The 115343-nt window shown below is 35.8% G+C and carries 99 protein-coding genes and 3 riboswitches (1 of these 102 running past the window's edge); of the genes, 53 read left to right on the forward strand and 46 right to left on the reverse strand.

The window, feature by feature from the left end; genetic code table 11:
- The first annotated feature begins 297 nt into the window (after positions 1–297).
- The 11 genes from CQ046_RS11250 to CQ046_RS11305 all read left to right on the forward strand — a co-directional run bounded on the left by CQ046_RS11250 (position 298) and on the right by CQ046_RS11305 (position 11435).
- Positions 298–726 carry a transposase gene (locus tag CQ046_RS11250; protein WP_105702334.1) on the forward strand — a complete coding sequence of 143 codons (429 nt, stop codon included), beginning with the start codon at positions 298–300 and terminating at the stop codon, positions 724–726.
- Between the two features lie 555 nt (positions 727–1281).
- Positions 1282–2664 (forward strand): hypothetical protein, encoded by a 1383-nt coding sequence (locus CQ046_RS11260; protein WP_105702335.1) that lies wholly within the window; start codon positions 1282–1284, stop codon positions 2662–2664.
- A 670-nt stretch (positions 2665–3334) separates the two neighbouring features.
- Positions 3335–4006 carry a hypothetical protein gene (locus tag CQ046_RS11265; protein WP_123906609.1) on the forward strand — a complete coding sequence of 224 codons (672 nt, stop codon included), beginning with the start codon at positions 3335–3337 and terminating at the stop codon, positions 4004–4006.
- 558 nt (positions 4007–4564) lie between these two features.
- A riboswitch (TPP riboswitch) is annotated at positions 4565–4661 on the forward strand.
- Between the two features lie 57 nt (positions 4662–4718).
- Entirely contained in the window at positions 4719–4925 is a 207-nt protein-coding gene (gene thiS / locus CQ046_RS11270; RefSeq protein ID WP_105702337.1) for a sulfur carrier protein ThiS, read from the forward strand.
- A gap of 24 nt (positions 4926–4949) precedes the next feature.
- Positions 4950–6761, forward strand: a complete 1812-nt coding sequence (gene thiC / locus CQ046_RS11275; RefSeq protein ID WP_105702338.1) for a phosphomethylpyrimidine synthase ThiC — start codon at positions 4950–4952, stop codon at positions 6759–6761.
- A complete protein-coding gene (locus tag CQ046_RS11280) occupies positions 6758–7345 on the forward strand; it encodes a thiamine phosphate synthase (protein ID WP_105702339.1) in 588 nt (195 codons plus the stop codon). Before thiC ends, CQ046_RS11280 begins: the two co-directional genes overlap by 4 nt.
- Positions 7321–8058: a hydroxymethylpyrimidine/phosphomethylpyrimidine kinase gene (locus CQ046_RS11285; protein ID WP_105702340.1), complete on the forward strand. Its 738-nt coding sequence runs from the start codon at positions 7321–7323 to the stop codon at positions 8056–8058. Before CQ046_RS11280 ends, CQ046_RS11285 begins: the two co-directional genes overlap by 25 nt.
- Before the next feature lie 5 nt (positions 8059–8063).
- Positions 8064–8678 (forward strand): thiamine phosphate synthase, encoded by a 615-nt coding sequence (locus CQ046_RS11290; protein WP_105702341.1) that lies wholly within the window; start codon positions 8064–8066, stop codon positions 8676–8678.
- The gene (locus tag CQ046_RS11295) at positions 8675–9451 is read left to right on the forward strand and encodes a thiazole synthase (RefSeq protein ID WP_105702342.1); all 777 of its coding nucleotides are present in this window, start codon (positions 8675–8677) and stop codon (positions 9449–9451) included. Before CQ046_RS11290 ends, CQ046_RS11295 begins: the two co-directional genes overlap by 4 nt.
- Before the next feature lie 9 nt (positions 9452–9460).
- Positions 9461–10579 carry a 2-iminoacetate synthase ThiH gene (gene thiH, locus CQ046_RS11300; protein WP_105702343.1) on the forward strand — a complete coding sequence of 373 codons (1119 nt, stop codon included), beginning with the start codon at positions 9461–9463 and terminating at the stop codon, positions 10577–10579.
- Between the two features lie 145 nt (positions 10580–10724).
- Entirely contained in the window at positions 10725–11435 is a 711-nt protein-coding gene (locus CQ046_RS11305; RefSeq protein ID WP_105702344.1) for a HesA/MoeB/ThiF family protein, read from the forward strand.
- Positions 11436–11617: 182 nt separating this feature from the next.
- Here CQ046_RS11305 and CQ046_RS11310 read toward each other — a convergent pair whose 3' ends face one another.
- Complete coding sequence (locus CQ046_RS11310) at positions 11618–13843, reverse strand: outer membrane beta-barrel protein (protein WP_105702345.1); 2226 nt, start codon at positions 13841–13843, stop codon at positions 11618–11620.
- Positions 13844–13962: 119 nt separating this feature from the next.
- Positions 13963–14060, forward strand: a riboswitch (SAM-I-IV-variant riboswitch).
- Between the two features lie 296 nt (positions 14061–14356).
- Here CQ046_RS11310 and CQ046_RS11320 point away from each other — a divergent pair.
- Positions 14357–17095 carry a TonB-dependent receptor plug domain-containing protein gene (locus tag CQ046_RS11320; RefSeq protein ID WP_105702347.1) on the forward strand — a complete coding sequence of 913 codons (2739 nt, stop codon included), beginning with the start codon at positions 14357–14359 and terminating at the stop codon, positions 17093–17095.
- A gap of 114 nt (positions 17096–17209) precedes the next feature.
- Here the strand turns inward: CQ046_RS11320 and CQ046_RS11325 are convergent, their stop codons facing one another.
- Positions 17210–19333, reverse strand: a complete 2124-nt coding sequence (locus CQ046_RS11325; RefSeq protein ID WP_105702435.1) for an outer membrane beta-barrel family protein — start codon at positions 19331–19333, stop codon at positions 17210–17212.
- 191 nt (positions 19334–19524) lie between these two features.
- Between CQ046_RS11325 and CQ046_RS11330 the strand changes: the two genes are divergently transcribed.
- Both CQ046_RS11330 and CQ046_RS11335 read left to right on the forward strand, forming a co-directional pair.
- On the forward strand, positions 19525–20544 hold the full coding sequence (locus CQ046_RS11330; RefSeq protein ID WP_105702348.1) for a sensor histidine kinase: 1020 nt from the start codon (positions 19525–19527) through the stop codon (positions 20542–20544).
- Positions 20537–21214, forward strand: coding sequence for a LytR/AlgR family response regulator transcription factor (locus CQ046_RS11335; protein WP_105702349.1), 678 nt, complete (start codon positions 20537–20539; stop codon positions 21212–21214). The genes CQ046_RS11330 and CQ046_RS11335 overlap by 8 nt, the downstream gene beginning before the upstream one ends.
- A gap of 191 nt (positions 21215–21405) precedes the next feature.
- On the opposite strand, the gene CQ046_RS11340 is transcribed toward CQ046_RS11335, so the two are convergent.
- Together CQ046_RS11340 and CQ046_RS11345 are read right to left on the reverse strand one after the other, a co-directional pair.
- Positions 21406–23673, reverse strand: a complete 2268-nt coding sequence (locus CQ046_RS11340) for an aconitate hydratase (RefSeq protein ID WP_105702350.1) — start codon at positions 23671–23673, stop codon at positions 21406–21408.
- A 317-nt stretch (positions 23674–23990) separates the two neighbouring features.
- Positions 23991–26774, reverse strand: a complete 2784-nt coding sequence (locus CQ046_RS11345) for a bifunctional aconitate hydratase 2/2-methylisocitrate dehydratase (protein WP_105702351.1) — start codon at positions 26772–26774, stop codon at positions 23991–23993.
- 286 nt (positions 26775–27060) lie between these two features.
- On the opposite strand from CQ046_RS11345, the gene CQ046_RS11350 reads away from it, so the two are divergent.
- The 8 genes from CQ046_RS11350 to CQ046_RS11385 all read left to right on the forward strand — a co-directional run bounded on the left by CQ046_RS11350 (position 27061) and on the right by CQ046_RS11385 (position 36565).
- Positions 27061–27831 carry a WG repeat-containing protein gene (locus CQ046_RS11350; RefSeq protein WP_228406932.1) on the forward strand — a complete coding sequence of 257 codons (771 nt, stop codon included), beginning with the start codon at positions 27061–27063 and terminating at the stop codon, positions 27829–27831.
- A gap of 128 nt (positions 27832–27959) precedes the next feature.
- Positions 27960–28050: riboswitch (TPP riboswitch) on the forward strand.
- Between the two features lie 60 nt (positions 28051–28110).
- Positions 28111–30228, forward strand: coding sequence for a TonB-dependent receptor (locus CQ046_RS11355; protein ID WP_105702353.1), 2118 nt, complete (start codon positions 28111–28113; stop codon positions 30226–30228).
- 245 nt (positions 30229–30473) lie between these two features.
- Positions 30474–31226 (forward strand): hypothetical protein, encoded by a 753-nt coding sequence (locus CQ046_RS11360; protein WP_105702354.1) that lies wholly within the window; start codon positions 30474–30476, stop codon positions 31224–31226.
- Positions 31214–31756 carry an acyl-CoA thioesterase gene (locus CQ046_RS11365; protein WP_105702355.1) on the forward strand — a complete coding sequence of 181 codons (543 nt, stop codon included), beginning with the start codon at positions 31214–31216 and terminating at the stop codon, positions 31754–31756. Before CQ046_RS11360 ends, CQ046_RS11365 begins: the two co-directional genes overlap by 13 nt.
- 151 nt (positions 31757–31907) lie before the next feature.
- On the forward strand, positions 31908–32837 hold the full coding sequence (locus CQ046_RS11370; protein ID WP_105702356.1) for a 2-hydroxyacid dehydrogenase: 930 nt from the start codon (positions 31908–31910) through the stop codon (positions 32835–32837).
- Between the two features lie 177 nt (positions 32838–33014).
- Positions 33015–34277, forward strand: a complete 1263-nt coding sequence (locus CQ046_RS11375; protein WP_105702357.1) for a serine hydrolase domain-containing protein — start codon at positions 33015–33017, stop codon at positions 34275–34277.
- A gap of 25 nt (positions 34278–34302) precedes the next feature.
- Positions 34303–36102 carry an Ig-like domain-containing protein gene (locus CQ046_RS11380; protein ID WP_105702358.1) on the forward strand — a complete coding sequence of 600 codons (1800 nt, stop codon included), beginning with the start codon at positions 34303–34305 and terminating at the stop codon, positions 36100–36102.
- 4 nt (positions 36103–36106) lie between these two features.
- Positions 36107–36565 carry a heme-binding domain-containing protein gene (locus CQ046_RS11385; protein WP_105702359.1) on the forward strand — a complete coding sequence of 153 codons (459 nt, stop codon included), beginning with the start codon at positions 36107–36109 and terminating at the stop codon, positions 36563–36565.
- Between the two features lie 105 nt (positions 36566–36670).
- Here the strand turns inward: CQ046_RS11385 and CQ046_RS11390 are convergent, their stop codons facing one another.
- From CQ046_RS11390 to CQ046_RS11410, 5 genes are all read right to left on the reverse strand, one after another.
- A complete protein-coding gene (locus CQ046_RS11390) occupies positions 36671–37183 on the reverse strand; it encodes an NUDIX hydrolase (protein WP_105702360.1) in 513 nt (170 codons plus the stop codon).
- Complete coding sequence (gene xerD / locus CQ046_RS11395; RefSeq protein ID WP_105702361.1) at positions 37180–38094, reverse strand: site-specific tyrosine recombinase XerD; 915 nt, start codon at positions 38092–38094, stop codon at positions 37180–37182. Before xerD ends, CQ046_RS11390 begins: the two co-directional genes overlap by 4 nt.
- Before the next feature lie 6 nt (positions 38095–38100).
- On the reverse strand, positions 38101–38523 hold the full coding sequence (locus CQ046_RS11400; RefSeq protein ID WP_053327481.1) for a deoxycytidylate deaminase: 423 nt from the start codon (positions 38521–38523) through the stop codon (positions 38101–38103).
- 53 nt (positions 38524–38576) lie between these two features.
- On the reverse strand, positions 38577–39344 hold the full coding sequence (locus tag CQ046_RS11405; RefSeq protein ID WP_105702362.1) for an enoyl-CoA hydratase/isomerase family protein: 768 nt from the start codon (positions 39342–39344) through the stop codon (positions 38577–38579).
- A 105-nt stretch (positions 39345–39449) separates the two neighbouring features.
- Positions 39450–40937, reverse strand: a complete 1488-nt coding sequence (locus CQ046_RS11410; protein WP_105702436.1) for a catalase — start codon at positions 40935–40937, stop codon at positions 39450–39452.
- Between the two features lie 133 nt (positions 40938–41070).
- Here CQ046_RS11410 and CQ046_RS11415 point away from each other — a divergent pair, with 133 nt between their 5' ends.
- From CQ046_RS11415 to CQ046_RS11455, 9 genes are all read left to right on the forward strand, one after another.
- Positions 41071–42021, forward strand: a complete 951-nt coding sequence (locus tag CQ046_RS11415) for a LysR substrate-binding domain-containing protein (RefSeq protein WP_034692517.1) — start codon at positions 41071–41073, stop codon at positions 42019–42021.
- Between the two features lie 236 nt (positions 42022–42257).
- Entirely contained in the window at positions 42258–43538 is a 1281-nt protein-coding gene (metK, locus tag CQ046_RS11420) for a methionine adenosyltransferase (RefSeq protein WP_105702363.1), read from the forward strand.
- Between the two features lie 84 nt (positions 43539–43622).
- Complete coding sequence (locus CQ046_RS11425) at positions 43623–44114, forward strand: hypothetical protein (RefSeq protein ID WP_105702364.1); 492 nt, start codon at positions 43623–43625, stop codon at positions 44112–44114.
- 193 nt (positions 44115–44307) lie between these two features.
- Complete coding sequence (locus CQ046_RS11430) at positions 44308–44898, forward strand: RNA polymerase sigma factor (protein ID WP_002983793.1); 591 nt, start codon at positions 44308–44310, stop codon at positions 44896–44898.
- A gap of 202 nt (positions 44899–45100) precedes the next feature.
- Positions 45101–45796 (forward strand): YjjG family noncanonical pyrimidine nucleotidase, encoded by a 696-nt coding sequence (locus CQ046_RS11435; RefSeq protein WP_105702365.1) that lies wholly within the window; start codon positions 45101–45103, stop codon positions 45794–45796.
- Between the two features lie 219 nt (positions 45797–46015).
- A complete protein-coding gene (locus tag CQ046_RS11440; protein WP_105702366.1) occupies positions 46016–46465 on the forward strand; it encodes a PepSY-like domain-containing protein in 450 nt (149 codons plus the stop codon).
- A gap of 35 nt (positions 46466–46500) precedes the next feature.
- Complete coding sequence (locus CQ046_RS11445) at positions 46501–46701, forward strand: PepSY-like domain-containing protein (RefSeq protein ID WP_105702367.1); 201 nt, start codon at positions 46501–46503, stop codon at positions 46699–46701.
- Between the two features lie 138 nt (positions 46702–46839).
- Positions 46840–47511, forward strand: coding sequence for a response regulator transcription factor (locus CQ046_RS11450; RefSeq protein WP_105702437.1), 672 nt, complete (start codon positions 46840–46842; stop codon positions 47509–47511).
- Positions 47511–48797 (forward strand): sensor histidine kinase, encoded by a 1287-nt coding sequence (locus CQ046_RS11455; protein WP_105702368.1) that lies wholly within the window; start codon positions 47511–47513, stop codon positions 48795–48797. Before CQ046_RS11450 ends, CQ046_RS11455 begins: the two co-directional genes overlap by 1 nt.
- Before the next feature lie 69 nt (positions 48798–48866).
- Here the strand turns inward: CQ046_RS11455 and trpS are convergent, their stop codons facing one another.
- The 9 genes from trpS to CQ046_RS11500 all read right to left on the reverse strand — a co-directional run bounded on the left by trpS (position 48867) and on the right by CQ046_RS11500 (position 58869).
- Positions 48867–49835: a tryptophan--tRNA ligase gene (gene trpS, locus CQ046_RS11460; RefSeq protein WP_105702369.1), complete on the reverse strand. Its 969-nt coding sequence runs from the start codon at positions 49833–49835 to the stop codon at positions 48867–48869.
- Positions 49836–49989: 154 nt separating this feature from the next.
- Entirely contained in the window at positions 49990–50634 is a 645-nt protein-coding gene (locus tag CQ046_RS11465) for a vancomycin high temperature exclusion protein (protein ID WP_105702370.1), read from the reverse strand.
- A 14-nt stretch (positions 50635–50648) separates the two neighbouring features.
- Positions 50649–51287 (reverse strand): lipoprotein signal peptidase, encoded by a 639-nt coding sequence (locus CQ046_RS11470; RefSeq protein WP_105702371.1) that lies wholly within the window; start codon positions 51285–51287, stop codon positions 50649–50651.
- Positions 51287–51484 carry a DUF2683 family protein gene (locus CQ046_RS11475; RefSeq protein ID WP_105702372.1) on the reverse strand — a complete coding sequence of 66 codons (198 nt, stop codon included), beginning with the start codon at positions 51482–51484 and terminating at the stop codon, positions 51287–51289. The genes CQ046_RS11470 and CQ046_RS11475 overlap by 1 nt, the downstream gene beginning before the upstream one ends.
- Positions 51485–51502: 18 nt before the next feature.
- Positions 51503–51748 carry a DUF6576 domain-containing protein gene (locus tag CQ046_RS11480; RefSeq protein WP_105702373.1) on the reverse strand — a complete coding sequence of 82 codons (246 nt, stop codon included), beginning with the start codon at positions 51746–51748 and terminating at the stop codon, positions 51503–51505.
- A 78-nt stretch (positions 51749–51826) separates the two neighbouring features.
- Positions 51827–52207 (reverse strand): TraR/DksA family transcriptional regulator, encoded by a 381-nt coding sequence (locus CQ046_RS11485; protein ID WP_002983772.1) that lies wholly within the window; start codon positions 52205–52207, stop codon positions 51827–51829.
- A gap of 58 nt (positions 52208–52265) precedes the next feature.
- Complete coding sequence (gene ileS, locus CQ046_RS11490; RefSeq protein WP_105702374.1) at positions 52266–55661, reverse strand: isoleucine--tRNA ligase; 3396 nt, start codon at positions 55659–55661, stop codon at positions 52266–52268.
- 237 nt (positions 55662–55898) lie between these two features.
- Positions 55899–56216, reverse strand: coding sequence for a hypothetical protein (locus tag CQ046_RS11495; RefSeq protein WP_105702375.1), 318 nt, complete (start codon positions 56214–56216; stop codon positions 55899–55901).
- Between the two features lie 7 nt (positions 56217–56223).
- Positions 56224–58869 (reverse strand): hypothetical protein, encoded by a 2646-nt coding sequence (locus CQ046_RS11500; RefSeq protein WP_105702376.1) that lies wholly within the window; start codon positions 58867–58869, stop codon positions 56224–56226.
- Between the two features lie 228 nt (positions 58870–59097).
- Between CQ046_RS11500 and CQ046_RS11505 the strand changes: the two genes are divergently transcribed.
- The 4 genes from CQ046_RS11505 (at position 59098) to CQ046_RS11520 (ending at position 63534) form a co-directional block, all read left to right on the forward strand.
- The gene (locus CQ046_RS11505; protein ID WP_105702377.1) at positions 59098–60786 is read left to right on the forward strand and encodes a M23 family metallopeptidase; all 1689 of its coding nucleotides are present in this window, start codon (positions 59098–59100) and stop codon (positions 60784–60786) included.
- A 75-nt stretch (positions 60787–60861) separates the two neighbouring features.
- Positions 60862–62154 (forward strand): phenylacetate--CoA ligase family protein, encoded by a 1293-nt coding sequence (locus CQ046_RS11510; RefSeq protein WP_105702378.1) that lies wholly within the window; start codon positions 60862–60864, stop codon positions 62152–62154.
- Positions 62155–62226: 72 nt separating this feature from the next.
- Positions 62227–62832, forward strand: a complete 606-nt coding sequence (locus tag CQ046_RS11515) for a hypothetical protein (RefSeq protein WP_105702379.1) — start codon at positions 62227–62229, stop codon at positions 62830–62832.
- 96 nt (positions 62833–62928) lie between these two features.
- The gene (locus CQ046_RS11520) at positions 62929–63534 is read left to right on the forward strand and encodes a hypothetical protein (protein WP_123906610.1); all 606 of its coding nucleotides are present in this window, start codon (positions 62929–62931) and stop codon (positions 63532–63534) included.
- A gap of 32 nt (positions 63535–63566) precedes the next feature.
- Here the strand turns inward: CQ046_RS11520 and CQ046_RS11525 are convergent, their stop codons facing one another.
- Positions 63567–64823, reverse strand: coding sequence for an NAD(P)/FAD-dependent oxidoreductase (locus CQ046_RS11525; protein ID WP_105702381.1), 1257 nt, complete (start codon positions 64821–64823; stop codon positions 63567–63569).
- 98 nt (positions 64824–64921) lie between these two features.
- Between CQ046_RS11525 and hutH the strand changes: the two genes are divergently transcribed.
- The 10 genes from hutH (at position 64922) to CQ046_RS11575 (ending at position 77535) form a co-directional block, all read left to right on the forward strand.
- Positions 64922–66442 carry a histidine ammonia-lyase gene (gene hutH, locus CQ046_RS11530; RefSeq protein ID WP_185126182.1) on the forward strand — a complete coding sequence of 507 codons (1521 nt, stop codon included), beginning with the start codon at positions 64922–64924 and terminating at the stop codon, positions 66440–66442.
- 82 nt (positions 66443–66524) lie between these two features.
- Positions 66525–67256, forward strand: a complete 732-nt coding sequence (fabG, locus tag CQ046_RS11535) for a 3-oxoacyl-ACP reductase FabG (protein WP_105702383.1) — start codon at positions 66525–66527, stop codon at positions 67254–67256.
- Position 67257: 1 nt separating this feature from the next.
- Complete coding sequence (locus CQ046_RS11540) at positions 67258–68478, forward strand: beta-ketoacyl-[acyl-carrier-protein] synthase family protein (protein ID WP_105702384.1); 1221 nt, start codon at positions 67258–67260, stop codon at positions 68476–68478.
- Between the two features lie 4 nt (positions 68479–68482).
- Positions 68483–68737 carry an acyl carrier protein gene (locus CQ046_RS11545; protein WP_105702438.1) on the forward strand — a complete coding sequence of 85 codons (255 nt, stop codon included), beginning with the start codon at positions 68483–68485 and terminating at the stop codon, positions 68735–68737.
- Between the two features lie 120 nt (positions 68738–68857).
- Positions 68858–69742 carry a lipid A biosynthesis acyltransferase gene (locus tag CQ046_RS11550; RefSeq protein WP_105702385.1) on the forward strand — a complete coding sequence of 295 codons (885 nt, stop codon included), beginning with the start codon at positions 68858–68860 and terminating at the stop codon, positions 69740–69742.
- 160 nt (positions 69743–69902) lie between these two features.
- Entirely contained in the window at positions 69903–71429 is a 1527-nt protein-coding gene (locus CQ046_RS11555; protein ID WP_105702386.1) for a phytoene desaturase family protein, read from the forward strand.
- 1 nt (position 71430) lies between these two features.
- Positions 71431–73119, forward strand: a complete 1689-nt coding sequence (locus tag CQ046_RS11560; RefSeq protein WP_105702387.1) for a C45 family autoproteolytic acyltransferase/hydolase — start codon at positions 71431–71433, stop codon at positions 73117–73119.
- Complete coding sequence (locus CQ046_RS11565; protein ID WP_105702388.1) at positions 73116–73481, forward strand: hypothetical protein; 366 nt, start codon at positions 73116–73118, stop codon at positions 73479–73481. Before CQ046_RS11560 ends, CQ046_RS11565 begins: the two co-directional genes overlap by 4 nt.
- A gap of 6 nt (positions 73482–73487) precedes the next feature.
- Complete coding sequence (locus tag CQ046_RS11570; RefSeq protein WP_228406933.1) at positions 73488–74741, forward strand: DUF3887 domain-containing protein; 1254 nt, start codon at positions 73488–73490, stop codon at positions 74739–74741.
- Positions 74742–74898: 157 nt separating this feature from the next.
- Positions 74899–77535 (forward strand): T9SS-dependent M36 family metallopeptidase, encoded by a 2637-nt coding sequence (locus CQ046_RS11575; protein WP_105702390.1) that lies wholly within the window; start codon positions 74899–74901, stop codon positions 77533–77535.
- Between the two features lie 50 nt (positions 77536–77585).
- Here the strand turns inward: CQ046_RS11575 and CQ046_RS11580 are convergent, their stop codons facing one another.
- From CQ046_RS11580 to CQ046_RS11655, 16 genes are all read right to left on the reverse strand, one after another.
- Positions 77586–78758 carry a DUF2062 domain-containing protein gene (locus CQ046_RS11580; RefSeq protein ID WP_105702391.1) on the reverse strand — a complete coding sequence of 391 codons (1173 nt, stop codon included), beginning with the start codon at positions 78756–78758 and terminating at the stop codon, positions 77586–77588.
- Between the two features lie 4 nt (positions 78759–78762).
- Positions 78763–79239: a hypothetical protein gene (locus tag CQ046_RS11585; protein WP_105702392.1), complete on the reverse strand. Its 477-nt coding sequence runs from the start codon at positions 79237–79239 to the stop codon at positions 78763–78765.
- Positions 79236–79616, reverse strand: coding sequence for a 3-hydroxyacyl-ACP dehydratase (locus tag CQ046_RS11590; protein WP_105702393.1), 381 nt, complete (start codon positions 79614–79616; stop codon positions 79236–79238). Before CQ046_RS11590 ends, CQ046_RS11585 begins: the two co-directional genes overlap by 4 nt.
- A gap of 81 nt (positions 79617–79697) precedes the next feature.
- Complete coding sequence (locus CQ046_RS11595; RefSeq protein WP_105702394.1) at positions 79698–80333, reverse strand: hypothetical protein; 636 nt, start codon at positions 80331–80333, stop codon at positions 79698–79700.
- Positions 80299–80925 carry a LolA family protein gene (locus tag CQ046_RS11600; protein ID WP_105702395.1) on the reverse strand — a complete coding sequence of 209 codons (627 nt, stop codon included), beginning with the start codon at positions 80923–80925 and terminating at the stop codon, positions 80299–80301. Before CQ046_RS11600 ends, CQ046_RS11595 begins: the two co-directional genes overlap by 35 nt.
- Entirely contained in the window at positions 80918–81673 is a 756-nt protein-coding gene (locus CQ046_RS11605) for a polysaccharide deacetylase family protein (RefSeq protein ID WP_105702439.1), read from the reverse strand. Before CQ046_RS11605 ends, CQ046_RS11600 begins: the two co-directional genes overlap by 8 nt.
- Before the next feature lie 212 nt (positions 81674–81885).
- Entirely contained in the window at positions 81886–82947 is a 1062-nt protein-coding gene (locus CQ046_RS11610) for a beta-ketoacyl synthase N-terminal-like domain-containing protein (protein WP_105702396.1), read from the reverse strand.
- Positions 82944–84143 (reverse strand): beta-ketoacyl-[acyl-carrier-protein] synthase family protein, encoded by a 1200-nt coding sequence (locus CQ046_RS11615; RefSeq protein ID WP_105702397.1) that lies wholly within the window; start codon positions 84141–84143, stop codon positions 82944–82946. Before CQ046_RS11615 ends, CQ046_RS11610 begins: the two co-directional genes overlap by 4 nt.
- A gap of 67 nt (positions 84144–84210) precedes the next feature.
- Entirely contained in the window at positions 84211–84468 is a 258-nt protein-coding gene (locus CQ046_RS11620; RefSeq protein WP_034692439.1) for a phosphopantetheine-binding protein, read from the reverse strand.
- Between the two features lie 75 nt (positions 84469–84543).
- Complete coding sequence (locus tag CQ046_RS11625; RefSeq protein ID WP_105702440.1) at positions 84544–85083, reverse strand: 3-oxoacyl-ACP synthase; 540 nt, start codon at positions 85081–85083, stop codon at positions 84544–84546.
- Positions 85084–85093: 10 nt separating this feature from the next.
- A complete protein-coding gene (locus CQ046_RS11630) occupies positions 85094–86251 on the reverse strand; it encodes a beta-ketoacyl synthase N-terminal-like domain-containing protein (protein WP_105702398.1) in 1158 nt (385 codons plus the stop codon).
- On the reverse strand, positions 86248–86676 hold the full coding sequence (locus CQ046_RS11635) for an acyl-CoA thioesterase (protein WP_105702399.1): 429 nt from the start codon (positions 86674–86676) through the stop codon (positions 86248–86250). Before CQ046_RS11635 ends, CQ046_RS11630 begins: the two co-directional genes overlap by 4 nt.
- A complete protein-coding gene (locus CQ046_RS11640; protein ID WP_105702400.1) occupies positions 86666–87934 on the reverse strand; it encodes an ABC transporter permease in 1269 nt (422 codons plus the stop codon). The genes CQ046_RS11635 and CQ046_RS11640 overlap by 11 nt, the downstream gene beginning before the upstream one ends.
- A complete protein-coding gene (locus CQ046_RS11645; protein WP_105702401.1) occupies positions 87921–88679 on the reverse strand; it encodes an ABC transporter ATP-binding protein in 759 nt (252 codons plus the stop codon). The genes CQ046_RS11640 and CQ046_RS11645 overlap by 14 nt, the downstream gene beginning before the upstream one ends.
- A gap of 1 nt (position 88680) precedes the next feature.
- Positions 88681–89676 carry a BtrH N-terminal domain-containing protein gene (locus CQ046_RS11650; protein WP_105702441.1) on the reverse strand — a complete coding sequence of 332 codons (996 nt, stop codon included), beginning with the start codon at positions 89674–89676 and terminating at the stop codon, positions 88681–88683.
- Positions 89677–89737: 61 nt separating this feature from the next.
- Complete coding sequence (locus tag CQ046_RS11655) at positions 89738–90142, reverse strand: hypothetical protein (protein WP_105702402.1); 405 nt, start codon at positions 90140–90142, stop codon at positions 89738–89740.
- A gap of 361 nt (positions 90143–90503) precedes the next feature.
- Here CQ046_RS11655 and CQ046_RS11660 point away from each other — a divergent pair, with 361 nt between their 5' ends.
- Complete coding sequence (locus tag CQ046_RS11660; RefSeq protein ID WP_105702403.1) at positions 90504–93416, forward strand: M16 family metallopeptidase; 2913 nt, start codon at positions 90504–90506, stop codon at positions 93414–93416.
- Positions 93417–93858: 442 nt separating this feature from the next.
- On the opposite strand, the gene CQ046_RS11665 is transcribed toward CQ046_RS11660, so the two are convergent.
- The 5 genes from CQ046_RS11665 to CQ046_RS11685 are packed head-to-tail and all read right to left on the reverse strand — an operon-like array spanning position 93859 to position 100492.
- A complete protein-coding gene (locus CQ046_RS11665) occupies positions 93859–94302 on the reverse strand; it encodes an ABC transporter permease (protein ID WP_105702404.1) in 444 nt (147 codons plus the stop codon).
- A gap of 7 nt (positions 94303–94309) precedes the next feature.
- The gene (locus tag CQ046_RS11670) at positions 94310–94741 is read right to left on the reverse strand and encodes a hypothetical protein (protein ID WP_105702405.1); all 432 of its coding nucleotides are present in this window, start codon (positions 94739–94741) and stop codon (positions 94310–94312) included.
- On the reverse strand, positions 94741–95880 hold the full coding sequence (locus CQ046_RS11675; protein ID WP_105702406.1) for a beta-ketoacyl-ACP synthase III: 1140 nt from the start codon (positions 95878–95880) through the stop codon (positions 94741–94743). Before CQ046_RS11675 ends, CQ046_RS11670 begins: the two co-directional genes overlap by 1 nt.
- Position 95881: 1 nt before the next feature.
- Complete coding sequence (locus CQ046_RS11680) at positions 95882–96796, reverse strand: hypothetical protein (RefSeq protein ID WP_105702407.1); 915 nt, start codon at positions 96794–96796, stop codon at positions 95882–95884.
- A gap of 42 nt (positions 96797–96838) precedes the next feature.
- Complete coding sequence (locus CQ046_RS11685; protein WP_105702408.1) at positions 96839–100492, reverse strand: MMPL family transporter; 3654 nt, start codon at positions 100490–100492, stop codon at positions 96839–96841.
- Positions 100493–100684: 192 nt separating this feature from the next.
- On the opposite strand from CQ046_RS11685, the gene CQ046_RS11690 reads away from it, so the two are divergent.
- The 7 genes from CQ046_RS11690 to CQ046_RS11720 all read left to right on the forward strand — a co-directional run bounded on the left by CQ046_RS11690 (position 100685) and on the right by CQ046_RS11720 (position 112248).
- Positions 100685–101689: a hypothetical protein gene (locus tag CQ046_RS11690; RefSeq protein ID WP_105702409.1), complete on the forward strand. Its 1005-nt coding sequence runs from the start codon at positions 100685–100687 to the stop codon at positions 101687–101689.
- A gap of 1 nt (position 101690) precedes the next feature.
- Positions 101691–102833, forward strand: coding sequence for an EpsG family protein (locus CQ046_RS11695; protein WP_105702410.1), 1143 nt, complete (start codon positions 101691–101693; stop codon positions 102831–102833).
- 23 nt (positions 102834–102856) lie between these two features.
- The gene (locus CQ046_RS11700; protein WP_105702411.1) at positions 102857–103906 is read left to right on the forward strand and encodes an acyltransferase family protein; all 1050 of its coding nucleotides are present in this window, start codon (positions 102857–102859) and stop codon (positions 103904–103906) included.
- A gap of 238 nt (positions 103907–104144) precedes the next feature.
- Positions 104145–107609 (forward strand): T9SS type A sorting domain-containing protein, encoded by a 3465-nt coding sequence (locus tag CQ046_RS11705; RefSeq protein ID WP_105702412.1) that lies wholly within the window; start codon positions 104145–104147, stop codon positions 107607–107609.
- 163 nt (positions 107610–107772) lie between these two features.
- Positions 107773–108921 carry a hypothetical protein gene (locus tag CQ046_RS11710; protein ID WP_105702413.1) on the forward strand — a complete coding sequence of 383 codons (1149 nt, stop codon included), beginning with the start codon at positions 107773–107775 and terminating at the stop codon, positions 108919–108921.
- A gap of 55 nt (positions 108922–108976) precedes the next feature.
- Positions 108977–111550 (forward strand): type I DNA topoisomerase, encoded by a 2574-nt coding sequence (topA, locus tag CQ046_RS11715; protein WP_105702414.1) that lies wholly within the window; start codon positions 108977–108979, stop codon positions 111548–111550.
- 323 nt (positions 111551–111873) lie between these two features.
- Positions 111874–112248, forward strand: a complete 375-nt coding sequence (locus CQ046_RS11720) for a hypothetical protein (RefSeq protein WP_105702415.1) — start codon at positions 111874–111876, stop codon at positions 112246–112248.
- Between the two features lie 154 nt (positions 112249–112402).
- Here CQ046_RS11720 and CQ046_RS11725 read toward each other — a convergent pair whose 3' ends face one another.
- The 6 genes from CQ046_RS11725 to CQ046_RS11750 all read right to left on the reverse strand — a co-directional run.
- Positions 112403–112924: a hypothetical protein gene (locus CQ046_RS11725; RefSeq protein ID WP_105702416.1), complete on the reverse strand. Its 522-nt coding sequence runs from the start codon at positions 112922–112924 to the stop codon at positions 112403–112405.
- A 181-nt stretch (positions 112925–113105) separates the two neighbouring features.
- Entirely contained in the window at positions 113106–113507 is a 402-nt protein-coding gene (locus tag CQ046_RS11730) for a DUF6705 family protein (RefSeq protein WP_105702417.1), read from the reverse strand.
- Between the two features lie 45 nt (positions 113508–113552).
- On the reverse strand, positions 113553–114092 hold the full coding sequence (locus CQ046_RS11735) for a DUF6705 family protein (protein WP_123906611.1): 540 nt from the start codon (positions 114090–114092) through the stop codon (positions 113553–113555).
- A 66-nt stretch (positions 114093–114158) separates the two neighbouring features.
- Entirely contained in the window at positions 114159–114644 is a 486-nt protein-coding gene (locus CQ046_RS11740) for a hypothetical protein (protein ID WP_123906612.1), read from the reverse strand.
- 37 nt (positions 114645–114681) lie between these two features.
- The gene (locus tag CQ046_RS11745; protein WP_105702420.1) at positions 114682–115176 is read right to left on the reverse strand and encodes a hypothetical protein; all 495 of its coding nucleotides are present in this window, start codon (positions 115174–115176) and stop codon (positions 114682–114684) included.
- 16 nt (positions 115177–115192) lie between these two features.
- Positions 115193–115343, reverse strand: the 3' end of a protein-coding gene (locus CQ046_RS11750) for a hypothetical protein (RefSeq protein WP_105702421.1). Its footprint extends 1397 nt past the window's final position; the window shows 151 of its 1548 coding nt (coding positions 1398–1548); the start codon falls outside the window, past its right edge; the stop codon is at positions 115193–115195.

Consider the following 115343-nt stretch of genomic DNA (forward strand, 5'->3'; position numbering starts at 1 on the left):
TTAGCGACTCTAATTTCCTAATCCCTTTTTTTATTTCAAATAAAAAATATAATTTTTGAAAAAGTCAAGATGACTTCTATGTATAAGTTTTTGTGTTGCTTAATTAGTGTTTTTTTACCGCCCGATCTTATCGAAATTTTCGCCTTTAGCATAATACTGAAGGTTGACTAAATATCGTTAAGCTAAACCATTGATAATTCTTGAGCTTTAAAAGAGATATACTAGATTTTAAATCTCAATTTCTATGTAATAAATCCTATTAAATTTTATATATCAATAAGAAAAATTAACAAAAAGATGAAGTTTAAAGACATCCATATTGGACAATTAATAGAGAAAGGAGTTGTGGAGGATAACATAGATATTTTTCGAATTAGTAATTTTTTGAAATGTACAGAAGAAGAAATAAAAGAGATGTACCAAAAAAAAAATCTTGATACTGATATTTTATTGAAATGGTGCAAATTGTTAGAATATGATTTTTTTAGACTGTACTCACAACATCTTATTTTATATGCGCCTCCAGCCCTAAAAATTAAAAATAAAAAGAAAAATCTTCCTCAATTCCGCAAAAATATTTACACGAAGGAAATTGTTGATTTTATTTTAGAACAAATTTATAAAGAAGAAATGACCCGTCAACAAGTTATAGAAAGATATGGTATTCCCAAAACAACACTAAATAAATGGCTACAAAAAGATATTAAAGATGAAACCAAATTATAGATATATATATTCCGATATACTTAAAAAAAAATTTCCTCATAAGATGAATGACTGTGAAAAATTACTTACAAAAAGTTCTCTGAATTTTTTTGATATCATTAAACTTAATGACATAATATTTGGAACACCTAAATGCTCTAATTACGATTTTAACCAAAAACGTCGTTCATATCGCAAGGTTGATATCTTGAAGATACTGGATTATCAAAAAAAAATAAACTAAATAATAGTCAATTAGCAAAGCATTTTAATCTTAGTAGAAATACTGTTACGAAATGGAAAAGAATTTTCTTGTAAAAAACATCTTTTAAAGTCCAATAAGTAATTATTGTACATTAAAATTGAAATTGTTCTCCGCAATCATGCATGAATAGTTTTAAATACTTGTGTTTCTAAGATATTGTTAGGTTATTTTAAATCAATAAGTTAAAGTAGTGTTTTTTTTTGCATTTATAGTTGATTTTAATTTGAAGGAATTCATTCCATTTTTTTTGACAATTTGCTGTACGTTTGCAGGCATATCAATTTGTGGAAACTTAAAATATACATGTTAAAATGAAAAAACAATTAATTATTTTTTTTTTAATTATAGTAACTACCCTACATTCTCAAATAGGAATAAATACTTCAAACCCGATAGGGATTTTTCATGTAGATGGGGCAAAAAATAATCCTGCCAGCGGAGTGCCTTCTTCAGAGCAACAGTCAGATGATTTTGTGATTAGTAAAAAGGGAGTTGTAAGTATTGGAACAATTTCCCCAAGTCCTTATTCTTCTTTAGAAATTGACTCTAAAAAGGGTTTACGACTTCCTCAGCTCACATCTGAAGAAATTTCTAATCTTGATGATATTTCATCTACAGAATTAAGTAAAAAAGATGGCTTAATAATATATAATATCACTACAAATTGTATTAATTTTTGGGTATCAGATGAATGGCGAGAATTATGTGGATCTTCTGTATGTAATCCGGTTACTGGAACCCCTCAAATTTCTCCTTCAAATCCAAGTTTACAGGTCGGTGATACTACAACTTTTACAGCTAGTGCTGTTTCAAATGCTACAGGATATATTTGGAAAGTAAATGGAACAATACAGTCGGGTCAAACACAGTCTACTTTCAACTATACACCAAGTGATACTTCGTCTGTTACGATATCAGTCATTGCTAAAGGTTGCAATAGTTCTCAGACATCAGAATCAACTGTTTCGGGTATTCCTGCAGCAGCTTGTAATCCGGTTACTGGAACCCCTCAAATTTCTCCTGCAAATCCAAGTTTACAGGTCGGAGATACTACAACTTTTACAGCTAGTGCTGTTTCAAATGCTACAGGATATATTTGGAAAGTAAATGGAACAATACAGTCGGGTCAAACACTGTCTACTTTCAACTATACACCAAGTGATACTTCGTCTGTTACGATATCAGTCATTGCTAAAGGTTGCAATAGTTCTCAGACATTAGAATCAACTGTTTCGGGTATTCCTGCAGCAGCTTGTAATCCGGTTACTGGAACCCCTCAAATTTCTCCTGCAAATCCAAGTTTACAGGTCGGTGATACTACAACTTTTACAGCTAGTGCTGTTTCAAATGCTACAGGATATATTTGGAAAGTAAATGGAACAGTACAGTCGGGTCAAACACTGTCTACTTTCAGCTATATACCAAGTGGTACTTCGCCTGTTACTATATCGGTCATTGCTACAGGTTGTAATAACTCTCAGACATCAGAATCAACTGTTTCGGGTACTCCTACTGCATTTACATGTACTAAAGTGGGACGATTTTTAAAAGCAGGTACTAATTGTAAAGATTATCACTATTGTCATGTGAATAACGGAGTAATTTTATTAAATGATTACACTTGTGCAGGTAGTACTTTATTTGATAAGAGTATAGGTAATTGCCAACCAACAATATCTTCATGCCCATATTGATGCATATTGTAACCTAATGAATAAAAGAAAGTATTGAAAATTAATTGCTTGTTTTTATGTTATAGACTTGTTCCCTTCCATAAGTTAACTTGTAACTAATTTAAGAAAGAATTTATCAAATTTTTATTTGATAGACAGTAAATTATTTTATCTAAAGAATTTCCCGAGACAAGTCTCGATATTATCAGGGTTAAAAGATAAAAGTTGAAAAACGGACGGCTTTTCAAAATAGGTTGTAAAACTGTAGATTTTATTCATGGAAGATGAATCATATTTTCAAGAGTCATAATAGAACTTTGCTTTTATATCAATGGGGTTCCTTATGAAATATAGAAAAAAGGTCCTAAATGAAGTTTCTGGATAAACTTTCAAGCTCTTATACTGTTGATTTTCAAATCGGTATAATATTTACTTTATAGAAATCGATTATGAATCAGATTATGCACATTTTCTAATGCAAAATGTTCAAACAATAAAAATAAATGAAGACCGGAAAATGTAGACTTACATAAAAAGATTCGAAGTTTATTAGATGTTGGAAAAAGCTATAGCGAAATTCAATTCATGTGAGGATGCTCAAAGTATACTATTTCCAAAGTCAAAAATAGAAAAAATAAAAATTGTCTAATTGTTAAATATAAATATAATGAAAAAAAGATTATTATTAATAATGGTATTTGGAGGCTTTTCCTCAATATATTCTCAGGTAGGAATTAATACAGAGACTCCAAAAGCAACCCTGGATGTTGTGGCAAAAGAAACAGGAAAAGGATTCCGCCTTGAGGATGGAAATCAGGGGAACAATAAGGTTTTGATGTCCGATGCAGATGGAATAGGTACATGGAAAGATTTGGATATTCCGGTTGCAGATAATAATTTTAAATTAGTAAGGACATATAATATTCAGTTGAATTTACAAACAACCACTAATACAGACCGTACTGTCTTGTTGGGGACTATACCTTCAGTCGAAATTAAGAATCCAGATAATTTTATAGTATGCAATATCCAATCTCCAACAACAATTGTAAATAATACATTAAGTGCAATAGCTTATGGTTTTCGTCTCAACATTGAGAGCAGTGTATATGGGGCTACACCAGTTAATATTATAACCAATACTGGTTTTGCCGATACTACCCAAATTGTACCCTATTCTTTCTATATCAATCAATATCCGGTGGGAACACATACATTTGATCTCTATGGAAGTAGATATAATTCTAATGGAAGCAATGCGTCTACAAGAGATTTATATTTTAATGCAATCTCAACGGATGGTAATGGAGCAACTGTAAGTGAGAAAAAAGGATTAATGCTTATTTATGTGTATGAAAGGTAAAGTTTAATAGATTTCATGATTAATCCGTTTTTACTTTTTCGTTAGATTTCCAAATAGAAAATAATGTTAAAATTTGTTAGTTTTTTAACTTTGTAAAAACTAATACAACAACAGGCACTTTAAGTACTTTTCTAGGTCTCACGATATAATCTCGCGCTGCTTGTTACAAGTAAATTCAGATCGAAATTGAGAGGTAAAGTCTTATTGTTATGGAATATATTTCACTTGTAATTAGTTAACTTGAGTTCGGGTTAAGCAAAGGTTAAAAATAATTGACCGTCCTTTACTTTTTAAGATTTTCAGAATTTATTTTCGTAGTTAAGAACTTGCTGTCTTTCACTTCGTTTTTGAGATAATTCATTTTTCTTATGCAAAGGTAAAATGTTTAATTCAAAAAATGCTACCCTAACTCCCAATGGTGAACCGCTCCGTTTTTATACCTAAAAAATTTCAAGAATTATTAATAAGCAATAAAACAGACCATCTCAATATTGAGATGGTCTGTTTGTATAATTTAAAATTCAATTTTGCCCATTCTAAAAAAATGTCTAACTTCGTCCCATACTTTAGGGGTGTCTGTTATCAACAGACTGAGACTTTACCCTTTGAACCTGATCTGGATCATACCAGCGTAGGGAAAAGTAGGTGACTTTTGCTGTACATTCTATTGTACAATAATGGCCATTCCTAAAGTATATTTAAAATATTAGGAATGGAACTTATAATCAACCACACCCGAAAAACATTTGATGTACTTCCTGAAACGCTGGAAGCATTATTGGCTATTGAACTACCCGGAAAGAAAAAGGGTATTGCTGTAGCCCTCAACAATCGCATTATTCCGCTGTCGGTCTGGGCGGAAACCATCCTCAACAATAACGATTCAATTTTAATCATTACCGCCACTCAAGGCGGTTAATTCTCATACTTAATACCTATACTTATGGCTCACTCCATTACATGTTCGCCATTTCCGAACTCAAAGAAAATCTATGTTGAAGGAACAATACACCCTATCAATGTAGCAATGCGTGAAATACAGCTTAGCCCAACCAAACTGACCAACGGTGGCTTTGAACATAATGCTCCGGTAACCATTTACGACACTTCAGGTCCTTATACCGATGAAAATGCAGTCATTGATATCCAGAAAGGACTTCCAAGAATCAGAGAACAATGGATTCTGGACAGAAATGATGTGAATATTCTGGATGGGATTACCTCTGAATACGGAAAAACACGTTTAGCAGATCCACGTCTCGACGAACTGAGGTTTTCTTATGATCATAAGCCTAAAGTTGCACAGGAAGGAAAAGAATTGACCCAGCTTTACTATGCCAAGCAGGGAATTATCACTCCGGAAATGGAATATGTGGCGATCCGAGAAAATCAAAGAATAGAACAGCTTGACTCCGTATCCAAAGAAATGGCTTTTCAACATCCCGGACATAGTTTTGGCGCCAATACTCCAAAAAGTAAGATCACACCGGAATTTGTAAGAGACGAAATTGCTGCCGGAAGAGCCATTATTCCCAATAATATCAATCACCCGGAAAGTGAGCCGATGATCATCGGAAGAAATTTCCTGGTGAAAATCAATGCCAATATCGGAAACAGTGCCGTTTCATCCAGTATTGAAGAAGAAGTAGAAAAAGCAGTATGGGCCTGCAGATGGGGAGGCGATACCATTATGGATCTTTCCACAGGGAAAAATATTCACGAAACAAGAGAATGGATCATCAGAAACAGTCCGGTTCCGATTGGTACTGTTCCGATCTATCAGGCATTGGAAAAAGTAAAAGGAGTTCCTGAAGACCTTACATGGGAAATCTTCAGAGATACCCTTATTGAACAGGCAGAACAGGGAGTTTCCTATTTCACAATCCACGCAGGCGTTTTATTGAGATACATTCATTTAACAGCAAAAAGAGTCACTGGAATTGTATCCAGAGGAGGATCTATTATGGCAAAATGGTGTTTATTTCATCACAAAGAAAGTTTCCTGTACACTCATTTTGAGGAGATTTGCGAGATCATGAAGAAGTATGATGTAGCTTTCTCTCTGGGAGACGGTCTTCGTCCGGGATCTATTGCAGATGCTAATGATGCCGCTCAGTTTGCAGAACTTGAAACTTTAGGTGAACTGACGAAAATTGCATGGAAACACAATGTACAGGTAATGATTGAAGGCCCAGGACACGTTCCAATGCATATGATCAAAGAAAATATGGAAAAGCAGCTGGAAGAATGCCATGAAGCTCCATTTTATACCTTAGGGCCGTTAACAACGGATATTGCTCCAGGTTATGATCATATTACTTCCGGAATCGGTGCAGCAATGATCGGATGGTTTGGTTGTGCAATGCTTTGCTATGTAACACCAAAGGAACACTTAGGACTTCCAAATAAAGATGATGTAAAAGTTGGGGTAATTACTTATAAGCTGGCTGCGCACGCTGCAGATTTGGCAAAAGGCCACCCTGGAGCGCAATACAGAGACAATGCATTAAGCAAGGCAAGATTTGAATTCAGATGGGAAGATCAGTTCAATCTTTCGTTAGATCCAGAAACAGCAAGAGCTTATCATGATGAAACGCTTCCGGCAGAAGGAGCAAAAATTGCCCATTTCTGTTCCATGTGCGGTCCGAAATTCTGTTCTATGAAAATTACACAGGAAATTCGTGAATCTGCAGAACAAGGGATGCTGGATAAATCACAGGAATTCATCGAAAAAGGGAAAGAAATTTATATATGATCCTCGTTATCACTCCTGAATTGATTGTCCAGAACGAAACAAATCTTATTAATCAGATGTTTCAGGAAGGTCTTGATCTGCTTCATATTCGTAAACCATGGCTCAGCCGAAATGAAATGATTGAATTCATCACTCAGATTGATAAAACCTTTTATTCACAGCTGGTACTGCATACGCATTACGATCTTGGAAAGGAATTTACTATTTCAAGGTTTCATTTCAGAGAGATTGATAGAAAGGAAGAAACTTATAAATATTGGGGGGAAGAAAATACCATTTCAACATCAGTGCACGATATCACAACATACAATACTTTGGATAAAGAATGGGAATATGCTTTCATAAGCCCATTCTTTCCAAGTATCTCCAAAAAAGGATATGGACTGGATTCAACCATTAAGAAAGAAATAAAACACCGGAACAATCCGGATGTCAAATTGATTGCCCTTGGAGGAATTAATCAGGATAATATTCATCAAGTTTTCGAAGCAGAAGCAGATGGAGCGGCTTTATTAGGTGCTATCTGGGAAAGTGAAGAACCCTTAAACGTATTCAGAAAATGCAGGAACGTCCTTATGTCATAAGTGTTGCAGGCTTCGATCCCAGTGGTGGAGCAGGCTTATTATCAGATAGTAAAACCTTTGAGCAATCAAAAGTGGTGGGATTGGGAATATGTACAGCATTAACATTGCAAACTGCTTTGAAATGTCTGAGTTTAGAATGGCGTCCTATAGATGAAGTAACAGAAGCTATTCAAGTGTTGATGGAAAATTACCCAATTTCAGCCGTGAAAATTGGAATAGTGAAGGATGCTGAATTTCTGGGTAAGATTGTAGAAACAGTTCAAAAAGGAAATCCTGAAGTGAAAATCATTTGGGATCCGGTTCTGAAAAGCACTTCCGAATTTACATTTTTTGATCTTGAAACACTTCCTCAATTGAAAAATACGATTAATAAGTTGAGTTTAATTACACCTAATTACAATGAATATAGTGTTTTAAAGGAAAATAATCTTCTACGGGATACTCACCAATGCTCATTACTGATCAAAGGAGGACATAGAGAAGATCATTTAGGAACGGATATTTTAGTTGGAAATGGAAAAGAAATTCTTTTAACTCCAACTGAAGGTGGTGCAACCTATTTTCCTAAACATGGCTCCGGCTGTGTTTTATCATCAGCCATAACCGCAGAACTTGCGAAAGGTGGAAACATCGAAACTGCCTGTAGAAATGGGAAATTATACATCGAAAAATTTTTAAAAAGCAATTCCTCTTTGCTGGGAACACATTCATAGAAAACATGGAAAAATTACAATATATATCACAAGGAAGCACAATACAGGAACAGGAACTTTGTATCCGTAAAGCCCTTGATAACGGAATCAAATGGGTACAGGTTCGCTGGAAAAATGCTCCTGAAAACGAATTAATCAATCTTTGTGAAATTTCAAAACAACTTTGTTCAGAATATCAGGCGGTTTGTATCATCAATGACCATGTGCAAATAGCCAAAGAAATAGATGCAGATGGTGTTCATTTAGGATTGAACGACAGTGCCATTGAAGAAGCAAAACTGATCTTAGACGAAAATAAAATAATTGGAGGAACGGCTAATACCCTTTCAGATGTCATTCAGAGAATCAAAGAATCTTGTGATTATATCGGTTTAGGACCATTGAGATTTACTACAACCAAAGAAAAACTAAGCCCTGTTCTGGGATTTGAAGGCTACCAGGCTATTGTTGATGGATTAAGAGAAAAATCAATAGACGTTCCCAAAATATTTGCCATCGGAAGCGTTACCCTTGAAGATATTTTGCCGTTAAAGGGAATCGGGATTTATGGTGTTGCTGTATCTGGGCTCATTACAAAACAGCCGACTATTATTAATGAACTAAAAAAAGTAATGATATGAACCATCAGAAATTAGAAATAGCAGGAAGAATTTTTGAATCAAGACTGTTTTTAGGAACAGGAAAATTCGGAAGTATGAGAGATATGGTACAATCTGTCATCGCTTCCGAAACCAATATGGTAACGATGGCGCTCAAAAGAATTGACGCCCAATCCAGTGAAGACGATCTGCTTGATTCATTAAAAGAAACCAACGTTCACCTTCTGCCCAATACTTCCGGAGCAAGAACGGCTAAAGAAGCTGTATTGGCAGCTCAGTTAGCAAGAGAAGCGCTGGAAACCAACTGGGTGAAACTGGAAATTCATCCGGATCCGAAATATTTACTGCCGGATCCTATCGAAACCTTATATGCGACGGAAGAATTGGCGAAATTAGGATTTATTGTCATGCCTTACATTCATGCAGATCCTGTTTTGTGCAAACGTCTTGAAGATGCCGGAACAGCTGTGGTAATGCCTTTGGGAGCACCCATTGGAACCAATAAAGGGTTAAGAACACAGGATTTTTTGGAAATAATCATCAGCCAGAGTAATGTTCCCGTAGTGGTAGATGCAGGAATCGGGGCACCATCAGATGCTGCAAAAGCAATGGAGATGGGAGCAGATGCCGTTTTGGTGAATACTGCCATTGCCGTAGCCGGAAATCCACTGAATATGGCCTTAGCTTTTAAAGAAGGCGTGATTGCCGGAAGAAGAGCTTTTGAATCAGGATTAGGTGCTATTGGCAACCATGCTGAAGCTTCAAGCCCGCTTACTTCGTTTTTATTTGAATAAATCATACTCATGAAAAGCTTTAAAGATGTTTTTGAAAACTACCAATGGGATGAGGTAAAGAATAAGCTTGAAAAAGTTAGTCTGTCTGATGTAAGGTACAGTCTTCAGAAGAAGAATAAAACCCTTGACGATTTCCTGAATCTCCTGTCACCAGCTGCTTCTCAGGAACTGGAGCTGATGGCAAGAATGACACAGATGCTCACCCAAAAACGATTTGGAAAAACCATCCAGTTGTATGCACCGTTGTATCTCAGCAACGAGTGTCAGAATATCTGTACCTACTGCGGGTTCAGTCTTGATAATAACCTGAAAAGGAAAACACTCTCTGATATGGAACTGATGATTGAAGCCTCAGTACTGAAGTCTATGGGAGTGAATCATGTATTGCTGGTAAGCGGAGAAGCAAATAAAATAGTAGGTGTGCCTTATTTTCAGAATGCGGTGCGTAAGCTAAAACCTCATTTTTCCAATATTTCCATTGAAGTGCAGCCATTGATGGAAGAAGAATACAAACTGCTTCATGAAGAAGGAGTGCATTCCGTTTTGGTGTATCAGGAAACCTATCATCAGGATGTTTACAGAGAATACCATCCGAAAGGTAAAAAATCAAACTTTCATTTTCGCCTGGAAACTCCGGACAGGATAGGAAGAGCAGAAATTCATAAAATCGGGCTTGGAGTTCTCCTTGGACTTGAAAATTGGAGAGTAGACAGTTTTTTCAACGCATTACACATCGATTATCTTCAGAAACACTACTGGAAAAGTAAGTTTTCCGTTTCTTTTCCAAGGCTCAGACCTGCTGAAGGAATCATTGAACCCAATTTTATTATGGAAGATAAAGACCTTCTTCAATTGATCTGTGCCTATAGAATCTGGAATGAAGATCTTGAAATTTCCATTTCTACCAGAGAAAATGAAGTATTCAGAAATAATATTGTATCTCTGGGAGCAACTGCCATGAGTGCAGGATCAAAGACAAACCCCGGAGGTTATGCTGTGGATAAAGAATCTCTGGAACAGTTTGAAACCAGTGACGAGCGAAGTATGGATGAAATCAGGCTCATGATCAAAAAAGCAGGTTATGATCCTGTGATGAAAGACTGGGACTCTGTTTATAGCGGATTTTAAAATTTTTAAACCATTAAGAAATTTGAAGAGATGAAGCTTAATTAAGAAAAATCAAAGATTTTTAAGACAGTATCTTTTTCAAGCGAAGCTCATCCTAACTTTCCTTAAAAACTTAAAAAACCTAATGGTTCAATTATCATAAAGCATGAAAAAAGAAGATCATTTTTCACGGTATAGCCGTCAGATATTTATAGAAGAATTAGGATTAGAAGGACAAAAGAAAATAAGGTCTTCCAAAGTTCTTGTGATAGGAGCAGGAGGTTTGGGAAGTCCGGTTATCCAATATCTGGCTGCTGCAGGACTAGGGACTTTAGGAGTTGCAGATTTTGATGAGGTTGAACTTCATAATCTGAACCGGCAGATTATTCATACTGAAAACAGAGTAGGATTATCCAAAGTGAAGAGCGCAGAAACATTTGTAAAAGAACTGAATCATCAGGTTAACTTGATAGGAATTGAAGAGAAAATCAATGAAGAAAATGTTGAAGAAATCCTTTCTCATTATGATGTTATTGTTGATGGTTCAGACAACTTTTCAACAAGATATCTGGTGAATGATACCTGCATGAAGCTAAGGAAAACTTTGGTTTACGGAAGTATCTTAGGATTTTCAGGACAGGTTTCTGTGTTTAATCATAACGGAAGTAAAAATCTGAGAGATATTTTCCCTGAACCGCCTTTCGATGAGGATATACCAGATTGTGACAGCCTTGGTGTGCTGGGAGCTCTTCCTGGGATGATAGGAAGCATGATGGCTCTTCAGACGTTAAAAATTATTACTAATCTTCCTGTGAGTGTTAATCAGCTGACTTTGGTAGATACGCTGAGTTGGAGATTTCAAGTGATAGATTTTTGATGTAAATATAAACACTAATATCACTAATATTTTTACAAATAACACCATTTTAATATCAATAGGAACGGGCTTTAGCCCGTTTTACTTTTATAAAATCATCCTTCGACTTTAGCCAAAACTTATCTAAATAAAAATAGGCGTAAATCATTTTACGCCTATTTTTATTTTATTACAAAGAAGAATTATTGTGCCTGCTGCATAACACCACCGTTATCCTCTTTTTTAGTCTGGTTCAGGATATTCGGATCCTCTTTTGCCAGTTTATTTCTTGTTGGAATTTTATAGTTGATGGAAAATCCGAAATTTCTTGTATCATATTTGCTGCTGATCAATACCGGAGTTCCTGATGGTGGATTAGAACGTACCTGCATCATCTGTCCGTTGAAAATATCATTCGCAAAAACAGAAAGTGTCAGACGGTTGTTCATAAACTTCTTCGTCAGCGTAATATCCAGAGAGTTGTTGAACGGTTTTTCTGCCGTGAAGTAGAAATATCCTGCCTTTGGAGTCAGATAGCTGTAATTGGCTGTCATTTTGATATCTTTAGGTAAAAGAATCTGAGTCATGATATTGAAAATCCAGAACCCTTTATTATTCAGATTATCGATTTCATGTTTCTGATAACCAGCATATAAGTACATGAAGTTAATTTTATCAGGATTGAAATCAAACTTCATGATTTCGCTCAAAGGCTTGCTGAAAATCATAAAAGGAACCGGTAAACCCACGTTGAAGTTGTGAATTTTCATATTCGAAATATTCACCTGCTCGTTGTAAAGTTTTCTCCCGTCTTTTCTGATGATTTGTGCCACCTGATTGCTTGCTGAACTTACGCTATATCCAATAAATGCATAATCAAAAGCGGAAATTTTCAATTCATAGTTATCAAAAATAGTAGGCTGTAGATTCGGGTTACCATTTACTTCTGTACTTGGCCCGGAGAACGTCACGTTATTCGGGTTCAGGGCAGAAATACTTGGTAAGCTGATTTTTCTGTTATAATTAGCGGCAATATAAACCTGGTTCATCATATTATATTGTACACTCGCGTTCGGGAAAAGCTTAAACTTGTTGAAAGGAATCAAATTAGCCTCTACCAGTTTCGCGTCCTTATCAAAATATCTTGTTACCCCGGAAATATCATAGTTTTCAGCACGGGATCCCAAAGTGAAGTCAAACTTTTTCAATTTTGCCTGAAACTCCAAATAAGTAGAAGCTGTCTGTCTCTGATATTCAAGATTGGTTAACCCAAAACTTTGTGTATCATAATCCTGTTTTTCATACAATCCTCCAAAGCTTACTTTCCCACCATCAAGAAGTTTGATAGGCTGAGCATAATCTACTTTGAAATTGGCAATATTCATCACCGATTTATTGTTCAGAATATCTTTTAAACCGCTTGTAGGGCTATTGATAGGGAGATAGGGTGCTGCTGCAAAATTACCGTCCTGGAAGAAATTATCCTGTGCAAATTTACTGTCCGATCTTGTATACCCCAACTGGAAGTCCAGTTTTTGAGATTTGTCAGCAAAACGTTTTTGATACGTCACTACAGCTTCCTGTCTCAAACTATTGGTATGAGCAACATCTGAAGACGTATAAAAAGCTTCTCTCAAATCCTTTGGATTATTTTGAAAAGGTAAATCTCCATGACCGTTACTTAAAGTATAGTTGTCATTATTGTTGTGATAAATATCGTAGTTTAATAATAATCTGTCCTGTCCCAAATCAAAAGTTAATCCTGATTTTGCAAAATATCCACGTCCGTATCTGTCAGTATGACTTGTTAAAAGCTCATCCTGCTGGCCATTCAGCATACTTTCACGGTAATTCTGCCCCACATTCAGCTGCCATCCGAAATACTTATTTCTTGCATTTAAATTAACAGAATTAGTCGTTCTGTTTCTGTATTTATCATAATTCGTGAAAGAATAATTCCCGGAATAAGTTGCTGTTAAATATTTATTGGCGTTTTTATTGGTAATAATATTCATGATTGCTCCTCCGGAAGTAGCCGGAAATTCAGCACCGGGCTGGGTGATTACCTCAATTCTTTCTACAGAATTAGCAGGCATTCCTTCAAGGAAGGAGTTCAATTCATTGGAAGTGATATTTAGAGGTCTTCCGTTAAGGTATACTTCAAGCATTTTTCCCTGATACATCATCCCTGCAATGTCCGTAGATACAAGTCCTGGCAGCTTTTTAATTCCTTCCAGAACATTCCCGTTATTCAGCTGAGGTTGTTCAGAAAAGTCAAAAATAGTACGGTCTGCTTTTTGTTCAACGGCTTTTTTAGTTTTTGTGATAACTACTCCTTCAATTTGTTTTTCCTGAGGTTTATTATTTTTCTCCTGAGAGAAAACAAAGACGGAGCTTAATAAGGATAATGCAAAAATCGTTTTTTTCATAATGTTTTTACTGATATCCGGTTAGACGCTGAAAAAGATAATTTGTTACGCTAAAATTGTGAAAATCGAAAAATTAAGCTGAAATTTTTTTTATTTCCGAAATAATTATATCTTTGCCAGGTAATTATCAAGAATCTCTAGATGGGATAGCAACCTGCAAAAACAAGCAAGGTGCTGCAATCGATAAGCCGGATCTTCCGGAAAAAATGTTTATCATTCTATCATTACCCATCTTGAATTTTTGTTTTAAAGTTAAAACCAAATGTTTAAAGACAAGGGAAATCACCTTATATCAGTTATTTTTTATTCCTCGGATCATGAAGTGAATCTTCATTATTCTGATATGTTTTCATGCCATTTCTATATGCGCATGTGTTGTTGCTGCTAGCACTTTCTATTTCTAAAAAATAATACAAACATTCCGATCATCAATGGTAACCTTATATGTAAGGTTACAGGATTTGTATTGCTCAAAAAACAATTTTTAACAACAAAAAATAAACAACCAACAACATGCATAATTTCAAAACAAAAATATTTATTCCTTCTTTCGCGCTTATCTCTACATTTTATTTTGCCCAGACAGATACTGTACAATCTAAAAAAATAGAAGATGTGGTGATCCTTGGATCAAGAGGCTCTGGAAGGTCATTGACGGATACCCCAGTTCCGGTAGATATCATTAATATATCAAAAATTTTAAAACAAAGTCCAACAAACAATATCAGCCAGGCTTTAAATTATATTGTCCCTTCATTTTCATCCACTTCACACACGGTGAACGATGGAACTGACTTTGTAGATCCTGCTCTTCTAAGAGGGTTGGGTCCTGATCAGGTTCTGGTTTTACTCAATGGAAAAAGACGATATCAGTCTTCATTAATCAATGTAACGCTTACACCGGGAAGAGGCTCTGTAGGGACTGACCTTAATGCGATTCCGGCCTTTGCTTTAGAAAAAATTGAGGTTTTAAGAGACGGAGCTTCTGCTCAATATGGTTCTGATGCCATTGCAGGAGTAGTTAACCTCGGATTGAAAAAAAGATTAGGACTTTCCGGACAGGTATTTCTCGGTGGATATGCTTCGCCTGTTGCTAATAATTTCTCAGGAGGAGTTGACGGACAGACTATTTCTGTAGATCTTAATTATGGAGCGAAAATTGGAAAATCCGGATTTATTAACGTGACAGGTTCTGCGCAATACCGTGATCCTTATTCCAGAGCGGGAGTAAGGGAAGGAGATATTTTCAATGCTTATAATGCCATTAACTATAGAGCATTGCAGGATGGAGTTAATATTGATGGTTTGTATAAAAATATTACCAACACTTCCAATACTCAGCAGATTATCAATACGGTTAAACAATATGCGACTAAGGTGGGTTATTTTGGAACTGATTTTCAATCTCAGATCTCAGGAGCAAACAGTATTTCTGATCTTCAAAAAATATTGGGTAAAGATTTTACATCTCAGGAACTTAATTACAGAGGATTGGAAAGAAAAGATTTTAGCCTGAGAGCCGGACAGTCTAAGCTACAATCGGGGCAGCTCTTCTTCAATTCTGAAATTCCTGTGAATGAGGATTGGAAAGTGTACTCATTTGGAGGCTATAGCTACCGCCTTGGAAATGCCGGAGGATTTTACAGACTTCCCAATACGGAGAGAAACATCAATGCAGTTACTCCCAATGGATATCTCCCTCAGATTGAAGCAGCCGTAAATGATTATTCTCTTGCTGCTGGAATTAAAGGAAAATGGAATGGCTGGAATGTAGATTTCAGTAATACATTTGGGAAGAATACCTTTGGTTTTGGAGTTGTCAATACATTTAATGCCTCACTTACAGATAATTCTCCAAGAACTTTTGATGCCGGAGGGTCCGAGTTTTCACAAAATACCGTCAATCTTGACTTCTCCAAAAAATATGATGTCCTGAAAGGATTGAACATTGCTTTCGGAGCTGAATACCGACACGAAAATTATAAAGTAAATGCAGGAAAAGAAAACTCCTATGCTTCTTATGATATTTATGGACGTGTGGTAACCGCCAAAACCCCTGAAAATGAAAAAGTAACCGATTTCTTCGGAAGTATAAGACCGGCCGGAGCACAGGTTTTTCCAGGGTTTAGTCCGGAAAATGCCGTTTCCGGAAACAGAAACAGTATTGCGGCTTATGCTGATGCAGAACTGGAAGTTACTGATGGATGGCTGTTGGAAGGCGCTTTGCGATATGAGAATTATTCAGACTTCGGATCTACATTCAATTATAAGGTAGCAACCAATGTAAAACTGGCTCCCAATCTAAACTGGAGAGGAGCTGTTTCTACAGGATTTAGAGCACCTTCTTTAGCTCAAATCTATTATAGTTCTACTTCTACACTGATTCAGCAGGGAAAAACTACGCAGGTGGGTACTTTTAGAAATAATTCTGAAGCAGCACAGGCATTGGGTATTCCAAAATTAAAACAGGAAACCTCACAATCCTACAGCACAGGAATTACATGGAAGATTCCAACATTAAACCTTACTTTCACAGCAGATGCTTATTTAATAAAGATTAAGGATAGAGTAGTGCTTACGGACCTGTTTTTCCGTCCGGATAAAATCAACAATGCTGATGATCAGGTATTGCAAAGTGCCTTTGATTTGGCGAGAGCCAGTGCTGCCAACTTCTTTGCCAATGCGGTGGACTCTCAGACAAAAGGGTTGGATATTACCATTTCTCAGAATTCAAAAATCTCATCGGGGATTTCTTTAGAGAATAATCTGGGAATTAACTTTAATCAGACCAAAAGAATCGGAGATATTCATGCGTCTCCTAAATTGGTAAGCCAGATTGATAATTATTTCTCAGAACCGAATAGAGTGTATTTCGAAGAAGCTGTACCCCGCGTAAAAGCTACTTTGTCCAATACATTAAGGGTTTCCGGACTTACTTTCGTACTGTGTAATTCTTTCTTTGGTAAAGTGACGGATGCAGACGTTTTAGATGCTAATTTTGACGGGGTAACAGGGAGTACAGAGCATTTTGTTCTTAATAACCGCTTCGTGACAGATTTATCTGTGGGATATGATTTTAATAAAAATATTTCAGCAACAATCGGGAGCAATAACATCCTGAATATTCTGCCTTCTAAAAGTCCAAATATAAGTTCATTAACAGCGGATAACCAGTTTGTATATTCCAGACAGGTTTCCCAGTACGGTATAGGAGGGAGATTCTTATTTGCGAGAATTGAATTCAGGTTCTAAATAGGGTCATGATTTATAAATTATTTGAACAAAAAACAGAGATGAACTCTCTGTTTTTTTTATATATGATGATGGTTATCTCAGGAAAAATTCCCTGATCTTAGTTTTTTACAGTTATTGAGCACGGTTTTTTTCTTCAAAATTGACTGATCTGTTATTCGGCTTTACTTTCTGATTTCCAAAACTATAGGTGATGCTGAGGTTCATTCTTCTGGCATCCCAATAGTTGTTGAAAGATTGCGTATTATCAGTAAAATACATATCAGCTCTCAATCCGGACTGTTTGAAAATATCGCTTACAGAAATATTGACCTGAAGGGCTTTTTCCGCAAAACTCATTTTGATTCCAGCATCCAGACTTGCTGTGTTTTTCATAGAAAAATATCCGTCTCTGGAAGGAAGATTATTCCAGTAATTGACAAATAGCATGAATGTCTTAGCTTTATTCAGTTGGAAAGTATTGTTCACAGAAAAATAAAATGACTGTCCGTTTTTAGCAACCAGATTGAACTTTGTAATCTGAGTTTCATTATAACTGAATGAGGTTGAGATATTACTTTCCCAGATTTTGAAAAACGCATCCGTATAATTGAAATTGAGCCCGTAAATATTTTGATTGTAATAATTTTCATAAGTACTGGTAAGGTCAATTCCGTTCAGGAATGAGAGTTGATCAAAGTTATTCTTTGTTCTCTGGTAGTAAAGATTCGCAGAAAATTTGTTTTTAAAAATATAATTGAATTCAATATTATGATTAAAAGATGGCTGCAGGCTTGGGTTTCCGGTATAATAAGAATTGGGATTAGAATACCATCGGAACGGGTCTAAAGCCCGGAAATAAGGGCGATTGATTCTTCGGGAATAATTAACACTCAATTGATTATTCTCATTCGCTTTATAAGACAAATAGGCTGTTGGGAAAAATTTTCCGTAATTATTCTCAGATTTTGACTGTGTAGTAGGAGAAAAACCGCTGGTTTGTGAATATTCATAACGGAGTCCGGCTTTTACAGACCATTTTTCACCAAGGTCTTTACTGGCACTTATATAGGCTGCATAATTCTTTTCATTATAATCAAAAAGATTACTCTTTGCTGGATCTATGATATAATTTCCATTGTTAAAATTAAAATATGCAATGTCCGAATTATTAGAAAACTGGCTGTATTTCGCTCCGGTTTCCAACTGAATTTTTTTGAAATTTAAAGTCAAATCACCCTGTCCGGAATATATTGTATAATCTACAGATGAAAGATTTCTAACCACCTGAGTTGCATTACTGGCGATATTTCTTGTTGTGAAATTCACCTCTGTATCGGGAAGATTTCCATAATAATTGGCCCCGAAACTTAGCTTATGCTCTCCTAATTTTTGATCAAAATAGAGATTAAGCATTTGGGTTGTAAAAGGAGAACGATGCTTTGAATCCGTCTCTGTTTGTAAAGTAGGAGTGTTGTCTGTGAAGTAATCCTGTGTTGAATTGATATCCATATTGGTATGCCCTTTTGTAATATCATATACCAACCCAATATTAGCATTTTTAGAAAGTGAATAATCAAAATTGGCATTCAGACCCAATCCGTCATTCATATCCTTTCTGTCGTCTTTGTTGAGAGAAGAGTTTTGCCCGATGATATTATTTTTTTCTACAGATCTTTTATCTCCATCATATCCCATTATCTTGATGGAAGATTTTATTTTTTCGTTTTGATAATTTACCCCTGCTACACTGCTGAAACTTGCGTATGTTCTCTGAGTATAATTGGTATTCAGATAGCCGCTCCATCCGAGGTTCTGATTTTTTTTAAGGACAATATTGATAATTCCACTGTTTCCCTGAGCTTCATATTTGGAAGGCGGAGTGGTAATGACTTCAATTTTTAATATATTTTCAGAACGGAGGTTTCTTAGATAATTCGTCAGTTCAGATCCGGAAAGATTCAGCATGCGGTCATTCACCATCACAGACACCCCATTTTTTCCAGCAATAGAAAGAAGTCCTTTATTTTCATCCACCTTCAGCATAGGAGTTCCTGCCAAAACTTCAGTCCCAGAGCTTCCCTGTGAAAGCATAGAATTCTGAACATTGTAAACAAGACGGTCTACTTTACGCTCTACCAGAACTTTTTTGCCATTCACCGTTACCACTTCGATATTTTTGACGTTTGCAGTATCTTTTGTTTGTGCTGTTACAAAAGAAGAAACAAGAGTGGTTATTATTAAAAGCTGTTTTTTCATAAGATATATATGAGAGATTAAAGGATGTTTGTTTTGAATTTCTCTGACAAAAGTATAGGAAGAGCTTTTCAAAGGAAATAGCGTTTAGACGAAGATGATGATTATGCATGTCAAAATAGTTTCATCGGAAAAAAACAGGTTTTTGTCGAAAAAGATTGATGAATTGTGCCTGTAGAGATTTATATTTGAATATGAATAAAAAGCAAATTATCTGGCTTCAGATTTTTTATTGGAGTTTCAATTTTATAGGAAACAACATTACACCATATTTCTTTTTTCCTGAACGCAGGGGATTTGAAACGTATGTGCTGAACTTTACCTATTTTATTTCTGAAATTTCTACTTTTTATCTTTTATACCTGGTTATTATTCCCAAAATATTAGATCTGAAAAAGCTTTATTCTGTGGTGTTAGTTTTTATGATTTCTATTTTGAGCTTTGGAGTGATTCGGTACGGAATAGAAGAGATCATTCTTCCCCTTACCCTTGGATTCAGGAATTATAATAAAGATACCGGACTTTTATATTATTTGACAGATAATATTTACAACGCTTCACTGACAGTTTTCATTGCCGGAATTCTATGGATATTGGAGAAATATGGAGTCGCTGAAAATGATAAAAAGCAACTTCTGATTGAAAAGAAACAAGCGGAACTACAGGCACTGAAGACGCAGATCAATCCTCATTTTATTTTTAATTCATTAAATAATATCTATTCCCTTGTCTATCAAAAATCAGAAAAAGCACTTCCCGCTATTGAAGAACTTGGACAATTGTTGAGGTATAGTACAAAAGACCTTGAAAAAGATTCCATTTCTCTGGATAAGGAAATTGGATATATTAACAGTCTGATTGCACTGGAGAAGCTTAGAATCAGAAACCCTGAACTATTGCTGATAGAAAAAGATATTCAGCATCCTCAGCTTAAAATTTCTCCAATGCTGTTGGTTCCTTTTGTTGAGAATGCATTCAAACATGGTGATTTCCGGGATAAAGGTTTTGAAATGAAAATCTCAGATTATGATAAGATTCTGCATTTTTATCTTTTAAATTTTAAAACACAGAAAATGAAAGATACCGTTTCAGGAATAGGAATCCAGAATGTGAAAAAAAGGCTGGAAATACTATATCCTAAACATCAGCTTGAGATCAAAGATTCAGAAACAGAATTTATTGTAGATTTAAAAATTGATTTACGGGATGAATAAGATAAAATGCATCATTGTGGATGACGAGCCACTGGCCATCTCTCTTCTTGAACATTATGTAGAAAAAACACCTTTTCTTGAACTGGTTTTTTCTACAGAAAACCCGATTCTTGCTTTAGAATATCTTCAGAAAAATGATTCAGACCTGATCTTTCTGGATATTCAGATGCCGGAGCTTACGGGAATCAATTTTATGAAAATTGTAGGATCTGATCAAAAGTATATTTTGACAACAGCCTATTCAGAATATGCTCTGGAAGGATATGAACATAATGTTGTGGATTACCTTTTAAAGCCAATTTCATTCGAAAGATTTCAAAAGAGCGTATTAAAGGTTCAAGAGCGTTTTTCTTTTCCTCAGGAGGAAAATACCCATTTCTTTGTGAAATCTTCCGGGCAGAGGCATCGTATCGGCTTTCATGAAATTCTCTATGTAGAAAGTATCAAAGACTACGTCAATATCCGGACAGAAAACGATGAGTTTATCGTTCTGGATACTCTTAAATCAATGGAAAGCCAGCTTTCTGAAAGGTTTGTACGGATTCATAAATCTTTTATTGTCAATTTGAATAAAATCAAAAGTATCGGGGCTAAAAAAGTAATTCTTCCCGAGTATGAAATTCCTATTGGGGAAAGCTATAGAGCAGGTCTTTTGGATAAATTAAAATAAGTGTATTGTAAGTTTTGGCTAAAGCCAATGGATGGATGTTTAATTTTAAGTTGGCTGGGCTTTTTTCGGCTCCGCTCAGAATTATAGTCCACCTCTATTGAATTTCCATGTCAACATATATTTCTTTTTACTAAAACAAAAAGACGACTTCTATTGAAGCCGCCTTTATATAATTAATCTAACAATTAATCTTATTTTTCCTGTTGTTTGATCAGATTCAGGGCAGAACCAGCTTTAAACCAATCAATTTGCTGATCGTTGTAAGTGTGGTTAGCCATAACGATGTCTTTAGTTCCGTCAGCATGAACGAATTCTAAAGTCAGCTGTTTTCCTGGAGCAAACTGGTCAAGATCTAAGAAGTTAACCGTGTCATCTTCCTTGATTTTATCATAGTCAGATTCATTAGCGAAAGTGATTCCAAGCATCCCTTGTTTCTTAAGGTTAGTTTCATGGATTCTCGCAAATGATTTTACCAATACAGCTTTTACACCAAGGTGTCTAGGCTCCATGGCAGCATGCTCTCTTGAAGAACCTTCACCATAGTTTTGGTCTCCCACAACGATGGTTGGAACGCCTGCTGCTTTGTAAGCTCTTTGTACAGCCGGAACTTCACCGTATTCACCAGTTAATTCGTTTTTAACTTTATTGGTTTCCATGTTGTAAGCATTCACCGCTCCAATCAACATGTTGTTTGAAATATTATCAAGGTGACCTCTGTATTTCAACCAAGGCCCAGCCATAGAAATGTGGTCAGTAGTACATTTTCCGAAAGCTTTGATTAATACTTTAGCTCCTTCAATGTTCTTACCATCCCAAGCTGGGAATTCTTCTAATAACTGAAGTCTGTCTGAAGTAGGGCTTACGTCCACCACAACGCTTGAACCATCTTCAGATGGAGCCTGATATCCGTTGTCATCTACTGCAAATCCTTTTGAAGGAAGTTCGTAACCTTTAGGCTCGTCAAGTTTTACCTGCTCACCTGCTTCATTCGTTAAAGTATCTGTAATCGGGTTGAAGTCTAATCTTCCTGAGATCGCTACAGCAGCTACCATTTCTGGAGAAGCTACAAATGCATGGGTATTTGGGTTACCATCCGCTCTTTTGGCGAAGTTTCTGTTGAAAGAGTGAATAATAGAGTTTTTCTCTCCTTTTTCAGCACCTTCTCTGTCCCATTGTCCGATACAAGGTCCACAAGCGTTCGTAAAGATTCTTGTGTTTTCAAATTTTCTGAAAGAGTTTAAGAAACCATCTCTTTCTGCTGTAAATTTCACCTGCTCAGAACCAGGGTTGATTCCCAGGATTGCTTTAGGTTTTACCCCTTTTGATACTGCATCTTCTACAATAGAGGCTGCTCTTGATAAATCTTCATAAGAAGAGTTGGTACAAGAGCCGATAAGAGCCCACTCAACTTCTAAAGGCCATCCGTTAGCTTCTGCTTTAGCTCTGAATTCAGCAACTGGAGTTGCTAAGTCCGGAGTGAAAGGTCCGTTTAAGTGAGGAGTCAGTTCAGAAAGATTGATTTCTATTACCTGGTCGAAATATTGTTCAGGGTTAGCATATACCTCAGCATCACCTGTTAAGTGTTCAGCAATTTTATCAGCGGCATCTACCACATCCTGTCTTCCTGTAGCGGAAAGATATCTTCTCATAGAATCATCATATCCGAAAGTAGACGTTGTAGCTCCAATTTCAGCACCCATGTTACAGATGGTACCTTTACCTGTTGCTGAAAGAGATTCAGCACCTTCACCGAAATATTCTACGATACATCCTGTACCACCTTTTACGGTAAGAATTCCTGCTACTTTTAAGATCACATCTTTTGCAGAAGTCCATCCGCTCATTTTACCGGTTAATTTTACCCCGATAAGCTTTGGCATTTTAAGCTCCCAAGCCATTCCTGCCATTACATCTACTGCATCGGCACCTCCTACACCAATGGCTACCATTCCTAGTCCTCCTGCATTTACCGTGTGAGAGTCAGTACCAATCATCATTCCTCCAGGGAAGGCATAATTTTCCAGTACAACCTGGTGAATGATACCTGCTCCCGGTTTCCAGAATCCGATTCCGTATTTATCACATACAGAACTCAGGAAATTGAATACCTCAGAGTTTTTGTTGATCCCTTCCTGTAAATCTTTGTCTGCACCTACTTTCGCCTGAATCAGGTGATCTGCGTGAGCAGTAGAAGGAACAGCTACTTTAGTTTTTCCTGCCTGCATGAATTGTAAAAGAGCCATCTGTGCAGTGGCATCCTGCATGGCTACTCTGTCTGGTGCGAAGTCTACATAAGAGTTTCCTCTTTCATATGCCTGTGTAGCATTTCCTTCCCAAAGATGGGTGTAAAGAATTTTTTCTGAAAGGGTAAGAGGTTTTCCCACAATTTGTCTTGCCACAGCAATTCTTTCCGGGTAACGCTCATACACTTTTTTGATCATATCAATATCAAAAGTCATATCGTATTTTAATTTTGTTCTTTTTCCGTTAATGCTTCTTTTTCTGATGTTGAAAAAGAAAAATCATTTTCTTATATATCAAAAAACGTTCCTATAATCCATTAATAGGGGTAATTTGGATTCAAAAATCAATAGATTTTATAACTTTCAATTTAAGAAAAATTAGAATTCATTTTCAGGCTTTTATCGAAAAAAAAACGTAACTATCTTAAAATAGAAACGTTCTAAACAAAAAATTGGAAGATTTTAAATCCCAAAGGACCAAAATCTTCCAATTATATACTATTTAATAGTCTTGCGACGTATTTAATACTCGCTTAGTGAGCGCTTGTACTTGTCAGTTCTTTAATAGAAGGTACAAATGTCGTAAGGTCGATACCTTCAACTGCTGCTTTATACTCATCTATGCTAGGAATTCTTCCAATAATTGCAGAAAGAACAACAACCGGAGTTGAAGCCAATAGAGATTCTCCTTTTTTACGTTCAGAATCTTCCACTACTCTTCCCTGGAAAAGACGGGTAGAAGTAGCTAAAACAGTATCTCCTTTAGCTGCTTTTTCCTGGTTACCCATACAAAGGTTACATCCAGGACGCTCAAGGTACATTACGTTTTTGTATTCAACACGAGCTTCTCCTTTTGGAGCATTATCATCAAATTCAAAAGCTGAATATTTTTCTAATAATTCCCAGTCACCTTCTGCCTTTAATTCGTCAATGATGTTATAAGTAGGAGCTGCTACAACAAGAGGGGCACTAAATTCTACTTTTCCTTGTTGTTTTTCAATATTTCTAAGCATTTGAGAAACAATCTTAAGGTCACCTTTGTGAACCATACAAGATCCTACGAAACCAAGATCTACTTTTTTCTCACCTCCATAGTAAGAAAGATCTCTGATGGTATCGTGAGTATATCTTTTGGATACATCGTCGTTGTTTACATCCGGGTCAGCAATCATAGGTTCTACAATTACATCAAGATCTACAACTACTTCAGCATAATATTTAGCGTTGGCATCCGGAGTCAAACCTGGTTTTTCTCCTGATCTGATTTCTTCAATTCTCTTGTTTGCTTTGTCAATAAGTCCCTGAAGAACTTTATTGTGGTTATCCATACCCTTGTCAATCATGATCTGGATTCTGCCTTTTGCAATTTCCAGTGATTCGATCAAAGTATTATCTTCAGAAATGTTGATAGAAGCTTTTGCCTTCATCTCAGCAGTCCAGTCTGTAAATGTAAATGCCTGGTCAGCAGGAAGTGTTCCGATGTGAACCTCAATGATTCTACCCTGGAATACATTTTCTCCTCCAAATTGCTTCAACATCTGAGCTTGTGTTGCATGAACCACATCGCGGAAATCCATATGTTCTTTCATGTTTCCTTTGAAGGTTACTTTCACAGATTCAGGAATTGGCATAGATGCTTCACCAGTAGCTAATGCAAGAGCAACAGTTCCTGAGTCAGCTCCGAAAGCCACTCCTTTAGACATTCTTGTATGAGAGTCACCTCCGATGATGATTGCCCACTCGTCTACAGTGATATCGTTAAGAACTTTGTGGATAACGTCAGTCATTGCATGGTATTCACCTTTCGGGTCACGGGCTGTAATCAAACCGAACTCGTTCATGAATTTCATCAGTTTCGGAATGTTTGCCTGAGCTTTTTTATCCCAAACTGAAGCAGTGTGACATCCTGACTGGTAAGCACCATCTACAACTGGCGAAATCACTGTTGCAGCCATTGATTCAAGTTCCTGAGAAGTCATAAGACCTGTCGTATCCTGAGAACCAACGATATTTACCTGTACACGAACGTCTGAACCTGCGTGTAAAACTTTTCCTGGAGTAGTTCCTACAGCATTTCTGTTGAATATTTTTTCTACGGCTGTAAGTCCTTGTCCTTCGTGAGAAATTTCTTTTGACGGAGCAAAAACCACAGGAGCTTCAACTCCTAAAAGCTGAGCTGCAAATGTCTGTAACTTCTTACCAAATACGATAGCATAAGATCCACCTGCTTTGATGAATTCCATCTTTTGTGGAGTGAAAGATTTGGTAAGGTCAATCAATTCTTTATCTCCGTTGTATAATTTCTTTTCTTTTGTATTGATTGTTAATACAGTTCCTGTCGCCACTGAATAAGCTTCTTCAAGAACGATATCTCCATTTTCGTTACGGATTGGGTTTCCGTTTTCGTCAACTTTCTTTACCCAGTTTTTAAGGTCAACACCGATACCTCCGGTAACGTCAACTGTGGTAAGGAAGATCGGAGAAATACCGTTTGTTCCTCCTACAATTGGAGCAATGTTTACAAATGGTACATATGGGCTCGCTTGTTTCCCTGTCCAAAGAGCAACGTTGTTTACTCCAGACATTCTGGATGAACCTACACCCATTGTTCCTTTTTCAGCAATAAGCATAACGCTTGCATCAGGATGCTGTGCCTGTAAAGCTTTGATTTCTTCCTGTGCCTGAGGAGTGATCATACATTTACCATGAAGTTCACGGTCAGATCTTGAGTGAGCCTGGTTTCCCGGAGAAAGTAAATCTGTAGAGATGTCCCCTTCACCAGCGATAAATGTTACTACTTTAATTTCTTCAGCAACTTCAGGAAGTTTAGTGAAAAACTCTGCTTTTGCATAGCTTTCAAGAATTTCTTTTGCAATTGCATTTCCGCTTTCGAAAGCTTCTTTAAGACGGTTAGTGTCTGCTTGGTAAAGGAATACCTGTGTTTTAAGAACATTTGCCGCTTCCTGAGCAATAGCAGGATCATTACCCAAAGCAAGATCAAGCAATACTTCAATGGAAGGACCGCCTTTCATGTGAGATAACAGTTCAAAGGCATATGCAGGAGAAATTTCTTCTACTACGAATTCACCTAGAATAATTTCTTTTAAAAATTTTGCTTTTACTCCTGCAGCACTTGTAGTTCCAGGTAGTGTGTTGTAAATGAAAAACTTAAGAGAATCTGATCGGTCAGCATTACCTGAATCTTTTATTTGCGAAATGATCTCGCTTAGTAATTCAGCACCATCAATTGGCTTTGGATGAAGCCCTTGGGTTTTTCTTTCTTCAATCTCTTTGATGTAATCCTTATAAATATTCATAATAGAAGGTCTTTCAACATTAAAGGTAGGCCTGCTTCTTCTTTACCGGTCTGTATAAAACAGTTAATGACATTTTGAGTTTTCGCTTTTTGACGCAACATTAACCGAATAAAGTCAGCATAATCTACACTTTCTTAAAAGTTTTTTAAAATTATCAAATAATTCAAAATGCTCCCAAAATTACGAAATTTTACAATTTTATGGAGATGAAATTATTTAGATTCTTTATAAATATGTATTTTATAATATCTATTTTTGGTCGTACTTTTGCAAGCATATGGTGAATATGAAAAATATACTGATTGTTTTATGCGTTTTTACTTCGGTTTTTGCTTTTTCACAGTCAAAATCTGTGAAGAAAATTCCTGTGAAGAAAGTTGCGAAAACCCCTATTCAGAAAGGAACTTCAGCGAATAAATCTAATCCTGATCTGGTGGTAATCAACAAAGATCTTCCGGTCTTGATTCCTAAAAAGAAAGGTGATCAGTTCGGGTACGTGAACCAGAATGGAAAATTTATTATTCAACCGGAATACCATATTGCTGTATTTTTTTATGAAGATTGCAATCTTTTAAATTCTCCTAATGAAAAAATCAGAAAATTTGGAACAAAAGACTATGCCACAGTAGAAAAGAATATGATTTCTTACCGTATAGATCATACCGGGAAGAGAGTGTATCAGTTCAAAGAATCAGATTTTGGAAAATGTAAATTTGAAGAATACAAGCAACAGTTATTTCAGGCTTACATTCTGAATGGCTTCTATGGAATTATTGAAAAGTCAAAATTTGTGAATGCTGCAGATTACAGACAGTTTCAGATCTATCCTCAATATCAATATCTTTTTATTCTGGAAGGAGATGATGTTGCTAATCCAATGATTGTTGCCTCCAATAATGATAAATTTGGAATTATTGACGTTAACAATAAAATCATTGTTCCCTTCGAATATGCCAATATCAAAAGAAACTTCAGCTGGAAACTGGGTAAGATGTTTGAAGTCACCAAAGACGGTTCGAACTACTACTATATTGACGCAAACAATAAAACTTACTAGATAATTATAAATGATGAATGATTCATTTGATAACTCCTATTTTTCATAGTGTTTTTTCTCATCGCGTAACTCATTATCTTATACCTCGAAACCCGAACCCTAATTCATATTTTTTTTGTAATTTCGCGACTGAAATAAAGGGGTGCTTTAACAGGCTGAGATTATACCCAATGAACCTGGAACAGGTAATGCTGTTTAGGGATGCGTCTTCATAGAACGCTGAATTGTATAATATCTTATTGATCCCCTTTTATTCATTAAATGTCAAAGATTTATAGAATGAAAGGATTATTTTTTTTAGGGCTTAGTGTAGCCTCTGTGGCTTTTATGCAGGCCCAAAATAAAGATTCTCTGAAAATCAGAGAAATTGAAGCGGTCAATTTTACCAAAAGACTTCCGGTAGCGAAGGAAATCATCAATGTACAGAAAGATTTAGACGGGAAAAATTTAGGACAGGATCTGCCTATTCTTTTAAAAAATCAAACCTCCATTATTTCTACTTCAGATGCTGGAAATGGGGTAGGATACACCGGATTTAGGATTCGTGGAGTTTCAGGTTCTGCCATTAATGTAATGATGAATGGTGTTCCTTACAATGATTCTGAAAGTCAGGGAACGTTTTTTGTCAACGTTCCGGATTTGACAAGTTCTGCATCACAGATTGTCATTCAGAGAGGAGTAGGAACCTCCAATAATGGGGTTTCCGCTTTTGGGGCAAGTATCAATGTACTTTCTAAAGATCCGGAAGAGAAATTTTACTTTAAAACCGATGATAGCTATGGATCATTTAATACGTATAAATATTCAGCAGAAATAGGTTCCGGTAAGTTCTGGAAAAACCGACTTTCCGTAATGGGAAGATACACGCATATTCATTCTGATGGATATATCGACAGGGCTTCATCCAATTTACACTCTTATAATTTTACGGCTTTATTTGAAGAAGGAAATACGAAAATACGTTTAATGGCTTTCGGAGGAAAAGAAAAAACTTATCAGGCCTGGAACGGAATTGACCGTAAAACATGGGAAACTGATCCTAAATTCAATATTTCAGGAGCGATCTATGATACCAATTGGGAGAAAATCGTAGGTTTCTATGACAATGAAACGGATAACTACAGACAGAACCATTATCAGTTGCTTTGGGAACAGAAATTCAGTGATCGTTGGAACCTTGAAACCACATTCCATTATACAAAAGGAAGAGGGTATTACGAAAACTATAAACAGGGAGATCCTTTTTTAAGATATAATCTTCCGAATATCATTGAGGGTGGACAAACTATAAAATCTTCAGATTTCATCAGAAAAAAATGGTTGAATAACGATTTCTACGGAATGGTTTCTACCCTTTACGGAAAATTTGAAAATCTGGATCTGAATTTTGGTGCAGTAGTCAATCAGTATTACGGAAGGCATTATGGAAATGTAACAGGCGTATTTTTTCCTCAGATTGATGAAAGCGAATATTACAGAAACCGTTCAGTAAAGAATGAGGTATCCGGTTTTGCAAAAGCTTTACTGAGAGTAGAGAACTTTGAGTTTTTTGGTGATTTGCAACTTAGAAAAATCAATTATAATACTAAAATCCTGATGGAAGGTGATGGTGAAGGCGCTGATTTGAGTAAAAACTGGCTGTTCTTTAATCCTAAAGCTGGTGTGAATTACAGAATTGACGGAGGTAAAATATTTCTTTCTTATGCTCATGCCCACCGTGAGCCGAACAGAGATGATCTAATGGCCAATAATGATGTGAAGGCTGAAAAACTTCACGATATTGAAGCCGGTTTTGAAAAACAATTCGGAATTGTATCACTTACTGCGAATGTTTACTATATGTATTATGTAAATCAGTTGGTTTTGAACGGAGAACTTAATAATGTAGGAGCGTTTATCAGAACCAATTCCGGGAAGAGTTACAGAAGAGGTATTGAAGTTGGTGCTTTGGCCAAATTATCCAAACAATGGGAAGTTTCAGGGAATGTAACGTTAAGCCAGAACAGAAACCAGGATTTCAATATCCAAAATGGAGATGTTCCTAAAAGCCTTGGAAATACACAGATTTCATTCTCTCCAAATGTTATTGCCAATTTAAGTTTGAAATTTAATCCTACCAAGAATTTCCAGTTTGTATTAATGAATCAATATGTTGGAAAACAATATCTGGATAATACTGAAGATGCGAACCTGCAGCTTAAAGATTATTTCCTGACAGATTTTAATGCTCAATACCAGTTTAAAATTGGCAATAATGAAATTGCTTTAAAACTATTGGTAAATAACCTTTTCAACAAGAAATATGTGAACAACGGATCTGTTTATGACGGTCAGCCATATTATTTTTCACAGGCAGGAACCAACTTTATGTTTGGCGTGAGCTGGAAGATTCAGTAATTGTAGGAAAGATAGAAAGATAAAATTGCAAAAAGGTCAGAAACAAATAAACAAAATTACAAATTTGTCCTTTTGATTTTTAGCTGTTTTTCTTCTCTTACGATAAAAGTAAAGCTTTTAAAAAGGAATTTGAATAATGGTATTTCTGTTTTAATACAGAATAATCAAAAGGCTGCTCCGGCAGTCTTTTTTATATCCGTTAAATATTACAAAAAGTCATGAAAAAGTTATAAATTTGCTGCCAAATGAATATTTCAGCATACATTTTAGAATATTTAAAACAATTTGGAACTGCCACGGTTCCAGGCTTTGGAGTGTTTTCACTGAAGAATTCTAAGGCAATTATCAATTCCGAAAACGGGAGCATCCTGCCTCCGGCCAGTCAGATTGAATTGGCAATAGACTACGAAGTGCAGTCTGAAGACCTTACGGCTTTTATTGCAGGGCAAAAACAGATGTCCTTAGATGCTTCAAGAAGTGATCTTAAGATTCAGACAGATTTTTGGAAGAAAAAACTTCAGGCCGAACAGGTTCTTGAAATTCAAAACCTTGGAACAGTTTTCATTGAAGAAGGGCATACTCATTTCAAAGGAAAAAGAATAGAATCCGGACGTCCGGACTTCTATGGATTAGAAGAAATCAGATTTTCAGATATCAATAACGGGGAAAAAGTGAATACCTCAGTGAACCGTGAAAAGGATTTTAAGTTCAAAAAAACAATTCTCTGGACTTTCCTTTTGCTCATTCCGGTTCTGGGGATTGTATACCTGGCATTTACCCAACAGGAGCTTCTTTTTGGTAAAAAGTCTTTCAATAAAGTTTCTGTACAGACTTCTACCCACAGAATCGTAAAAGATACGGTAAAGGTAATGGTACACGCTCCGCAAACCCCTGTTTCAGATTCTTTGAAAAAAGATTCACTCGTAAAACCTGCCGGAAAAGCAACACAATCTAAACCGGCTGTCCCACACAACACTAAGAATAGATGGCAAAAATAAAAAAAGCGTCAGAATCTCTGACTATTATGACCAATATCGTTCTTCCGAACGAAACCAACTCTTTAAGAAACCTTTTTGGTGGTGAACTTTTAGCAAAAATGGATCGTTGTGCATCTATTTCTGCAGCAAGACACTGTGAAAGAAGAGTAGTAACCGCATCAGTAAACCACGTATCTTTCAATCACCCGATTCCGGAAGGCGGAGTAGTGGTTTTGGAATCTAAGGTTTCCAGAGCATTCTCTACTTCTATGGAAGTATATGTAGATGTATGGTTAGATGATCCTATTAATCAGAAAAAAATTCATACCAATGCTGGTATTTATACCTTTGTGGCTGTGGATGAATTCAACCGTCCGATTCCTATCCCGGAAATGATTCCTGAGACCGACGAAGAGAAAGAAAGATTTGCTGCTGCATTCCGTAGAAAAGAACTTTCATTAATTCTTTCCGGAAGAATGAAGCCTTTGGAATCTGTGGAGCTTAAAAAGTTATTCCAGGAACCGCAGGAGTCTAAGAAAGACAAAAAATAGTACTTATACTTTATCAATAAAAATGCTTTTAAACTTTGCTGAGTGCTAACGCCTTTGCGAGCTTAAAAGCATTTGTTTTTTCAGAAATTTGCGGTAGAATAAAATTATAATCATTTAGGAATCTATTCCTATCTCTAAAATTATTAATAAAATGAAGATACTTCTTTTAGATAAAAACCATCCTCTTATCACAGAACAGCTTTTGGCTCAGAATTTTATATTGGAAGAGGATTTTACGTCGTCTTATGATGAGGTTTGTGATAAAATTGAGAATTACGATGGGATTATCATCAGAAGTCGTATTCCGTTGGACAAAAACTTTCTGGAAAAAGGTAAGAATCTGAAGTTCATTGCAAGAGTAGGTGCCGGAATGGAAAACATTGATATCCCGGTTGCCGAAAAACTCGGAATTCAGCTGATCAATTCTCCGGAAGGAAACAGAGATTCTGTGGCAGAGCATGTGGTAGGAATGCTGCTTGTCATTATGAACAGACTTTTTATCGCCTCTCAGGAAGTGAAAAACGGAATCTGGAAACGTGAAGAAAACAGAGGAGACGAGCTGTTAGGAAAAACAGTAGGTTTAATCGGATATGGAAATATGGGAAAAGCTACTGCTAAAAGACTTTCAGGATTTGGATGTAAGGTGGTCTTCCATGATATACTTCCTGATCTTTCAGACGAATATGCAACACAGGTTTCGTTAGAAGAATTGAAGCAGCAAGCAGAGGTTTTAAGTTTACATATTCCTTTGACTGCGGACACACACTATCTTATTGATGAAACATTCATTGCAGAGATGAAAAACGATTTTTATTTCGTGAATACGGCAAGAGGAAAGAATGTGAAAACTAAAAGTTTAGTAGAAGCATTGAAGTCAGGAAAAGTAAAAGGAACCTGTCTGGATGTATTGGAGTATGAAAAGTCTTCTTTCGAGAATATTGAGTCTGAAAATGAAGATTTAAAATATCTTCTTGAATCCGAAAAAGCTATTGTCACTCCACATATTGCAGGATGGACGCATCAGAGTAAAGAAAAACTGGCTCAGTTTATTGTAGATAAGATTGTCGCTTCACATTGTTAGGCGAAGGAAATAAAAAGTTAGAAAGGCGGATTTACAAAATGTGAATTCGCTTTTTTTATGATTTTGCCTCTCCAAATTTTACTTTTCCTCCCATTTATGTTAAATAATTCATAATATACCTCTCTTATTTATTATTTATTTTCGAGTTTTATTAAATTGCCGCTCATTTTGAATCTCATGACGACGCGTAATTTTGTACTTATCTTAACTGTTCTTTTATCGATATTTTCTTGTAAAAAAAAGTCAGAAGCCAAAGAAGCTTCAGCTGAAAATACAACTAATCTTCCTAACTACGGAACCGTAGATTTTGGGGATATTTTCACGAAAGGTGACGGGCAGCTTTTGAACAGGCAGACAACGGTAAGCTATATAGATCAGTATTACAGAAAAATATGGGAAGGAGGAGACCTTAGCGGTGGAATTCTTGTGGCAAAAGGAGATGAAATCTTATACGAAAACTACAGAGGTTTCGGAAGAGAAGGGAATCAGATGCCGATTGATAAAAATACACCCCTTCATGTAGCTTCCGTTTCAAAGACGTTAACGGCTATGGCAATGATGAAACTGATTGAAGCGGGAAAGATAAAACTTACTGATCACCTTACTCAGTTTTTTCCGGGATTTCCTTATCCTAATGTTACCGTTCAGACTTTATTGGATCAAAGAAGCGGTCTTCCGAAATATGAATATTTTATTCCTAAAATACAACCTGCACCAGCAGAACTTTCCAAGCAATTTATTACGAATGAGGATGTATTGAATATGATCATCAAATACAAACCTGAGCTGGCAAGAGATACAGACACAGGATTTATGTATTGTAATACCAACTTTGCCCTATTGGCTTTATTGGTTGAAAAAGTGACAAAAACTCCTTTTCCTCAGGCAATGAAAGAAATGGTTTTCACTCCGTTGAAAATGAATAATACTTACATCTTCCAGGAAAAAGATATTCCAACAGCTTCACAGTCTTTTTATTATGGAGGAAACAAGTTATATCCGTTAGACAGACTAGATCTTATTTACGGAGACAAAAACGTATACACTACTCCAAGGGATTTATATAATTTCTCAAAAGCTATGTTTTCTAAAAATTTCCTGAAACCGGAACTGATGCAGATGGTTTTCACCCCTTACAGCAATGAAAAAGCAGGAATGAATAATTATGGTTTAGGGTTCAGAATGAAAATCTTTGATAACGGAGAAAAATTAACTTATCACAACGGATGGTGGCATGGTACCAACTCAGTATTTGCCCACCTTTTAAAATCTAAAGTAACCATTGTAGCCATTGGAAACAAATATTCCAACAAAGTATATACAGCTCTTGCTTTATCCGGATTATTCGAAGATTTTCCATTACAGAAAGATAAGCTTCATACGGTAATGAATGACAATAAAGATAGTTTAAATTCCGGACAGGAAGTTTTTGGAGAATAATGTTTATTTTTGCTTAAACATTTTCATGAAAAGGTTTCTTTTATTATTCGTTATCTGTTTTCTTGTACATTCATGTGCAAGGGTAGGATCCCCTGTAGGAGGGCCTAAAGATACATTAGCACCAAGGTTTTTAAGTTCAAACATTGATACAACAAGAATTAATGTCAAAAAAGATATTCACGAACTCCGTTTGGATTTTGATGAATATGTGACATTGAAGGATATCAATAAAAACCTGATTATTTCACCCCCTCTTAAAGGGATAACAAGGATTCTTCCTTCCAATATTGCCAATAAATTTGTATTGATCCAATGGACAGATACTCTTCAGGCTAATACGACCTATAATTTCAATTTTGGAAATTCAATTGTTGATAATAATGAATCGAATATATTAAGGTATTTCAATTTTGCTTTTTCAACCGGAGATAAATTGGATGATTTGTATATCAGTGGTGAGATTAAGGATGCATTTGATATTAAAAAGAAATCGGAAACTGCAACTGAGAATAAGCTTGTGGTTGGGCTGTATCAGGTAAAAGATACAATGAACTACAAGAAAAAACCATACTATATCACCAAGGTAGATGATGATGGATACTACGAATTGAACTATCTGACACCGGGTAAATATAAAATTATAGCTTTTAATGATGAGAACGGAAATTCAATGTATGATCCGGGAAAAGAAAAGGTAGGTTTTCAGAAAGACCCAATCAATGTTGAAAAATCTATTTCAGGGCTGAATTTAAAAGTAAATCCTTCCAAAAAGCCAGTGAAGTATTCTGAGATGAAAGAAATTGCTGGAGGAGTTCTAATGTCATTTGAAGGAAATCCTGAAGAGGTAAAAGTTCAGTCATTGAATGAGAAACTGAAGGATATCAAAATAACACACAATCCAAAATCCGATTCTGTGAGAATCTGGTTCGATGCAGTAAAAGATGATGTGGGGCAGACGGCCAATGAAAAACTGGTATTCACTCACGATAAAGGTCCGAAAAAAGATAGTGCCTACAGCGTTTCTTTATTCTATAAATACAATAAGAAGAATGCAATGGACATTGTTAGTGATAATGACGGAACGTCAATTGCTCCAAAGGCAGATTTAAAAATTGCTTCAAATTATATTATTGATAAAATTGATCCTTCAAAATGGACACTGAAGATTAAAGGAGACAGCTTAACAACTCTACCATTTACAGCAAAAATTTCAGAAACAAATCCTTATCAGATCCTTGTTCAGTCAGATTTTGTGATGGGAAAAAGCTATCAGCTTACTGTTCCTAAGGAAACAGTATCTTCATTCTATGCAAAGAATACTCAGTCAAAACGTTTCGACTTTGATGTAGCTAAGATAGATCAGTTTGGAAGTGTTGAATTCTCTATAGCGAATGCTCCTACTACCAATTATTGGATCCAGATGGTGGATTCTTCTGATAAAATAGCGTATCAAAAATATTTAAAAGGAGATAGAGTCAAGTTTGATATCCTGAAACCGGGAGAATACATTATAAGAATACTGGTTGATAATAACGGAAATAAATATTGGGATGAAGCAGACTTCGCCAATGATGTATTTGCGGAAGATGCTTATATTTTCTATAAAAAAGTTGTCGTAAGAGGATTGTGGGAAACAAGAGAGGAATGGGACCTGAAGGATACCAGAACACTTGATAGTCCTAAATCAGCAACAGGAACTCCGGCAGCAGCTACTCCTGCTTCAGGATCTGAAACTTCGCAGCCTGCTTCACCCGCTACACCACAATCAACACCGTTGAAAAAAGAATTTAAATCCGGTAATGCCGTTTTAACTCCGGCTAAGTAAGGACATGAAGATGGGTAAGAAAATCATATTCTGGATTTTAGTGAGCTTTGCGCTGATTCAATTCTTTCCTATTGACAGAACTAATATACCTGTTGATTCTGCAAAGAATTTTGTTGATGCTAGGAAAACCCCGGAGAAGATTGCAACACTGATTAAAAATGCTTGTTACGATTGTCATTCCAATGAAACAGTCTATCCGAAATATGCTTTTATTGCACCCATTTCATGGTCTGTGAAAAGCCACGTGAATGAAGGTAGAGAACATCTTAATTTTTCTACTTGGGAAACTTATAATAAGGATTTGAAGGAGAATATGCTTACAAAAGCTGTTCAGACGATCCAAAACAAGACCATGCCGATGCCTGGCTATATTGTTTATCATAGGGATGCCAATCTTTCAGACGCGGAAAGAGCATTACTGATCCAGTATTTTGAAGAAATGCTGAAGACAAAAACCTATTAGTTTCTATAATAAAAAAACTCCCGCAGATTTTATAAACTAAGCAGATTGTTAAAAAATTGGTCTGCCTGATCTATAAAATCCGCGGGAGAATATATATTACAAAAATTATTTCTTTAAATAACTCTCGAAAAATATCTTCTGAGAATCAAAAGCAATATCTTCTAAGTTTAACTCCTGTAAAGGAATCCAGATAGCTTCTGAGATCTCTGAGATCTCAAGATTTACCTCAAACTTTTCCGAAACATTATATTCATAAAATAGATCAATCGTATTGTAATCAATTTCTTTGTATTGATAGATGTTGGGAAGGCTGGTAAGGTATTTCAGGTTAGAAATATTGATATCAAGCTGAAGTTCTTCAAAAAGTTCTCTTTTACAGGTTTCTTCTGCACTTTCTTTAGGGTCAACAAATCCTCCGGCAAGATCCAGTTTTCCTTTTTTAGGATCTCTGTTTCTTCGGGTAAGATAAATTTCGTCACCACATCTGATGACAACCGCTACAGCGCCTGCCACATTATTATACAGGGTAAAACCACATTCAGGACAGCTCCATTTTTTTTCGCCATCCCAGTGTAAGGACTCTTTGCCGCAGCTTGGGCAATATTTCAATAGTTTCATTGAGCAATATTAATATTTCTCGGGTGATAACTCAAAATAACATCCCTTAATTCTTCAGTTTTCAGATGCGTATAGATTTCCGTTGTGGTAATACTGGAATGTCCCAGCATTTCCTGAATATAACGCAAATCTGCCCCATTTTGCAGCAAATGTGTTGCAAAAGAATGTCTGAATGTGTGTGGAGATATTTTTTTGTTAACCCCTGCTTTATCTGTAAGTTCTTTAATAATAAGAAATACGATTACTCTGGACATCGATGTCCCACGGCTGTTCAAAAACAGAGTATCTTCATATTTCTTGTTGATCTTACCTTTAGAGCGTACCTCTTTGATATAACTTTCAAGCATATCTGCAGTATAATCGGCTAAAGGGACAAAACGGGTTTTGTTTCCTTTTCCGTGTACCTTGATGTATTGCTCTTTAAAGTTGATATTGGAGATCTTCAGATCAATCAGTTCAGAAACACGAAGTCCACAACCATAAAGTACCTCTATGATGCAGTGGTTTCTTTTTCCGAGATCCGTATTGACCTCAATAGCAGCAATAATTTTGTTGATATCAGGCAGGCTAAGGGTATCAGGTAGGTATAATCCCAGTTTAGGGCCTTCAAGTAACGCCGCAGGATTGTCTTCACGATATTCATCCTCAAGCAGAAATTTGAAAAACGCTTTGATGGAAGATATCCATCTTGCTTGCGATCTCTCACTGAATTTCTGTTTGGAAAGATTGAAAATGTATTCCTGCAGGTTTTCGTAACCGATAGATTCTGGACCGACGTTTGCCAGATCTTCTTCTGCGTAATCTTTTAATTTCTTAATGTCTCGAACGTAAGCGTCGAGCGTGTTTTCTGAAAAATTTCTTTCGAAGCGAAGAAATATTTCAAAATCTTTGATCTTTTCATCCCAAGTCATTTGTGCTTATTTTTTTAGTTCACAGTCCGATATTTGTTCTATTTCAATGTTATGGTTTCTCAGGAACGATATTCCATCGTCATCCGAATACTCATTAATGTACACCAGCCTCGCAATTCCTGCCTGCAAAATCAGCTTACTACATTCTTTGCAGGGAGACAGCGTTAAGTATAACGTTGCCCCTTTTGCAGATTGAGTAGAAGCGGCCAGCTTTAATATAGCGTTGGCCTCCGCATGCAATACGTACCAGTGTGTTTTCCCTTCTTCATCTTCACAGCAGTTTTCGAATCCCGAAGGAGTCCCGTTGTAGCCATCTGAAATAATCATCCTATCTTTTACGATAAGAGCTCCCACCTGTTTTCTCTTACAGTAGGAGAGTTTTGCCCATTCCTGAGCCATTTTTAGATAAGCTTTATCAAACTTATTCATACCGCAGCATTGTTTTTTTCGAAATAATTTGGATTAAAATCTTTTAGAAAGATTTAGAAGTTAGGCTTTCTCTTCTCTAGAAACGCAGTAACTCCTTCTTTCTTATCTTCCATTTCAAAAAGTTCACCGAAATATTTGATTTCAGTTTCAAAACCTTTCTCCGTGTCAGATAAATTCACGGCATTTATAGCCTTCGAGATTGCCATTGGTGAATTGTGGGCAATCGTATTTGCTAATTCTTTCGTTTTGGTTAATAATTCTTCAATAGGGTATACTTCATTTACCAGTCCGATCTCTTTTGCCTTTTGGGCGGGGATCATTTTGGCAGAGAAGATCATTTCGTTGGCAATACCTTTTCCTACAAGCTTTGGAAGCCTTTGAGTTCCTCCGTATCCCGGGATTAATCCAAGAGTTACTTCAGGAAGCCCCAATCTGGCGTTTTCCGATGCATATCTGATGTGGCATGCCATGGCAAGCTCCAAACCTCCTCCTAATGCAAAACCGTTTACGGCTGCAATGACAGGTTTAGACATGTTTTCTATTTTATTGAACAAAATATTTTGTCCGTTTCTTGCTAGTTCTTCAGCTTTTTCCTGTCCGAAATCACTGAATTCTTTAATATCAGCTCCCGCTACAAAAGATTTTTCTCCACTTCCGGTAAGGATAATTACCCTGCAGGAATGGTCAGCATTAAGCTCATCCATTGCGGTACTGATCTCCTGAATGGTTTTTGCATTTAAAGCATTTAAACTTTCAGGTCTATTTATGGTAATGATAGATAATTTATCTTCTTTTTTTAATAATATGTTCTCGTAACTCATTTTTCCACTTTAAAATATCATCCTTTGCAAATTATGAATTTTTTACAAAAAAAAGGAAAAAATATTATTTTTTTTTCCTTTTTTTTAATTTATTGTTCAATATGATTATTTGGAATGATTCATCATATTTGCATCAATATTTACATTTAGCTGAGAAGCTACTTTCATGCCAAGCTCAATATTGGCTCTGAAAAAGTGACACAGCTGCCTATTGATAATTTCATCTTTCTTAGGTCCGCTGATGCCTTTCATGCTGCCTATAATATTTTTAATCAGGTGATCTCGGTCTTCTGCATTCATTGCTTTTGAATATAAAAGTCCGGGTTGAGTGTAGTGATCACTGTCATTATCATTTCTGTTATAGCTTGCCACGTGAGCACTATCTAATTCATATTCAAAATTTTTATAATCAGAATCTGCTTTAATTTCATCGAAGCTGTTCGGGTGGTAATTGGGCTTGTCCTGATAATAACTTGAATCTGCCATGAAGCCGTCTCTCTGGTAGTTGTTAACTTCAAAAGGACATCTGTTCACTTCCAGCTGATGAGAGTTTACCCCCACTCTGTAACGGTGCGCATCAGGATAGGAGAATAATCTTCCCTGAAGCATCTTGTCCGGTGAGAAGCTGATTCCGTTAATAAGGTTGCTTGGTGAAAAAGTAGATTGTTCCACATGGGCAAAGTAATTGACAGGTACTTCATTCAGCTCCATTTCTCCTACTTCAATCAAGGGGAAATCATCATGGAACCATACTTTGGTTACATCAAAAGGATTCCATCTGAAATCTTTTGCCTGTTCCTCTGTCATTACCTGTATATATAAGGTCCATTTCGGGAAATCCCCATTTTCGATAGCATTGCAAAGATCTTCCTGTGCAAAGTCCGGGTTTTCTCCAGCCATTTTTACAGCTTCTTCATCCGTAAAGTTTTTTACGCCTTGCTTTGTTTTGAAGTGAAATTTTACCCATACTCTTTCATTTTTATCATTGATCATGGAGAAAGTATGAGATCCGAAACCATGCATGTGTCTGTAGCCATGCGGAGTTCCTCTATCCGACATTAATATAAGAACCTGATGAAGTGATTCAGGATTTAAGCTCCAGAAATCCCACATCATCGTAGCACTTTTTAAGTTTGTTTTCGGGACTCTTTTTTGAGTATGAATAAAATCCGGGAATTTTTTTGCATCCTTAATAAAGAATACCGGGGTATTATTTCCTACAAGATCCCAGTTTCCATCTTCAGTATAAAATTTTAAGGCAAAGCCTCTTGGATCTCTTGCAGTATCTGCACTTCCTTTTTCTCCACCTACCGTAGAAAATCTCGCAAACATTCTGCATGAATTTCCTACTTTTGAAAACAGCTTTGCTTTCGTGTACTGGCTGATGTCATGCGTTACGGTAAAAGTTCCGTAAGCTCCGCTTCCTTTGGCATGCACAATTCTTTCAGGAATTCTTTCCCTAACGAAATGCGCAAGATTTTCCTGAAGAATAAAGTCTTGCAGCAATACCGGGCCTCTTGGTCCTACCGTCTGTGAATCCTGATGCTCAAAATAAGGTGCGCCGTTACTTAACGTTAATTTTTTAGAATCCATATCTTTAATGATTTGTATAAATGTTTTTGTTTTTCTAAATCCAAGTGTAAAGGTAATGAATATCAAATTTACTTGAATTTTTAATTGCTAATAGCAAAAACGTTATATCTTTGTAATAGATAATATTAATCAAATGAACATTCAGCAACTGGAGTATCTTATCGCTGTAGATAAGTATAAACATTTTGGTAAAGCCGCTCAGGCGTGTTTTATTACCCAACCTACGTTAAGTGCCATGATACAGAAATTTGAGGATGAACTGGATGTGAAGGTGTTCGACAGGACTACTCACCCGATTCGTACTACGGATGTGGGGCTTCAGATTATTGATCAGGCAAAGGTAATTATCGAGTCTGTCAATGAACTAAAAAACAAAGCCAACCTTTTGAATAATATTTTAGGAGGAACTATCAATCTGGGTATTATTCCTACTGTTTCTTCTTTCATTCTGCCAACGGAAATTTTCAAATTCCTTGAAGAGAATCCAAAGATCCAGATGAATGTAAAAGAAATGACTACTGATAATATTATTAAAGCTTTAAAAGCAGGAGAACTGGATGCGGGAATTATCTCTACTCCGTATGATACTGCTGACGAGTTTTATCAGGATTTCCTTTTCAATGAAGAACTGATGATTTACAGCTCCAATACGGAAGCCAACAAAAAGAATTCTTACATCATTCCGGAAGATCTGAATGTAGAAAAAGTTTGGCTGCTTGAAGAAGGAAACTGCCTGAGAAATCAGTTTGAAAACATCTGCCACCTTAAGGAAAATACTTTGAAGCCTAAAAACTTAGACTTTTTAGCTTCCAATATTCAGACGTTGGTTCATATGGTGGATAAGGTAGGAGGAATCAGTATTTTGCCTGAGCTTGCATTAAGCCAGCTTTCAGAAGAGCAAAAGAAAAATGTTTTCAGATTCAAAAAGCCTTTCCCTTATCGAGAAATTAGTATTATTTACTATAAACCAACCTTTAAACAAAAAATTATTGATGAATTATCACATTCTATCAAAACTTCTTTAGAACTTAAGCTGAATTATCACGAAAGTCCGAAGGAATTTGTAAGCATTAAGCCTCAGTAATGGAAATGCTTTAAAGTGATAGAAATCATCAATTTAAATAAAAGTGTAATTAATAAACAAAATCTTTGAGTATTACGAAAATAGTGCTTAAATTTGCTGACGTTTATTACGAGGAAAAATTTGACCTGATTGCAACCTCTATAAAAATATGCTAAAACAGTATTCTTTTTTCTGGGCAATTTCATTCATATTTTTCGCAAACACTATTTTTAAATCTTTAAAAACAAAAGAATTATATGTCTTATTTATTTACATCTGAATCAGTTTCAGAAGGACATCCGGACAAAATTGCCGACCAAATTTCCGATGCGTTAATTGACCATTTCTTAGCATATGATAAAAACTCAAAAGTAGCATGTGAAACTCTTGTAACAACCGGACAGGTGGTATTGGCAGGAGAAGTAAAATCTGATGCCTACCTTGATGTACAAACCATTGCCAGAGAAGTAATCAACGGAATTGGATATACAAAAGGAGAATATATGTTCAATGGAGATTCTTGTGGAGTAATCTCTGCAATCCATGAGCAGTCACCTGATATCAATCAAGGTGTTGACAGAGCCGTAAATGATGAGTCTTTTGAAGCTAAAGCAAATGCACAGGGAGCTGGAGACCAGGGGATGATGTTTGGGTATGCTACCAATGAGACGGCTAACTATATGCCTCTTGCATTGGATCTTGCACACACCATCCTTAAAGAACTTTCTGCAATCAGAAGAGAAAATAAGGAAATCACTTACCTTCGTCCTGATGCAAAAAGCCAGGTAACAATTGAGTATTCTGACGATCATAAGCCCATCAGAATTGATTCTATTGTAGTTTCTACTCAACATGATGATTTCGGAAGCGAAGAAGAAATGTTGAACAAGATTCGTGAGGATATTAAAAATATTCTTGTACCAAGAGTTGTTGCACAACAAACAGAGGAAATTAAAGCTTTATTCAACGATCAAATTAAATATCATATCAATCCTACAGGGAAATTCGTAATCGGAGGACCTCACGGAGATACTGGTCTTACTGGTAGAAAAATTATCGTTGATACTTACGGTGGTAAAGGAGCTCACGGAGGGGGTGCTTTCTCAGGAAAAGATCCATCTAAAGTAGACAGAAGTGCTGCGTATGCTACAAGACATATTGCTAAAAACTTAGTGGCTGCAGGAGTTGCAGATGAAGTTTTGGTACAGGTTTCTTACGCCATTGGAGTAGCAGAGCCTTGTGGTTTATACATCAACACTTACGGAACTGCAAAAGTAGATCTTCATGACGGAGATATCGCGAAAAAAGTTTCTACAATCTTCGATTTAAGACCTTATGCGATTGAGCAGAACTTAAAATTGAGAAACCCAATTTATCAGGAAACAGCTTCTTACGGACACATGGGGAAAGAGCATTATGTAGCTGATAAAACTTTCAACAAAGGGCACAAAAAAGAGCTTACCTTAAAAGGTCTTGAGTTCTTCACGTGGGAAAAATTAGACAAAGTAGAGGAAATTAAAACCGCTTTTGGAATTTAATTTACCTTAAAGAATAATAAATGAACTGCTTTATCTCTGGATAAGGCAGTTTTTTTTAATTTTACACTATAATAATATAGAAAGATGATGAATTTTCGAACTGTAGTTGCCATCCTATCCGTGTTTTTACTGAGTACAATGGTAAAAGCTCAATATACCATGCATAAAATGATCAGTGTGGGATATACGTACCAGAACCAAAGTTTTGGTGAGATAGGTGGTAAATTGCTTTTTCTTAAGAATGACGATGTGATTTACAGATTGGGAGGATCTGCTTTGATGGGAGTTGCTGATTCCAAATTTGCCATTATGCCGAAACTGCAGGCAGATGTTCTTCTTAATTTTGAAAAAAATGTAGATTTCTATCACTCTTATTACTTTTTAGCAGGAGTGGAAGGAACTACTAAATATATTGCTCCGAAGATTGGAGTAACCCTATTTGGGATGCTGGATCTTACAGGAGGCTATGCTTTTCCTATTGGTGATACCCGATTGAACGGAAAAGAGATGAAAGGATTGAATATTAATTTTACATTAAATATCCCTACGGTGTTCATTCATGATATGTTTAAATGATTTTTTTTAGATTTTTCTCTATAAAATTTAATAATAGGTTAACAGTTATTAAAAAATTATTATATTTACATCATAATAATTGTACCCGCCTATAGAAGAGACTCTACTCTAGAACTGTTTTGTTTATGCAGCAAAGGCCAGATAAAATATCTGGAGCAATGCCTGTCTGCAAATATTTATATTGAGAAGAGTTATGAAATCAAAATCGGATAGTTTACTAATTTCCCTTTACCAGAAAGGAGACGAGGGCGCATTGTCTACCCTTATTCACCGACATCAGAGAGAACTTTTTACATTCATTTTTTACAAAATTAATGATGAAGATTTAGCCAATGATATTTTTCAGGATACATTCATGAAGATTATTGTAATGCTGAAAGAAGGGCGCTATAACGAAGAAGGTAAATTTATTCTTTGGGCGAAAAGAATTTCCCATAATTTAATCATCGATCATTTCAGGTCAAAAGCCAAGAATATCAAAGTTTCGGAAACTACTTTTGAAACAGATGAATATTCTATTTTCGATTTGATCAGAGAGCCTTCAGAAAATATTGAAGATCAGTTGGTGACCAATCAGATTCAGGAAGATCTTCTGAAAATGCTGCAGTTTTTACCACAAAACCAGCAGGAAGTAATTAAGCTGAGGTTTTTTGATGGTTTGAGCTTCAAAGAAATCGCAGATCATACAGAGATGAGCATTAATACAACCTTAGGCAGAGTAAGATATGCACTCATCAACCTGAGAAAAATCATGGATGAAAACAATATAATCTTAACCAGATAAATAATATTTTGTAAAATCTCACGTTTTAAGGAAAACATACTTCGCTTATGAAAAAAAATGACTCCTTAAAAGTGAAAACTTTGAAACCTAAGAAACAAACAATTGATTTTTTGCTGAATTTTTCTAAAAGCCTTGAGATTGTGAAAAGCAAGAGCAAAAATTATCCTATTACAAAAAATTAAAATTATTAACTTTGTGCTGTATGAAAATGCAGCATGTTTTTTTTGACCTGGATAATACACTCTGGGATCACCGCAGAAATGCCTATCTTACCATCAAAGATCTTTTTGAAAAACAGGAAATTACTTCAAAGTATGCTATTGACTTTGAAGAGTTTCATTCTGTATATCACGACATTAACGAAGAGTTGTGGGAAAAGATCAGAGACGGAATTATTGGCAAAGAGTACTTGAGAGAGCACCGTTTTTATGATTCATTTAAACATTTTGGAATCGATAATAAAGAGCTTGCCCTTTATTTTGAAGAAAATTTCCTTGATAATATTGTGAGCCATAACGAACTGGTAGAAGGCGCTGAAGATGTTTTGGAATATCTGAAAGCTAAGAATTATACCTTACACATTATTTCCAACGGATTTCAGGAGGTCACAGAAAGGAAGTGTACGCTGTCCGGAATTGCACCTTATTTTAAAACAATTACCAGTGCGGACGCAGTGGGAGTGAGAAAACCTAATCCAAGGATTTTTGAATACTCGTTGGGGCTTTCTGAAGCCAGAAAAGAAGAAAGTATCCTGATTGGGGACGACTGGATTGCAGATGCTATGGGAGCTACAGACTTTGGAATGGAAGCCATCTTCTTTGATGTCTATAAAGAAGACAAACAGAAAGAAGGTTTAAAAGCCATTACCCATCTTCAGCAGATCAAAGAATATTTATAAAATTATATAATCTGATACAAAAGCCGCTAAATTCAACTTTAGCGGCTTTTGTATTTTAACACTTTTAGAAACTAACACAAACATCTGTGGTCATCTGTGCCAATCTGTGGTTAAATTAAATTTTTTCTTGCTTATTTTCCATCAAAATCATTTTTCCCAATTCTTTCCCAAATTGATTAAGAACTTTGCTTCATAATAATAACAGAAAAATGTAATAGTATGAAAAATGTAAAGAAAATCACGGGAGTATTAATGATTGTGTTTTTATTGATGGTAGGATTTGTTTCTGCTCAGGATAGAGCAATCAATGCGAATCAGCTGCCGAAAACGGCTAAAGTTTTTCTTTCTGCCCATTTTAAAGGAATTCCGGTAAGCTCAGCAATAGAAGACAGAGAAATCTATGGAGTAGACGAATACAAAGTTTATCTTACTAATGGAATGAAAATGGAGTTCGACAGTAATGGAAACTGGAAGGAAGTAGACGGAAAGCATCAGAAAGTTCCTTATGGTTTCATCCCTGTATCCATCAGAAATTACAGCACTAAAAATTTCCCCAATACCTACATCATTAAGATCGAAAAGAAAAGATGGTCTTACAAAGCAGAACTTTCTAACGGACTGGAGCTTGAATTCGACAGAAACGGAAACTTTAAAAAAATTGATGACTAACACTTCACCGAATACAAACACTAAATAGTAATAATATGGTCAACTGGAATTTAATAAACAGCAGCGGAAGAAAGATTTCTTCTGCACAGATTAGAAAAAATATGGTTTCATTTCTGACAAGGAATCATCCTTGCAGCGTAATTGATTCCATCGAAAGAAAATATAATGCTTATAAAATTCACCTGATGAGCGGTTTATGTGTTGTTTTTGATGCAGACGGACGCTTTGTTAAGTAAGGAAGCTGGAGGTAGGAAGCTGGACGTAAATATGTTGATGCATATAACTTCCTGCCTCTTTCTTCAATTCTTCCCGTTTATAATTTCATATATTTGATATACATTAATGAAGCAGCAGAATATACAGATCCAGAAAATATGAAGATTTTAATAGTAGAAGATGAACCCGAACTGAAAGATACAGTACAGAAATTTCTGGAAGCAGAACATTTCATTGTAGAGTATGCAGAAAATTACAGCAGCGGACTGGAGAAAATTATTTCTTATGAATATGACTGTATTTTGCTGGATATTATGCTGCCAGACGGAAATGGAATAGATCTGCTGAAAGAAATCAAAAAAATGCATAAAAAAGATCCTGTGATCATTCTTTCTGCCAAAGATTCTGTAGATGATAAGGTGACCGGACTGGAAATAGGGGCTGATGATTATCTTGCAAAACCTTTCCATCTTGCAGAGCTGATGGCGAGGATCAAGTCTGTGATCAGAAGAAAAAATCAGGATGGCGAAAATATCATCCGCTACAAAAATATTAGCATCAATCCGGAGAACAGAACAGTAAAAATAGGTGAAGTAGAGCTTGTGCTTAACCGCAAAGAGTATGATCTTTTGTATTATTTCGTGATTCATCCGGAAAAAACATTGCAAAAGACAACGCTGGCAGAAGCGATCTGGGGAGATTATATAGATCAGGCAGACAGTCTGGATTTTATTTATTCCCAAATCAAAAATCTTCGTAAAAAATTAAAAACACTCAATGCAGAAGCCGATTTTCAGGCTGTGTACGGAATAGGATATAAATTCATCTGATGAAAGTTTCATTAAAATACTACACCATAAAATACCTGATCATGATCCTGCTGTTTATTATTGCGGTTTGGGCAGGGCTGTTTTATGCGTATATTCTGGATGAAGTGCATGACAACGTAGATGATGGATTGAGGAACCGGAAAATACAGATCATCAAAGCTGTTTATCTTAATCCTCAGCTTTTGAATAATAATGATTTTGGATTTAATGAATTTAAAATCAACCCGATCAAAACTGAAGAATATCAAAACAAAAGCAGGCTTTACAACAAGATGTACTACATGGAATATGATGATAAAGACCAGCCGTACCGGGTTCTTGAGGCGGACTTTATTGATCAGTTCAAAAAGAATCAACGGCTTGTCATAAGAACTTCCACTGTAGAAGAAGATGAATTGATCTACGATCTTACGACTGCCTTGATTGTACTTTATATCCTTTTGGTCATAAGTATCGTGGCTGTCAACGGATATCTTCTTAATAAAGCGACGAGACCGTTTTACCGGATTTTGGATAAACTAAAAAAATACCAGTTCGGAATCCCTTTTTCTCAGGAAAAACAAAATTACAAAATCACTGAGTTTGAAGAATTAAATGTGGAAATCAATGAAATGATTGAGCGTAATGAACTTGTTTTTTATCAGCAGAAACAGTTTATTGAAAATGCTTCTCATGAACTTCAGACTCCTTTGGCGATTGTGATCAATAAGATTGATCTCATGATTCAGAATGATGATCTTGATAAAAAGAATCTGACATTTCTTTCCGATGTGAAGAATGACTTGAGGAGAATGGTGGGACTAAATAAATCTTTATTAATGCTCTCCAAAATTGAGAACAGTCAGTTTAATAAAACATCAGACGTCAATTTTAATGGGATGATTGCTCAGCTGGTTCAGAATTATGAAGATTTTATTGCTTTTAAAAAAATAGAGGTCAATATCATTGAGAAAGGACAATTTATAGCAGATTTTAATCAGGATCTGGCAGATATTCTATTGTCTAATCTTCTTAAAAATGCGGTTAAATATAACCATCAGGAAGGGTGTTTTAATATCATTGTTGAAAATAGCCGGATAACTTTCCAAAACAGCGGAGCATCTATTCCTTTAGATAAATCCAGAATTTTCAACCGTTTCTATAAACAGGGATCGGATCATGCCTCTACCGGATTGGGATTGTCCATCATTAAGACTATCATCAAACAATATCCAGGCTGGGATATCGACTATGAATATGGAGATCAGATGCATTACTTTATCCTGACAAAGAATAACGCCAGTTAAAAAAAATACTTTATAAAAATAGAAAAAGCCTTTCAAACGAAAGGCTTTCTTATGTTTTAAAACTCAGCATTAAAATCCTAAGCTTGTTCTTACTCTTTTCAGCGTTTCCAGAGCGATAGGTCTTGTTTTTTGTGCTCCTTCCTGAAGTTTTGCTTCCAGTTCGTCAAGATTACTCATATAATAAGTGAACGTTTCTCTTTCTTTGGCAAAACGTACCAGAATAAGATCCAGCAATTCTTTTTTAGCATGTCCGTATCCGAAGTTTCCAGCAAGATATTTTGTTCTTAATTCTTCAGTCTGTTCAGGCGTAGCAACAAGCTGATAAATCTGGAATGTCTTATCAGTTTCAGGATCCTTAGGTTCTTCTAAAGATTTCGAATCCGACTCAATACTCATTACCTGCTTTTTAAGTTCTTTTTCAGGTAAGAAAATATTGATGATATTTCCTCTGGATTTTGACATTTTCTGACCGTCTGTTCCGGGAACATATTTTGTATCTTCCTGAAGTTCAGATTGTGGCAATACAAGAATTTCACCCATCTGATTGTTGAATCTTGAAGCTACATCTCTTGCAAATTCCAGGTGCTGAAGCTGATCCTTTCCTACGGGTACAATTTCAGCATCATACAGTAAAATATCTGCAGCCATCAAAATAGGGTAAGTAAACAGTCCAGCATTTACATCCTGAAGTCTGTCTGCCTTATCCTTAAATGAATGGGCTAATGTTAATCTTTGATAAGGAAAAAAACATGATAAATGCCAAGAAAGTTCACAGGTTTCAGCGATATCACTTTGTCTGTAGAAAAATGTTTTTTCAGTATCTAATCCACAAGCAAGCCAAGCCGCAGCAATCTCGTAGGTATTTTGTCTTAAAGTCTGCGCATCTTTAATCTGAGTAAGCGTATGAAGATTCGCAATAAATAAAAATGATTCATTTCCTTCCTGCTTGGATAGTTCAATAGCAGGAATAATGGCCCCCAATAGGTTTCCAAGATGGGGTGTTCCGGTGGCTTGAATGCCGGTAAGAATTCTTGACATTTGTTTAAAATTTATATTTAAAAATTAATGAATAGCAAATTTACGAGGTTTGCCGGGAATAAAGGATGAAAAAAGTAAAAAGATTAAAGGAATCAAGGGCCAAGTAATATTTATCTTTCCTTAATCATCTGTGGTAATCCGTGGTTAAAAAAAACTAAGGAATCACAATCTTCTCTCCCCCAAATTTAGGTTCCACTCCGAAAAGTAGATCCCAATAGGCTTTAGCTTTTGCAGCATATTCTCTCAAATTGGTCTTTAATCCTGCATATTTATTCACATCCGCTGCGTTGTACCCAAAGGCTTCCATTCCATTTTTTCTGGCTAAAAAGACCGCTCTTTCATTGTGGAACTTCTGAGAGATAATAACCAGTTTTGTCTGGCTGAAAATATCTTTCGCTCTTACCACAGAATCCAGGGTTCGGAATCCGGCATGATCCATAATGATTTTATCCTGTGGAACTCCGCTCTGCATCAATGCCAGCTGCATGTCTTCAGGTTCATTATAATCTTTGGTGCTGTTGTCACCACTTACGATGATATATTGTATTTTTCCGCTTTTAAATAAATCTGCTGCGGCTTTAATTCTGTTAAAGAAATAAGCATTCGGGCTTCCATCGCTCAGCACCTTTCCGGTTCCTAATAATAAACCTGTTTTTGCTTCCGGTACATCAGCAATATTGTAGGAAACGAATGGTTCGCTGTCCTTTTTGATGCTGTAGTTTACCCAGGCAATAAAAATAATTCCTGCAACGAAAAGAAGCAGGAAAATTTTAAAAATATTTTTGATTATTTTTTTCATCCGAAATAGATCTTTTAAAACTCCAGACCGTTAGGGAAAGCTTTTTTTCTGAATATTAATAAGAATGCCGCTCCTACAGTAATGGCAGAATCTGCAACATTGAAAATATATTTGAAAAATTCAATATGCTTTCCGCCAATTAATGGCCAACTTTCAGGAACATACCAGTCTACCAATGGAAAGTGAAGCATATCAACTACACATCCTTTCATAAAAGTAGAATATCCGTGTCCGAAAGGGGCAAACTTAGAAATCCCTCCATAGCCAATCCATCGGTCAATACTTGGATCATATACTGTTCCGCTGTCGAAGATCATTCCGTAGAACATTCCATCGATAAGATTTCCGATTGCTCCGGCAAAGATGACCGCCATTGGGATCAAAAGATAGTTGGAAGCTCCTTCTTTCAGCCATTTTTTAAACATATAAACCATTCCTCCGATCAGGAATATTCTCAGGATTACCAGAAAATATTTTCCGATGATTCCTCCGAAGTGAAATCCGTAAGCCATTCCTGGGTTTTCTACGAAGGTCAGCTTAAAACCCGGCAAAACAGTTACGCTGTCATCCAGATTAAAATGAGTTTTGATATAAATTTTTGAAGCCTGGTCAATTAACAGAACTAAAAATGTTATCGCTAAAATCTTTTTCATTATTGTTCTTTAGGTTTTGAAGGCTTTGCAGCAGCAGGCTTTACATTTTTGTTGTCGCTTGCTTTCTTGACCACTTTCTGTCCGTTATACGAACTTTTAACATGAGCTTTTTCAAATTTAATACCCATTTCTTTCAGGACACCTTTCAGTGCGCTAAGCTCCATTGCATTTTTTGGATGTACTATAATAGATTCCATTTCTTATTATTTATTTTTTTACATTTTGGACAATTCGTCGAGTCGTTTTCTGTCTTTTTCAGACAAATCATTGATTCCGTTTTTGCCCATCTTACTCAAAAGTCTGTCAATCTCTTTCTCCCGTTCGCGTTTATCAGAATTGAATTGATCATCAATCGTATAGTTCTTCTGTTGATCAGGGAAGAATCTGTTTTTGATCCATTCTCTGTTGAAAAACAGCAGGACTATGGCGACAATAAATCCCAAAATTAATAATTCGCTCATGGGTATACATTAAAAATTAGGTTTATAAAGTATCCGTGAATACGATATAAACCCAATATTATTTTACAAACCTTACGGTTATTTTTGCATATTTTTCGCTTCGATGCTCAGCGTAGCGTGAGGAACGGCTAAAAGTCTTTCCTTAGGAATCAGTTTTCCTGTTACTCTGCAAACACCATACGTTTTATTCTCGATTCTGATCAAAGCATTTTTAAGGTCACGCACGAATTTTTCCTGTCTTCCTGCCAAAATAGAATTTTGCTCTTTGCTCAGCGTTTCTGCTCCTTCTTCAAAAGCCTTGAAGGTAGGAGAGGTGTCATCTGTTCCGTTATTCTGGTCGTTGATGAAACTTTCTCTGATTAGCTGAAGATCTTTTTCTGCTTTTTCTATTTTTTCTTTAATGATCGCTTTAAATTCCTGTAAATCAGCATCGCTGTATCTAACTCTTTCGTCTGACATATTCGTTCTCTTTTTTAATAAAATTATGAAATGGAATTTGAAATATAATAACTACATGTTAATTTTTTTCAACATTTATCTTAAAATTAACCTCATCTATTTCGATTTCGTTAAAATTTGAAAGTGAAGATACAATTTCTATTTTATTTGACAAGACCTCAGAAGAAATATATTCTTCATTTTTCTTAATCTCATGTAAGAAAGGAGAGTTTTCTTCCAATGTGATTGAAATTCTGTCTGTCAGTTCAAAGTCTTTGTCTTTTCGCAGGTTTTGAATTCTGTTGATGAACTCTCTTGCGATACCTTCAGATTTTAATTCATCGGTTAACGTCAAATCTAATGCCACAGTTGTTTTTCCATCGGAAGTAACTGTCCATCCCGGAATATCTTTTGTAGAGATTTCCACATCATCAAGTGTGATCTCATATCCCTGAACATCTAGTTTTCCTTCTTTTTCAAGACCTGCAATCTGCTCTGTGGTAAGATTGGTAATCTCGGCACCTACTACTTTCATGTCTTTTCCTAATTTAGGACCAAGAGTTTTGAAGTTAGGTTTTATCTGTTTTACAATTAAGTGAGATGCCTCTTCAGCATTAATTAACTGTAATTCTTTCACGTTGACTTCCTGCTTGATAAGGTCTGCTACAGCAAGAATCTGCTCTTCTGCTTTAGAATCCAACACAGGAACCAATACTTTTTGTAATGGCTGACGAACTTTTACATTTTCTTTCTTTCTCAAAGAGAAAACCATACTTGTAATGTTCTGAGCTAAATGAGTCTTTTCAACCAGATCCTGATCAATTAAGCTTTCATCAGCTACCGGGAAGTCTGTAAGGTGTACAGATTCACAGTTTTCTTTACCTGTTACTTTATTTAAATCCTGATACAACTGATCCATAAAGAACGGAGCAATTGGAGCAGATAGTTTTGCAACAGTCTCAAGACAAGTGTATAACGTCTGGTAAGCAGAGATCTTATCGTCAGAATAATCTCCTTTCCAGAAACGTCTTCTGCACAATCTTACATACCAGTTGCTTAAGTTATCATTTACGAAGTTACTTATTGCTCTAGCTACTCTTGTTGGTTCATAGTCTTCATAGAAAGCTTTCACTTCCTTGATCAATAAGTTCAGTTCAGAAAGAATCCATCTGTCGATTTCCGGACGGTTTTCCACTTCTTTTTCAGAATAGCTGAAGCCATCCACATTCGCATACAGAGCAAAGAATGAATAGGTGTTGTAAAGGGTTCCGAAGAATTTTCTTCTTACTTCGTCTATTCCTTCAATGTCAAACTTCAGGTTTTCCCATGGGTTTGCATTGGAGATCATGTACCAACGGGTAGCATCCGGTCCGTAAACAGAAAGTGTTTCGAACGGGTCTACAGCATTTCCTAGACGTTTTGACATCTTCTGTCCGTTCTTATCCAGAACAAGACCGTTACTCATTACATTTTTATAAGCAACAGAATCAAACACAGCAGTTCCGATGGCATGAAGCGTGTAGAACCATCCACGGGTCTGGTCAACACCTTCTGCGATGAAATCAGCTGGGAATGCTTTATTGTTGTCTATTAGTTCTTTGTTTTCAAAAGGATAATGCAACTGGGCATAAGGCATAGAACCTGAATCGAACCAAACGTCGATCAAGTCGCTTTCACGTTTCATTGCTTTTCCTGAATCAGAAACCAATACTACTTTGTCTACTACGTTTTTGTGAAGATCCACAAGCTCATAATTAGACTCAGACATATTTCCGATGATGAACCCTTTGAACGGGTTTTCAGTCATCAATCCTGCTGCAACTGATTTTTCTATCTCGTTGTATAATTCTTCTACAGAACCGATGATCTTTTCTTCTTTCAAATCATCTGTTCTCCAGATTGGCAACGGAATACCCCAATATCTTGAGCGGGAAAGATTCCAGTCGTTTACATTTTCCAGCCAGTTGGCAAAACGTCCTTCTCCGGTAGCTTTCGGTTTCCAGTTGATTTCTTTGTTCAAATTAACCAGTCTGTCTTTTACAGCCGTCATTTTCACAAACCATGAATCAAGCGGGTAGTACAATACCGGCTTATCTGTTCTCCAGCAGTGTGGATAAGAGTGGACATATTTCTCTACTTTGAAGGCTTTGTTTTCTGTTTTCAACAGGATAGCAAGTTCTACATCCCAAGATTTCTCAGGAGCAGTTCCTTCATCGTAATATTCATTTTTGATGTAAGTTCCAGAGAATACCTCAGGCACATTGTCTCCTTTGATGAATCTACCTTGTAAGTCTACCAATGGTACAAGATTATCATTTTCATCTTTTACCAACATTGGCGGGATTTCAGGCTGAGCCATTTTAGCAACTCTCGCATCATCCGCACCAAAAGTAGGTGCCGTGTGAACGATACCTGTACCGTCTTCAGTGGTTACGAAATCTCCTAAGATTACTCTGAATGCATTCTCAGGATTATCATTTGGTGTAAACCAGGGAACTAATTGCTCATATCTTGTATCAACAAGTTTTTCTCCTGTAAATTCTTTTAGTATTCTGAAAGGAATTACTTTCGTTTCCGGAGTGTAGCTGGCAAAATCTTCATCTGTACCTTCTGCAAATTTTTTACCGAAAACCTTAGGTAAAAGAACACTTGATAAAACAACAGTTACAGGTTCAAAGGTATATTGATTGAAGGTTTTCACTACAACATATTCAATATCTCTACCTACAGTAAGAGCCGTATTGGATGGAAGCGTCCATGGAGTCGTCGTCCATGCAAGGATATGTACATCTCCGTCAACATCATTGAACAATGTTGAAGAGTCTTTCTTTACTTTAAACTGAGCTACAACCGTTGTGTCTGAGACATCACGGTAAGTCCCGGGCTGATTCAGCTCGTGAGAAGAAAGTCCTGTTCCTGCTTTCGGTGAGTAAGGCTGGATAGTATATCCTTTGTACAACAGGTCTTTGCTGTACAACTGCTTCAATAACCACCAAACGGTTTCCATATATTTTGACTTGTATGTGATGTACGGATCATCAAGGTCTACCCAATATCCGATTTTCTCTGTAAGGTTATTCCAAACATCGGTATAACGCATTACTGCTTCACGACAAGCTTTGTTATAGTCTTCAATAGAGATTTTTTTGCCAATATCTTCTTTTGTGATTCCTAATTCTTTTTCTACACCCAGTTCCACAGGAAGACCATGCGTATCCCAGCCAGCTTTACGGAAAACCTGTTTTCCGTTTTGAGTCTGGTAACGGCAGAAAATATCTTTCAATGCTCTTGCCATTACGTGGTGAATTCCAGGCATACCGTTTGCTGAAGGCGGACCTTCATAAAAAACAAACTCAGGATTTCCCTGACGAATCTCAACACTCTTATTGAAGGTTTTATTTTGTTTCCAAAATTCCGCTACATTCTCTGCTACGTCAATAAGGTTGAGGTTTTTGTATTCTTTAAATTGGCTCATTGTAAATATCTCAATATCGTTGATTAATTAAGTCTGCAAATTTACTAAAATTTGTCGGTTTATAATATATGTTTTATTTAGGTAATTTCTATTAAAAAGTTCAATTTCAGAAATATAAATGAAGAAAGTGAGAAAAAGTGAATGGTGAATGGTTAGTAAATGAATTTTTCAGACTGTTTTGAGTATGAAATTGAAGCCATATTATCTATAAAAAAGCCACCCGAAGGTGGCTGTGAATTATTCTAAGTCACTAAGTCTTGTTATATCTGGCCATCTTCCTGCTTCGTATTCCTGAATGTAGTAGTCAATAGATCTATTTGTTCCAAACACTACAATTTTACCAGTCTTATTCTCTACCAAGAATGGAGAGCAGCCTATTAGCTTGGCTTTTTCAATTTTGTCTTCTACAAATTTTTTTGAGTTAAAATAAAATACCATGCCATATTCTTTTTGAATTGAGCGTTCCTCTGCAATAGTAAGTTCTATTTCCCACTTTTGACTTAATTTTTTTATATAATCTTTTGCAACACTGATTATTTCTATATTTGATAACATAATATATTTAATTTGTTTTTAAAAATTTGAATGATTTAAATTCTTGTAGTAAATTCAATTCATTTGAAATGACTTGCCCCTCAATATATTTTATCCTGTCTTTTTCTACCTTTAAAATATTAATGACATGTGAGTCTAAGTCTCCCGCTCTTTCGCACAATAAAATTCCTCTGTCTCCAATAGGCATAATCTCTTCTTTAGTTCTTAATGTTTTAAGTTCATATGATCTAAAGCTTTCACCATATAGTGCCTCTAGTAGATAATACTCTTGGGCATTGGAAACAGCTGCTGTATTAATCTTTCCTGTTCTAAAAAATTCTTCTACTACTTTTACCACTTCTACGCAATTATGACTTGCTATTTGTACAATTTCCTTCTTACCTTCTGCATTAATAATAATTTTATGGTTAAAATAAATTCTAGCCTCATCAATGAAGTCTATCGCATTTTTGGCAGTAATATCAGTTTCTAAAAGCGCTTTTAATCCTGCCTCAAACTTTTCTATAGTGGGGACTTCTCGACTTACAAATATATTCTCTGCCATTCCGGCAAATCTGCTAAACTCTTCTTCAAGCTTACCTACATTTCCTCCGGCTCTTCTATAGACATAATCTAAAAAAATATCGGTCCTTGCGGGAGACTTTCCCTGGAAAAATAATTTTCCTTTATGAAGTACACCAATCTCTTTCGCTGCATTCTCTACAAAAAGTACTCTTAACTTCTCAAAATCAGAAGAATGTGTGATAGCCTTTTCAACGCTGGCTTTTGAAAGAACATTTAATCCATTTTTAGAATAATTCCTTAAAGGAAACGAATATAATGTATTTTTGATTAACTTTTGTATGCTTTCCTGCTGACGCGGATATCTGGAAGTGTATAATACTTCTACAGTGGCATCCAGTGCTTTTTCTGCCTTAGGAAGCATACTCGCCATGGCACTTGTTGTGCCCTGAACCATATAAATATTATCCCATAATTTTAAAAGATCTTGCCCTTTGGTAGTCATTTGAAGTTCATCTCTGAGCTGAGTCTCTATATAAAAATCTGAAAGGGCAACCCCAATATCGGCATAAGCCACATATAAAGGCAATCCTGATACTCCGGATTCTATAGTTGCAAGACTGGCTGATATTACCATAAGATCTGCAGCAACACGCAAACATCTCAATGCATCCTCTACTGCCTTTTTTTGAGCAATGTGATAAAGAAATAATGCAGGAACTTCAGTATCTGTTTCAAGAGTTTGAATCTTGCCGGAAGAAAGTTTTGCTTTTTCATACACTTTGAGATGCAGCATGTCGAGAGGTCTGAATTCTCCGTTTTCAATCTCATTTTCAGCTTCAATTTCCTTCGTTTTTAGATTAAATACTTTTATGGTATTAATCAAGGTGACAATATTATCAGGATCTCCTTCCATAAAATAACCTGTAAGCTCACAATGCCTTTCTATGGTGTCAGAATCTCTGCTGACTCCCAATGCGAAAAGAGAACCTCTTTGCAGAGGTTGATGAGCGTCATCCATGGCGTGCTGAGCCTGCATAAAAGCTGTAACGTAAATGACAAAAAGCTCTTTGTTTTCAAACATTTGCCCATGGGCAACCTGATTGGTATCTGAAATAATGCCTTTTCCCATATACACACTTTCTCCATCTAAAGAATGATAAATGTGAAGAATGAGCTTAGGATCATTTTTAATCTTTTTATAAACAAATTCTCCGGAAATAGCTGTGAGAATGCGGATGGCATATCGGCTTTTATCTCTGAAGGGTTCCACTGCCACGGCCGCCGCTTTCTCTATTGAGTCTACATCGCGAAGCAATTGAGAATCAAAATTTAAGAACTGTAAAAAATGATCCCATAGCATTTCATCTGAAAGCTTCTTTGCTTTTCCTTTGTAGTCTACTCCTGTTAGGGCGAAATTAGGGAGCTGGTTATAGAAGAACATCAGATCATCAATTGTGGTAAGCCCGTTTCCTGCCTCCTCAAAGTGGGCAATCAGACCTACTTGCGCCATCTCTCGGTGATAAGGAAAAAGATAAGTGATCATATCCATATAATCTTCCACATCGCTGAGGTTAATTTTTATCGCATCAGGTGATTTCGAAGAATAGCTTATAGTGGTTTCTACTTCGTTTATTACGGTCTGGGTGGCTTCTCTGTTATATTCACGATAAGGAATATTGATGGTACAGCTAATGTTTCTTTCTCTGATTCCTATTTCTGTGTGATGGGTGTAGTTTTTAGGATCAATATAGCCTGGGCTTACACTGACCCATACTTTTTTATCAATACGTTCTAAAAAAGAGTTTTCAAACTGTTTCGGGTCTATTTTAGGCTCCTGTATGACTAATTTTTCAATCATCTTGGCCTTTACCCTTACATTATCAATTTTCGCAGGAGGGATTTCTTTCAGATTTACTTTTTCTACTTCTTGCGAATAGTTGATAAAGTTTTTCCTTGCATCGAAAAGATAAGTGTTGAAATCTGTGGAAGAAGCAAGCACTCTGAAAAGTTTTCCCTCGTCTACCCAAAGGTTGGTGAAAAAAGGTTCTACGGAATTGGTAGCCACTTTTTCTCCTTTCATATCTGCCCATATTTCCCGACTGATTCTGTCAAAATCGTCCATCTTTTTTAAAGGGTCTTTAAAATTCATCTTTAAGTTTTTTCATTAATACTATTTTTATGTTCTGGTTGTTGGAAAATAAAATCAGATCAAAAGAAATCATTCTTTCATCTGAATCTTTATGAGGCAAATATCAATGCTGGAAACGACAAAACTTGGCGTATAAAAATAAAAGTGATTCTAAAAACAGATTATGATAACAACCGCTCATTGGCCGGAATTTTGTACATTTAATAGACGTATAAACCCAAATGCTGTATGAAAATCTATTATTACCTGATGCTTTTTGTTTGTTTTATCAACACAAGCATTGTACAAGCTCAAACTAGCTATCCTCAGAATTATTTCAGAAATCCTTTAAATATTCCCATGCAGCTGGCGGCCAATTTTGGAGCAGTCCGGACGAATCACTTTCATATGGGATTGGATCTGAGAACCAATAGCCAGGAGAATTTACCGGTTCTTGCAGCAGCAGATGGCTATGTAAGCAGGATAAAAGTGGAGCGATATGGATTTGGAAATGCAGTGTACATCACACATCCCAATGGTTATACTACGGTATATGCCCACCTGAATAAATACTTTAGTAAACTGGATGAATATGTAAAGGAAAAACAATATAAAGACGAAAAGTGGGAGCAAGACATTACTTTTCAACCCGGACAGTTTCCTGTGGAGAAAGGACAGCGAGTTGCTTTGAGTGGAAATACGGGAGGATCTGCAGGACCACACCTTCATTTTGAAATAAGAGATACCAAAACAGAAGAATGCCTTAATCCGTTACTTTTTGGTTTTGCTATTCCTGATAATATAGCACCTATTATAAGTGGATTGTATTGGTATGACCGACGTTTCAGTACTTATGAACCTGGTGCGAATGGTGTTGCTGTTAAAAAAGCAGGAAATGTTTATACTTCTAATCTTGTTCAGGTAAATTCTCCGGAAATAAGTTTTGCTATTAAAGCCGTTGATAAAGCTAATCAAGGATTTAATCTTGGGATTTATAATGCAGAACTATTGATGGATGGCAAGCTGATTTACAGTTTTAAAATTGATAAAATCCACTATGATGACACGCGATATATCAACGGTTGTATAGATTATACCAAATTTATCAGGGATAAAATGGGAATTCAGCACTTAGCTGATTTACCGGGAATGAAACTACAGAATTATAGCTTTCCAAATTTAACCGGGATTATCAAACTTCAGGATGAAAATGTTCATTCCATTGAAATTGTCCTCAAAGATGTTAAAGGAAATACAAGCCGTTTAACAACAAAACTTCAGTTAAACAAAACCTCAGACAAAATATCTTCTACTGCAAAAACAATAATGGCTAACGAAGCGAAAACTATTACCACAGAAAATGCTGAAATTGCTTTCAGTAAAAATGCCATGTATGATGCTGTGAATTTTAATGCCTATGAAAAGCCGGATGCCAATCAGAATGCTGTTTCAAATAGCATTATTTTACAGAGTCCGTACATTCCTGTTCAGGATGAATATATTTTGAGAATAAAACCCAATAGAAAATTAACCAATACAGAGAAAGATAAAGCCGTTATCCTCCTTGATTATGGCAGTGATAATACTGTTGTTAAGGTAAAATGGAGTGGTGATTGGGCAGAAGGAAAATTCAATAGATTGGGCACTGCAAAATTATTAATAGACAATAATCTGCCTTCTGTTTCATCAGGCTGGACAGAAGGAGCATTGGTTAATAACAGTTCATTATTGTTAAAAGGAACCTCGAAAATTGGAGATATTGTTTCATTCCGGGCCGAGCTGGATGGGAAATGGCTTAGATTTGCCCGTGTAAAAGATAATTTTGTTTATACTTTCGATGAAAGATGCCCGAAAGGAACTGGTTCCCATACTTTAAAAGTAACCACAGCTAATACTGCTGGGAATGCCAATACACAAACCTTTACATTTCAGAGATAAATCATCTTTTAAAAGTTGAATCTTTAAATCTTTTCATTTTAATTAAATAAATTTGCCTTTTAAAAATTAAAATCATTGGAATTTCATCCGTTAATCGAGAAAGCAGGGACTCAGGAAATCAAACTATTTCAGGAAGAAAAACTTCGTGAGCTTTTGACCTATCTTGAGAATCATTCACCCTTTTATCAGAAACTGTTCAAAGAAAATACTATCAATATTGCTGACATCCGTATGTTGGAAGATCTTCAGAAGATTCCTACCACCACAAAGAATGATCTTCAGCAGTATAATAATAATTTTTTCTGCATAACACCGGATAAAATTGTCGATTACAGTACCACTTCCGGAACGTTGGGAGATCCGGTTACTTTCGGATTGTCCGACAGCGATCTTGAGAGACTGGCTTACAATGAAGCGATATCTTTCGCCTGTGCAGGGATTCAAAAAGGAGATGTGGTTCAGATGATTACCACCATAGATAAAAGATTTATGGCAGGTCTTGCCTATTTTCTGGGTTTAAGAAAAATGGGTGCAAGTGTGGTAAGAATGGGACCCGGAATTCCCGAACTTCAATGGGATTCAATTTTCAGATATCAACCTAAATATCTGATCACCGTGCCTTCTTTTCTGCTGAAAATGATTGATTATGCCGAAAAACATGGATTGGATTATAAAAATTCAAGTGTTTACGGGGCTGTATGTATCGGAGAAAGTATCAAAAACCAGGATTTTACAGATAATATTCTTTCGCAGAAAATTAAAGAAAAGTGGGATATAAAACTCTTTTCCACCTATGCTTCTACCGAAATGAGTACCGCTTTTACAGAATGTGAATTCCAGATCGGAGGACATCACCACCCGGAACTCATCATTACAGAAATTCTAGATGATGAAGGAAATCCTGTAAAAGATGGAGAAAGTGGAGAACTGACGATTACCACGCTAGGAGTAGAAGCTATTCCTCTGTTGAGGTTTAAAACCGGAGATCTTGTAAAAGCCCATTATGAACCATGCCAATGCGGAAGAAATACGATGAGGTTAGGACCTGTAGTAGGAAGAAAACAGCAAATGATCAAATATAAGGGGACAACATTGTATCCTCCTGCGATGAATGATATTTTGAATGATTTTAACAACATTTTATGTTATCAAATCGTTATTCAGGCTAATGAAATAGGGTTGGATGAAATTATCATCAAATTAAGTACTGAAGCAGAACACGAAGGGTTTGTCAATGAAGTAAGAGATCATTTCCGTGCAAAATTGAGAGTAAGCCCGAAAATTGAAATCATAGACTTTGATATTCTGTCTAAAACAGTTTTTAATCCAAACAGCAGAAAACCAATTACTTTTATTGATTTGAGATGAAATTAAATCGAAAGAATAAATGATGGCCCCCTTTTTATATATCTTTGGCGGCTTAAATATTATATATACACGATGAAAAAATTATTATTGTTGCTTTTTTTATCTATTGCAACCACAACTTTTGCCCAAAATAAAATTAATTTTGAGCAAGGAAATTTTGACTTTTTAAAAGATCAAACTGAGGTAAATGTTCAATTGGTATTTGATAATGCAACTTATCAGGAAAAAAACTTTACAGAAGCTCAATATCTAGAAAACAGGGAGGCAGACATCACAGCAAAAAAAAACCAAGCTGTTTGGAAGAATTGGATTTATCAATGGGGACAGTTTAAAACATCTGAATATTTGGACTATTTTCTTAAAGGGATCAATGGAAAATCAAAAAAAATAATTTTCAAAAAGGATGCACAGACAAAATATACTTTGATTGTTGATGCAAAATGGATTTATGCTGGTTGGTATGGCGGAATGATAGGTTCTCAGGAGGCAAAATTAACAGCAGATATGAAGTTTGTGGAAACTGATAATCCTTCAAAAGTGGTTATGAAATTGCAGGCAGATAAAATAGGAGGTAAGCAAATGAATCAACAATTTGCATGGGAGTACGGAAGAATAGCTGCAGCTTATGAAGTTACTGGTAAAAAATTGGGAAAAGAAATTAAAGTAGCTACAAAATAACAAAAAGCGGTCTGATAAATTCAGACTGTTTTTTTATGGTCATTTATTAATAAAAGTAAATATCTTTGGGTTTTTAAAATAAAAAACTAATACCATATGAAAAAGTTATTCTTGCTGGTCTTTGTCATTATAATGACTACAGCTTTCGGACAAGAGAAAATGAAAATAGTTGCCGGAAGTCTTGGCGTTTTGAAAGATCAGACCGAAGTAAATGTTGAGGTTAAGTTTGAGAATGTTCTGTTTATGAAAGAAAATATTACAGAAGCTCAATACCTTGAAAACAGAAAAAAACAAGTTCTTGACAATCCTAAAAGAGGAGAAGAGGCCTGGAAAAAATGGATTGAAGAATGGGAAAAATATAAAAATGAGTATGCAAATTATTTTGCAAAAGGACTTAATAAGACGTATAAGAATATTTCATTTAAAAAAGATGCTTCTGCAAAATATACGCTGTTGGTAGAAACCCATTGGATATTTCCGGGATGGCATGCGGGGCTTACTGCAATGACCGCTGAAATAACAGGTAAAATAAAACTGATAGAAACCAATAATCCTTCTGCTGTTTTAGCTGAAATAGAGCTTAAAAAGTTTGATAAATTTGTGCAGAATGAAGAATTTGTAATGGAGTACGGGAGAATAGCGGCAGCTTATGAATCTACTGGAAGATATCTGGGAAGAGAAATCAAAAAATCTATGAAATAACAAAAAACGGTCTGAAAATTCAGACCGTTTTTTTATGCTTGGTTTTGCTGTTCCTGTTTTTCTAATTTGATCAGGTTGGCAAGATTTTTAATCACTGTATCATGCTTTTTCACAAAAGGATTGTCTTTATTCCAGACATAGCCTGCTAAAACAGCACAGATCTTTTTCTTTACGTCCGGGTTTTCCGGCTGGTGGAAAAATAATTCCTGAAGATTTCCCGTATACCATTCTTTTACATACGTGGTGAAAACATCCACACCATATAAAATATAATCTGAGTACTCTGTCTGCCAGTCAATTTTTTCGCCGTTTAATTGTCTTAATGCCAGTTTTGCCGCCAGCATTCCGGATTCTGTGGCAAAAGCCATTCCCGAAGAAAATACAGGATCAAGGAATTCTGAAGCATTCCCCGTTAAAGCAAATCCGTCCCCGAATAAACTTTTAACCGAACATGAATAATCTTTCAGGTGTTTAGGTTCAAAAAGAAAATCTACCTCTCCAAAACGTTTTACATAATAATCTGAAAGAGAAATTGCCTTTCTTAAAGCTTCTGCAGCATCTCCGTTTTCAGATAATTTGTCAATATATTCAGTAGGACCTACAATTCCCACACTGGTATTTCCATTAGAAAAAGGAATAACCCAAAGCCATACTTCAGTTTCAATAATGTCAAAAGAAATCAAAGTTCCTTCCTCTCCCGGTTCTCTGTTAATATCATTTACATGAGAGAAAATAGCAGAGTGAGGAGACAGTTTTGAAGGTTTTTCAAGGTCAAGCAGACGGGGAAGTACTCTTCCGTAGCCGCTGGAATCAATAACAAATTTAGCATGGATCTCTTTCGTTTCTCCATCTTTATTTCTTACTGTAGTCACAGAATTTGTACCATCAAACCTGATATCAATAACTTCGGTTTCAAACTCAAGATCAATCCCTTTATTAATTACCTCCTGAGCAAGAGTATTATCAAAATCAGCTCTCGGAACCTGCCAGGTCCAGTCCCAGCCTTCCCCGAATTTGTTGCTGAAATCAAAAATGCAGACCTCATCACCACGAAGGAAACGAGCCCCAAGCTTTTTTTCAAAGCCCATTTTGTCTAATGCAGGGAAAAGTCCGGCCTCCTCAAAGTGATCCATAACCCTTGGAATTAAGCTTTCTCCGACTACCAGCCTCGGGAATTTTGTCTTTTCAACTACTTTTACGCTGACGTTATTGTTCTTCAGGTACGAAGAAGACACGCATCCGGAGGGTCCGGCTCCGATTACAAGAACGTCAACAGATTCTTTGCTCATCTTTGATTTTTTATTTTAATAATAACTTTTATCTTTGCCGCAAAATTAGTGACAAATAATTAATATTTTACAAAATTATCAACTATTACTTTTAATTGATGAAAATAAATAACTTTTTAGAACTGAAAGACTTTCAAAAAATTATCATTGAGAATGAAAAAATAGAACTGGATGAATCACTTTTGTCAAGAGTAGATAAAAGTTTTCAGTTTTTAAAAGAGTTTTCAAAAAACAAAGTAATATATGGTGTGAACACCGGTTTTGGGCCGATGGCTCAGTTTAAAATCAGTGATGAAGATACACACCAGCTTCAGTATAACCTTATCAGAAGCCATTCTTCAGGAATCGGAAACCCTTTACCTGCAGAAGAAGTAAAAGCATGTATGCTGGCAAGACTGAATACCTTGTCACTAGGGAATTCGGGAGTGCATCAGTCTGTCATTTATCTTCTTCAGGAACTGATCAATAGAGATATTATTCCATTGATCTTTGAACATGGAGGAGTAGGAGCAAGCGGTGACCTTGTTCAGCTGGCCCACCTGGCTTTGGTATTGATTGGAGAAGGAGAAGTTTTTTATAAAGGAGAAAGAAAATCTACCAAAGACGTTTTTGAAACGGAAGGATTAGAACCGATAAAAGTAGAGATCCGTGAAGGTCTTGCTTTGATGAACGGAACTTCCGTAATGTCAGGGATTGGTATTGTGAATGCTTATAAAGCGAATCAGCTTACAGATATTTCCCTAAGACTTTCTTGTGCAATCAATGAAATTGTACAGGCTTATGATGATCACTTGTCAGAAGCATTGAACGGAACGAAAAGACATTATGGTCAGCAGAAAGTAGCAGAAAGAATGCGTGCTCACCTGGCAGACAGTAAACTGATCAGAAAAAGAGAAGATCACCTTTATACCCACTTCGAAGAACAGGAAAAAGTATTCAAGGAAAAAGTTCAGGAATATTATTCTTTAAGATGTGTACCTCAGATTTTAGGTCCGGTATTGGATACATTGGAATATACAGAGAAAGTTCTTGAAAATGAGATCAATTCAGCGAATGATAATCCAATTATCAATGTTGAAGACCAGCATGTTTATCATGGAGGGAACTTCCATGGTGATTATATCTCTCTGGAAATGGACAAACTGAAAATTGTGGTAACCAAACTGACCATGCTTGCAGAAAGACAGTTAAACTATCTTCTCAATGCTAAAATCAATGAAATTTTGCCTCCTTTTGTGAATTTAGGTAAATTAGGCTTCAATTTCGGGATGCAGGGGGTGCAGTTTACGGCAACTTCTACTACGGCAGAAAGCCAGATGCTGTCGAACTCTATGTATGTTCACAGTATTCCAAACAATAATGATAATCAGGATATCGTTAGTATGGGTACAAATGCAGCAGTGATTTGCAGAAAAGTCATTGAAAATGCTTTTGAAGTATTGGCCATTGAGGCTATTACGATTATTCAGGCTGTAGAATATCTTGGATTCCAGGATCAAGTTTCATCATCTACAAAAGAACTGTATGATGATATCAGAAAGATTATTCCTGCTTTCTCCGATGATATGGTAATGTATCCATATCTGGAAGGCGTAAAGAAATATCTGAAGGGAATGTAACTATTAGCTGCCATGAATTGTCTTTTAAAGAAAGGTATACAACTCAACTTAAAAAAACTAAAAACGATATAAACACTAACGCATGAAATGTGCAATTGTAACAGGAGGCTCCAGAGGAATCGGGAGAGCAATCTGTATAAAACTGGCTGAAGAGAAAAACTATCACATTCTTATCAACTACGCTTCAAACGAAACGGCAGCAAACGAAACATTGGCTAAAGTGAAAGAATCGGGAGCTACTGGAGAAATCCTTAAATTTGATGTAGGAAATACCGAAGAAACCCAAGCTGTTTTAACGGAATGGCAGGAGAAAAATCCTGACGCGGTGGTAGAAGTAATCGTTAATAATGCCGGAATCACAAGAGACGGTCTTTTTATGTGGATGCAGAAAGAAGACTGGAACGATGTGATCAATACAAGTCTGGACGGATTCTTCAATGTAACCAATTTCTTTATCCAAAAGCTGCTTCGCAACAAATACGGAAGAATCATCAATATGGTTTCCGTATCAGGAGTAAAAGGAACCGCGGGTCAGACTAATTATTCTGCCGCAAAAGGAGCTTTGGTAGGTGCTACAAAAGCTCTTGCTCAGGAAGTTGCCAAAAGAAATGTTACCGTAAATGCTGTAGCTCCAGGTTTCATCAAAACAGATATGACTCAGGATTTTAATGAAGAAGAACTGAAAGCAATGATTCCGGCCAACAGATTCGGGGAAGCAGAAGAAGTGGCAGATCTTGTAGCATTTTTAGCATCTAAAAAATCTTCTTACATTACAGGAGAAGTGATTAATATTAACGGAGGAATTTATTCATAACATGGAAAATAGGGTTGTAATTACCGGAATGGGAATTTATTCCTGCATCGGGACGTCTTTAGAAGAGGTCAGGGAATCCCTATATCAAGGAAAATCCGGTATTGTTTTAGATCCAGACAGAAAAGAATTCGGTTTCAGATCTGGTCTTACAGGAGTTGTTCCGAAACCCGATCTGAAAAACCTTTTAAACAGACGCCAGCGTATCAGTATGGGAGAAGAAAGCGAATATGCTTACCTTGCTACCATTGATGCTTTAAAACAGGCGAATCTGAATGAAGAATTCTTAGATTCTCATGAAGTGGGAATCCTATATGGAAACGACAGTGTTTCCCAGGCAGTCGTAGAATCTATCGACATTGCAAGGGAAAAGAAAGATACAACATTGATGGGATCGGGAGCGATCTTCAAATCAATGAACTCAACCGTAACGATGAACCTTTCAACTATTTTTAAACTGAAAGGAATCAATCTTACCATCAGTGCAGCCTGTGCAAGTGGATCTCATTCTCTAGGACTGGCTTATATGATGATCAAAAATGGTTTTCAGGACATGATTATCTGTGGCGGAGCTCAGGAAACCAACAAGTATTCCATGGCAAGCTTTGACGGATTGGGAGTATTTTCTGCCAAAGAAGATGAACCCACAAAAGCATCCAGACCTTTCGATGCAGAAAGAGACGGATTGATCCCAAGTGGTGGCGCAGCCAGTCTGATTGTAGAAAGCTTAGAATCTGCCCAAAGAAGAGGGGCTCCGATCATTGCAGAGATTATCGGGTATGGTTTCTCTTCAAACGGAGGACATATTTCAACACCCAATGTGGACGGCCCGGCTTTAGCAATGGACAGAGCGTTAAAGCAGTCAGGATTAAAAGCTTCAGACATCGATTATATCAATGCTCATGCAACTTCTACTCCGATTGGTGATGCCAACGAAGCAAAAGCAATCTATGAAATTTTCGGGAGTGAAGTTCCGGTAAGTTCTACGAAATCGATGACCGGACACGAGTGCTGGATGGCAGGTGCAAGTGAAGTTATCTACTCCATTCTGATGATGCAGAATGATTTTGTAGCTCCAAATATTAACCTGGAAAATCCTGATAACGAGGCGCAAAAGATAAATTTAGTCGCAAAAACAAAAAATCAAAAAATTGATGTATTTTTGTCGAATTCTTTTGGGTTTGGGGGAACCAATTCTGCACTAATAGTTAAAAAATTTGATTAAAAACATGGAAAGGGAAAAAATAGTTGCCATTGTTAATGATTTTCTGGTCAATGAATTCGAGGTTGATGGAGATGAAATCAGTAATGATGCCAACCTTAAAAATACATTAGGCTTAGACAGCCTGGATTATATCGACATGGTAGTCGTAATCGAATCTAATTTCGGAGTGAAATTAGGAGAAGCAGATTTCAAGAAAATGATAACATTTGATGATTTCTATACAACGATTGAACATAAGATTGCTGAAAAAAACGCTTAGTTATTAAGTAAATCTTTATTCTATAAAAAGTGCCAATGTAATAATATCGCAGCGATCTGATAACAGACGCTTTAAAAAAGGTATTGCTACATTGGTTCTCTGTTATAATAAATTCTATATATGAACAAGTGGAAAGGTAAATCTAAAGGAACAGTACTCGGATACAGAATATTCGTCTGGTGTATTAGAAATATCGGAATCAGAAGTTCATATGGCGTGCTTTACTTTGTGGCAGCCTATTACTCATTATTCCAGAAGAAAAGCAACCAATACATTCTTTACTACTTTCAGAAAAGACTGAACTACGGATACTGGAAATCCAAAGCTTCTATATTTAAAAGCTATTTTACTTTCGGGAAAGTTCTGATTGATAAAACTGCTATTTCTGCCGGGCTCAGAGAAAAATATACTTATGAGTTTGACGGCATTGAAAACCTCAGAAATCTTTTAGCAGCCAAAAAAGGAGGGGTGCTGATCAGTGCGCATATCGGTAATTTTGAAATTGCTGAACATTTTTTCGCAGATATTGACTTCGACTGTCAGATCAATCTGGTGACTACAGATCAGGAAGTAACCGTAATTAAGGAATATCTGGAAAGTGTTGCTGTAAAAGAGAGCAATATTAAGTTCATTTATGTTAAAGAAGACATGTCGCATATCTTTGAGATCAATAAAGCATTGTCTGAGAATGAATTGATCTGCTTTACAGGAGACCGTTATTTTGAAGGATCCAAATATCTGGAAGCTGAATTGCTTGGAAAAAGTGCCAAATTTCCGGCTGGACCATTTCTGATTGCCTCTAGATTAGGCGTTCCCGTAGTATATGTTTATGTGATGAAGGAAAAGAATCTTCATTACCATCTGTATGCAAGAGTAGCCCAGAATATCAAAAACCGTGATTCACAGGGACTTTTACAGTCTTATGTTGATAATCTTGAAACCATGGTGAAAAAATATCCCCTTCAATGGTTTAATTATTTTGATTTTTGGGATGATGTTGATTAATTTTTCTATTTTTATCCCATAAAAACGAATAAAAAACTAAAAACCATTAAGATTTACTGAGATTTAAGATCAACAATGAAATTTCTATGCTTACTTTACTAAAGTAATCTTTAAATATCTTAAATTCCCTGTTTCTTAATTATTAAAAGCACATTCTCTTTTGAAGAAAGAATACGACATACTTGTAATCGGAAGCGGATTGGGAGGTCTTGTTTCAGCTCTTATTTTGGCGAAAGAAGGCCTGAAAGTATGCGTTCTGGAGAAGAATAACCAATATGGAGGAAATCTGCAGACCTTTTCACGGGACAAACTTATCTTTGATACCGGAGTCCATTATTTAGGAGGATTGAGTAAAGGGCAGAATTTGAACCAATTCTTTTCCTACCTGGAAATCATGGATGATCTTGAACTTCAGCTGATGGATGAAGACGGCTATGACAGAATCAGCTTTGGAGACGACGAAATAGAATATCCACATGCACAAGGGTATCAAAATTTCGTAGAACAGCTTTTAAAATACTTCCCCGAAGAAAAAGAAAACCTTGAAAACTACTGTGAAGAGATTCAGTATGTATGCAGCCAGTTTCCAAGATATCATGTGGTGGGAAAAGACAGCTACAACGAAGAAATCCTGCATCTCAACACCAAAAGATTTATAGAATCTGTTACCCACAACAAAAAACTTCAGTCGGTTTTACTGGGATCTAATTTTTTATACGCCGGAGATTCTGAGAACATTCCCTTTTATGTACATGCTTTAACGGTAAACTCTTATATCCAAAGTGCCTATAAATGTGTAAAAGGAGGAAGCCAGATTTCTAAACTTCTTATCAGAAAACTTCGTAAATATGGTGCAGAAGTACACAAGCACTCGGAAGTTTCTGAATTTGTTTTTAATGAAAATAATAAACTCATATCTGTAAAAACCAAAACAGGAAAAGAATACACCGCAAAACAATTTATTTCCAATATTGAGATTCGTTCCACGATTAAGCTGATAGGAGAGGAAAGACTGAAAAAGTCCTTTCTGAACAGGGTTTTAAGTTGGAAACCGGTTTCATCATGTTTTAGTATTTATCTGGTCTTACAACCTAAGAGCCTTCCTAACTTTAATTATAACAGATATCATTATTCGTCAGAAGAACAAGTCTGGAATGCATTCCGTTACAGAAAAGATGCATGGCCGGAAACATACATGCTTTCTTCCACCCCTTCAAAGCATCATCCACAGTTCGCAGAAAGCCTTACGGCTATTTCTTATATGGATTTTGATGAGGTTAAAGAATGGGAGAATACTTTCAATACCGTAGCGGATGAACATGAAAGAGGAGTCGCTTATGAAAAATTTAAGCTAGAAAAAACAGAAAAACTGCTTGACGCTTTAGAAAAGAAAATTCCCAATCTAAGGCATGCCATTAAAACAATATACACTTCTTCTCCTTTGTCTTACAGAGACTATATCGGGAACTTTGAAGGAAATATGTACGGATACATGAAATGCTCAGAGAATCCCCTTAAAACAATGGTTTCTCCCCGTACCAAAATTGATAATCTGTTTCTTACCGGACAATCTGTTAATATGCATGGGATTTTAGGTGTTACCATTGGAGCTTTTAATACCTGTGCGGAGATTCTCGGAAAAGAAACGATAGACAAGAGGCTGACACAAACGATTAATAAAAATTAAAGTGAAAAAAACGAATACCTTTCATTCAGCCTATAGAAGAGCTCTTTTTTATCTTACTTTTTGTTTTTTCTTCACTTCCTGCGGAATATCGAAGTCTCTTAAACATATTCCCGATGTAAAACAATATTCTCTGGAGATTCCGAAAGTAAATAAAATCGATGACAGTACTTTCAGCTACAATCAGAATTATCTTACTAAAAATAAACAGCAGCTCTGGGAACTTTATATTAAAGGAAATCCTTTGCAGCTTGGTTATAACAATGGAGCACTGACGCAAAGTTTAATGCAGCAACAGGAAGGTATTTTCTTTTCAAAAGTGGAAGGTTTTGTGCCGTCAAAATTCAGACAAAGATTGTTAAGGTTTTTTTTAAAATGGTACAACAGAAAAATGTACCTCAATGTAAGAGAAGATTATCAGGCAGAATTGTATGGCTTGGCACAATATTCATCCGATCAGTATAATTTTATTGCCCCTAAATATTTAAGAAACCTTTATCTGCACGGCGCTCACGATATTGGACATGCAATGCAGGATCTGGCTATGGTAGGTTGTACCTCTCTTGCTGTATGGAACGAAAATACCGAAGATGGTGATCTGTTAATCGGAAGAAATTTCGATTTTTATGTAGGGGATGATTTTGCTAAAAATAAACTGGTAGAATTTGTTCAGCCGGAGGAAGGAATACCTTACATGTCTGTAAGCTGGCCAGGAATGATTGGTGTAGTTTCCGGAATGAATAAAGAAGGAATCACAGTAACAATTAATGCCGGAAAATCAAAGATTCCTCTGACGGCAAAGACTCCTATTTCTCTTGTAACAAGGGAAATTCTGCAGTATGCTAAAAATATTGAGGAAGCGATTGCTATTGCTAAAAAAAGAAAAGTATTCGTTTCAGAATCCATTCTTGTGGGAAGTGCTGCAGACAAAAATGCTGTGATTATTGAAGTTTCACCTAAAAATTTCGGAGTGTACAGAGTGCAGAATACCAGCAGGGTTCTTTGTACCAATCACTTTCAGTCTGATGCCTATAAAGATGACAAAAGAAATCAAAAGCAAATTGAAGAAAGTCATTCCGAATACCGTTATGAAAAACTTCAGGAGCTTTTGCAGCAAGAAAAGAAGCTCACTCCCGAAAAGATGGCTTCTATTTTACGAAGCAGATCCGGATTGGAAGATAAACAAATAGGATATGGTAATGAAAAAGCACTCAATCAGCTTTTAGCTCATCATGCCGTTATATTTTCACCTCAGAAAAAATTGGTTTGGGTATCTTCCAATCCTTATCAGCTGGGAGAATTTGTATGTTATGATCTGAATGAAATTTTTTCCGGCAAACCATTATCACAAAGTCTGCAGGCGAAAACAGGATTGAACATTGCAAGAGACCCGTTTGCCGATTCTGAAGAATTTCAAAACTATGAACGGTCTAAAATGTACGGTAAAGAAATCAATGAGGCTGCTGATGATAAAAACACAGTGTTGACAGATGATGTAATCCCATCGTATCAGGCTATGAACCCTGAATTTTGGCAGGTCTATTATCAGTCAGGAAAATATTATTTTAGCAAAAAAGAATATTCGAAGGCAAAAATTGAGTTTGAAAAAGCTTTGACGAAAGAAATTACAACCGTTCCCGACAGAAAAAATATAGAAAAATACCTGAAGAAAACTTTAAAGAAACTGAAATGATCCCCAAATATATAAAACTGCTGTTCTGTATTCCTTTTGTCATTATTATCTGTTATTCAGTGTATTTGTATACTGTATATAGCTCAATACCAGATACTATCGTTATTCACGGTTATGGAAATATGAAAGATAATTATGGAAGCAAAATATTTCTTGTATTCCCTGTAGTTATGAATCTGGCCATTCTTCTGTTTATCTGGTTGATTATCAGAAGACCTGATAAAATAAAATTTACTTTTGAAATCAAAGACGACGAAAAAGAAAAAACCTACCATATCACACAGTTAGCTCTGGTAATTATTGCGATATTTGTCACCATAATGATTACGCCATTATCATTCGCTGATGTGGTCTTTAAATAATTGATTATGAAAAAACTTTTAACCCTATTTCTTACCGTATACTCTCTTTTATCATTTTCTCAGGACAGGAAAGAGATTGGTAATACTTTCATCAAAGCTTTATTGATAGATAAAAACATAGAAAAAGCACATTCTTATTTTGATCCTTCCGTAGCAGGACAGATTCCGGTGGAACAGCTTAAAGCCGTTACCGAACAGCTTCAGGGGCAGATTGGAGGATTGAAAAATATCCTTGAAGTAAACAATGAAGGCAGTATTTACTATTACTATACAGAATTTGAAAAAACAAAACTTGATGTTCAGCTTACTTTTAATGAGAGTAATAAATTGCTGGGTTTCTTTTTAGTTCCTCACAAAACATTTGAAAAACCAGATGAGAAAACCACCCTGAAAATAAAGAGTGATGCTATTGAATTGAACGGGACATTACTGATACCTCCTTCCAACAATAAAAAGAAGCTGGTTATTTTTGTTCATGGCTCCGGAGCACATGACAGAGATGAAACAGTGGGAGAAAACAAGCCGTTTAAAGATATTGCAGAATACCTTTTAAGCAACGGAATTGCTTCTTACCGATATGATAAAAGGTCATATTCAAACCCGGAAACATTCAATGAAAAATCTACTGTAGAAGAAGAAACCATTAATGATGCAGTAAATGCAGCGAATTATTTTAAAAATAATGCAGATTATAAAGGATATCAGATTATCATTCTGGGACATAGCCAGGGAGCTTATATGATGCCTGAAATTGCAAAAAAAGCCCAGGTTTCAAAGTATATTTTTATGGCTGGGAATGCAAGGCCATTACAGGATTTATTAGTGGAACAGTATAATTATCTTCATGCTATAGATCCAACTAAAGTTCCTGCAGAAGCTGTTCAGGAAATAAAAAAACAGGTTGCATTTTTAAACTCGCCCCAATTTAATTTGAATTCACCTGCAAAAGAACTTCCTTTGGGACAGTCTGCTGCATACTGGCAATATTTAAAAAACTACAATCAGCTTAATGAGGTGAAAAAAATCAAAGCTCCCATGTTTTTTGCACAGGGAGGGAGAGATTATCAGGTGACCGAGAAAGATTTCAGCCTTTGGAAAGAAACATTGAAAAATAATAAAACGGCTGTATTTAAATTATATCCTTCGTTAAGTCATTTATTTATAGCTGGTTCAGGAAAACCTTCTCCAAAAGATTATGAGACAAAAGGAAAAGTAGATGAACAATTTTTAAAAGATCTTACCCAATTTATTTTGCAATAATTCTCGAACTTATTTTATGAGGTTAATATAGAATAGATGTGTTTATTCGGTATAGTTTATTTTTTTAAATATATATTGTAAGAATTTGTAACATTTTAGATTATTTCCCTACTAACTAACAAATCTAACCTATTAATATTTGTTAAAAGTAATCTAAATGAAAAAAATTCGACTAAGTGTTAAGCTGTTGTTGTTTTGTTCTATTTTCAGTGTGAGTGCATTATCCGCACAAAAATATGAACAGACAATTAAGGACTATGTTAATTTTGCTCAAGCATCATTTCAAAGAGTGAATCCTGAACTTAAAGTGTTTAAAATCATTAACGTAGACCCTTCGAAGAGCTTAAATGGAGATGTTGTAGGGATACAACAAACAATTAATGGTATTCCGGTTTTTGGAAGTTCTGCCAACGTTTTAATCAGAGATGGCAAAGTTTTAAATTTTGCAGATACCTTTATTAAAAACTATCCTTCTGCTATTAAAGGAAAGGAAAGCGGTAGAAAAGATGCCTTAGTGGCAAGTACAATTCAAAAACTGAACGGATTATCTTCTGTAAAGAATATCGATGGAAAAGAAACGCCAATTGTGGCTAATTCTGTTTATTTTGCAAAAGGCGGAGAATTGATACTAGGGTATCAGTTTTATGTTGAAGAAAAAGGAACGGGTAATGTATGGAACACCATCGTAAGTACAGATGATGGCTCTATTTTGTATCAGGAAAATACAACTTTATCTTGTAGCTTCCATGATGAAGCCTATGATCATCACTCTGGCTCATCCGAGCCGAATTTTTCTGCCTTTTTACCTGAAAATATAGCTGCTGCAAACCTGAAGAATTCTACAAATTTTGTATTAGTCCCTGATAATGCTACTTATAACGTTTTCGCATTTCCTACAGAAGCCCCTACGTTTGGTGCAAGAACATTGCTTACAAACCCATGGGATCTTACCGCTTCACCGGAAGGATGGCATTCTGACGGTACGAATCATTATACAATAACAAGAGGTAATAATACCTTTGCATATACCGACGAAAATAATACCAACTTACCACAATTCTCTCCTGATGGAGGGGCAAACAGAGCGTTTGATTTTCCTTTAGATATAACGGCTGCCCACACTACCTATACTTCAGCAGCAGTAACCAATTTATTCTACAACTCCAATAAAATGCACGATGTATTTTATAAGTTTGGATTTACAGAATCTGCAAGAAACTATCAGGTAAACAATTTTGGAAACGGAGGAGCTGGTAACGACCCTGTTCTATCGGAATCAAGAGATGGCAGCGGTCTTAATAATGCTAACTTTAATCCGGGAGTTGATGGAACAAGCGGAAGGATGCAGATGTACCTTTTTTCGCCAAGTGGAAACGTAAGATATCTTTATTATAATTCACCATCTACTTATACTGCCAGAGCTCCTATCGCTACTACTGCGAATTTTGGGCCTCAGATTATGGGAAATCCACCTGTGACAGGAGACCTTGCTCTTTCTACTCCAGCTGATGCGTGTACTGCAGTTACAGCCGGAAGTCTTATCGGAAAAATTGCAGTAGTAAATGCTGCGGGATGTGGTTTTGCTGTAAAAACAAAGAACTTGCAGACTGCAGGAGCAGTAGGGGTTATACAATACCACCCGTCAAGTAATACACCTGTAGGGATGGGAGGAACAGATGCTACCATCACTATTCCTACAATTATGGTAGGTATGACTGAAGGTCAGTTTTTAGTGAATGACCTAACTAACGGTATTGTAGGAAATGCAACAATCAAAACAACTGCTGTTTATAAAGATGCAAGTTTAGATAATGGAGTAATCAGCCATGAATATGGTCATGGTATTTCTAACCGTCTTACCGGAACAGGAAGCTCTTGTTTATCTTATATTTCATCTAATGAGCAGATGGGAGAGGGATGGTCTGATTTCTTTGCCTTGATGATGACAACAAGACCAGGAGATACTTCTACTATGGCTAGAGGTATGGGAACTTTTGCTTCAGGACAGGCTACAACTGGAGTAGGAATAAGACCTGCAAAATATTCTCCTGATTTCGCCATCAATGATTATACTTACGGACGTACGAATGGTATGAAAATAAGTACAAGTATTCAGGGAATTCCTGTTACAGTGCCGGACGTTCACAGTATCGGATTTATTTGGGGTTCAATGCTTTGGGATCTTAACTGGAAATATGTAGAAAAATATGGATACAACAGTAATGTTCTTGCAGATCCGAATAGTGGAAGCGCAAGAGTTTTGCAGTTGGTAATGGATGCTCTTAAATTGCAGCCATGTAATCCTACATTTGCGCAGGGTAGAGATGCGATTCTTGCTGCTGACCAGGCATCTACAGGAGGACAAAATAAATGTATGATCTGGAATACATTTGCTAAAAGAGGTTTAGGAGTAAATGCTTCTGCTGGAGCTCTTAACGGCTTGGAATTTGGTGCGAATCAGCCTTTAGCGGATATAAGTGATCAGGTAGAAGACTTTTCAGTTCCTGCAGAATGTTTATTAGCCGTAAAAGAAATCAACAATTCTAAAGGAATATCCATCTATCCAAATCCTGTAAGAAATGAATTCACGATAAAAACTCCATCCGATATGAAATTATCAGGAATTACAACAGTTTCTATCTATGATTTCACAGGAAAACTGATTTCACAGGAAAGCGTTAACCTTAATAAGCAAAATACAATCAGTGCTGAAAAACTGATCAATGGAGCTTATATCGTAAAAGTCAATAACGATTCAATTGACTATTCTCAAAAGATTATTGTTTCTAAATAGGAATTATAATAACTAATTGTGATGAGCCTGGAACTTTGTTCCGGGCTTTTTTAATTATTTTCCGGACTTACTTTATTCAAAAATAAAAAAGCAGCCATACCTGCAAGAGCAGAAAGTGTGGTGCTTAAGATAAAACTGCCAATAATGTACTGAAGCAGGTTATTTTTAATCAGTTCAAAGTTCAGATCCTGGCTTAAAATATCGCTGTCACCACTTACAAATGGAGCTCCCAAAAACAGAGATGCTGCAATAATAAAAGGAATAAAAGGAGGAAGACTCACATTGGAGGCTACAAATGCAAGTACTTTATTGAGCTTAAAAAGTACAGATAAACTGATGACCAGAAGAGTCTGGAATCCCCAGAAAGGTGAAAGTCCTATAAAAACTCCCAACGCTATAGAAAATGCCTTTGTACGGTTGCTTCCGTCACTTTCTAGGACATCTTCCTGAATGAACTTTTTAAAACTTTTTTTTTTGAAATTATTCAGAAAATTTCTTGGAATAATATAAAGCAAAGTAATCGTTACCAAAATGGTATTCAAAATACTGATTCTCGTAAAATCCTTGAAAGGTCTGAAATGGGAAACACGCTCTGCCGGATCATATAAAACCTTGATCGGAACATTTTTTACCGGAACATGTCTCCATGCAGTTCTTACAATGATCTCAATTTCAAATTCAAACTTTGGGGTAAAATATTTCTTTGGAATTTTATGTAAAGGATAAAGTCGGTAGCCGGATTGCGTATCTTCCAACTTGATACCGGTTTCAAACCAAAACCAGAAATTGGAAAAACGGTTTCCAAAACTGCTTTTCTTGGGAATCCCATCCTGAGACATATTTCGGTTCCCAATAAGAAGAACTTCCTCTTTTTCCTCAAGAAGAGCTTCTACAAATACCGGAATATCATCCGGATAATGCTGCCCATCCGAATCAATGGTGATGGAATAATCATACCCAGACTTTTTAGCCTTTCTAAAGCCTGTTTTAAGCCCGTTTCCTTTCCCTCTATTCTCCGGTAAGGAAATGACTGTAATCTGAGGATATTGAGAAAGAATCTGAGGTGTAGAATCTGTAGAACCATCATTGACCACAATAATACTTTCGGTGTAGTCAAGAACACCGTCAATAACCCTCTTCAGGGTTTTTTCATTATTGTAAGTAGGTATTAAAACGCATATCTTCTTTTCAGAAATTGCATTTTGTACTTCAGCAAGGGACATTTTTTTATTTTAAAGTGGCTCTTTCCGTCTCTGTAATGGTTTTAGACTGCGTAGCAAACCTTTTGATATAGCCTTTTAATGCTGCATTCTGTTTGCTGTAATTATTGAGTAGGAAAGCTTTATCATCTTTCAGGCTTCCGCGATATCCTACAATTTTCGGGATATTTTCCTGAACACTTAGTCTGATCAGACGAAGTTCTGCATTGTTGGGGTTACTTTTTATAATAGCTTCAAGACTTGTAGCACCTGTTTTTACCAATGATTTTCTGTTGCTTTTGGCAATTTTTGCCTCCATAATCTTTGCAGCAGCTTTATATCCTACGGTTACTGCATCAGAACCGGATTGTTTTTCTGCAGTTTCAATGAAGCTGGCAGTATTGGTATTGGATTCGTTGGCTTTAGCATAGCTGTTTCTCAACGTTTCAAGATCCGACTGAAAGAAAAAAACAAATGCTGCTAAGAATGATAAGATAAGTTTCATATCGTTAATTTTTTATAGCTTACAGACAATTTTAATGCAATAGTCTCGCCAAAAGAAGTGATGTTTTTTACTTTAATATCTTCTCCGTTTTCGTCAATATCAAGCTGAAGCTGTAAATCAGGTGTCTCAAATGGATTGATGATGGCCATGAATTTTACATTCGATGCTGTTTTTAAGAACAATTTTGAACCTGTAAATTCCTCAGTAAGCTCCTTAATGATCTGCATCATACAAACACCAGGAGTCACCGGGTTTCCAGGGAAATGTCCTTTGAAAATATCGTGATCTTTATTAAGGTTGATATGAGCAGTAAACTTTCCGTCTTCTGTTTTATCGTATGATGTTAACGTGTAAAAGTCTGTAAGAATGGTTTGCATGATCTTATTTTTTAAGATTAAATGTACAATACAGTCAGGTCTGAAAAGAGCTCAAATATTGTACAATTTTTCCTGTTGGAGCTATTCTGTTTCGGTTATTTGAACTAGTTTTATATTGATCTTAAAATCCTTGTGCTGTAGATTTAAGCTATCCGCGAAGATATGCTTTTTTGCATCAAAAGTAAAATCGATTTTTTCCTTGTTGTTTTTCGTGTAAATGATCTGTTTCAGCAAACTGTTTTCTTTACTGAAGAATAAATAATAGCTTTTATTCTCAATTTTTGAAAGATAGATTTTTGCATTTTCATTCTCGAAACTTTCATTGACGGGATATTTTCTTTTCAGAAGCTGCTGAAAATCGTTTTTCAGGAAATTGATAACAATTTTTTTATCCAGATCAGGAAGTACATAATTCAGTTTAAAATCATTCTCAGAAACCTCAAAATCAATCAGTTTATTTCCAAAATCTGAAGTTAAAGCGACACGGTGTGTCGTTTCATTCAATTTTTTGATGATCAGAATTCCGCTTACATGGTTTTTATAAATATCCATCTGGCATTTGTAGACATAATCTTCACCGGAAGAAAAGTATAAATTTTCCACCATCTTTTCAGAAGAGGAGACAGGTTTTACATCTGTTAACTTATACGTTTTACAGGAAACGGCCAGTATCAGAATCAGGCTATAAAGAAAACTCTGACGCAGGAATTGATGCATTGATCTTTGTATTTTTGAAAACAATATTCGTAGTATCTCCGGAAGCCTCGGTCATATTCACTTGGGAAACCGTAGATTGGTTCTTTGGGAAAAACAGCTCAATCTGTTTGATGTATTTCAAAAGCTGTGATGTCTTGGGAATAAACTTCGCGACATTGTAATTTCCGTTTTTAAAATACGTTACTGTAAACTCAGGATCATTGAACATCGTTCCGTTTGAGCTTCCTACAATCAGTTTATTGATTTTTTCAAATGTTTTGCTCTTCGCATCTACAGAAGATTTTTTCCCCTGATCGTTGATGAAGATTTTATTGCTTTTAAAAACAATACTGTACTGATACGGTTTGGTATATTTCCAGCTCAGCATATTGGGTGTCTGCAAAGACATTTTTCCATAGGTAACGATGCTTTTATCCAGGAAATCCATTTTTTTGGTCTGGGTAAAATCACTCTGTAACGTTTTGATCTCTTTGGTGTCTGAAGAAACCTTCGATACAAATGCTTTGGCTTCAGCTCCTGACATTGCAGTGTTTTGTGCAAAAAAGAAACCGGAAACCAGTAAGAATGCTCCGAAAGCAATATTTTTAATCATTTCTATTTGAATTTATCACTGTATCAACAGTAAAGGTTGAATATTTTTTGTCCTCCAAAAATACTAATAAATTGGTCAGTACCAGAAAGGTCTTTTCCGAAGTGTCATGAAGAAGGATAATACTTCCTTTTTTCAAGCCCTTGGTTACTCTGCTGTAGATTTTATTTTCATCATTAGTAATAGTATCCAATGACCGGACATTCCAACCGATGCTTATTTTATTTGTCTTTTTGATTGCTTTTGCAATGTTGGGATTCGTCACTCCGAAAGGTGGTCTGTAGAGATCGGTCTTGATATTTCCCACGTTCTTCATGATTTCATCACATCTTTCAATTTCCTCAATCATTTTTGAAGTTGATAAAAACCCAGTGGAATTGGAATGTGATAAGGTATGATTTCCAATTGTATGACCTTCTGCAATAATTCTCTGAAACATCTCAGGGTATTTTTCAATCTGCTTCCCGATACAGAAAAAGGTTGCTTTTACCTCATGTTCTTTAAGCAGGTCTAAAAACTTTGGCGTAAATTCAGTAGGGCCGTCATCAAACGTAAGAGCAACTTCTTTGAGTCTGGTGCGTTTATGAGTAATACTATTGACAAAATATCCCAGTTCAATATCAAATGAACCCCAAACGACCACAGCAGAAAAAGCAAAAAAACAAAAAAGATACACCCAAAAGCTTCCGTGAAACGCATAAATAAAAACGTTACAGAAAAGGTAGAACAGGATGAAGGGATAGTGTTTCATTGCTGACTGTTTTTTAATTTTGAACTGGTCATTATGAGTTTTATGGGCATAATATTTATTGTATGCCATTGTCACTCCGTAGGAGTCTAGATAAATACAATTAATTTAACTTAATTTGTTTAGATTCCACGCTTCACTTCAGAACCTTGTTCACAGACCTTTTGTCTGTGCTCTGAATGACAAATAGACTGTATAATTTTCAATTTCAACAATTATGCCTTTTCCAATAATACCAGACTGTGATCATCACCCGCCAGATGATTGTAAAGAAGTACATTCTTCACATTTTCTTTTTTCACAGAATTGATCATCATGATTTCCGGAATTTGCTGTTCCTTCAAAATATGACAGGCTATAAAGGTTGAAAAACCACTTGCCGTATTAAATTCTCCGCTCAAATGTTTATAATACAGTTGTGATGAATCCGGAAACAGATCCATTGCTTTTGTATAATACATATCGGAGTCTGCATCTCCGCTGAATCCTAAAATAACAGCATCAATATCATTATTTGAAAGATTGTTTTGAGTTAAGAAATTCTGGATAAAATCCTGTACTTCATTCAATTCAACCTTATTGCTGATTTGGATATTCTTAAGCTTGGCGTACGAGCTTTCGGTCTTGTCTTTTCCTACCACAAAAAAACTGGCACCTTCTCCCCAGATCACTCCATTAGTTGTAGAGTTTAAATAATCTGCAGGAAGATCTGTTTCTTTTTTGATGGTATTGTTTAGGCAGTAAAGCTCCATGGTTCTGGCTGTCTGTTCATCTGTGGAACCTACCAGAACATTTTTTGCTTCTCCGTCATTGATCTGGAGCTGGGCATCCAGCAACGAAAACTCAAGTGAAGAAGAAGTGTTTACATAGGTGAAGTTATACGCATGGCACTGTAATCCCAGAGCAATCTGCCCGGCTACCGTGTTATGGGTAGACTGGATGAAAAAGGTCGGCGTAAGGAATTCTTCCTGATTATCAATCACGTTTTTCAGGAACTTTTCAGAATCCTGCGAGCAGCCCATTCCTGTTCCTACAATGATGGCATCCGATTTTTCAATACCAGCTTCTTTCAATGCATAATGTGATGCTACAGAACTCATTTTTACTGTTTTAGACATTCTTCTGATCATTGCAGGCGGAATGAACTCTTTGTAATTAGGTTCTATCGCTTTAATGATGTTTGAAGAATTCTCAGGAGTAAGATTCTGGAGAATATTTTCGTTTAAAGTGTCCTGAACAGAGATACAGGATGCACTGTTGATGTATACTGCACTCATGATTTTGAGAAAATTAAGGTTGAACAGTTTCCTCCAAATCCAAATGAGTTAGAAAGCACGTGATTAATGCTTTTCTCTTTCAGTTCGGTAACAGGTGTAAGATCGAACTCTTCCATTTTTGTTTTAAAATTCAGATTCGGGAAGATCATGCTGTTTTGCATGGCTAAAATTGAAAATACAGCCTCAATTCCTGCTGCAGCGGCCAAAGTGTGTCCTGTAAAAGCTTTTGTAGAGCTGAATTCAGGAACCTGGTTTTCTCCGAATATTCTTATCATAGCAATTCCCTCAGATAAATCATTATTGGGAGTAGCGGTTCCGTGAACGTTGATATAATCTATATTTTCTTTTTCCAATCCGGAGATTTTCAGAGCCTGCTGCATCGCTAAAAATGCACCTTGTCCGTTTTCTGAAGAAGCGGTCTGATGGTGTGCATCATTGGCATTTCCATACCCGGAAAGATAAGCAAGAACCTTTTTATTTTCTTTTTTAACGATTTCTTCAGATTCAAGAACTAAAAAAGCGGCAGCTTCCCCAAGATTCAGTCCTTTTCTGTTGTTGTCAAAAGGAGTGTTGTAAGAATCCGTAAGAATCATCAGGGTATTGAAGCCATTCAAAGTGAATTTTGAAAGAGAATCTGTTCCTCCGACAATCACACGGTCCAAAACTCCATTTTTAATCAGTTTAGCACCCATCATAATCGCGTTAGCTGCTGATGAACAGGCTGTACTGATGGTAGAAACCATTCCTTTTAATCCCAGATAATCGGCAATAGCCAATGAGGAATTTCCGGCATCGTGAGCGTCAATATATTTTTGCTTTTCAGGAAAGTCTTCGTAAGAGTAGAAATATTTTTCTGTAATATCCATTCCTCCTACACTGGTAGAAGAGATAAGCCCGGTTCTGCAGCTATTGATATCTGAAATTCCGGCACTTTCTACAGCTTCTTTGGCAGCCATCATTCCCAATAAAGACGTTCTTGTTATATTATTGTCTTCATCAAGCTGAAGTTTTTCTACAAGTGCTTCATTGGATAGCTTTATTTCACCCGTTTTAATGGCTCCGGCATGACGGGTTTCAAACATTTCAATATCTGAAATTCCATGTTTTCCGGATTGTAATGAAATAAGATTTTCCTCCACATTGTTTCCGATGGAGGAAATGATGCCCATTCCTGTTATGGCAATTTTTTGACTCATTAATTAGTTTTTCTTGAATTATTTAGCACAATGGCACAATGACTTGAACCCTAGGTTTAAATAATAATTATTTTGTTCTGTTGTCCTCGATGAATTTAGCCATCGTATCGATAGATTGGAAAATCTCTTTTCCTTTTTTAGGATCAGCTAATTTTATTCCGTAGTCTTTATCAAGAAGAACAATCAATTCCAAAGCGTCGATAGAATCCAGCCCTAATCCTCCTCCGAATAACGGATCAGTATCTTTGATTTCTTCTACAGATACATCTTCAAGGTTAAGAACTTCAATAATTTTGTGTTTCAATTCTGTTTTTAAGTTTTCCATAATTAAGTTGATTTATCAGTGTTTCAGTATATCATAAAGATCATTACATCATTGCACTGTTATATTGTTACATTTTTATAAGGTGAGCAAATATACAAAAGCTTTGTAATTTTCCTGATACAATTCCACCCAGCCGCACAATACTTTGTCAGCTTTTCCGGACTGCAAGATTTGTTCAGAATAATCATTTAAAAACTTCTCATCAAAATCATCCAGCACAAAAAAAGCATTTTCTGTCTGCATTTTGTGTTTAATGCTGATTTCGCCTACACAAATGTTAGGTAGAGTGTAGACAAAAACTGCAGGACTCGGATAAAAGTTATCCTGATCGTTAATGCTTTCCTGGTATTTGAAATCCGTATCCAGGCTGGATGATCTGTTGGCAAAAACGATAGCAGTTCTGCTGTGATCTTCGTCTTTCAAAATGGTTTCGGCGGAAAGAAAAGCCAGTTTGCTCAGGTTATCCATTTTATGAAATTTAGGATAGCTGAGATCTAAACTTTTATAAGCTTCTTTGGCAAATTTCTGAAAGACCGTGCTTTGGCTTTCAAAAATAAGATTTCCATCAATGGTTATTTTTGAATGTTCTATGGTACAGGTGTTCGTTTTCTTCATCACTTTCAGTTTAACATTTTTCCAGCACAACAGCCGCGTTACATCCTCCAAAACCAGAAGCAGTCTTTAGAATGTATTTTATTTCCGAAGTTTGGTTTTCTCTGATGATATTCAAAGGCTGGGTAACTCCCATTTCTTCAAAATTCTTTGAAGGAAGGAGAGTGCCGTGAAGAGCACTTTCCATAGAAATAATACTTTCAAGAAGTCCGGAGGCACCAAGGCAATGTCCATAATATCCTTTCATACTATTGAGCGGAATATTCTGAAGATCCATTCTGTTGAAAGCAATAGCTTCCATTTCGTCGTTATATAAAGTAGCCGTGCCGTGGGCAGAAATAAAATCGATTTGTTCTGAAGAAATATGAGCTTCAGTCATTGCATTTCTGATACTTGCATATAAACCGTCACCCGTTCTTGAAGGTCCGGAAATATGATTGGCATCATTGACGGCAGAGTCACCCAGGACTTTAAATCTTAATTTTTCGGTTTTTGGGATTCTTCCTTCGTCAGAATGACAGCTGGTTATATAGACAGCAGCAGCGGCCTCACCAATATTGATTCCGTCTCTGTTTTTATCATAAGGCTGGCAAGGTCCTGATCCTATTGCCTGAAATGAGTTGAATCCTGAAATAACAAATTCAGAAAGTTCATCACCTGCAATCACGAAGGCATCTTTGTATTTTCCTGCCTGAATCATATTCTTAGCAACAGAAATTGCCATTACCCCTGAAACACAGGCGTTAGAAACGATGATGGGTTTTGTTTTAAATCCAAAAAAATCTGCAATTTTTTCTGCTAATTTTGATAAATAAACGCCTTCCGGTAATTTAGGCTGGTTTTTTAACAGGCTGATATTTCCTTTTGTGGTGGAAAGGATGAAAGCGGTGTCTTCCGAAACGGGATGTTTTTCAACAAGTGGCTGTAAGCTTAAAAGAAGCATTTTTTCCAGTCTTGTGAAATTGATTGTATTCTGAGTGAAGACTCTGTTGAATTCTTCATTCATTTTGTCAGAATCAATCATAGAAGCATAAAAAGCATCCTGATTGTCTATAATTTTATGTAAAGCAACTCCCGATTTTCCTTCCAAAAGAGCATTCCAATTGGAATCATTAGTGAAGCCCAACGGAGTTACACAATTGTAGTCTGTGATATAAATTTCCTTGCTCATGATAATCCCATTTTATCTTTCCAGTTTTGAAAAAACTCCGGATTGTACAGGCATAAGCCTCCGTTACTATCAAGAAATACCTGAATCGTTTCGCCGCTGCATACCAATTGATCTTCCTTATTGAAAAGCTCATATCTGTAGATAAGCTTGGCAGAAACGGAATTGATAAACGTGGTCACAATCCTGAATGTTTCTCCATATTTTAAAGGAAGAAAATGCTCACAGGTACTTTTTACAATTGGCGTTACAAATCCTGCATTCTGAATATCAAGATAAGTAAGACCATGCAGACGTCCGAAAGCTTCTCTTCCGTCTTCAAAATACACGATATAATGTCCATGCCAGACAATTCCCAGCGGATCTGTTTCATTGAATCGTACTCTTACTTCTTCGGTACAGGTTAATGTGTTTTCTTTAGACTGCATTTTGTTTTTTTTCGTAAAAAATGGAAATGGCTACGGTGGCAATATAGAATAAGAAGAGGAATACCAATTCTTTGGCAATTCCGCCGATTCCGCTGTTTCTTAAAATAATATCGTAATAGGCATTCAATCCCCAGTTCATAGGGGAGAATTTCGCTACGGTCTGCATGAATTCCGGCATTAAAAATACAGGAACCCAGATTCCGCCAATAGCAGCCAAAACCACTACAGACGTTGCTCCGAATGGGGCAGACTGTTCCTGTGTATCAGCAATGGTTCCTAATAAAACTCCAAATCCAATGGCTGCCAATCCAGCAAAAAGGGTAACTGTCACAAGTTGGAACATTTTTCCGGATACATCAAAAGCGGGAAGATCCATATAAGGGAAAAGGTAAATTCCAACGGCAACCATCAGTAAAAACTGAATGATACAGATGATCAGATACGTAAATGTTTTTCCTAAAATATGTACAAAATAAGGAGTAGGGCTTATTCTGGCTCTTACACTTGTTCCCTGGCTTTTTTCTTTTACCAGATTGATGGATAAAGGAACTACAATAAAGAAGATTGCAAAAAGGGTCCATGCGGGAACGTTGTGCTGAACGGAATTCGGCATTACATCCATTTCTCCTTTCTTTGGAGTGATCTCCTTAAAGCTGATCAGGTTTTTATTTTCGTCAAGATTCTCCGTAGTGCCCAGTTGATCCTGGAATGCTTTGTAGATCTTTTTATTTTCAATCTCAAAAACCATTTTATTCACAGAATTCATCACAGAGTTCTTGAATCCGGCATTGGTAGCAGGGTCAAAGTACAAATGAATTTCTTTTGCTTTGGGAGCTGCTGTTTTTACTTTTGCAGAATCTCCTTCCAGTCCGAATGAACTTACTATGGTCTGAACTTTAGAATCAATATTGGAATTTAAATCTTTCGTTAAATTTTCCGGAATGACAATCGCCATCTGATAATCTCCGGAGAAAACAGCATCCTGAGCCGACTTTTCATTGAAGTTGGTCAGCAGCTGGAATGTTTTACTGTTTTCCAGTTCGGCTTTTATATTTTTTGAAACTTCAGATTTGTCCTGATCAATAAAAATAATCGGAATCTTTGATCCTTCAAGGTTTTTAAAGGTAGAATCCTGAATAAGGGTAATCGTTACAATCAAAAGCAAAGGCATCACAAAGATGATGACAATTCCTCCGATATCTCTTTTCAGCAGAAGAATTTCCTTAATAAAGCTTCTCCACAATTTATACAACAACATCTCTTAATTCTTTTCCGGTTAATGAAATGAAAACATCTTCAAGGTTTTCGGCATTCGCAATCTGTGAAACAAGTTCTTCAGGTGTTCCTACAGCGTGAATTTTTCCATGGTCGATGATGGCAATTTTTGTACAGAACTCTTCCGCTTCCGAAAGGTGATGGGAAGTATAAATAATGCAGGTTCCCTGTTTATTTAAATCCAAAAGATAGTCGATAATTGCTTTTTTAGACTGAACATCAACCCCCACTGTTGGTTCGTCAAGGAATAAAACTTTAGGATTGTGAAGAGTGCCGGCGATGAGGTTGCAGCGGCGTTTCATTCCTCCTGAAAACTGTCCTACCTGCTTATTGGCAAATTTTGAAAGTCCCATGATTTCCAGAGACTCGTCAATGGCTTTTTTGAGCTGGTTGTGCTTTAACCCATAAAGGCTTCCGAAAAACATCAAATTTTCTTTAGCGGTAAGGGTTGGATATAACGCATATTCCTGTGGAACGATTCCGATGATTTCTCTGATTTTAAAACCTTCCTTTTGTGGAGACAAACCATTGATGGTAAATTGTCCTGACGTAGGTTTTATGAGTCCTGAAAGCATAGAAATCAAAGTAGTTTTTCCGGCTCCGTTGGGCCCGAGAATTCCATAGATTTCATTTTTACTGATGCTCAAAGAGATATCATTTACAGAAAACTCATCAGAATTTTTGTATTTCTTGTATAAGTTTTTGATCTCAATCATATTTTCTGCCATATCAGATCGCTTTTCTCAGTTTTTTATAAAAAGCTTCTTCTAAATCTGCAATGTGCAGCATCGTTTTAGAAAGTTCGTTATAGATATTGCTTTTTGAGTTTCTATTTTTGTAAACACGGGCAATATCTACGGCAAAGTCTCTCCAAAGATCACCAATAGAGGTAATTTCTTTTGATAATTCCTTCAACTCATCATTTTTAAGAATGACAGCTGCTTCCTGAAGAAATGCTCCGTAAATAAATCTGAAACCTCCGCCTCCGGTTCCAATTTCTTCCTGCATTCTGATTAACTGCCCCAAATAATGGTTAGTTACTTTTGTGCCTTTCTTTTCTGCCCATTTCGGGATACTGTTGGCTACCCATCTCATTGCTTTTACTCCAATAAGAGGTACGGGAGCCAACATGTTTTTGCAGGTATCTTTGATCCCTTTTTTGATGGCTTCTTCAAGATTCACATTCTCCGGAACATAAATAGGATAATACATATGTCCTTTAGGAGGAAGTGCTCCTTTGGCATATCTTACTTTTTCCAGTTCTGCTTCGGAAAGGGAGGTTGTATAATCCATTACAGGATCACTGATCAGGAATTTTCCGTCTTCTTTTCCGTATACCACCAGGTTGTGAGCATTGAAGTGGAATTTGTATTCTTCCGGGAAATAGGTAAGGTTGAAAACGCCCACCTGAAGTCCGGTCGGAATATTTTGTTCCAAATTTCTTTCAAGAGCTTTTTGGGCATCTTTGGGGTTTGAGAATTTTTCTCTTTTGATTTTAATTCCTAATCTTTTGGCTGCTTTACTGAAAATAGCACCCGGCATCGGACGATAGCTGAAGCCCGGAGCAAAATTCACCTTTAAAAAAGGAAGATAGACAAAAAACAATCCAGAACCGATCCCGAAGATCATAGGCTCGCTTAGTTTCAGGCCTTTATTAAGCAGTAGATTAGAAGCAACACCGTTTTCGCAATGCGCAGTCTGATGGTGTTCAAAGTTTAATTTCATTTGCTGATTGTATCTTTTCATTGGTCAAATGGAACGGGCGTTGTGTTTTGCCTCATTTCATTTATTTTCCGTTGAAGTTTTTTAATTCATCCACTGAAATTCCGAATGCATCGGCATATTTTTTCAGTGCATTTTCGCTTAGTGTTTTGAATATTCCGGGCTTAAAATGCCTTTTTACCCTCCATTGCCACATTCCCACATAAGAAGCAAGGACTCCCAGATCCATTTTATTCAGTTCCATAAAATAGGCAATAGGACTTGCTATATTACGGGCAACATTTTGCTTTGCTTCCTCAATTCTTTCATAGATAAGCTCCATAGATTCATCCAGAGCAGCTTTCTTGGCATCCCAGCCCGTACTGTTTGCTGTCGTGTAGTTGTCGTTCTCATCCGTCACATACAGAACTTCTGTCATGTTGGCGGATTTCAGGTTACTTTCGTCTTGAGGCAGGTCTTGCTTTTTCATCTAAATAATGTTCATTTTTTTAGATTCCAGATGAAAAATTCTTCACCTGTTTTTGATTCTTTTAATCAGGTGGCTAAAATAGTGAAAATACATTATATGTAAATCATATTAAATCTGAGGGAGTTAGTATCATGAAATAGAGGTGATATCTTCAATAAATCTTCAACATTATAATAAAACCGGATTTTTTATTTTTCCCATTGAGAAGGAAAGCTTTAGCTAATCATGTATAAAATTATCTTAAAAGGATCTCTTAAGATTTATTATTTCCACTTGTAACGGTTCTCTTGTAACAAGTGTCTGTATAAATAAGACTAATGTCTAGAAATTTGGATAGAAAAATAATTATTAAATAACAACTATGAAAAAGTTTTTTATTTCTGTTTCGCTTTTCTGTATGATCAGCGCAATGGCACAGAAATTTGAGACCCAAAAGCTGACAGATGCTCAAGGGTATTCTTATGAAACTGTAAAGAATGACCAAGCCGGAGTACGTGTGTATACCCTGAAAAATGGATTAAAAGTGTATTTGGCAAAAAATGATGATGCCCCGAGAATTCAGACTTATATTCCGGTAAGAACAGGATCCAATAATGACCCAAGTGATAACACCGGATTAGCTCACTATCTGGAACACATGGTTTTCAAAGGAACTTCACATCTGGGAACTCAGGATTGGGAAAAAGAAAAAGTTTTACTAAAGCAGATCTCTGATCTTTATGAGCAGCATAAAGCAGAAAAGGATCCTGAAAAAAAGAAAGAACTTTATAAAAAAATTGATGAAGTTTCTCAGGAAGCCTCTAAATATGCTATTGCCAATGAATATGATAAAGCGATCTCTTCCTTGGGAGCTACAGGAACAAATGCTCATACATCTCTGGATGAAACGGTTTATAAAAATAATATCCCTTCCAACGAATTAGAAAAATGGTTAAGAGTAGAGAAAGAACGTTTTTCAGAATTGGTATTGCGTCTTTTCCATACAGAACTTGAAGCGGTATATGAGGAATACAACAGAGCTCAGGACAATGACAGCCGTCTTGTATTCTATTCATTGATGCAGGCTCTTTTCCCAAAACACCCGAACGGACAGCAGACTACAATTGGGACTTCTGAACACTTGAAGAGCCCTTCTATGGAAGCGATCCACAAATATTTTGATACGTATTATGTACCTAATAACATGGCTGTAGTATTGGTTGGAGACCTTGATTATGACAAAACTATAAAATTAGTTGATCAGTATTTCGGAGCATTCAAATACAAAGAACTTCCAATGAAAAAGATGGTTACGGAAGAGCCGATGACCAGCATTGTGACAAGAACTGTGAAAAGCCCGACTACGCCAAGAATGACGATTGCGTGGAGAACGGATTCTTATGGAACTCAGGAAGCAAGACTGGCAGATATCGTATCTGAAATCTTAAGCAACAGAGGAGATGCTGGATTAATTGACCTTAATATCAACCAAAAGCAAAAAACGCTTGGAGCAGGTGCTTATGAGTCACCTTACAAAATGTATGGAACATTTGGACTGGTAGTAACTCCTAAAGAAGGACAAAGTTTCGATGAAGCTAAAAAACTTCTGATGGATCAGTTGGATCTTGTGAAAAAAGGACAGTTTCCGGACTGGATGCTGAAAGCTATCGTAAATGATAAAAAAGTTCAGCGTATGAAGAGCTGGGAAACAGCTGACGGATTAGCAACTGAATTGTATGATTCTTATATCAATGTTAGAACATGGGAACAGGAGCTGGATGAGATCAATCAGTATGATAAAATCACGAAAGCTGATGTAGTGAAATTTGCCAACGATTTCTATAAAGACAATTATGTTGTTATTTATAAAGAAAAAGGAGTGAATGACAAGCTTGTACGTGTACAGAATCCAGGAATTACACCTATTAAACTGAACAGAGAAGCTCAGTCTCCTTTCCTTAAAGATATTCTGAATACAAAAGTACCTGAAATCAAACCAGAATTTATTGATTTTAAAACGGCTATTCAGACTTCAAAAATCAAAGATAAGACGGTAAGTTTCGTAAAGAACAAGTATAATGAGATCGCTCAGATCAGTTATGTTTTCCCTTTCGGAACAGATAATGACAAGGAACTTTCTATTGCAGGAACTCTTTTTGAATATCTTGGAACAGATAAATATACTCCGGAACAGCTGAAAGAAGAATTCTTTAAGCTGGGAATCAGCTATAGCCTGAGAACTTCCAATGACCAGATGATTATTACACTGAGTGGTCTTGAAAGTAATATGAAGAAAGGGGTAGAACTGATGAACCACTGGATGACCAATGTAAAAGCTGATAAAGCAATTTATGCTCAGACCGTAAAAACAATCCTGGAATCAAGAGCTGCTGCTAAGAAAGATAAAGTAAGAATCATGGCAGCCCTTTCAAACTATGCTAAATATGGTAAAAACTCAAGAATGACAGACATTGTTTCCAAAGAACGTCTTGAGAGTATTGACGCTGTAGAATTGATGAAGAAAGTGAAAACACTAAATCAATATCCTTATCAGGTGCTTCTTTACGGACAGGATCAGGCAGGTTTGGAAAAAGCCGTGAAGCCTTTTATCATCAATACAAGCCTTCAGCCAGCACAGGCAAAAGAATATGCTGAACCGACTACGGAAGGAAAAGTATACTTCACGAATTATGACATGGTACAGATGGAAATGTCTAAAGTGGCAAAAGCTAATACCGTAAATCTTGGGAATTTTGGGAAAGCCAATGTTTTCAATGAATATTTCGGAAGAGGTTTGTCTTCTATCGTTTTCCAGGAAATCAGAGAAAGTAAGTCATTGGCTTATACTGCTTATGTTTCTTACGCAAATGCTACGGAAAAAGGGAAAGCAAACTATGTTACAAATTATATCGGAACACAGTCAAATAAGCTTCCTTTAGCGGTAAATGCAATGAATGATTTAATGATATCTTTACCACAAATTCCGGCTCAGTTTGAAAATGCAAGAGGTTCTGCATTAAAACAGATTGCATCCAACAGAATCAACAGAACGAATATCTTCTTCAATCAGTTAGCATTGAAAAAACTAGGGGTTGATTATGATTTGAGAAAAGATGTTTATGCTGAAATCCAGGGACTGACATTACCACAGCTTACAGGATTCTACAATACTGAGGTGAAACCTGTAAAATATAATACAGCCATTATCGGGAAGAAAGAAAACCTGAATATGGAATCGATCAACAAAATGGGTGAATTTCAGGAAGTATCTCTTGAAGAGATCTTTGGATATTAATTCTTTTGTTAAAAATAATGATAAGAGCGGGACAGCAATGTTCCGCTTTTTGTTGTTTAAAACCGTTTCTCCCTGATGATCAGGGTTTCACGGTTTTCTCCAATGTTTCACATGAAATAATTCATCTAATGATGATGTTTTAATTATTGTAGTAAATTGATTATCAGCTAGTTTGTAAAGATGTGATAAATGTGGATATAAACAAAAAAGGAACGTTTTTTCATAAAGGTATTGTAATCAATTCAATAGAAGTGGGCTATGATTCTGAGCGGAGACGAAGAAAGCCCGCTTAAAAAAAAAGAAAAATCAATTGGCTTTAGCCAAAACCGGATTCAGCACAAAGGTCACTAATGGATTGCACAAATTATCACGAATCTGGAAGATTAATAACAAAAAAGCTGTACGTTTTGTACAGCTTTTCTAATCTATGTTGAATTGATCTTTACGACTTTACTTCCTGAATAAACAGGTTAATTTCTGCTCTGATCAATAACTCATCATTATTAAAAGTTTCGCAAAAGATGTGGCAAATGTTTTCAAACTGTGAAATAAGAGATGCTTTGGAAATGATTTTGTCATTCACTTTTGGAAGGGCAAATATCTCAATCTTCTTGATATTGGTAATGAAGCCGATTACTTTTGTATCTGCTTCAGGATTTTCAAAGAAGCTTTGTCCAAGAATAGATGAGCAGGTTTGTGCTAGATTTTCAATCAATCCCGCTTCCACGAACTCATTGTTGTGAACAAATACATTATCTTCTTTTATTTCAAAGGAAGTCACTACTTTTTCTTTGGTCAGCTCCAGAATATAGTCTGCCATCAACATCGGTTCACGATGCGGTAAAAAGTTGTGTATATTGATGATATTCTCTTCCTTTATTTCCATTTCCAGTTTATTTTACAGCGGTTTTCATTTGAGATTTTGCAATCACTTCACCGTTCAGTTTGGTAACAATATCTACAAGAGTTACTCCCATTACTTCATTGAGGATGGTGACCTCAGATTTCAGATGGTCTCCTGTTTTAGGCAACGTTTCTGCTTCAAAAGATTTAATGGCTCCGATATATCCTGTAGGGGCATCTTTACCCAGAAGATAATATTTATATCCAGTGTGCAAGGCAACACTCTGTGCCTGGTGTTCAATCAGTCCTGAAGCCTGAAAAAATCCATCCTGGATGAAAAGATTATCTTCTTTAATCTCAAAACCTGACAAAAGGTGGTTTTCAGAATATTCTGATAACTCATGTACCATCACAAAAGGAAACCGTTGCGGAATAAGGCTTTCTACAAAATCTTTATCGGATGTTGGCAGTCTGTTTTCCATTAGCAAACGGTTAATAAAGCACAAGAATAAGCGAATCTTCCACTTTCAGGAACACAAAGAAGTACTTTTTCTCCTTTTTTCAACGTTCCGGAATTCATCAGTTCTTCAAGCGCTACAAATATAGATCCAGCTCCGATGTTTCCAATGTCAGAAAGGTTATAGAACCATTTTTCTGCAGGGAAATCCATTCCTTTTTTAGCAAACTCTTCTTTCAGTCCGTCTTTGAAATATCCTGAAGAAATATGTGCCAATACATGATCAATTTTTTCCGGATCTAAATTATGTTTGTCAAAAGAAGATCTTAAGCTTTCCGCTCCTTTTACAAGGATGTATTTATCAAGAATTTTAGTATCCTGCTTGATGGCAAAAATAGACTGCTTCAGCCATTCGTCAGAAGGATAATCTGCCCATGATTTAAGGCTTCCGTCTTCCTGTTTATCGCATCCTGCATACATACATGCTTCAATTTCGTGAGCGTAAGAATAGAAATCAATGAATTCTACCTTTAACGAAATTCCAGTTTCTCTCGGTTTATTTTGCAGAAGAAAAGCACCTGCTCCGTCAGAAAGCATCCATCTCAGGAATTCTCTTTTGAAAGCAATGATAGGTCTTTCTTCCAGTAATTTTAAATTTTCAGCCTCATGGTTGAATTTATCAGCAGTCATCCATGCGGACATTCTTTCGGAACCAGCACACACTGCACTTTCCTGTACACCCGCTTTTACAGAAAGAAACCCATAATTCAGGGCATTCATCCCGGAGTTGCAAAGACCTGTTGAAGTATTAATCTCAATAGATTTCCCGATGTTCAGTTCACCATGTACCATAGAGGCGTGAGAAGGCTGGATCTGGTCTGGTGAAGTAGTTCCTACAGATAATAATTTCATATCTTCCTTTTTGAAGTTTTCATCAAAAAGTCCTTCAATTGCTTTTGCAGTCAGCTGCGCATTAGAGTGTGTAGGGTTTCCTTCTTTATCTAAAGCGTAGTATCTTGTCGTGATTTTATTATTTCTTAGGATAAGTGATTTTGCTTTAGATGGCGCATCATTGATAAGCCCAAGATAAGTCTCCATTTCATCATTCGCTACCGGCTCATTGGGTAAGTATTTTGATGCTTTTGTTATAAATACGTCGTACATTCTATTTTAAATTAATTCCTTGTAAATATCTTTTTTGTTTTTGTCTTTTAGACCAAAATATAGGGGTTGTAAGCAGGTGTAAAACCAAAACGACAGGTGAGATAATCCATATCGCTGCCATCAAATATACCTTAAAGAATTTTATCAGCAATGGACGTTTCTCTTTTTTCTTGATAATCAGGTTAGACCATATCGTAAAAATTTTGTTTCCCACCTTTTCTACGCGTACCAAAAATGCTCGGATTTCAATGGCTCCGTTTTTCACAAGGTCCGGCTGCAAATTATTAAGGTCATTATTCTTAAAATGTCTTTCAATAATCTCGCCATACTTTACCGATCCTGAAATTTCTTCGTCGGAAACGCCTGCAGCGGGAAGCATCCCTGATTTTTCTTTCTGGCCTGTTGTAAGCCATCGAAGAATAGTTAATACGCTGGTATAATTGTCGTGCCTGTCTACCAGTGCAATATTCCCTACTAGTTTAGCCTGTAAATCTCTTAAGTATACTTTTAATTTTTCCTGGGAAAGCATCCACATATTTCTGGTTCCGGAGATGGTGACTACAGGTGTATCTTTAAGAATGCGCCCTGCATATTCACTCTTTAAGAATGAAATAATAGGAATGGATGGTGTGAGATACCATACCTGATACCCAAAAAGAATAAGGTCATACTTTTTGTTCAGAATTTCTTCGGAAGGAGGAAGGATTTCTTTGGGAATCTGTAAATAAGATTCAGGAAAAGTATTGAAAAAGACATCACCCGGCCATGGAAAAGGAAAATCTTCTTTGAGCTGAATGTTGTAATACGTAATATCATAAGCGTCCTTTTGGGCTTCAAAAGGTTTGGCTATGTTTCTCACAATATCTTCGAGTTGTCCGGTTTGTGAATAATATATGACAAGTATATTTTTCTTCATTAGTTTTCTTTAGCGTTTACAAAAATATGTTTTTCATATTTATTATTTAGTTTTAAATATTTTTAATGATTCAGAACTAAATTCCAGTGCATAATTATCACTATTAAACGATGTGTTTTTTGTATTTACAAAAATGATCTTTTCAGGAAAAATATGAATATCATCCATTGTAAAATGATCATCTGAGATCAGAAGTACATCAATCTTCTTATTCACTTCCGAAAGGTCTTTTATATACTGGATCTTTCTTCTTTTTACCAGATAACTATGGGCTGCCGTTGCTCTTTTTTCATCATTCTTTATGAGAGAAAAAACTCTTCGGCTGGCTTGATATAAAGTCAATAAAGCATCTTTCTGTCCGAAATCATTTGCCATGTGTAAAATATTGGCTTCATTGGAAATATGCTTGTTCAGTTCGAAATATACCGATTTATTGGTATTAAAGTCTTCTTTTACTTCTTTTACCACCTCACTGTCTTTATACAGATAGCTCAGGAATAATTTATTTTTGAAATAATTTTCATCCTCAATTTCTTCTCTCAGTTTTGCAAATTCTTCCCTGAAATAAGCATTGATTTTCTTCGTCCTTTCAGAATAGTTTTTTCCGAAACTCATATCATCCTTGCTGATTCTGTTTCCTACTTTTACCGTAATACTTCCATTGTAGATGATGAAATCTCCTTTCGGTAATACTTCGGAATTTCCATGGATGTAGAGTGGCAGAATATCCAGACCAAATTGCTCGGCAAGATAAAATGCCCCTTTATGGAACCTTTTCACATCATTGGTGTAAGAACGTTCTGCTTCAGGAAAAACGACAAGTGAATATCCTTGTGCAATTTTTTCTTTCAGTTTCTCCATTCCATTTTCAATTCCCTGTGAAACCGGATAAAAGCCGAGAGCCTTTACCAGTTTTCCAAAAACGGGAGAATCATATACCCAGTCATTCACCAGATAGATAATTTTATGAGTTGCCATTGCGATGGCCAGCGTATCCAGAAAAGAAGTATGGTTGGCTATAATAACCGCAGGTTTGCTAAAATCTTCAGAAGGATTTTTAATCACTCTTTTCTTTACAAAAGGAGTAATGTAAAGCACCGATGTTAAAAACTTAGCAAGAATTAATTTGATAATATCTAATGTTCTTCCCTTTGAGTTCTTAATAAATAAGCTTCCGACAGCAGAAAATACCAATCCGCCTAATCCATAATATAAAAACGAGAACACTGCCCGCAGAAATAATCTGAAAGTAATCGGAGAAAGACCTTTCTTCGCCCGGTTGGTGATGAATAATCTGAACCAAAAAGGATATAGAGTAGAAGTGATTATAATAACTGAGAACATTCCGATCAGGGCAACCAATGCCAAAGAATGCAGCGCCGGATGCTTGGCAAAGATCAGTGATCCAATGGAAAGAATGGTAGTGAAAACCGCAAGAATAATGGATGTTCTATAAGTTGGTAATTCATTTTTTCCTGTAGTGTGCTCTTTTTGCATGGCTTGTGTAAGGAAAATACTGAAATCGTCTCCTACTCCAAACACCAGGGTACACACAACGGTACTGAAAATATTTAATTCTAATCCTAAGAAATAAAGAATTCCTGCCGTTACAACTCCCGTTAAAACAATTGGGAACATGGTAAGAACGGTTAATTCAAAATTTCTGAAGAATACAATAATCGTCAGAACAATGGCCAAAAGAGAATAGTTGATGAGTGTATTGAAATCTCTTTTCAGCAGACCCAGGAAATTTTCATTCATCTGCTGGCGGTCAATGGCAATAGCATCATGTTTCTTTTCAATATCTTTAATGAAGGCATCCCTTTTCTTTTCATCTACTTTTACCACATTTGATACCGTGTAAAAGCCATTTTCATTGTTCATGAATTCTGAAATCTGGAGTGCTTTTATTTTCTCATAATCTTTCAGAGTTAATGAAGTGTAATTTTTATGCAGGGCTTCATTGAAGTTATCAAAAGCAGAACTGTTGAATCCGAATTTGTTGCCGTTGCTGACCAGTTCGGAAAGAGTTTGGCTTTTCTTGGTATCATTCCAGAAACTGTTCCACTTCTCAATCTTTTTTTGCTGGTCTTTTTCTGCAAGAACAATGCTTCCGATAGAATTGTAGCTTAATATTTTACCTTCTTTTTTTTCTTTTTCAAGGAAGCCGCTCAGTTCAGAATTTCTGGTTAAGGCTTCCTCTTCAGAATCTCCGTAAGAAATGGTATAAATGGATTTTGAGGTAATGTCAGAAAGCTTCTGCAGTTTTGCTTCACTAATTTTCAGTTCTTTTGGGATGTAATTAAGATCACCAATATCTTCATTGAAACCTACATGTCTGAATCCGAAAAGGCAGGCAAAAATGATGACGGAGCATCCAATGATTAGAGGTTTATTTTTCTCGTAAGGATAGGACCCGATTTTGTCAATAAAATTAGTGTTGAGGTGTTCTCCCTTTTCTTTGGGTTTATAGAGCTGAGGAACAATAATTAATGCTGAAATAGAAGAAAGTATTACTGTAATCGCAGCAAAAAGCCCAAGATCTTTCAATGCTTCAGATCGTACAAAAACCAGACATAAGAATGAAACGGCGGTCGTTGCACTACTCAATATAATAGGTTGGGTAATCTCTTTGTAAAGCTCTTCAATATTATTGTTATGCTTGTAATGGGTAAGAATATGCAGGGCATAATCTATCGTTATCCCAATCAAAATAGCCCCTACACTTAATGAAATGGCAGAAATTTTATCTTTAATAAAATAAAGAACCAATAAGGCAAGCAATACAGAAAATACGGTTGGTAAAAAAACAATGATGGGAGTAAAGACATTTCTGAAATAATAGATCAGAAGAACCAAAAGAACCGTCATGGAAATGACAACCGTATTCTGAATGTCTTTTTTTATCTGCTTTGCATTGGCAACGGCAATCACCGGAGAACCGAAATAACTTATTTCTGTTTTTCCCCTGAACTGTTTATTAATGCCGTCTTTTATTGAGTTGAGCTGATCTACAAAAGCTTCATTAGCCTTCGTATCATTACTCTTGTTTTTAGGATCAATGAAAAGTAAGAGGTTCTTCCCGTCTTTGGTAACAATATAGCTGTCTTCAAGTTTAAAATCTTTACTGATGTTTAGTGCATTCAGTTTTTTGATTCCTAAAAAAGTAAGCCCCAGAGGATCTTTTTTAATGAATTCCTTTGTAACAAGACTTGTGGGAGAAGCCAGAGAGACATAATTATCCTCTACCTGTTTGGCAATGCTGTCTTTTTGAAGCTTTCGGTCAATTTCCTTGTAATCATTTTCATTCAGGAATAAAGGTAGGTTCTGACTGACGAAATCAAATGTTTCCGAAATCTCATTATCATTCACTTTACCCTGCACAGAACCGATATATTTTTGCAAAGGCTCTATCTTTTTCAAAAATGTATCTGCTGTTTCCGAAAGCTGAAAGCTGTCTTCACTGGATTTATTTTCTATAATAACAATGATCTTATCCGAAAAATTAAGCTGCTTAAGAACCTTTGCTGTGAGATCAGATTTTTCATTTTTAGGAATGATCTGATTGATGTCTTCCTCGAAATTGATCTTTGATGCAAAAAATAGGCATAAGATAGCAATTCCTAAGGCTGTAAGTACAGATAGAATTTTATTTTTGGAAATCAGATAATATAAAAATATAAAAAAGCGATGCATTGCATTTAGATCAAGTCTGCAAATTTAAATTTTTAAGCATTAGATCAAAATAGTTCTATAGAAGTTTTGACTGAAAATCAATAAAATATTCTGGAAAGAATGAAAAAATATTCTACTTTTGCAAAAGTTCCCTCTTGAAAAAATGTATTTTAAATCACAATTATTATTAAAGAATAAGAATCTGTTTTAGATATGTTGAGAAAAAATGATGAAAAAATAAACGGATTTCTATTTGTAATAGTACTTCCGCTTCTGTTGTTTTCCATGTCTTACTATGGATTCGAAACCTCCTATGTTTTATGGATAAAATCAGCAGATAAAGCTCCTGATTTTATATTTGAATCAGTATACGCCTATAGAGTTATTCCTAATTTTCTTAGTGTGCATGTTACTGAAGCATTTACTTTTATAGTAGAAAACCACCTTCCGTTCCTGAAAGCCTTTCTTTCAAAAAGCGGTTCCTATTTTTATCATAGTACTTTTCTTATCAATGTCTTCTTTTTTATATGGTCCTGTATTATTCTGTATAAAATATTAAAAATGAAACCTGTAGAGCTTTTGTTGAATGCTAAGGTAAGAAGATTGGTTCATCTGGCTGCTGTTTTCTTTATGGTGATTGTACAATATGTACCTACAAACTGCGATTCTATTGCAATCTTCTTTTATTTGTGGGGTATTTTCTTTACGCTGAAATATTTTCATGGCAGAAAAAAAATAAATCTGATAGCCTTATGTGCTGTTGTTTTCGTTTCAACGTTTGTAAGAGAAACCTCATGCCTGAATATTGCTTTTTTTGCCGCTGTTTTTCTGGATTGGAATCAATTGAAAAATAAAAATTACCTCTTTGTTAAAGATACCATCTGGGTCATTAGTTCTTTCTGCCTTGCTTATATAGTGTTAAGAATGGCCATCCATCAGACGGCTTCTTTTATGGAAGGAATTTATATCGTTAAAAACTTTACAAGCCCTTATAATTTGGTGGGACTGTTGTTTGGCGTGCTGGGAATTTACTTTACTTATCAATTATCTTCTGAAGAAAGTTCTAAGCATGTTCTGAAAAAATATTTATTTTTTTCACTGCCTTATCTTTTTATGATTACTTTAGTCGGGCTTTTTTGGGAGACCAGGCTTTTTCTGCCACTCATTCTTACGGGAGTAGTGGCGGCTTCACACCAGTTTAAAAATTTCATATCATAACATGAGTTTATTACACCCTTATTTTATAATTGCAATCATATATATGCTGATTTTCAGTTTTCAGGAAGTGTATTCCGGGAAAACTAATAAACCGGCATTGTATGTCTTGGCTGCATATCTTGTTATTCTTGCGGGTTTTCGAGATGATGTGGGCCCGGATTATGGTAGTTACAAAGGGATTTATATATATTCTGATACGAAAGATTATGTAAGTATTATTTTTGCAGCACTTTCACTTAAAGGCGGACCGCAGGTAGTAGAACTGGAGTGGTTGTATGTTTTGATTAATAAAATTCTCCTTAATGTTTTCAATGCGCCCTTTTATATGCTCACTTTTGTAGTGGCGGCGCTTGTAACATTCTTTAAAACGAAATTTGCCGAAGAAAATACACATTATCCTTTTACATTTTTACTTTTCGTTTTTGTTCCCGGATTTTTTATTGGAGAAAGCGGACAGATCAGGCAGAATTTGGGATGTTTTATGGCATATTATGCTATACGATATATCAAACAACGAAGATTATGGATGTATCTTTTCTGGATTTATCTTGCTGCCGGAATTCATAATGTTTGTTATCTTATGGTTCCTATGTATTGGATTGCCCGTGTTCCGCTTAATAAAATGTGGATGATTCTCTTTATTTTGGCTTCAATTTTCATGTCACCATTTGAAGTTTATAGATATTTTGGGAGCTTTTTAGGAAATTTTGCATCACAAAGTGCTTTGATAGACGGGTTCAATGGATATGTAGATGAAAGTGTACAAAGATTAAATGGAGGATTTGGGGTTCCGGAGGCCATGTTGGCCATCTCCACCTTTTTCCTGTTTGTTTTTGATACCAAGATGAAAGAAAAATACCCTTACTACGAGTATCACAGAAACTATACCGTCATTGGGATCTGTTTCTATTTTATCTTTAGAAACAACCCTATTTTCTCTTCCAGATTAACAGGAGTATTCCTTGCTTTTACTTATATCCTGATTCCGAATACCATGTTTGTGGTTTCTGAGCAGATGAGGAAATTAATTCATGCATTTCTTATGGCCTTGGTTATTTTCAACTTTGTTGTATTCTCATCCTTTAGAAACATTAAAGCAGGTCGATTTACCATAGAGCTTTATAAGAATCATATTCTTCCGTAAGGTCTTTTTTATTTTTATTATTTATGTCTGTTCAGAAAAATAGAATTTTAGTTTTAGATGGTTTAAGAGGGCTTGCTATTTTGTTGGTTTTTCTTTTTCACGGGTACTATATTTGGGATAAAACTTATCCTTTTGGAGATTTGTTTAAGGATAATATTCTTGTAAAATATGGTGATCTGGGAGTTCAGTTGTTCTTTTTAATATCGGGATTTGTTATTTTGATGTCTTTGGAGAAGACTTCAGGTTTTATAAAATTTATTAAGAACCGATGGATAAGGCTTTTTCCAAGTATGTTAATTTGCTCTGCTATTATCTTTGTAACGGCAGGCTTTTTCTATGAAAGACCTCTGGGAATTCCAGGGTGGAAGACTTTACTACCTGGGATTTTATTTGTTGATGAAGGTTTGCTGGAACGTATTTTTAAAACCGATTTCCCTGTTTTGGAATCTTCATTCTGGTCTTTGTATATAGAAGTGAAGTTTTATGCCATTTTTGGAGCATTGTATTATATGTTTAAAAGAAATCTTGCACTGCTAGGGATTTTTATCATTTATCTGGTGGCTGTTTCTTATCAGATTTTAGAATTTCATCATTTACTGCCTGCCGGATTGCTTCCGTATAAAGCCTATATTGGAAATTTTGTGTATTTCGGGTGGTTTGTTTCTGGTGCATTGATCTACATTTATTATAATAACCGGGACAAAAGATATCTCTACGCATTTGTAGTAGCTACAATATGTGCCATGTTTTATATGTACAGACTTCAGGATATGACACGAAATCTCTATTTGATTGTTCTGGTTCTCATTTTTTTAGGCGCATTGTTTTGGGAACCTATGGAAAAGTTTTTCTCTATGAGAATTTTTACTTTTGTTGGTTTTGTGAGTTATCCCGTCTACCTGCTTCATGAAAATATGATGATTTCATGGATGTTGAAGATCAATAGCTATGTTCAGATTCCTTATTGGATTTTACCTATTGTTTCTTTCACTCTTGTCATTCCTGTCGCTTATGTGGTAGCAGAATATCTTGAGCCGCCTATTCAGAAGAAATTAAAATCTATTCTTAAATAAACATCATTTTATTTCACGGTCAAAGCTTTGTATCGGCTCTCTGAAGGCTTTTTCATAAAAAGGCTTAAATGAAGACTTTGTCTTGTAAATATTAAATTGCTTTATTTTTATCAATAATATTATTTTTATAAATTGTTTCCTGTGTAATTGATTTATGTTGTCGTTATTTATATAATGAATTGATATTTTATGTCAAAGGCGTAAGAATTGTATTTGTCTTTGTTTAAAATTCAGTCGCATGAAAAAACCAGTATTAAAAAAAATAGCAGCAATTATTTGCTTAGTGTTGGTGTGTATCTGCTCTACAAATGCCATAGAGTTTAAAAAACGAGAGAATCTGACAGAGAAACGAAGATCAATTGATCAGGATACTATAATTCCCCGAAATTCAGATAATAGTACAAAAACAAACACTCAAAAGGTTTATTTTGATGGAAAAGACTGGGCGAAAGCTCCTAACAGTTATTTTTTTGACCCCAAACAAAATAGTGATGGTTTGTATATTCCTGTAAGAAAGGCTTATATCATGTGGAAATATGATAAATTTCTAGGAGGTTTAGGAGTTCCTCCGGGAAATGTTACCGCAGATGTTCTTTGGGAAGATAATCCGGGTCTGATAAAATCCGGAACATCTTATCTTCTGGAAATATTGGGAACGGGAGAAAATGCTAAAATAAAAGTCCCAATCAACAAATCTAAAGAAGGAAATGCAGTTATAGCGTTAAAAATAAATGATGAAATTTTCTGGTCCTGGCATATTTGGGTAACTGATAATCCTGAAAACGGATCCTCTTATAAAAGTTTTCCTGGAGTATCAAGACAAAAAAGTGACGGAACTGTAGAGCTTATTCCTGATTCTGAATGGAGATGGATGGATAGAAATCTTGGGGCTGTGGGAAGCTCTATCACCGGAACAGAATGGAATAAAAATGGAGGGTTGCTTTACCAATGGGGCAGAAAAGATCCTATTCCGCCTTTGGCTTTAAAAGGGAATGATTTTTATGAAGTTTCCGGATCAATAGGAAGAGTAAGACATAGAGGGGCTAAGAACTTAATAGGTGCAATAACGATTGATGATCTTAGAAAATTGGTCCTGCTTTCCAATGCGGAGGTGAACAATAATATTAAGCTTTCAATAAAAAATCCGCTGAGTCTTATTTACGTATATAAAAATGATAACTCAGGCCCGGCTTATTATAATAACAATGCAGCTTTAATGGTCAACTGGTTTGGGAAATCAACTTCTCTTCCGGATTCAAAGCTTTCTGAACTTAATTTATGGTCGGATAATTCTCAAGGGAAAATTGGAATTAATTATAATTTGGATAATAATGCAAGGCCTTATAGAGATAAATCTTCTTATGATCCTTGTCCTAATGGCTGGAGAATTCCTTCCGTGCTGGTGGCGAATTTAGCCTCTCAGGCTTATGTAGATGATATAAGAATAGACTTTTCGCCTTTTGGAGTGAGAACTAATATGGGTAAAAGTACTTTCGAAAATAACAAGTACCATGTGATAAAACCTACGGATGCCAATACTCCGGCTTATATGAAAGGCTTCAAATTATACGCCAATACAGGATTTGACTTATCCAACGTCAATGGATTTAATATGGGGATTTTTCCGGGAACCGGGCAACTGGGATTGACTGTTCATCAGGGACAATACACAGATCAGCATCATACCGGGTTGTGGACAGCTACCATGATGAAACATTTTGACAGCAGTCCGAATGTTGGAGCAAGAGCCCTGTTTATGGTTCCTGATAAAGACCAGCCTGATGTCTCTGATCCGGCTTTTCCTTCTGTAAAAGGAAGGTATTGGTATATGCCATTAGCTGGAGGTGAAACTTCCGGAGCAAACGGATGCAGATGTATAAAAGATCCTTTATATATAGTAAATAATTATGATTTTCCCACAGAATTTATTGAACCTACTGTGGAATATAGAGAGGGAATCAATAATCCCAATACCTATCAGATGGTAAAAAGTGCAACAGCTACTAATCTGGAAATTCCTGTAAGTAAAGCATTCTCTGTTCAAAGTGAAGTCCTGAATAATGAAGAAATCCTCTCTGGTACTAATTTTAATAATTTAAAAGCCAATGTTCTCTGGACAACAAATACAGGGTTAATTAGTAAAGTGGTAATACCGAATAATTCACCGGTTTCATTATCCGATATTTCAAACGTTAAAATTGTAGTAACTGTCAATCCAAATCAAAGCGGAAATGCTGTAATAACATTGCATAATGGAAGTATTGCAAATCCGGTATATTGGAGTTGGCATATCTGGGTTACTGATACCGAAATAGCGTCTAAAAAATATACCACCGAATTGCCCAATACCACCGTTACAAACTACATAAACTATACTGGAAAAGGAGATGTCTTACAAACCGAATTTATGGATAGAAACCTTGGAGGGACAGAAGCTTTTCCGATGGTTGCTAATCCTCTTGCACCCACTACGGATGAGTTGTTGAAAATTAGAAATGCTGTAGGGCTTCAGTATCAATGGGGAAGAAAAGACCCGCTTCCTTCTTTCCAATATGCGGATGGAACATCCTACACTGTATTTTTAGGAAATACCGCTGATGATGGCTCAGTAAGTTATACCACACTTACCCCTGCTGCTTATAATAATTTGCAGGGAAATTATATTATACCCTTTAATACATATACCAATGCTGCCAATGCTAATGTCTTGTCTACTGATAAGATAGCAGATAGAATATCAAAAGTCTTGCTTTTTTCAGTAAGAAACCCATTAGTTTATATGGTGCCCAGCACTTTAGCACCATATAACAGCTCAGTACCTTTGTATACCAATGGTACAGACTGGCTGGCCAATGAACCTAATCTGGCTGCAGACCGATGGGGTAGGGCTACTAAAAAGTCTCCTTTTGATCCTTGTCCGGCAGGTTGGAGAATTCCGGATCTTACAGGAGTTTCCATTACAGCATATCAGGATTTTGGAATTACCCCATGGTATAAAAAAGATAAAAATGTAGCAACATCCTATACGATTGCTTCAGATTATTTAGGGACAAGAGTGAGAAACTCTATCAACTCGACAATGGGGTATATCTTTAGTAATCCTGCCTATCCGGTCGGAAATTATCCTAATTCAGGATCAAGGGGATTTCGGAGTGTGACAGCCAATCAAACAGCCACAGGAACTTATAACACAATTAATTTCCTGTATCCCGGAATATGGTCGGGAGCTTTGCTGTCAAATTATATAGGAAGGCCGATTAATCTGCTTTTTGATGCTGCCTCTACTTCCAATCGTATGATTGCTTTTCATGATAATAATGATCCTTATTTTGGAATGAATTGCAGATGTGTAAAAATGAATTTTGATACCAATGGAGAAGAATTGGGGCCAATTCCTAAAGATCAGATTACTTCATTACCCGCTGCATTCAAGCCTTCAAATATTTTCAGTAGTAAAAAAGTAGTGGAAACAAAAACTGAAGAAAATAAAATAGTTTTATTACCTAATCCCGTAAAAGATCTTCTGTATATAAAAGCAACCGAAAATAAAATATACCAATATCAGATCTATTCTATATCCGGACAGAGAGTTCAGATAGGTAAGTTTGAAGATGGAAAGATAGACGTTTCTAGTCTTGTTTCAGGAGAATATATGGTGATCATTAATAATTCCGAAGCTGTTATTAAAATCATTAAAAGATAAATTAGATTTTTATAGAACATTAATAGAAAGGAAAATAAAATTGTATATAAGTATTTGAAAATTCATAATTTTGAGCACACATTCAAGATGATATGTAAAAAAAGGAAAGAGAACAAACCTATGTTTTCTTTCCCTTTTTTAATAAAAAATTTAGAGAAACACTATGAAGATTAGAAAGATCGTTCAAAACTTTAATATCAAGATTTTTATCTACTTTCTGATAATTATAACAGCCATTTATACCCTTGCATTTACATGGATATTCAATCTTAAAGATGACGGATATATCCTTGCAGACTGGCTTATCAACTATCAGGATGGCGGTTTTAAAAGAAGAGGACTATCGGGAAGCTTTTTCTTTATTTTACAGGATCTTACAGGGATAAGACTTAATTATATCGTTTATTTTTTTCAGTTTTTAATTATTAGCGGATTTTTCGTGGTGTATACAAGGCTCATAAAATATAAACTCACAGATTTTCTTTATCTGTCGCTTCTGCTTTCTGCTATTGGTTTTGTGGGGCTTTTGAATACAGTAACCTATGTAGGAAAAAAAGAATTTATCGTATTTCTTTTGTTTGCTTCTTTTACCTATCTATTAGACAATGATAAGCTTTCCCGCGCTAAAGAATATGTTTTTTGTATACTGCTTTTCGTAAGTACATTATTACATGAAGTAACATTGTTTTATGTACCCTATTTCGCCATTGCACTGTATCTGAAAACAGGAAAGCTGGAGTATACCAGATACGTAAAATACTTTATATCCGTAGGAATTCCTACCTTACTCATCATGCTTTTCGGTAAAAATGTAAACGAAGGAATGTCTCTTGAGATTTTGAGCAAAAGAGGAGTTCACCCCACCTATGGGATTTTTTATTGGAATATAGACGAAAGACAATATATAAAAGAACATATCAATGAATATAAGCTCTATTTTATAAGTTTGGCGATCAGTATTTTTCATATAGAGTATTATTTAAAATATCTAAATGGCCGAAAGTTTTTATCTATATTGCTCATAGGGGCATTTTTGTTCTCATTTCCACTTTTTTACCTTGCCATAGACTGGGGAAGATGGATGTACATTCATATGATGCTTATGATTGTACTTTTTACCCTGATGTTAAGACTTGGAGGGTCAATATACGCCTATGAACCTATTGTTAAAAACAAAAAATTTTATATAACATTAGGCATTATCGTTCTTTCATTACTATACAGAGTAGAAATGTCCGGATATGGTTTTACATTCGAAGGAATACTCTACAGAGCCTTTGTTGCTCCCCTGGAATTGCTAAATAAAATTTAATTATAAAAAGTATATAAATAAAAAAGGTTTACTTTTGCAAAAATTTATAGTTAGAATGTCGAAAAATTTAGTAATCGTAGAGTCCCCGGCAAAGGCTAAAACTATTCAGAAATATTTAGGAAAGGATTTTGAAGTGAAATCCAGTTTCGGGCATATCCGGGATCTTCCTAAAAAAGGAATGGGGATAGACCTTACTACATTCAGTCCTGATTACGAAGTTTCAGCAGACAAAAAGAAATTGGTAACCGAATTAAAGGCTGCTGTAAAGAAAGCCGATATGGTATGGCTCGCTTCCGATGAAGACCGCGAAGGGGAGGCTATTGCATGGCACCTGGCGGATGAATTGAAACTAAAGCCTGAAAACAGAAAAAGAATTGTTTTCCACGAGATTACCAAAAATGCCATTCTAAAAGCAATCGACAATCCAAGAGATATTGATCAGAATCTAGTGAATGCCCAGCAGGCAAGAAGAGTGCTGGACAGGATTGTAGGTTTTGAAATGTCACCCGTTTTATGGAAAAAAGTAAAACCGGGACTTTCTGCAGGTAGAGTACAGTCTGTAGCAGTAAGACTAATTGTTGAAAGAGAAAAAGAGATTCGTGAGTTTACACCAAAAGCAAGCTTTAAACTTGATGGTATCTTTTTAAATAAAACAGAGCAGGAAATTGCTGCTAAACTGAAAAAAGACTTCGAAAAAGAAGAAGAAGCAGAAAAATTCCTGGAGCAGGCAAAAACTACAGAATTTAAAGTTCTGAATGTTGAAACCAAGCCTGGTACACGTTCCGCTTCAGCGCCATTTACAACTTCCACATTACAACAGGAGGCTTCCTCAAGACTTGGGTACAATGTAACCAATACCATGCGTCTGGCACAAAGACTGTATGAAGAAGGATACATTACCTATATGAGAACAGACTCCGTAAACCTTTCTCAGGAAGCTATTGAAGGAGCAAAAAAACAAATTATATCAGAATATGGAGCAGAATATTCTTCTCCAAGAAATTATACCACGAAATCTGCTTCAGCACAGGAAGCTCACGAAGCCATCCGTCCTACAGATTTTGGAGTAAAAAATGTAGCTGATGCACAATTAAACAGATTGTATCAGTTAATCTATAGAAGAACACTGGCTTCTCAGATGGCCAATGCCAAAATTGAAAAAACAGTGATCGAAATTGGTAATGCATCATTGCAACATCATTTTGAAGCACAGGGAGAAGTAATCATTTTTGACGGTTTCCTGAAAGCTTACGGTATTGTAAAAACTGAAGAAGATGATGAAGAGAACAATGATAAACTATTACCGAAAGTAAGTGTAGGTGAGGTATTAAATTATAAAACCATTACTGCTACCGAAAAATTCACCAGACCAAGTGCACGATACACCGAAGCAGGATTGGTTAGAAAACTCGAAGAATTAGGAATTGGTAGACCATCTACCTATGCTCCTACAATTCAGACCATCCAAAACAGAGAGTATGTAGATAAGAGAGAAATTGAACCACATACCCGCGAGGTGATCAAAATGTCACTGGTAAAAGATAAGATTAAAAAGGTCGTTCTTGAAGAAAAATTCGGGGGTGATAAAAATAAATTCATTCCTACAGATATCGGTGAAGTTGTAAATGACTTCTTAACAGATAACTTTAGAGAAATTCTGGACTATGGTTTCACCGCAAGAGTAGAAGAAAGCTTTGACGAAATTGCGAGTGGTGACCAGAAATGGAAAGAAATGATGACGAATTTCTACTCAAAATTCCATCCAAGAATTGAAGATGTAGAAGAAAATGCTGACCGTGCCACCGGAGACCGTTTATTAGGAATAGATCCAAAGACAGGTAAAAATGTTCATGCAAGAATCGGAAGATTTGGGGCAATGATCCAGATTGGAGAAACAGATGATGAAGAAAAACCAGTTTTTGCATCATTAATGACTGGTCAGAATATCGCTACCATTACTTTTGAAGAAGCTTTAGAATTGTTCAAATTGCCATTTGATCTGAGTGAGGTTGACGGGCAGCCAGTTTCCGTAGGAGTTGGAAGATTTGGTCCTTATGTGAAGTGGGGAGAAACTTACATCAGTATTCCGAAAGGGGAAGATCCGCTTTCTGTAGATCAGAAACGTGCAGAAGAAATTATCAATGAAAAGAAAGTCGCTGATGCTCCAATTGCTACGTATAAAGGGGAACCCGTAACAAAAGGAACAGGAAGATTTGGCCCGTTTATCAAATACAAAGCTATTTTTGTAAATGTTCCTAAGAAATATGATTTTGAAAATCTTTCGCAAAGTGATATCAACGAGCTGATTGATGCTAAACTTGAAAAAGAAGCCAACCGATATATCCAGCAGTGGGAAAAAGAAAAAATTTCTATTGAAAATGGAAGATGGGGGCCTTTCATCAAGTTCGGAAAAGCCATGTTCAAAATTCCGAAGAAAGCAGACGATACCAAATACGACGCCGATGAGTTGAAAGAACTTTCTTTAGATGAGGTTAAAAAATGGATTACAGATCAAGATCCTAAAGCCTTCGCAGAAAAGAAAAAACCTGCAGCCAAAAAAGCAACTGCTGCCAAGAAAACTACAACAGCGAAAAAACCTGCGGCTAAGAAACCGGCAGCTAAGAAATAAATAGTCTTTAATACAATATGAAAAGCACAGATTTTAATCTGTGCTTTTTTCATTGATAATCAGTTGAAAAAATATAAAACTGTACATGATGAATGTTAAATAAATTTCCCAACTTAGGGAGTTAACCTCGCGGATGGTGATGGTTACTAAGCTCTAAGTATAAATACGGAAATTGAAATTCCAGTACTAAGACTGTGATATACAGTGTTTTAATTCTCTAGCTTTACACCGTAATATTACAAAAGGTGGAGCTCAGAAACCACTTTAAAAACGAGGCGGATTCTGAAAAGCCAAACGAGTAAGAAAACTAAAACTATCAAATCATGGCAGAATTTAATTTTAGCGAAGAAGCTATCTCAAATGCATTAGAAGCAGCAAAAAGATCAAACGAAGACAGTCAGGCAAATCTTCGTTCATCAGGAAAAGATTCAGATCTAAGCCTTGCGAGAGCAAGCGCAGGGTATCTACTTGTAACAGCAGAGTGTATCTCCATTACTGTTGAAAACAACAAAGTTTGTATCAATTTACCTCTAGGTTTTGGGAAATATTGTTTCAGTATACCATTAAGTATTCCTAACGGAACAGCTGGTCAGGCTTGTTTGGCTATATGTACAACTTGGGGAATTCCAACAGGAGTTAGAGTTACTATTAATATAGCTGGAATAACGGTTATCAGCCAATCATTCGGAAAGTGCTAATTACTTAGTACCCGAATTAGAATAAAAAGTCCGTCTCATATAGCATGTGAGGCGGATTTTTTATTCTATAAATAATCTTAATGAAAATTAACGACAAACATCAAGATATCATGTTAACAAGATTTGGAAAATAAAAGGACGGCTTAATAATGGTTTATCTTTTTGTTTTTATGAAAATACTTATTTCAAATTTTTCTTTCACCGGAATTCCATAAATGCTAGCAGATTCCCATGTATTTAATTCTTTTAATTTGAAGACAGTTTCAATAGATTTTTTAGTCTCCTGATCAGTATATTTAAGTATTTCAATATTTTCTAATTTATTTTCTGTACCAATGGTGACGAGAATACGGTTTTCACCAGTTGTAGCATTCTTTGGGAGTTTTAAATTATTAAACAAAACCACTCTGAAATTAGAAATTCCTTTTGGGAATTTTGCATAGATTGTCATTATATCCCTGTCATCTATACATTCTTTATTTTTTTCTTGTTTACATTTTTCTAAGCTTTTCTCAATTGCTGAATTTATTTCCCGAATTTTTGCTGAATCCTTTTCATTTGTTGGAAATACTTTTATGTTTTCTATTCCTGGTGAAAGAAAATAAGTAATTGAATGATATTTTGAAATACAACTTACACGAAAAAGAGTAGATATTAGCAGGTATATATTTTTCATAGTCTGTGTTTAGAAAATAAAACCTCCAAACTTGGAGGTTTATTTTATTGTTTTATTAATGTCATTTCACCTTTAGGCATTTCATTATATGGCGAACATCCAGTCTCGTCTGTAATCAATTCCTGTTCAGAATAGTAAATGTAATGCATTTGGGTTTTCTGAGGATTTTCAAAATTAAGAACTATCTGACCCCCCTGCAGAGATCAGAAAAATAAAATCTTAATTTGTTTTTACTTGTACTGTTTACAAATCCTAAACTTGTAACTTTAACATCTTTATCTACTAAATTGTAAGTAGAATATAATTGATTTCCATTTCCGTCTAACATTTTATATCTTCCCAAAAGCCTATCCTGATAATATTTACCTATAGGTTCTAATTCCTTTACTTTTACAAAAGTAATGATGAAAGTTCTATTATTGAACACTCCTTGCCATGTTCCTTCATATGCATTTAGATCACCACTAATATCTTTATAATATGCTCCTTCAATGTGAAACCCCTTTGTTCCTAATGGAATAATTTGTTGTTGAGCATTGCAACTAATACAAATAAAGCTAAGTATAAATAATATATTTTTCATAGTCTGTATTTAGAAAATAGAACCTCCAAATTTGGAGGTTCTATTTTATTGCTTTATTAGTGTCATTTCACCTTTAGGCATTTCATTATATGGCGAACATCCAGTCTCATCTGTAATCAATTCCTGTTCAGAATAGTATATATAATGTATTTGGGTTTTCTGAGGATTTTCAAAATTAAGAACTATCTGACCTCCCCTGCAGAGATCAGAAAAATAAAATCTTAATTTGTCTTTAGTTGTACTGTTTACAAATCCTAAACTTTTTACTTTGGCTTTATCCTCTGGTAGATTTACTGTAGAATATAATTGTGTTCCATTTGTATCTAACATTTTATATCTTCCTATAATTCTATCCTGATAATATTTGTCATAAGGTTCATAATATTTTATTTTACTAAATGTAATTATAAATGTTTTATTTTCAAAAACTCCTTTCCATGTTCCTATATAAGGAGTTAAATCATTATCTAGATCTTTGTAATATGTTCCCTCTACTGGCCATCCTTTTGTTTCCAATGGGATTATTTGTTGTTGAGCTTTACAACTAATACAAATAAAGCTAAGTATAAATAAAATATTTTTCATAATCTGTATTTATAAATAAAACCTCCAATTTTGAAGGTTTTATTTTATTGTTTTGGCAGTATTCAATTATTGAGGTCCTCCATTTTTATTTGTTAAACCGTTTATATCCCAAAACGTAATTTTTTTTATAATTAAATTTTTATAAAAATTTTCAGCAGTTGGATTCCAAAACCAATGATATTGATTAATAATTGCTGTTGCTTGTTGAAAGTCAAATGTTTGGGTGAAATATATATCAATGTAGGGGTTAGCATAATCTTTTTTGCGAATTTCTGACCTTGTTTCAGCATCACCGACAAACATCAATCTTAAATATCCACTATCAGGATAATAAGATTGTATTGACAAGTTATTTTGAGATAGGTTTTGTAAAAAGACTGAAAGAGGCTGATTATAATAATTTGTTTTATTAGGAATGATATTATTTAAATTACTTATGATTTGACCGTAAAAATTAGGATAATCTACCATAGTAATTGGTTGACTTGTCTGCGATTTAAAAAAAGTAGAAAAAGATGTAATTAATAATATACTTAAAAATATTCTTTTCATAATTAATGTCGAAAATAAACCCAAAAATTGTTGTTTGCTATTTTGGATTGCTATTTTTATTTGTTATACCATTTACATTATAGAATTCAATTTTTTTTACAATAAGATTTTTGTAAAAATTTTCAGCAGTTGGATTCCAAAACCAATGATGTTGGTTGATAATTTCTTGGGATTGTTGGAAATTAAAAGATTGCTGAAAAGTAACTTTTATATAAGGGTCAACATAGTTATTCCTCCATATTGTAGAAGTAGTTTCTGCATCTCCAATAAGCATTAGTTTTATAATGTTGTCTTGAAATGGTCCCGGGTCATATGCTTTTATGATCAAATTATTTTGAGATAATACTTGAAGAAAATTGGATAATGGTTGGTTATAATAATTTGTTTTGTTAGGTATAATATTATTTAATTTATTAATTGTTTGATTATAGAAGTTAGGATAATCAGCTAAAGTTATTTGTTCAGTTGTTTGTGATTTACTAAATGTAAAAAAAGATATAATTGATAATATAAGTAAGAATTTTGTTTTCATAACATTTTTATTAAAATTAAGGACAAGGTTGTGCTTTATAGCCTATTATTTTTTTTCCGCCAGACGACGAAATTATATGTTCAAAAGGAGTGGAAGAAAGTGCTTTTAAGTTTCCGTTTCCATCTGTCTTAGCTAAACTAATACCACTATTATATTTTTCAAGAACA

It is taken from the genome of Chryseobacterium sp. MYb7 (assembly GCF_002979455.1).
Classification (GTDB): Bacteria; Bacteroidota; Bacteroidia; order Flavobacteriales; family Weeksellaceae; genus Chryseobacterium.

Coding starts and splice junctions, on each gene's coding strand:
- CQ046_RS11660 (WP_105702403.1), top strand. CDS start 90,504: ATGAAAAAGTTTTTTATTTCTGTTTCGCTTTTCTGTATGATCAGCGCA.
- CQ046_RS11465 (WP_105702370.1), bottom strand. CDS start 50,634: ATGAAAAAAATAATCAAAAATATTTTTAAAATTTTCCTGCTTCTTTTC.
- CQ046_RS11410 (WP_105702436.1), bottom strand. CDS start 40,937: ATGGATTCTAAAAAATTAACGTTAAGTAACGGCGCACCTTATTTTGAG.
- CQ046_RS11625 (WP_105702440.1), bottom strand. CDS start 85,083: ATGAAGAAAACGAACACCTGTACCATAGAACATTCAAAAATAACCATT.
- CQ046_RS11615 (WP_105702397.1), bottom strand. CDS start 84,143: ATGAGTCAAAAAATTGCCATAACAGGAATGGGCATCATTTCCTCCATC.
- CQ046_RS11705 (WP_105702412.1), top strand. CDS start 104,145: ATGAAAAAACCAGTATTAAAAAAAATAGCAGCAATTATTTGCTTAGTG.
- CQ046_RS11550 (WP_105702385.1), top strand. CDS start 68,858: ATGAACAAGTGGAAAGGTAAATCTAAAGGAACAGTACTCGGATACAGA.
- thiC (WP_105702338.1), top strand. CDS start 4,950: ATGGCTCACTCCATTACATGTTCGCCATTTCCGAACTCAAAGAAAATC.
- CQ046_RS11565 (WP_105702388.1), top strand. CDS start 73,116: ATGATCCCCAAATATATAAAACTGCTGTTCTGTATTCCTTTTGTCATT.
- CQ046_RS11330 (WP_105702348.1), top strand. CDS start 19,525: ATGAATAAAAAGCAAATTATCTGGCTTCAGATTTTTTATTGGAGTTTC.
- CQ046_RS11745 (WP_105702420.1), bottom strand. CDS start 115,176: ATGAAAACAAAATTCTTACTTATATTATCAATTATATCTTTTTTTACA.
- CQ046_RS11740 (WP_123906612.1), bottom strand. CDS start 114,644: ATGAAAAGAATATTTTTAAGTATATTATTAATTACATCTTTTTCTACT.
- CQ046_RS11475 (WP_105702372.1), bottom strand. CDS start 51,484: ATGGAATCTATTATAGTACATCCAAAAAATGCAATGGAGCTTAGCGCA.
- CQ046_RS11335 (WP_105702349.1), top strand. CDS start 20,537: ATGAATAAGATAAAATGCATCATTGTGGATGACGAGCCACTGGCCATC.
- CQ046_RS11725 (WP_105702416.1), bottom strand. CDS start 112,924: ATGAAAAATATATACCTGCTAATATCTACTCTTTTTCGTGTAAGTTGT.
- CQ046_RS11370 (WP_105702356.1), top strand. CDS start 31,908: ATGAAGATACTTCTTTTAGATAAAAACCATCCTCTTATCACAGAACAG.
- CQ046_RS11325 (WP_105702435.1), bottom strand. CDS start 19,333: ATGAAAAAACAGCTTTTAATAATAACCACTCTTGTTTCTTCTTTTGTA.
- CQ046_RS11320 (WP_105702347.1), top strand. CDS start 14,357: ATGCATAATTTCAAAACAAAAATATTTATTCCTTCTTTCGCGCTTATC.
- thiS (WP_105702337.1), top strand. CDS start 4,719: ATGGAACTTATAATCAACCACACCCGAAAAACATTTGATGTACTTCCT.
- CQ046_RS11570 (WP_228406933.1), top strand. CDS start 73,488: ATGAAAAAACTTTTAACCCTATTTCTTACCGTATACTCTCTTTTATCA.
- CQ046_RS11635 (WP_105702399.1), bottom strand. CDS start 86,676: ATGCAGTCTAAAGAAAACACATTAACCTGTACCGAAGAAGTAAGAGTA.
- CQ046_RS11540 (WP_105702384.1), top strand. CDS start 67,258: ATGGAAAATAGGGTTGTAATTACCGGAATGGGAATTTATTCCTGCATC.
- CQ046_RS11735 (WP_123906611.1), bottom strand. CDS start 114,092: ATGAAAAATATTTTATTTATACTTAGCTTTATTTGTATTAGTTGTAAA.
- CQ046_RS11525 (WP_105702381.1), bottom strand. CDS start 64,823: ATGAGCAAAGAATCTGTTGACGTTCTTGTAATCGGAGCCGGACCCTCC.
- fabG (WP_105702383.1), top strand. CDS start 66,525: ATGAAATGTGCAATTGTAACAGGAGGCTCCAGAGGAATCGGGAGAGCA.
- CQ046_RS11355 (WP_105702353.1), top strand. CDS start 28,111: ATGAAAGGATTATTTTTTTTAGGGCTTAGTGTAGCCTCTGTGGCTTTT.
- CQ046_RS11685 (WP_105702408.1), bottom strand. CDS start 100,492: ATGCATCGCTTTTTTATATTTTTATATTATCTGATTTCCAAAAATAAA.
- CQ046_RS11585 (WP_105702392.1), bottom strand. CDS start 79,239: ATGAAACTTATCTTATCATTCTTAGCAGCATTTGTTTTTTTCTTTCAG.
- CQ046_RS11360 (WP_105702354.1), top strand. CDS start 30,474: ATGAATATTTCAGCATACATTTTAGAATATTTAAAACAATTTGGAACT.
- CQ046_RS11675 (WP_105702406.1), bottom strand. CDS start 95,880: ATGTACGACGTATTTATAACAAAAGCATCAAAATACTTACCCAATGAG.
- CQ046_RS11345 (WP_105702351.1), bottom strand. CDS start 26,774: ATGAATATTTATAAGGATTACATCAAAGAGATTGAAGAAAGAAAAACC.
- CQ046_RS11690 (WP_105702409.1), top strand. CDS start 100,685: ATGTTGAGAAAAAATGATGAAAAAATAAACGGATTTCTATTTGTAATA.
- CQ046_RS11405 (WP_105702362.1), bottom strand. CDS start 39,344: ATGAGTTACGAGAACATATTATTAAAAAAAGAAGATAAATTATCTATC.
- CQ046_RS11485 (WP_002983772.1), bottom strand. CDS start 52,207: ATGTCAGACGAAAGAGTTAGATACAGCGATGCTGATTTACAGGAATTT.
- CQ046_RS11450 (WP_105702437.1), top strand. CDS start 46,840: ATGAAGATTTTAATAGTAGAAGATGAACCCGAACTGAAAGATACAGTA.
- CQ046_RS11655 (WP_105702402.1), bottom strand. CDS start 90,142: ATGAAAAAGCAAGACCTGCCTCAAGACGAAAGTAACCTGAAATCCGCC.
- CQ046_RS11390 (WP_105702360.1), bottom strand. CDS start 37,183: ATGAAACTATTGAAATATTGCCCAAGCTGCGGCAAAGAGTCCTTACAC.
- CQ046_RS11380 (WP_105702358.1), top strand. CDS start 34,303: ATGAAAAGGTTTCTTTTATTATTCGTTATCTGTTTTCTTGTACATTCA.
- CQ046_RS11425 (WP_105702364.1), top strand. CDS start 43,623: ATGATGAATTTTCGAACTGTAGTTGCCATCCTATCCGTGTTTTTACTG.
- CQ046_RS11680 (WP_105702407.1), bottom strand. CDS start 96,796: ATGAAGAAAAATATACTTGTCATATATTATTCACAAACCGGACAACTC.
- CQ046_RS11595 (WP_105702394.1), bottom strand. CDS start 80,333: ATGCATCAATTCCTGCGTCAGAGTTTTCTTTATAGCCTGATTCTGATA.
- CQ046_RS11290 (WP_105702341.1), top strand. CDS start 8,064: ATGGAAAAATTACAATATATATCACAAGGAAGCACAATACAGGAACAG.
- CQ046_RS11645 (WP_105702401.1), bottom strand. CDS start 88,679: ATGGCAGAAAATATGATTGAGATCAAAAACTTATACAAGAAATACAAA.
- CQ046_RS11480 (WP_105702373.1), bottom strand. CDS start 51,748: ATGAGCGAATTATTAATTTTGGGATTTATTGTCGCCATAGTCCTGCTG.
- CQ046_RS11470 (WP_105702371.1), bottom strand. CDS start 51,287: ATGAAAAAGATTTTAGCGATAACATTTTTAGTTCTGTTAATTGACCAG.
- CQ046_RS11640 (WP_105702400.1), bottom strand. CDS start 87,934: ATGTTGTTGTATAAATTGTGGAGAAGCTTTATTAAGGAAATTCTTCTG.
- CQ046_RS11605 (WP_105702439.1), bottom strand. CDS start 81,673: ATGAAACACTATCCCTTCATCCTGTTCTACCTTTTCTGTAACGTTTTT.
- CQ046_RS11430 (WP_002983793.1), top strand. CDS start 44,308: ATGAAATCAAAATCGGATAGTTTACTAATTTCCCTTTACCAGAAAGGA.
- CQ046_RS11365 (WP_105702355.1), top strand. CDS start 31,214: ATGGCAAAAATAAAAAAAGCGTCAGAATCTCTGACTATTATGACCAAT.
- thiH (WP_105702343.1), top strand. CDS start 9,461: ATGAAAAGCTTTAAAGATGTTTTTGAAAACTACCAATGGGATGAGGTA.
- CQ046_RS11650 (WP_105702441.1), bottom strand. CDS start 89,676: ATGAAATTAAACTTTGAACACCATCAGACTGCGCATTGCGAAAACGGT.
- CQ046_RS11710 (WP_105702413.1), top strand. CDS start 107,773: ATGAAGATTAGAAAGATCGTTCAAAACTTTAATATCAAGATTTTTATC.
- CQ046_RS11265 (WP_123906609.1), top strand. CDS start 3,335: ATGGTATTTGGAGGCTTTTCCTCAATATATTCTCAGGTAGGAATTAAT.
- CQ046_RS11445 (WP_105702367.1), top strand. CDS start 46,501: ATGGTCAACTGGAATTTAATAAACAGCAGCGGAAGAAAGATTTCTTCT.
- CQ046_RS11250 (WP_105702334.1), top strand. CDS start 298: ATGAAGTTTAAAGACATCCATATTGGACAATTAATAGAGAAAGGAGTT.
- CQ046_RS11730 (WP_105702417.1), bottom strand. CDS start 113,507: ATGAAAAATATATTATTTATACTTAGCTTTATTTGTATTAGTTGCAAT.
- CQ046_RS11620 (WP_034692439.1), bottom strand. CDS start 84,468: ATGGAAAACTTAAAAACAGAATTGAAACACAAAATTATTGAAGTTCTT.
- CQ046_RS11500 (WP_105702376.1), bottom strand. CDS start 58,869: ATGAATTTTAAAGACCCTTTAAAAAAGATGGACGATTTTGACAGAATC.
- CQ046_RS11590 (WP_105702393.1), bottom strand. CDS start 79,616: ATGCAAACCATTCTTACAGACTTTTACACGTTAACATCATACGATAAA.
- topA (WP_105702414.1), top strand. CDS start 108,977: ATGTCGAAAAATTTAGTAATCGTAGAGTCCCCGGCAAAGGCTAAAACT.
- CQ046_RS11575 (WP_105702390.1), top strand. CDS start 74,899: ATGAAAAAAATTCGACTAAGTGTTAAGCTGTTGTTGTTTTGTTCTATT.
- CQ046_RS11520 (WP_123906610.1), top strand. CDS start 62,929: ATGAAAAAGTTATTCTTGCTGGTCTTTGTCATTATAATGACTACAGCT.
- metK (WP_105702363.1), top strand. CDS start 42,258: ATGTCTTATTTATTTACATCTGAATCAGTTTCAGAAGGACATCCGGAC.
- CQ046_RS11630 (WP_105702398.1), bottom strand. CDS start 86,251: ATGAGCAAGGAAATTTATATCACAGACTACAATTGTGTAACTCCGTTG.
- CQ046_RS11505 (WP_105702377.1), top strand. CDS start 59,098: ATGAAAATCTATTATTACCTGATGCTTTTTGTTTGTTTTATCAACACA.
- CQ046_RS11350 (WP_228406932.1), top strand. CDS start 27,061: ATGAAAAATATACTGATTGTTTTATGCGTTTTTACTTCGGTTTTTGCT.
- CQ046_RS11440 (WP_105702366.1), top strand. CDS start 46,016: ATGAAAAATGTAAAGAAAATCACGGGAGTATTAATGATTGTGTTTTTA.
- trpS (WP_105702369.1), bottom strand. CDS start 49,835: ATGTCAAGAATTCTTACCGGCATTCAAGCCACCGGAACACCCCATCTT.
- ileS (WP_105702374.1), bottom strand. CDS start 55,661: ATGAGCCAATTTAAAGAATACAAAAACCTCAACCTTATTGACGTAGCA.
- CQ046_RS11665 (WP_105702404.1), bottom strand. CDS start 94,302: ATGGAAATAAAGGAAGAGAATATCATCAATATACACAACTTTTTACCG.
- CQ046_RS11285 (WP_105702340.1), top strand. CDS start 7,321: ATGCAGGAACGTCCTTATGTCATAAGTGTTGCAGGCTTCGATCCCAGT.
- CQ046_RS11375 (WP_105702357.1), top strand. CDS start 33,015: ATGACGACGCGTAATTTTGTACTTATCTTAACTGTTCTTTTATCGATA.
- hutH (WP_185126182.1), top strand. CDS start 64,922: ATGAAAATAAATAACTTTTTAGAACTGAAAGACTTTCAAAAAATTATC.
- CQ046_RS11280 (WP_105702339.1), top strand. CDS start 6,758: ATGATCCTCGTTATCACTCCTGAATTGATTGTCCAGAACGAAACAAAT.
- CQ046_RS11385 (WP_105702359.1), top strand. CDS start 36,107: ATGAAGATGGGTAAGAAAATCATATTCTGGATTTTAGTGAGCTTTGCG.
- xerD (WP_105702361.1), bottom strand. CDS start 38,094: ATGACTTGGGATGAAAAGATCAAAGATTTTGAAATATTTCTTCGCTTC.
- CQ046_RS11400 (WP_053327481.1), bottom strand. CDS start 38,523: ATGAATAAGTTTGATAAAGCTTATCTAAAAATGGCTCAGGAATGGGCA.
- CQ046_RS11260 (WP_105702335.1), top strand. CDS start 1,282: ATGAAAAAACAATTAATTATTTTTTTTTTAATTATAGTAACTACCCTA.
- CQ046_RS11455 (WP_105702368.1), top strand. CDS start 47,511: ATGAAAGTTTCATTAAAATACTACACCATAAAATACCTGATCATGATC.
- CQ046_RS11415 (WP_034692517.1), top strand. CDS start 41,071: ATGAACATTCAGCAACTGGAGTATCTTATCGCTGTAGATAAGTATAAA.
- CQ046_RS11600 (WP_105702395.1), bottom strand. CDS start 80,925: ATGATTAAAAATATTGCTTTCGGAGCATTCTTACTGGTTTCCGGTTTC.
- CQ046_RS11695 (WP_105702410.1), top strand. CDS start 101,691: ATGAGTTTATTACACCCTTATTTTATAATTGCAATCATATATATGCTG.
- CQ046_RS11310 (WP_105702345.1), bottom strand. CDS start 13,843: ATGAAAAAAACGATTTTTGCATTATCCTTATTAAGCTCCGTCTTTGTT.
- CQ046_RS11495 (WP_105702375.1), bottom strand. CDS start 56,216: ATGTTATCAAATATAGAAATAATCAGTGTTGCAAAAGATTATATAAAA.
- CQ046_RS11610 (WP_105702396.1), bottom strand. CDS start 82,947: ATGAGTGCAGTATACATCAACAGTGCATCCTGTATCTCTGTTCAGGAC.
- CQ046_RS11720 (WP_105702415.1), top strand. CDS start 111,874: ATGGCAGAATTTAATTTTAGCGAAGAAGCTATCTCAAATGCATTAGAA.
- CQ046_RS11545 (WP_105702438.1), top strand. CDS start 68,483: ATGGAAAGGGAAAAAATAGTTGCCATTGTTAATGATTTTCTGGTCAAT.
- CQ046_RS11340 (WP_105702350.1), bottom strand. CDS start 23,673: ATGACTTTTGATATTGATATGATCAAAAAAGTGTATGAGCGTTACCCG.
- CQ046_RS11515 (WP_105702379.1), top strand. CDS start 62,227: ATGAAAAAATTATTATTGTTGCTTTTTTTATCTATTGCAACCACAACT.
- CQ046_RS11435 (WP_105702365.1), top strand. CDS start 45,101: ATGAAAATGCAGCATGTTTTTTTTGACCTGGATAATACACTCTGGGAT.
- CQ046_RS11580 (WP_105702391.1), bottom strand. CDS start 78,758: ATGTCCCTTGCTGAAGTACAAAATGCAATTTCTGAAAAGAAGATATGC.
- CQ046_RS11305 (WP_105702344.1), top strand. CDS start 10,725: ATGAAAAAAGAAGATCATTTTTCACGGTATAGCCGTCAGATATTTATA.
- CQ046_RS11700 (WP_105702411.1), top strand. CDS start 102,857: ATGTCTGTTCAGAAAAATAGAATTTTAGTTTTAGATGGTTTAAGAGGG.
- CQ046_RS11670 (WP_105702405.1), bottom strand. CDS start 94,741: ATGGAAAACAGACTGCCAACATCCGATAAAGATTTTGTAGAAAGCCTT.
- CQ046_RS11295 (WP_105702342.1), top strand. CDS start 8,675: ATGAACCATCAGAAATTAGAAATAGCAGGAAGAATTTTTGAATCAAGA.